Source organism: Vibrio sp. JC009, from assembly GCF_029016485.1.
Classification (GTDB): domain Bacteria; phylum Pseudomonadota; class Gammaproteobacteria; order Enterobacterales; family Vibrionaceae; genus Vibrio.
Window position 1 is genome coordinate 1,265,874 of sequence record NZ_CP092107.1, and the last position, 115,343, is coordinate 1,381,216.

Here is a 115,343-nt window from a genome sequence, read left to right on the forward strand (position 1 = left end):
AGGTTTCCTGATATCCGGAAGCTGAATATAGATGTAATTGAAGGCAGTGCCGATGACGAGGTAAACCTGCAATTGTCCCGGAGAATACATGACAAACGTATGAGCACGCACTTGAACAGTGACGGCATGATTGCAAGCGGTGGTGTGGATCTGTTTCTTTCCGGAGTTGAGAGAAGTGCGGATGATGTTAAGCCCAGAATAGGTGTTCATAGTTGGAGCACATCGGATGATATGGAAGGAAATCGGATACCTAAGTCTCATCCTCTGCATGAAGAGTATCTGAGTTACTACCGCTACATTGATATTGACTCCGGCTTCTACTGGTTTACTCTGGACGCGGCTTCAGCCGAAGATATCCACTGGATGAACGCTGCTGAAATCGAAAAATATCAGGTAATTAATTGACCTAATGTAGGAGAGGAACAAAGGGTACTTTTATTCAAAACCCATTCCCTATAGTGAGTTTAATCAATGGTTGGAGTGCCGGGAATAAAATATTAGTATTAACGTATACCTCATGGTTACTCTATCTGATACTTTTTAATCAATAGCTGGTACTCCTCGCTTTGAATAAACTCAAGCATTGCCAGGGCAAACGGAGTGGCCCATTCATGATTCGGACTCGCTTTTGAAAAGGCCAGATATTGCGGAATGGGTGAAAAAGTAGGAGCTAAAAATTCGATTTTTTGCCTGATACCAGCCTGAGAGGCAAAGTACGCCACTCTATCCTTGTTAGCAATACCAATATCAATATGGTGTGCCAGTAACATGTCCAACTGACGCTTTTCGTCTTTGGCATTGTCGGTAATAGAAAGCCAAGGAAAGTTGTCAAAATTCGTACCATAGCTATAACCAAGAACCTTACCTATCATATAGCCATTCAGTTTTCTAAAATCTCCTTGGTAACCTATTTTTTCTGCTTCCCCCTGACGAACAAAAAAGGCATTAATGGAATGGCTTATTTTGTTACCCGGTTCAAAAATGGCAAACTGCTCTCTTTCTGGTGTCTTCCCCATATAGGTAATAGCATCAGCCTGACCAGATTCAATCATGTAGAGCGCTCTGCGCCAAGGAACGCTGTTAAAAGTAACCGTTACCCCTAACCTCTCAGCCACAGCCGTAACGAGGTCGATATGAAAGCCAGTCACAGGCTCTCCGGGCTGATAAATTTCATAAGGCGGATAGTTTTTGTTACCCCGCACTATAGTCAGTTCAGGTTGTGCCGTTGCGTTTGTGAAAAAAAATACGCTGATAAGAAAACAAAAAATGGGGATGCGCATAAATTGTGTCGTCCTGAGGTGGTACCGATTCCTCTTGTTAGTCTAGTAATAAACCGTGATGTTTTCAGGGGCAGAAATGAGACGGATAGCTGCACCAATATATGGGCAAGGTGTGATGACACGTTTAATAACTTATCAAGTATTTACCCAGAATTTTTTTGTACTCTTCAGTCTGTTTAAACTTACCCACGGCATTTTTCATCACTAGGTTTCGTGGATTAGTTACGCTCTCGCTAACATATACTGGCTTTTCATTCGAAGTGCGACATTAACTAATGCTATCAGGACTGGCACTTCAATTAGTGGGCCAATAACACCGGCAAAGGCTTGATTTGAGTTGATTCCAAATACAGCAATGGACACGGCGATTGCTAATTCAAAGTTATTACCGGTAGCAGTGAAAGCAATAGATGCATTTTTATCATATGGAATACCTAGTCTTTTGCCGATATACATGCTGACAAAAAACATCGTTACAAAGTAAATTGTTAGTGGAATTGCCACCCGAACTACATCCATTGGCAACTCAATAATCATTTCACCTTTCAGGCTAAACATAAGAACAATTGTTCCCAGAAGTGCTATCAGTGTCATAGGTGATATTCTTGGAATAAATATGTTGTTGTACCAGATTTCACCTTTCACTTTTACAAGTACTTCTCGACTTACAAAACCCGCCAGAAAAGGTATACCGAGATAGATCATCACGCTTTCAGCAATATCACCCATAGAAATATCTACCAGCATGCTTTGATAACCAAATACTGGAGGCAATACCGTGATAAACAGCCAGGCCATAAAACTGTATGTCACAATTTGAAAGGCGCTGTTCAATGCAACAAGTGCTGCCCCATATTCACGGTTACCGCCACCGATATCATTCCAAACCAAAACCATAGCGATGCAACGCGCCAGACCAATAAGGATGATGCCGACCATGTAACCGGGCTGATCACCAAGAAAAATCAAAGCCAGGATAAACATCAAAATAGGACCGACAATCCAGTTCATGACCAATGACAGTGTTATAGCTTGCTTATCTTTGGTGACTTTGCCAAGTAGACGGTAATTAACCTTAGCAAGAGGTGGGTACATCATAAGAATCAGACCTATTGCTAGAGGAATATTCGTGCTTCCAACAGACATTACCTCATTCCAATCAGCAACTTGTGGAAACACTACTCCTATAGTCACACCAGTAGCCATTGCAAGAAATATCCAAAGTGTCAGGTAGCGGTCTAAAAAGTTTAATTTTGGTTTTACTTGTTCAGTGGTCATGCTTAACCTTTATTCGTGCATCGTCGAAATACGATTGATTAATTTAATAAAACTGGGGCCAAAGCTCCACATACTATTACTCAGTTGTATATAGCTGAAAACAAATCAGAAAAAGCCTCAATTTTTCTACGATTAACTCTGTAGCACATTCTAGGTGGAATCGGGTCTGCTGTAATAAACTCTGCCTGCTTCAAAATCCGCAAGTGTTCAGAAACTGTGGACTGTGCAAGTCCTAGTTCAGATACTAAATCACTGTTTAAGCACGCATCCATATTATCCATAGTGAGTAGAATCTTCAAGATTCTGACTCTTGCAGGGTGGGATAGTGCTTTCGACAGAATCGCAAATTCTGTTTCCTGTGCAAGTTGATGCTTAGTAGAAACAAAAGCCCGAGAATCTCCAGTTAAGCAGGATGAACTCATATTATTACCAGTATAGTTAATCGTCGAATTGCGATTAACTATACGCTTCATGCTTTGCATGATCAACTACTTTAGCTTTGTATAAAATAAGTTGCATTCCGTATTAATGATGGACAGCTCTCAGCTACGCTTTTTAATGATCTTGCATAACAATTCAAAGATGGCCGGCTTCTTAGAAACCCCGCTCTTGCACAGAAATTGGGAGAAAATGAGCACGGCAATACCATGCTCATAGTGTGAAAGCCTTTTATTTCGCCTCTCCTGCGGCCAATGACACCAGATCGTAGTGACGTATAGCTATCCCCTCTTTGATAGCGACAATACCACTTTGATTTTCTAAGTTCAGATATAACGCCGCTTCAGAAGTACCATTTAACCAAGCCAGAACCAATTGATTGTCTATATAGTTGACGGAAAACTTCCCATCAAATGCCGATGAGCTATTGCGGATTTCAATTAATTTACACAGCCCCTTTACAACAGGCAGCTCTTTCCGATCAGCAACAATTTCAGGAGTTAAATATGGCCGGTTAATATCTCTACCTACATTGGTTCGTTCCAGTAAATCCATATCATTTTGCATTGCAAATAATCCACCATAGTAAACTTGCGGAACACCAGGGCTGAAAAACTGAATAGCTCGAGCAAAAATATAGTGCAGATCGTTTCGGGCTAAAGCATCGTAATAGGTACAGTTAACCTGATACAAATCAACGTTGCTCGCAGCAGCTCCCGTTGCCTTTCTGCTCTGTCCTTGACTGTTTTCATGAATACTCTCTACCAGGTTATCGATTTCATCAGCGTTTAAAAGACCTGGTTTATCACCTTGAGGGCCTGCATCAATGATCCCAATACCATCATGGGTATCTAAGACGGTTAAGCAGTTTCTCGGTGCGATCTTCAGCCAGGATACCAACGCATCCACATTGTTGGTGAACAGAGAATGCAGAATGAGTGGCGGGAGAGCAAAGTCGTAAACCCGGTTTACTTTCTTAGCGACATCAATCTGTGTTTTATAATAACTATGAATCTCTGCCACGGTTTCCATTCCAAGTTCATTAGCGCGCTCAGAAAGCTGATTGATAAAAGCAAACGCCTCATCTGTCATAAAACAGCTGGTTCCCGCTCTTTTGATAGCATAGCCGGCTGCATCCAGACGAATAATTTTCACCCCATTTTCAGAAAACAACTTAAGTACCTTTTCTAAGTACGCTTTGCCTGCCGGAGATTCCACATTGATATCAATCTGGTTATCCGTAAATGTGGCCCAGAAATTGATCTTTTCTCCTGACTCTAGCTGTTTCTCACTAAAACAACTGCCGGGTCTCGGACGATAGATTTGCTGCGCCTGCTCTTTTGTTATCCCATCAGGAAAAACATCTTGCTCTTTCAGGAACATTGACCAGTATTCGGAACCCTCTCCCTTACTAAGCACATCCAGAAACTCCGGAGACTGTCCTGAAGCGTGGTTTACAATAAGGTCCGCCATAATTTCAGATTGATGGCCTAACGCTTTTAAGCTATCCCAACTTCCCAGTCTTTCATCAACCTGCGCATGATCAATTGGGTCAAACCCTGCATCGCTGCCATCAATAGGATAGAAAAAAGGAAGGATATGAACACCTGCAAACAGGTCCTCAAGTGGCTTATTAAGCATGTTGGTAAGATCATCAATCCCACCGGCTGTTAACCGATCAACATAAGTGATCAGTTGAACCTGATTTTTCATAATTTATCTCTCACTTAGAATTTAATTTATTATTTAGGTTAATTTTGATTTCATTCAGCAGATTACGCAGCTCATAAGCGCCTGCTCGTGCGCTTCGGTAATCATATGAGTGCACAAAGAAAGTGCATGAAGGGTAGTAGTTTTCTTTGAATAAGAAGGTCACCAGGAGGCATCATCCCTGATGACCTTATGTGCACGTATTAATGTTGGGTCTTAACTTCCAGACGCTGATAGGCGCGACCACTCACATCAAACAGATAGCAGGAGGATGGATCCATCTTAAGCTCGATATTGCAACCAGCTTTGGTCAGGTTACGCTCTCCCATACGTACAACCCATGGCTCATCATAGCCCTTGTCCACGTAGAGGTAGGTTTCATTACCCATTTGCTCTACGAACATCACTTCATCGGCTTTTTCACTATTAGACTCGGTAAAATCCAGATGTTCAGGACGAACGCCAAGAATCGCTGGCTTACCAATATCATGGTGTGAAGCTGAAACCGGAAGTGTTATAAAATCCCCGGAACGTGTCTGAACTGTACATGAGTCACTATCTACCATGGTAATGGTAACCGGAGCCGTGTTCATTTTTGGTGAACCAATAAATTGGGCCACGAACAGGTTTTCCGGATGGTCATAAAGCTCCAGAGGTGTCCCCACCTGCTCAACGTTGCCTCTGTTCAATACCACTATGCGGTCAGCCAATGTCATTGCTTCTACCTGATCGTGAGTAACATAAATAATGGTCGACTTCAGACGCTTATGCAGATTGGCAATCTCCATACGCATCTGTACACGAAGACTGGCATCCAGGTTGGATAGCGGCTCATCAAACAGGAACAGCTTTGGCTCACGGGCAATAGAACGACCAATTGCAACTCGCTGACGCTGACCACCAGAAAGGTCCTTTGGCTTTCTGTCCATCAGGTGTTCCAGTTGAAGTATTTTCGCTGCGCTGTCTACGCGCTGTTTGATCTCTTCTTTAGGCAGTTTTGCAAGTTCCAGCGCGAAGCCCATATTCCGGCGAACGTCCATATGTGGGTAGAGTGCGTATGACTGGAATACCATACCGATACCGCGCTCTGACGGTGTGTCATCATTTACAATATTGCCGTCGATCTTCATATCACCGGAAGTAATGTCTTCCAGTCCTGCAATCATGCGTAGCAAAGTGGATTTACCACAACCGGATGGGCCTACGATAACGACAAACTCGCCGCTTTTTACATCCAGATCCAGGTTAGGGATGATGGTTGCATCGCTGTTATAGCTTTTACAGATATTGTTAAGGCTAAGTTCTGACATGATTTTTTCCTCGAATTTTTTACTCAAATAGCGGTGTTAGCCTTTTACGGCACCATTGGTTAGTCCACTGACGATTCGTTTCTGGAAGATAAGTACCATAACGATAATTGGCACTGTTACGATGACGGAACCCGCCATAATTGCGCCCCACGGCAGCTCATATTGAGATGCACCTTGCATCATGCCGATGGCTACCGGAACCGTGCGATTTTCTGGTGAAATAATGAAGGTAATTGCGAACATGAATTCGTTCCATGCACCGACAAAAGCAAGCAGACCTGTTGTTACCAGTGCAGGCCCCATGATTGGCGCAAACACTTTAGAGATAATTACCCAGGTGCTGGCACCGTCAACAATCGCAGCCTCTTCTATTTCCAGTGGCATGTTTTTCATAAATGTAGTCAGTACCCATACTGTGAACGGTAGCGAGAACGTCATGTATGAGACGATAAGAGCGAACAGCGAATCATAAAGGCCGAAGAAACGCACCAGCTCAAACATACCCGTTAGCACGGCTACTTGCGGGAACATGGATACACACAAGATGGTTAACATGATGCCTTGCTTACCCTTAAAGCGAATTCGAGCAAGAGCAAAAGAGGCAATAATTGCTACCAACAGGCACCCGCCTACCGTTAGACCTGCAACAAACGTTGAGTTAAACAAGCTTCTTGCCACACCGTTTGATACAAGCGCAGTGACGTAGTTTTCCCAATTAAACGACGTTGGCAAAAAGCTAACATGGAACAGCTCATTACCTGTTTTTAGTGAGCTAATGATTGCGTTGTAAAATGGATACACGCAGAAAATAGTTACAAACGCGGAAGCAACATAAAGCATTGCCTGATGTAACTTGTGTTTTTGTTTACGAGTAAACTTCATAATTAGTCCTCCAACTTATGCATACGGCTAGCGTAAAGGAATGAAACCGCAATACCCCCAACAAGCATGAATACCAGAACAGATGCTGCCGAGCCTGAACCCATTTCCTGGTAAGCGACGATTTGATCGCGTGCGTAACCAGAAATCGAAATGGTTGATTCACTGTTAGAGGTCAGTACGTAAATCAAGTCAAACACTCGCAGCGCATCCATGATTCGGAAAATAAGCGCAACGACCATTGCTGGCATTATCAGAGGTAGAGTAATTTTCCAGAAGCGTTGCCAGGCTGTTGCGCCATCTACGCGCGCAGCCTCGTGCAAGTCTCCCGGCACAGTCTGTAGCGCAGCCAGAAGCATTAGCGCCATAAATGGCACTGTTTTCCAAACATCGGCCACAACTACAGCCCACATCGATAAGTTTGGCTCTGCGATCCAGGCCAGATTAGTATCGATAATTCCGAAAAAGTTAAGAACGTAGTTAACAACACCGTATTGGTCATGGAACATCCAACCCCACATTTTTGCTGTTACGATAGTCGGGATAGCCCAAGGCACCAAGATAGCGGCGCGCATCAAACCCTGCCCCTTAAACTTTTGGTTCATTAAGAGCGCGAATAGAAGACCTATGACCAACTCGAAAGACACTGACCAGCATGTAAACCAGAGTGTATTTCCAACTGCTTGCCACCAAAGGCCGTCAGCTAAGACCCCGTAAGCCTCGCCCTCAAATGTAGTAAAATAATTGTCGAATCCTACAAAATCGTAGAACTCTGGTGCATCTAATGCAGCATTAGTAAAACTGTAGTAGAACGTTTTTAGCAGAGGCCAACCCGCTACACCAAACAGGAGAAGCAGCGTAGGCGCTATCAGAATCCAGGCAGTTTTAACCCGCTGCTGGTGCAGCCCCTTTTTTTTCCGAGGTGTTTGCTTTCCTTCGGCAGAAAGCGAAATGTCTGAATTTGTCATATATATACACCCAACTGATTATTAACGTTGATATCAAATTATCTCCGGCTCTTACGAGCCGGAGTGTGGAAGGTGTTAATTACTTCCAACCTTTTCCTTTAATGCGCTTCAGACGTTTTTCAAGGTCAACAACGGCTTTAGTTCCATCTGTTTTTCCTGAGAGAACATCGTAAGATGCGTTAAAGAATGCTTTCGATACTTTTGGATATTGACGCTTGGTAGGTGTTGACGGACGAGCGACAGCACCAACAAAGATGTCTTTTAGATCTTTCATGTGAGGCGCTTTTGCAAGAACTTCAGGGTCGTCATACATCGCAAGCATGCCTGAGCTTTGCCCTCCTACCATGAACTGTTTTTTCTGAGATTCAGGGCTAAGAATGATGTCAAGCAACTGCATTGCCGCTTCAGGACTCTTAGTGTATTTGTTGATAGCGTACTGCCAGCCGCCCAGTGCTGCTGCGCCTGACGTGCTAGCGTCTGAAGATGGTAGTGGCGCAATGCCAATCTTGCCTTTAACCGGACTCTCGTCGCCATTACCTAAGATGTAAGCGTATGGCCAGTTACGCATGAACAGAGAATCACCATTTTGGAAAACCGCGCGCGACTCTTCTTCCATGTAACCAAGCGCACCTTTTGGCGAAATTGAGCCAACGAATGATGCAGCCATATCAAGCGCTGCTGCTGCTTTTTCATTGTTAACAGTAATGTTGCCATCTGCATCAACAATAGTGCCGCCACCGAATGAAGATACCCACTCGATACCGTCACAGCTCAGACCTTCGTATGCTTTACCCTGGAAAACATAACCCCAAAAGTTTTTATTCCCTGCAACACGCTCTTTCGCCATAATTTCTGTGGCTGTTTCTTTCATCTCAGCCCAGGTCTTAGGTACAGGTTTGCCATATTTTTCTAGTAGGTCTTTGCGGTAGTACAACATACCTGAGTCAACATTAGATGGAACGGCTAACAATTTGCCATTAACCGTGTTGTTTTCCCAAACACCAACAAAGAACTCGTCTTTACGATCAGCGTAATGCTCTGTCAGATCAAGAAGGTGTTGACCTAGAACACCCGGCCAAACTGTATCAATCCGGAAAAGATCCACTACATCACTGCTTTTTGCCGCGAAAGATTGCTGGAAGATGCCTAGTTTTTCGTCAGACGCTGGTGGAAGCTCCACGAACTTAAGTGTGTGCTCTGTTTCAGCCTCGAAGCGATCCTTAATGTACTGACAATATTCAGCATTGGTGCCAGTGTATTCGCAATCAAGCTTTACAGTATCTGCATTTGCCTGAAATGCAGTCGAAGCAGAAACAGTCGTCAGAGCCAGTAGTACTTTATTCATTTTCATTTCGTGTCACCTGATAGTGTGTGGGAAGTACAAAAAAGTTGGTGACACAATAAAAAGATGGGGGGTAATTTAGAAATGCTTTTCACACCCCAGAAATATAGATGTTATCTATAACTGGCTAATAAGTGTGATCAGGAGCCGATTTTTGGTATCAGAAGCGAATTTTCGGGGTTTGTCATATGTGAGTGAGGCACACAAACAAATCTTTATTGATATGTAACTGTTTTTAGGTTTTGATATAGAAATAATCTATCTATTAAACAGGCTAGAGTATGCATAAATTTATGGAGCAGTTCCTTGAAATTGCCTCAAACCTATCAATCACCGTCGCTTCAAAAAAGCTGTGTGTCAGCCAGCCAACGCTCACCCACAATATGAAAAAATATGAGCAAGCGTTAGGAGTAAAGTTATTTGAGCGGACAGCCAGAGGGATCCAGCTTACCCACGCCGGGGATATCGTGTTTGAAAAAGCGCGAGCTATGAAGCGTATTCAGGATTCAATGACCTCTACCCTGGACAACTTGAACTTGCATCATCAAAAAGAGCTTAGGGTTGGCAGTGGTGACGCATGGTGGATTCTTTTTCTAAAAGATACCGTTCATCAATACTCTCTGGATTACCCGAACGCTAACATTCACACTGAAATTGGAAACCAAGTTATTCTAATGGATAAATTGCTTTCTGACGAAATTGACCTGTTTATTGGCCATGAATTAGCAGGATTGACCCGAACAGGACAAGTTATCTTTAAACCGATGATAACGCAGCCAGACAACATCTACGTGCGAAAGGGCCATCCTTTAGCGCAACAATTCGTTGAAAATACGGATCTGGAGAGATTTCCTATTATCAATATTGGTCACCCAGACAAAAAGCTCACATATCTCTTAGATACAACCACAAACATGGGAGGAATACACAGCCAGTTTCTGTTTGATGAAAATACCTCGCACTATACCAATTCATTGATGGTGGCTATCGACTGGATTTCAGAAACTGATGGTATTTTTCCTTATCCTCAATCGATGAAGGCGTTCTTTAAAAAACTGGATATCGTTCCCTTGCAGATGAGAGAGCCAATGTCACCCTCAACTATCGGTATCTATATGCTTAAAGAGAAAGCAGAAAACAAAAACTTGCAGGATGTCGTTGAGAAGATATCCAAAGCAGCCCACGAGAACCTGTAACTCTTGATTAGTTGAAAGAATAATATTTGAGCATTCAATCACAAATTTATACCCAGGCCTCCCACTGAAAAGGGCTGGTAGAGGTGTTTAAATCACCCTTTTAGCCCCTTTATAGATTTTATCTATATTACTCTCGGCTTGTATTCATTATTTATCTGACATCAGTTGCTCTATAGTTTTAAAAAATCAATTTGGATCGGAACTTACTATGAACAAGCACTGGTGGCACAACGCCGTTGTATATCAGATTTATCCCCGAAGCTTCTGCGACTCTAACGGTGATGGAATTGGCGATATTCCGGGCATTATTTCTAAACTGGATTACTTAGCAGATCTGGGCGTTGATGTGATCTGGCTTTCTCCTGTATATAAATCACCAATGGACGACAATGGCTATGATATTTCTGACTATCAGGATATTGCTCCGGAGTTCGGCACCATGGCGGATATGGAGCAACTGATTAAGGAAGCGGCAGATAAAAACATTCGCATCGTAATGGATCTTGTTGTTAACCATACTTCTGATGAGCACCCTTGGTTTATTGAAGCTAAGAGCTCTCAGAGTAATGATTATCGCGATTATTATATCTGGCGGGATGAACCTCTTGATGGCTCATTACCCGATGACCAACAATCTATATTTGGCGGAAGTGCCTGGGAATGGGATGAGGAGAGCGGTCAGTACTTTTATCACCTGTTCTCTAAGCGTCAACCAGATCTAAACTGGGAAAACCCCAATGTGCACGAAGAAGTCTTTTCCATGATGAACTGGTGGATTGATAAAGGTATTGGTGGTTTTCGTCTGGATGTAATCGACTTAATTGGCAAAGAGGTGGATAAAGGGATCACAGACAACGGCCCGAACCTTCATTCTTTGCTACAAAAAATGAATAGAGCGACGTTTGGTTCCACGGATTTGGTCACAGTGGGAGAGACTTGGGGGGCAACTCCGGAACTGGCGAAGCTCTATTCATCCCCTTCCCGTGAAGAACTTTCCATGGTTTTTCAATTCGAACATATCACCCAGACCTGGAAGGATGGAGATAAGTGGTTGCCGGTAGATTTGGATGTTAAAAAGCTCAAAGACGTGCTAACCAAGTGGCAACTAGCTCTGGAAAACGAGGGTTGGAACTCTCTGTTTTGGAATAATCACGATCTGCCACGAGCGGTATCCAAATTTGGTAACGATAAGGAATTCCGGGTTGAATCAGCAAAAATGCTGGCAACCACGCTGCACTTCCTGAAGGGAACTCCTTATGTTTATCAGGGTGAAGAAATTGGCATGACAAATGTTGAGTTTGAGACCTTGGATCAATACAAAGATATTGAGACGCTGAACTTCTACAAAGTAAAAACCACTGCTGGTATGCCTCATGATGAGATGATGCAGGCCATCTACAAGAACAGTCGTGACAATGCCCGTACACCAATGCACTGGAGTTCCGAAAAGAACGCTGGGTTTACAACAGGAACGCCATGGATTGGGCTAAACAGCAATTACCCTGAGATTAATGCAGTGCAAGCTTTGGAAGACAAAAACTCGGTGTTCTATCATTACAAGAAATTGATTGAGTATCGTAAAAAACTTCCTGTATTAACCGAAGGCCGCTTTATCCCTATATATAAAGAACATGACTATGTTTTTGCTTATATCAGGGAAATGGAGGAAGAAAAGGTACTTGTTGTCAGTAACTTTGGTATAGAGCCACAAACAGTTGTTCTTCCGGAAGGGCTGGCAAATCGTCAGGTAGAATCATTGATATCTAACTATCAAGAAATCAGCAAACTTGGTAGCAAACTAGTACTTAAACCTTATGAGTCATTTGCAGTAAGACTCTAAAGGTTGCAGTAATAAGACGGCTCACTATCACAACTTGGTAGTGAGCTTTTTTGAGGAGGAAACAAAATCCAAACTTAAATTTGGAATAAGTATGCACCTTTATTTCTGATCATGTTCAATTTAAAACGGTGCGAAAGCACTAACCTTCAACAGTACCAGCAGTATTGGCCGGGATCGGGTTGGCCAGGCCGACAATGTAGCGCTCGATAACCGGCAGCTCTTTGTCTGCTTCTTCACGCATAATCCAGAGCTGTTCTACACGCAGATCCGTAAAGCGGCCATCTTTAAAATCACCGCGCCAGCGGACATAAAACTGAGCCTGATACTTACCGTTTGCCAGATACTCAACGTTCACTTTTTCAATTTCATGGTCATCAGAGTTCAGCAGTGAATGAATCCATCTGTGCCACTCTTTAAATTCTTCTCGTGAGCGGATTTTGTAGTCAGGGAAATCGACGTATACATCTTCCGCAACAAGGTCATGGAAGGCTTCAGCATCCAGATGAACGTTGTTGCATGTGGCTCTTTCGTACATTGAGAACACTTTGTGGACAAAGCTCTTGATGTCGTTTTTGGTAAACTTATGGCTGCGGAATGCTTCCATCAGCGTTGTGTATTCCAGTGTCGGGGAGTAGTTATCCATTGTTCTCGGTACCTAATGTAAATTCAGTGGCTTCAGATGTTTTCATATCAACCCACTCAAACCACGGGCGAGCCTGGGCAAAGTGCTCCTGCATATGTTCTGTTTCCAGGTGAGCAAGAAGGTGCCCGGTTGATTCCCACTCTTCATACAGAAACAGAGTGTTCGGATCTTCAGCGGTGATGTTTTGCTGATATTTAATACAGCCTTCTTCCTGACGAACGATATGAGCAAGTTCTGCCATATGCTCCAGAAATGTATCGCGAAACTCTGGTTTAACCTTACCCGCAACAGTGACAATAATCATTGTGTTTTCTCCATCTGAGTTAACTTGAAAACAGGGATTGTAAGCAAGTTTTTATTTAAGAAAAATGCAATAAATGACACAATGAAATTGTCTTTTTTGGAAACAATAAGCGTGAAGTGATGAAGAAAATCGATCCTAAGTTACTGCAGGTATTTGCTGATGTGGTTGACCAGGGAAGCTTTACCGGTGCTGCGGATGTCAGGGAGACCAACGTATCCTATGTGACACGGCAGATAAAAAAGCTGGAGTCTGATTTAAGGGTTTCACTACTTAACCGTTCAACCAGAGCGATCTCTTTAACGGAAACAGGCCAGCAGGTTTATAACAATGCCCGGCAGATAAATGAACTGGTAAGAAATGTTTCCACTATCGCAGAAGATCAGTCAGATGAGTTAAGCGGAACACTGCGTATTACCAGCGCCGTTTATCTGGGAAGAAAGTTCCTTTTTCCGATTATTGAAAGGCTGTGTGACCAGTACCCGGATATTAATATCGAACTGCAACTGAACGATCAGCAGGTGGATATTATTAAAGACAAGTTTGATATGGCAATTCGGGTATGGAAGCCAAAAAGTGTTGACCTGATAGGTCAGAAATTGCTGGATGTGCACTTCCTGATTGCAGCCAGCCCGGAGTTTGTTAGTAAACACGGAATGCCCCAAACACTGGAGGAGATAAAGCCGTTACCGGCAATTGTTTATGGCAGGAAGGGGCATACAAATAAAGCCTTTAACTATTTTGATACCTCCGGCGATCTGCGCTCTTTCGATATCAATGCCAATCTCTGTATTAACGATGCTGAGCAGCTAAACATAAGTGTGGCAAAGGGGAACCGTTATTTTGTGCCGACCAACTTTATGGTGGCCGATAAAATCAGAAACGGAGAGCTGGTTCAGTTGCTGCCGGAGATAACATTCCTGGCTGAAGAAGCGATTTATGCCGTATATCCGAACCGGGCACTTTCCAGAGTGGCTAAGGTGTTGATAGAGGAATTGAAGAAGGAGCTTTCTGCCTGTGTTATGTCGTGATTCTGGCTGGGCGTGATTCAACTTTTAGTTGCACTTTCAACCTCAGGTTGAAGGTAAATCAACTATTACCCCTCTACACGAGAGTATTGCCAGAGTGAATAATGTACCTGACTCGAAACAAACGGAGAAAGAAATGAAAAAGGTACTTATTCTTGGCGCGACTGGTTTAATTGGTACAGCTATCGCTGAGCTGCTGAAAGGTAATGCGGAAGTGGTTGAGGCATCATTCCGCCACCCGGAGAACAAGGTGGATATTTCAGACCCGGAATCTCTGAAGGCGCTGTTTGCTAAAGTGGGCAAAGTGGATGCTATCGTTTGTACTGCCGGTATGGCGGAATTTGTTCCATGGGCTCAGGCTGACGATGCTAAGTGGGACTTTGGCATTAACAATAAGATGATGGGCCAGATCAACACAATCCGCTTTGGTGAGCAGTATGTAAATGATGGTGGTGCGATTATTCTTTCTACCGGTGTTCTGGCTCAGTACCCTATGGCTGGCAGCGGTATTCTGACTACTGTGAATGCAGCGGTAGAGGCGGCAATAAAAGCGTCTGTTACTGAGATTGAGCGTATCCGTATTAACGCAGTATCGCCTGGCTGGGTGGCCGAGACTATGGTGGCAATGGGCATGGATCCTGAGCCGGGCTTGCCGGCTGCAGATGTTGCGCAGTATTACGTAGACTTGATTGAAGAAAGCACCAGTGGTGACATTGTGGTCGCTGCTAAGTTCTGAGCCTTCTTCAGTTCTCTACCAGAAAACACCCCGGATACGGCATCGCATCCGGGGTGTTTTTTTATCCGGCATAGCAAGAAATCATCAAACCCCGGTGCAATAAAGTACAAAAACCCAAGCAGTAATCTTCAATCTTCATTTCCGGTGCGTTGCTAATCTATACCCAAGTTAAGCGAACGGCGAAAACGCCGGACAAAACAGATTATCAACCAGAGGACGCACCCATGTTTAAAAAACTACTTATGTTAGTGCTTGGAACACTTTCTCTTGCAGCATGCTCAAGCAGCGATGATGCAAAACAGACTACAACTCAAATTTCAGAGAAGACGACAATGCAATCAATTCAGCTAGATACCCGAGTAGGCAAACTTGCCGCTAACCTTTACCTTCCTGAAGGTGTTGAGAAGCCACCGGTTGTGATTATCACCGGTGCCTGGACCACGGTAAAAGAGCAAATGCCGGCGGTATACGCAAAAGCTCTGGCAGACAAAGGTTATGCAACCCTGACTTTTGATTTCCGTGGCTGGGGTCAGTCAGAAGGTTCTGTCCGCTACCTTGAAGATCCAAGCCGCAAAATTGAAGATATCCGCGCTGTGATTGATGCCGTTGCGCAGTTGGATCAGGTTGATGGCAGCCGCATTGCAGGTGTTGGTATCTGTGCATCAGCAGGCTATATGCTGGATGCCGTTGCAGGTAATGACAAAGTAGAAGCTGTGGCAGTGGTTGCACCATGGCTGCATGATGTTGCTATGGCAACAGCTATCTACGGTGGTGAAGAGAGTGTGAAAGGCCTGCTGGCAGCTGCGGAACAAGCAAAAAATGCGGATGAGCCGGTTTACCTTGAAGCTGCAAGCACAACTAACGAAGGTGCTCTGATGTTTAACGCTCCTTACTACACAGAAACAGATCGTGGTCTTATCCCTGAGTACGACAACAAATTCAACGTTGCATCATGGGCCGGTTGGCTGAACTACAACGCTCAGCTAAGTGCAGATAAACTGGCTCAGCCTGCTCTGATGGTTGCTTCTGAATCAATGGCTCTGCCGGCGGGTGCTCACATGTATCTGGACAATGCCGGTGATAACATAGGCGCAGTATGGTTAGACGAAGTAACTCAGTTTGATTTCTACGACCAGCCAGAAGCAGTAAAAAACGCAGTAGACGCTATTTCTAAGCACTTCGAAGCGAATCTTTAAGTCTTACTTAAAGCAGATAAAGCCCTGGAGACAGGGCTTTTTGCGTATAAAGAGGAGGCTATATGTTATGACGCTCAATTCGGTTTCGGCCATTTCGTTTGGCCTGATACAGAGCGTCATCGGTAACTTTTAATAGGTTTTCTTTGCTGTATATTCCATGGGTAACCATGGCAACGCCGATACTAATGGATAGAGAGATTGGTCTTTTCTCAAAAACTGCTTCAGTTTCCCAGACATTGGATCTCAGACGCTCAGCCACTGTCAGTGCTTCCTCAATCCGGGTTTGTGGAAGAATCACAGCAAACTCTTCACCACCGATACGAAATAGCGTATCCAGCTCCCGAAAAGTTTTCCGGATAATCTGAGCTAACTGAATCAATGCTGCATCACCGCCCATATGACCATGGGTATCATTGATGGATTTGAAGTGGTCTGCATCGATTATCATGATACTCATATCGGAACAGTAACGTTTTGCACGCTCAAACTCCGTTGTCAGAATCTGCATAAAATGTCGGCGGTTATACAGGCCGGTAAGCTCATCCCGGATAGCAAGCTGCGCAAGTTTCTGCTTGCTTAGCTCCAGCTCCTGAGTTCTTTGCTGAACCAGTACTTCAAGATTATCTCTGTGATGAATAAGCTGCTGCTCAATCAGGTTGCGCTCTTCAAATGTTCTATCTAACTGAGACTTAATGAAGGTAATGGCATCAAAAACCGGCAACATCGGATGCTCAGGTGTTACGGTATATTTCTTTACCAGCTTGCCTGTCTGCCAGTCGATTGCATCAAGGTAATCAATCAGATCCTGTATATGAGCCGAGGTAGGCTGAGCCTCTTTTGAGCTTATTTCCGGATCTTTTCTCACAGCGGAAGAGGGTTCCTCTTCTCTGTTTGTTTGCGCAGAACCATTTAGCTCTATTGCTGTGGTAACCGCATCCTGAACGGAGTTACAGATATGAATATCCAGATCCAGAATTTTTAGCTTGCCTGCAATTTTGATGGTCATTGCCTGTTTCCAGGTCATGTTGCAGAAAACAATGGCTTTGAGCTGGTCATTCTTAACGACAGAATCGATAAAATACTGGCGGGCGCCTGCAGAAGAGTTTTTGTACCGTGTCCAGTCCTGGATCATAATGTACTTTTTATCCGGAATCAGATGAGCATCAAGGATGGCATCCCCGAATGCCACCGAGTAGGTTTCATCTTTGAGGTCAGAGTATCCTTCTCCCTGAACCAGTAAAATCGCATCCTCAATAAAGGCATAGGAGGTTTTAAAACCACCGGGAAACGCGACATGTTTCCAGTTGTCCTTTTGGATTACTGTGATACCGGTATTCTCGTCCAGAGAAAAGGTAGTATCACTTGTGGCTGCCATAGCAGGGCTGTCATCTTGTGTAGAGTTCATTATTGTTATGTGAAATTCAAATCGTCGCGCGTATTATAACCGAATTTTCAATTAAATTACCCAATATTGATTAGATCATAAAAATAGAAAACCCAGAGCATTGGGAATGAAAGGACTTGATGGCGGATTTGCATCGTTTTTCGAATCAGAGAGCGCTGAACAACAATCTCGCGAGCGTTCTCCTTAAATTGTATTAAGGAGTTTGGAGCGTGAGCCTCATAGAAATTGATGAGGCTCACTGAGGATTAAGCGTAAGCCGGGTAGTCGATAAAGCCTTTTTCATCTCCGCCGTAAAGCGTCAAACGGGCATCCGCATCGAATTCTGCTAGCGGCCAGCCTTTTTTGAAGCGCTCTACCAAATCAGGGTTGGTGACAAAGGGTGTGCCAAAGGCTGCAAAATCACAATAGCCTTTTTCCAGCCACTCTTCTGCCAGTTCTGCTGTCAGCTTGCCGGCAATCATAACCGGTTTTGGGTACACTTCTCTCACCTGTTTGCGGAATGACTCCGGCACTTCAACATAGCGTGAAATGCGCTCGGAGAAGTGCACGTACGCCAGATTCATTGGTGCCATTTTTTCAAGTGCTTTCAGGGTCACATCAACAATTTCAGGATCTTCTTCCGCGAAGCCTTCTATTACATGTGGGGAAACTCGTACCGCTACTTTGTCGCTGCCGATTTCATCAGAGACTGCCTGCAGCGTTTCAAGCATAAAGCGCATGCGGTTTTCCTGACTGCCGCCGTATTGATCCTGACGCTGGTTACTTTCTAAACGCATAAAGGTGTCGAACAGGTAACCGTGCGCAGCGTGGATCTCTACGCCATCAAAGCCTGCTTCAACCGCGTTTCTGGCGGCCTGAACAAAGTCTGCAATCGTGTTTTCGATATCCTGAAGTGTCATCGCGCGCGGTGTTTCCGTTTCAATCATGCCAAAGCCACCTTCTTCAAGCGGGCCGAAAACCTGATCCGGCACTTTAATAGCAGAAGGCGCGAATGGTTGCTCACCAGATATCGATGAGTGACTGCGGCGGCCTACGTGCCATAGCTGGATAAAGATCTTACTGCCTTTATCGTGCACGGCTTTGGTTACCTTTTTCCAGCCTTCGATATGCTCTTTGGTGTAAATACCCGGAGTCATAGAGTAACCACGGCCTACCGCTGAAATAGGAGCACCTTCAGTGACGATTAAGCCTGCGGTTGCTCTCTGTTCGTAATAGGTTGCCATAATATCATTTGGCACATCACCAGGCTGGCTGGTGCGTGAACGTGTCATGGGTGCCATGGCGATACGGTTCTCAACCGCAAAATCACCTGATTTAAAGGAATCAAACAACATCTTTGTTTCTCCGGTTATTTTGAATAGGTAGGGTAATCAGTCAGGCCTTTTTCTGCGCCGCGGTCATATCTACCTTATTAATGAGTTGCCGAAATAATATCAAGCCAGCCAGTTTGTATTGATAGCAATAAAAACAAATTATTTTTGTAAAAACTGCAAAAATAGAGGGCTTTTGCCATTCATTAATAAATAAAAATTATTATGTACATAAAAAATGATAATTTTTTATTGATGTGAAAATTCACTATTCTTATACGTTATTGTGCATGCATTCCAGAGGAAGATATGAAAGCCGTTACTTACCAGAAATCTCAAGACACCTTTACTTTGACTGAGTTGCCGGAGCCTCAGATTCAGAGTCCGTTTGATGTTTTGGTCAAAGTTCACTCTGTAGGCCTGAATCCTGTGGATGCGAAAGTACATCTTTGGCAAGGCATGGTCGCAGATATGGATGACAATTTTGTTGGCGGCCTTGATGTATCCGGAGAGATTGTTGCGACAGGTGATGCTGTTACTGACTGGAATGTGGGCGATATGGTGCTGTATCACGGAGATATGCGCAGAGAGCATGGTGGCTTCGCTGAGTATGCGATACAGGATTCCAGAAGTCTGATTGCGCATCCTTCTATTAGTACAGATATTGCGGCAGCGACTCCATGTGCTGCGTGGACTGCGTATCGCGCTTTAGTCGATAAGCTAAATATCAGCACACGTAAGTCGATTTTTATCTCTGGTGGTTCCGGTGGTGTTGGCAGCTTTGCCATTCAGATGGCCAGACATTTTGGCGTTCAGACTATTATTGCCAGCTGTTCTGCAGCGAATCACGATTTTGTACGCAGTCTGGGCGCAACGCATGTTATTGATTACCGCAGTGAAGATGTTACTGAGCGGGTAATGGAGATCACCGGGCAACAGGGTGTGGACGTTGCGCTTGAATGCGTGGGTGGCGATAACGATGTGATTGCAGCATCGGTACTCGGATACGAAGGTGAGATGGTTGAACTGGTGAAAACCGTTGAGCCTGCTTTGTATGATAATGCCTTTCTTAAAGGCCTGAGTTTTCATCAGCTAAGTCTGGGGTCCGGTCATGTTAACGGTGAAGCCGGAAGGAAAACTCTGGTTGAGTCCGGTAGTGAAGTCTCTAAGCTGCTGGTTTGCTGCGAAGTCGTTGTACCTGAACTTAAGGTTATTTCTCTTGAAGAGATCGGTGATGCACTGATTGATATGAGAAATCAGCGTACTGTAGGCAAAGTGGTTGCCAGAATTATTGACTAAGGTTGGATTGAACGATGTTTTTGGGTGTACTGGCCAGTTTTCTTGGAGCAACGTTTCAGGCGGTTAACTACACCCTGACGCAGAGCTGCCAGCAGAGATACAATATTGATGGTGTAAAGCTGCTGGTGGCAGTGCATGTCGGGCTGGGCTTTGTTGCCCTGATACCGACGCTGCTGTTTGGCTACTGGAAGTTGCTCGCAGTTGATCAGTGGTGGGACTTTATTAAGATCAACCTGCCTTATCTGCTCGCTCAGTACTCTCTGATTAAAGCAATCCGGCTCAGTGATGCTTCCATTGTTTCCCCTTTGCTGGCACTGAAGATCCCTGTCCTTGCTCTTATCTCTATTCTCTTTTTTCAGGCTGATTTTGGCGCGATGCAGTGGCTGGCCATCTCCCTGATCCTGGCGCTTGGCTGGTATTTTTCTTCTATGTCCGGGCAGATAACGCTTGCTCCTCTGATGTTAGTCTTGTTTTCCAGTGTGGGTTACAGCCTGTCTGATATGGCGATTACTCAGTTTTCCCATCGGTTACTTGAAGGGACTTCGGTAGAACAGTCACTGGCGACCATCAGTATTAACTACCTAGCGCTTGGCGTCTGCTCACTGCCATTGCTGAAGTTGCAGAAAGTAAACCTGAAAACCGTGTATCAGACCAAGTGGGTTGCACTGGCCTGGTTTGTTGCCGTTGTTTTCCTGATCCTCGGGTTTAATATCGCAGGGGTGGTTTCCGGCAATGTGGTGCAGTCACTGCGTGGTGTTATCGGGGTAATACTGGCTTTCGTGTTCTTCCGCACTCAGATCGATCAGCCTATGTCGGTATGGAAGAAAAAGCTGATGGCTGCAACGGGAATGTTTATAGCTGTTGGGCTGTTCTATAGCTGAAGCTGAGAAAGCGGCTGGAAAAAGCATGACGCATATCTCTATTTTATAAATGGAGCAGCCAGCCTCTTTCTATTTACCTGCCTTTTACTGGTTAAAAATGCCATTTTTCCACCACAAAAAGAAACACTTAAGAATATTATTAATCTTTGAGAAACAATCAAGTGCAATCAGGCTAACTAATCGTCAGCCAGGTGTCCTGCTAATCTGTTAAAACAAAAATAATTAAACCAGAATAAACAGGTTAATGTGATGCAAGAGAAAGATATTTACCAAGAGTTCATCAGCAAAGCTGGTGAGTTTATCCCCGAGGAGAGGATTGTCTCTGATTACCTACGCGCTCTGGCTTATGGTACGGATGCCAGTTTTTACCGTCTGGTACCTAAAGTCATTGTACAGGTCGCAAATGAAGATGAAGTGATTCGTCTGATGGCACTTGCGACAGAAATGAGCCTGCCAATAACATTTCGTGCTTCAGGCACTAGCCTTTCCGGGCAGACGATTACTGATTCCATTCTTCTGTCTCTTACTCCGGACTGGAAGGATTATGAAATCCTTGAGGACGGAACCAAAATCCGCATGCAGTGTGGTGTATTAGGTGGAGACGCTAACCGTTACTTAGATCCGTTTGACTACCAACTGGCACCTATGCCAGCTTCGATCGATGCTGCAAGTATCGGTGGTATCGCGAGTAACAATGCCGCAGGCATGAACTCGATGGATACCTATGGTGCAATGGAATCTGCACGTATCGTATTCCTTGATGGTACCGTGCTTGATACCGGCTCTGAAACCAGCCGTGCAGAGTTTAGAAAAACGCACGCGAAGATGATTGATGAAGTTGGTGCACTATCTCAGAAAATGAAAAGCAACACTGAGTTAAGCAAGAGAGTTGCACGTAAGTACGAGATTAAAAATACCACTGGTTACGGTCTTCGCTCGCTGCTTGAGTGGGATGATCCGATCGATATTATCGCGCACCTGCTAATTGGTTCGGAAGGTACACTGGGCTTTATCTCGGAAATTACGCACAACACCATCCGAAAGTATCCGCTAAAGGCTTCCGCTTTCCTTGTATTCCCTGATATCCGTACCGCAAGTGCTGCTGTTACCCGCTTCAAACTGAACAAGACTCCGGTATCTGCGGCGGAAATGATCGACTATTACGCAATGAAAGCCGTTGAGCATATGGATGGGGTTCCTGATTATATTGCGGGTGTACCTGAAGGCGCGACGGCAATTCTGGTTCAGGCTGAGGCAGATGAGCAGGCCGAGCTGGAGAGTCATATTCAAACTATTCTGTCTGAAATCGATGATCTGGAACTTGTTGTTCCGGCAAGCTTTACGGATAAACCTGAAGAATATCAGGCGTACTGGAATATCCGTAAAGGTATCTTCCCGGCAGTAGGTGCAACCAGGCCAAAAGGTACCACAGCGCTTATCGAAGACGTGGCATTCCATATTGAAACTCTTGCCGATGCTCTGTCGGATCTGCAGCAGCTTATGCAGGAATATGGTTACGACGATGGCGTAATATACGGTCACGCACTGGATGGAAACCTGCACTTTATCTTCTCTCAGGGCTTTGGCTCTCCGGAAGAGATCGACCGTTACGAACGTTTTATTGATGATGTCTGCGACATTGTGGTGAATAAATACGACGGTTCTCTTAAAGCGGAACACGGTACAGGCCGTAATATGGCACCGTTTGTACGCAAAGAGTGGGGTGATGAAGCTTATGAGTACATGCTGAAGATCAAGCAGATATTCGATCCTCAGGGCATTATGAACCCGGATGTAATGATTACCGACAACCCTAAGCTGCATATCAGTAACCTTAAGCCGATGAAGGCGGTGAGCGACATCGTTGACCAGTGTATCGAATGTGGTTTCTGTGAGCGTATGTGTCCTTCCCGTAACCTGACACTCAGCCCGAGACAGCGCATTATCGGTAAACGTGAGCTGGCGCTTTTAGATGGTGAAAATCAGCAGGCCTTTGCGGACGAATATGATTATATGGCCATCGACACCTGTGCTGGTTGCGGATTATGTTCGACGGTTTGTCCGGTTGGGATCAATACCGGTGACCTGGTAAGGCAGCTGCGTCACGACCGTAATATTGATAAAGAAGGCACCTCTAAGTGGATAGCCGAGCACTTTGGCACGGTTGCTGGGGCGGCAAAAGCAGCGTTTGGTGTTGCTAATGTTACTCATGGCATTCTGGGCAGTAAAGCGATGGGCGCGGTAACTCGCACAGCGCGTAAGATATCGGGAAATGCAGTGGGTTACTGGACGCCTGAAATGCCGACACCGGCACCGAAAATTAACCTGATTAAGCAAATAACTGAGCCGACGGCAGCATCAGATAACCCGCTAAAAGTGATTTATCTGCCAAGTTGTTCAAGCCGTACTATGGGCCCGGCCCGGGGAGCAGAAGAGCAAACATCGCTTGTCGATAAAACCGAAAGCTTGTTGCGCAAAGCAGGCTATGAAGTTATCTACCCTGAGGGTCTGAAGGACCAGTGTTGCGGTATGCCGTTTAAGAGTAAAGGCATGTTTAACCAGGCAGAAGCGAAAGCAGCTGAAACCATGAAAATGCTTTTAGAAGCCAGTAATAACGGTGAAATCCCGGTATATTGCGATACCAGCCCGTGTACCATGCAGCTGAAAGATCATCAGGATCCGCGTATAAAACTGTATGAACCGGTTGAGTTTGTCCATGAATTCCTGATGGATAAGCTGGAATTTGAGCCGACGGATGACAAGGTTGCGCTGCATATTACCTGCTCTGCACGTCGCATGGGTCTGGATAAGAAAATCCTTGAAGTGATGAAGGCTTGCAGTACTAATGTGGTTATTCCGGATCAAATCACCTGCTGTGGTTTCGCCGGTGACAAAGGATTTACCACCCCAGAGCTGAATGAGTCTGCGCTAAGTACGCTGGCTGAACAGGTTGAGGGATGCAGCAGCGGTTACTCCACAAGCCGTACCTGTGAAATCGGTCTTAGCCACCACTCCGGCATTGATTATCAGTCGATTGTTTATCTGATAGATAAGTGTACCCGTAAGAAATAATTAGCCTTTCTTAGAACAAAAAAGCCCTCGATATTTATCGGGGGCTTTGTTTTACAGGTAATCCTAATTACGCTAATTTTAGCTTTATTCTAAATGACGATAGTCTCGTTACTTTAATTCAGGCCAGAACTCTTTGTTTGCTTCGATTAGCGCATCCAGAACCTGACGGGCTTTCTTCGCATCAACAATAGTACGGTTCAGAGTCAGAGCCTGAAGTGCTTTGGTGTAAGAGCCTTCAAACCATGCTTCAACTGTCAGACGCTCATAAGCGAACTGCTGCTCGATCATACCCTTGTAGAATGTTGGGATCTTACCAACGCCGTATGGACGAGGGCCGTTGAAGCCAAGTTCCGCTGTTACTTCTACCATCACATCGTCATCAAGGTTTGCAACCAGGCCGTTGTTCTCAAGGATAACCACAAACTTACGCTTCTGGTTGAAGGCAATAGATTCAGCTACCTCAACAATCATGTCGCCGTGTGCATCGTTGTGTACTACTGTTGAGTTCTTCGTTGTACCATCGATAACTGCCTGACGACACTCGTCGAATACGCGCTTCTCACGGCCATCCATTACTTCATTTGCGCGGGTGTACTCTGGGTCAAGTTTAGACAGCTTGTACTCAGGGTACAGGTAGTACTGCAGGTAAGTGTTTGGCAGGTAATCCGGGAAGTCGCGAAGCATATCCGCTACTGCCGCATATGTGTCTAGCCATGACTGGTCGCGCTGCTCAGCGTCAACCGGCATAAAGCCGTTTTCAGAGATGTACGCTTTTAACTTAGGCGCCAGATCTTCACCCTGCTGGTTGTACAGGTGGGTGAACCAGCCGAAGTGGTTGAGGCCGAAGTATACAGGATCAAACTCATCCGGGTTTACATCAAGAAGGCGGCCATATGAACGAAGCAGGTTAACCGGTTGGTCACAGATGTTCAGGATTTTCTCGTCCTGAGGGAAACGCTTTTTCAGCGCATCTGCAACGATAGCAGCCGGGTTAGTGTAGTTTAGGATCCATGCCTGTGGAGCGCGGGCACGAACATCTTCCACCATTTCGATCATATCGCCGATAGAACGCATACCGTAAGCGAAACCGCCAGGGCCACAAGTCTCCTGGCCGATTACGCCGTGAGCCAGAGGGATCTTCTCATCTTTTTCACGCATCTCGTAGCCGCCGGTACGCATCTGGCAAAGTACGAAATCCATATCTTTGTAAGCTACGTCTTTGTCCGTGGTGTATTCGAAATCCAGCTCAGGGTACTCTTCAGAGAACAGCAGCTTGGCGTATTCGCCGATCACTTCCTGGCGGCCTGCGTTTACATCAAACATTACCAGACGCTTCAGAGGGAAGGTGTCTTTACGCTTACATAGTGCTTTAAGAAGACCAGGAGTCCAGGTAGAACCGCCGCCAACCAGTACGATATTAAATGCTTTAGTCATGATTACATCTCACTTTGAAATTTTAATGGACCCCGAACTAAACCGGGGTCGGATGTTTAAATATAAGAGGGGGAATTTGTTATACAGCCAGAGCCTGTTTTACATCATTGGCAATGCTTTCTACCTGCGGGCCATAGATAACCTGCACGTCAACATCTGTTGCCCGTTTCACGCCGGTTGCACCTGTAGCCAGCAGCGAGTCATCCTTAATCTTGTTCATATCCAGTACTTTTACGCGCAGACGGGTGAAGCAGTTGTCTACCAGCTGGATGTTTTCTGAGCCGCCAAGGCCTTCGATAATCTCTTTTGCTTTTTCAGAAGCAGGCATTACGTTTACTGTGACTGTTTGTGATTCATCTTCACGGCCCGGAGTCTTCACATTCATCTTCAGGATTACTGTGCGGAATACAAAGTAGTACAGCGGGAAGTAACAAGCGCCAAGCAGAAGCTCGTACCACCATGAAGTCTGAGAGCCACCCAGTACACCGAATACCAGGAAGTCAATCACACCGCCCTGTACGTTACCGATAATCACGCCGAAGATTTGTGCCAGAGCAAATGACAGACCGGTCATCACAGCGTGGAACACATAAAGAACCGGAGAAACAAAGATAAAGCTGAACTCAAGAGGCTCTGTAATACCGGTTGTGAATGAAGCCAGCGCACCCGCAAGAACCAGAGCTTTTACACGTGTTTTGTGTTCCGGGCGTGCACAGTGGTACATCGCCAGTGCTGCACCAGGAAGTGCGAACATCATTACCGGGATCTTGCCCTGAGCCAGGAAGCGTGATGCTTCGCGAACTGTATCAAGGCTCATTGAAGCTGGATCTGCAAGCCATGTGTTGAAGATGCTAAGTGCACCAACGATGCTTTCACCGTCAACGGTCGCTACGCCACCGATAGGAGTAAAGCGTACTGTTTCGTTCAGAATGTGGTGCAGACCGGTTGGGATCAGCAGACGCTCTGTAAATGCAAACAGGAAGGTACCGAAACTGCCCGCTTCACCGATAAACTGACCAATGCTTGCGATAGCAGAACCGATAGTTGGCCAGATGAACGAGAGGAATACACCTACAAGCGGTAGCACGATCACCGTGATGATTGGAACAAAGCGGCGACCACCGAAGTAGTTAATCGCAGTTGGCAGCGTGATGGTGTAGAAGCGGTTATGCAGGTATGCAGTGATCAGACCTGCGATAACACCACCAAGTACACTCATGTGATAAGTAAAGATACCCAGTGTACGGCCGAATTCAGCGGCATACATCATAGCTGCAGTGCGGTCCATACCCTGACTTACAAGGTAATCGACAGAAGTGGTTGCCGGGGTAAGGCCCTGAGCCAGAAGGCTGTAGTTAACACCAACATGCATGGCAATAAAGCCAACGATAGCGGCGAATGCAGCCGTTGGCTTTTCGTCTTTCGCCATACCGATAGCAGCAGCAACAGCAAAGAACAGAGGCAGGTTACCAAACAGAGAGCCAGATACTTTACGGATGAAACCAAGCACTAGCTGAACGATTTCAAGCTGGTTAAAACCCTGGCCTGTGATGTTCGGGTTTTGCAGCGCAGCGGCTAGTCCGAGGAAAATACCGGCAGCCGCGATAACCGAAATCGGCATCATTAGCGCCTTTCCTAAGTCTTGTAACTTAGAACCAAAATTTTTCATAACAGAGATACTCCATGTGCAATTTTGTTTTTTTAAATTGGTGATGTTCTTTATGTGGTGCATTAAATACCCGTTGTGTATAGTTGTCTATACAGGTCATTTGGCGATGTGATTAATGTCACATTTGGTATTGAGTTTACCTCCAGAAATGTGGGCGCAATGGTGGTCGGCTTCAATTAGTTGTCTAGATGACTATATCAGGCTAGTATGAATCAGAATCAAGGGCTTTAGGAAAGAGCAGTAAAATATGATAGACAAACATTCCCCAATTCCAATTTATCTTCAGATAGAGCAGTTGCTTACGGAAAAAATTACCAAAGGTGAGCTGCAACCAGGGGATATGTTGCCATCAGAGCCTGAAATGACCGAACTATACGGCGTTTCAAGGATGACTATCCGTAAAGCCGTTGACTATCTGGTTCGCCAGGGAGTCGTCGAAAGGCAACGGGGAAGAGGCACATTTGTTGCCCAGCCAAGGGCTGAGTTCAAAATGTCTCTTCCGCTGGATAAGCACCTGACATCCAGTGAAGTGGCGGAGTTTATGAATGCCCCTATTCAGAACAAGCTACTTCACCTGTCAAAAGAGAAGGCCGATGAGCAGGTCGCCGAGGCACTGAAAGTGGAAGTGGGCACACCGGTCTGGTATATGACCCGTTTGCGCTTGATCCGGGATGTTCCTTTTGTGTATGAAAGCACACATATGCTTTATGACCCCTTTGAAGATCTGACAGAAGAAGCGCTGAATGGTTCAAAATACCTCTACGTCTCTGGTCATGGACTCGAGATTATGGGAAGCCAGAAGCAGTTAAGAGCAGAGCTGCCGAATCAGGAAGTGCGTAATCACCTTGGACTCAGAAGAGATGAGCCGGTATTGAACGCGACTTCAGTGGCTTTCCTGAAAGATAATATTCCCTTCGAAGTATCAAAGATTTACTACAACCAGGAATACTACACCTTTACCCTGAGCACTGACCGCTAATACTCTCTGGCCCTGATATTCTCTGTCGGGGCCAGCTCTCCCTCTACATGGTCTTTTCCGATTGTTGCATTTTCTGCAATAGTGAATTGGCAATAATAGTGTTTATCTGATGACAGACGTTAAGAGATAATCAAACCTGTTATAACCTCCTTTATAAAATGCTTCTGGATATCTATATGCTTGTTCTCCCGGCAACGTTAAAGTTAATTTTAAGCCGCACACTGCCTCTGACTGTAGGCGTGTTTGCGATGATGCTGGTTCAACTGGTTGATACCATTTTTATTGGTCAGCTGGGTGTGGATGAACTGACGGTGCAGGGAATTACGCTACCATTTAATACAGTGATTATTGGTTTTCAGGTGGGGATAGGTGTAGCCGCAACCTGTATTATCTCCCGTGAACTGGGCAACCGGAACAAAGAGAAGGCGAATGTTACTGCGTTTATCTCTGTGGTATTTGGTATCGCGGCAATCGCTGTTATCAGCCTGCTTTTATGGCTGTTTAAGTCGGCTGTTTTCTCGCTGTTTATTTCCGCGGATACCAGTCCTGAGCATATTACCGGTTTGCAACGCATCTTTGTAAACTACTGGCCTATCTGGCTGGTGAGTGCCATTTCAGGGGCTGCACTTTATCTTATTTCTGCTGTTTACCGTGCCAATGAGGATACAAAGACACCTGGCTTTATCCTTGTCGCGGCCAGTGTCATTAATCTGATTTTGGATCCGATCCTTATTTTTGCTCTGGATTTAGGTATCAATGGTGCTGCGATTGCAACCTGCACGGCGTTTCTGCTTTGTACCGGCTATCTGCTGTTAAAAGCCAGAGGCAAAGACTGGTTTAGTGTTGCCCGGTTTTCAGCCGTGCATCAAAGCTATTTTATTCAGTTGCTGAAAATGACGGCGGTGACCACAATCAACCAGATTTTACCTTCGGTTAGCGCAGTATTAGGCATGTTTCTGATATCCGGCCTTGGCACCGATGCCATTGCATTCTGGAGCCTGATGACCAGAATTGAGACCTTTATTCTGGTGCTGTCTCTGTCGCTGACCATGTCGATTCCGCCGATTGTCGGGCGGTATCTAGGAGAGGGAAATGTCGGGAAGATTTCTGACTTGCTTAGCACCACAGCAAAATTTCTGCTTGGTTTTCACTTTACGATTGCCCTTATCGTTGCATTAGGCTCAGATCAGTTTGTGCCATTGTTGAGTGATGTTCCTGAGTTAAATGCCTGGATGGCATTTGCCTTGCTTATCATCCCTTTCAGCTACGGTCCGCTGGGGCTGTGTATGGTGGTGGTTTCAACATTTAATGCATTAGGATTGCCTAAACGCGCAACGCTCATTTCCTTTATTCGTCTCTTTGTCTTTTATATTCCGGCTATATGGCTGGGTACTCAGGACGGAAGCGTGACAACGACCATTGTTGCAGCAACCGTCGCCAACCTGCTCGCCGGCCTGAATGCCTGGTGGATGCTGAAGAGGCACCTGGAGCCTGAAGCCCAGCCAAGTGACGGGCTTGTAAAGGCATAGCAGGAATCACATCCGCAACAGATTTATTATTTCAGCTGTCTTTTCCTCCACTAAAGCCGGGTCTGCCCGGCTTTCAACATTAAGGCGCACAACCGGTTCTGTGTTGGAGCTGCGCAGGTTAAAGCGCCAGTTATCAAACTCCATGCTCAGGCCGTCGGTGCGGTCAATGTTTATTGCCTCGCTGGAAAAAGTGGCAAATACTCTTTTGATTGCGGTTTGTGGCCTTTTCAGTGTTGTATTGATCTCTCCTGAAGAAGGGTAGGCCTGAATACGGTCTTTTATCAAAGCAGAAAGAGGTTGCTGTTTAAGGCAAACCAGCTCGCTGACCAAGAGCCATGGGATCATGCCGCTGTCACAGTAGGCAAAGTCACGGAAATAGTGGTGCGCACTCATCTCTCCGCCATACACGGCATCTTCACTGCGCATACGTTCCTTGATAAATGCATGACCGGTTTTAGACATTACAGGCGTTCCGCCACGTCCTGCTACGATATCAATGGTATTCCAGGTAAGACGCGGGTCATGGATTATTTTAGCACCCGGATCTTTTTGCAGAAAAGCGTCAGCCAGCAGCCCTACGATGTAATAGCCTTCAATAAACTGACCTTTTTCATCAAACAGAAAACAGCGGTCAAAGTCGCCGTCCCAGGCGATGCCCATATCTGCATTGTGTTTAATCACCGCCTGACTGGTCGCAGCGCGGTTTTCCGGCAGCAGCGGGTTTGGAATGCCGTTCGGGAAGGTAGGATCCGGATTATGGTGGATCTTGATAAACTCAACCGGGACATTCAGTTGCTCAAATTGCTTTTCAAGTGCATCAATCACATGACCGGCAGCGCCATTGCCCGCATTGACAACCAGCTTTAACGGGGTAATGTTTTTCGGGCTGATATAACTGAGCAGGTGTTCTGTATAGCTTTGCAGATTCGATACTTTGCTTAGTGAGCCTTTGACTTCCGTCTGGTTAAACTGATTCTGCTCTGCCAGACGTTTTATTTCATTCAGCCCGGTATCACCACTTATCGGTTTTGCCTGTTCGCGGACCAGTTTCATACCGTTGTAGTTTATGGGATTATGGCTGGCGGTGATTTCAATACCTCCGCAAACATCCATCGACTTAGCGGCGTAGTAAATCTCTTCCGTTCCTGTCATACCAATATCGATAACGTTACTGCCGCCATCCATTAAGCCTTTAGCGACAGCCAGTTTCAGTGCTTCTGAAGTTTCACGGGCATCGCCGCCAACCACCACTGTTTTTGGGGTCAGGTACTGGGCATAAGCCCGGCCAATCCGGTATGCGATGTCTTCATTCAGTTCTTCTCCGAGTTTTCCCCGGATATCGTAAGCTTTAAAGCAAGTGAGATGATTCATTTTTATGTCCCGCTAATAAAAAAGGGGGAGTCAGGCTCCCCAAATGGCTACTACCAATCTGCTTTTTGGCGTTAGTCAGTAAAAATAATGGCCAGAAGCTCTTTCAGAGCCTGGTAAGAGAAGTGTGTTTCGCCAATCTGATAGTTTTGTTCTACTTTGGCTTGTCTCATATCCGCATCCAGAAGGTAGCGGATCGTTTCATCTGCGGCGCGTTTCAGCTGGTCAGCTTCAATGGTTGCCAGTCCCTGCTCATCGGTATTGTGGCTGTTGCCAAGGTCGATGATATTGAACTTGTAGTCGGCAATATCCAGGTCATAAACCGGATAGCGGTACACCGCCATAGGAACTTTGGCAACCAGGCCTTCAAGGAACTGATTTCCCCAGCCTTCAAGTAAGCTCGGGTAGGTGATAATGTCTGCATGGCAGTAAACATCCCAGAGGGAGTAGACTTTCTGTCCGTTTTTTTCACCGCGGGAATGGCCAACCAGGTCATTAATAAACAGCAGTTTAACCTTGAGCTTACGCGCTTTGCTTTCCAGCTTTTCCAGATACTCCGGCTCTTCACACATACCGGCGAACATCAGAATCAGCTGGCTCTCTTCGCTGAAGATCTGGCCGTTGTAGAGGGTTTTGCCCAGAAGCTGCTCTTTTTGTGATGCGATCTGATCGATCAAATCGATGGCAAGCTCTATCCCCTTGCGTGACACAATCCGGGTTGCCTGCAGGAAGATGACATCATGCTCTTTGATATCAAAGCGCTCTCTGAGATCACTGTTATATTCATCCTTCTGCCAGTTACTGCAGTGAAAATCGAACACATTAGGAACCACAGTCGAGTCGATATCGCGACGCTGTTTCAGTTCATTCAGGGCAATCCGGTTGATAACACAGTGAGTGACCAGAGGATGCTTAGGCGGGAACAGAGTGTTAAGCAGTTCTGAAATGCCTTCAGAAGTCGGATTGGAGTACTTAACCCTCTCCCAGTGAAAGTCGTGGTGATGGCAGATAACTCTGGTTTGTGTCGCTTCCACAGCTTTCATCAGACCAGACGCGGCCGGAAGGTGATAGCCCAGAGACCAGATATTGTTCGGGACAATGATATCGATATCGTGCTTCTGGATTACGTGAATTATTCCATCTGCAATGGCATTTGCACGGGAATCAATGGCTTCCAGCAAAACCGCTTCCGAAGAATAGTCTGAACGTTCGACATAGGCGTTATGAATAAACTCATCGTTCAATGGTTCTAAATAGTGAAGTTCAGGGATGAGCTCTGCGTCACAGCTGCCCGAGCTACCCGCAAGGTAGAACACTTTGTGTCCCAGGCTTTCCAGTGCCCATTTCCATTTATCCATTTCTAAAGAAACACCATCGGTTTCTCCTACCCGGAAGTGTGCCAGCAGAATATTCATTTTTATCTGTTCCTATGTTAGTGCCATTCTCTGGTTAGGTAATTTATCCGAAGAATCCTCTGTTATGGGAGAAAAATTGATGATATTTAGCTCAATTAGTGATCATTCTCACGTAAAGTCAAAACCGGTTTCGGTGTATTTTGAAAATGCGATCTAGCGCAAGTTATCGCGCCGATTTTCTGAGTTAGACTAAATTTAGATTCAAAAGTGACCAGTTGGTATAGACAAGTGTCACTTTATTTTTAAATTGGCTCAAAACCGGTTTTGGTGGTTTTGGCAATCATAAAGCGGAAACAGAAATGGCTCTGGAACAAACAAGATTAGAACGTGTAACAAAGGACCTGCAGCAGACTCTTGCGGGTGTTTATTCACCGGAACAGCTAAGTACCCTTATCCCAAGCCTTATGGAAGTGGTTGCTAAGCAACCTTCTTATGAGGGCAAAAAGCAGTGGGTTGATCAGAATGACGTTATGCTGATCACCTACGGTGATTCGATTCAGGAGCAAGGCAAGGCGCCGCTTCAGACTCTGAATGAGTTTCTGAACGACAATGCAAAAGATATTTTATCTGCAGTACACCTGCTGCCGTGCTTCCCGTATACCTCGGATGATGGTTTCTCAGTGGTTGACTACTGGAAGATCAACCCGGATCTGGGTGACTGGGATAACGTTCAGCAGCTGTCCGGTGACTACAACCTGATGTTTGACGGGGTAATCAACCATATTTCTCAGTCCAGTGACTGGTTCCAGGGTTACCTGAAAGGTGAAGAGCAGTACCGTGACTTCTTTACCGAAGCAAATCCGGACCGTGACTACAGTTCAGTTACCCGTCCCCGTGCTCTGCCATTGTTGACCACCTTTGAAACTGCGCATGGTACTAAGCATATCTGGACAACTTTCAGTGAAGATCAGATTGACCTGAACTTCCGTTGCCCTCAGGTGTTCCAGAAGATTGTTGAGCTGCTGCTGTTTTACGCAGAGCAGGGAGCGACATTTATCCGCCTTGATGCCATCGGCTTTATGTGGAAAGAGCTGGATACCCCATGTATTCACCAGCCTCAGACTCACGCACTGGTACAGGCGATGCGTGCGGTTCTGGATGCGGTTGCTCCGCATGTCAAACTGATCACTGAGACCAACGTCCCTCACAAAGACAACATCAGTTACTTCGGTAACGGCGAGAACGAAGCACACCTTGTGTATCAGTTCCCGCTGCCGCCTCTGACTCTGCATACCCTGCAGACAGGCAACAGCTCAAAAATCGTAGACTGGATGGATAGCCTTGAGCCACGCACTGAAAAGACCACTTTCTTTAACTTCCTGGCATCTCATGACGGCATCGGCGTGCGTCCGGTGGAAGGCATTCTGAGCAAAGAACAGGTTGACCATCTGCTTAGCGTGGTTCAGACCAATGGTGGCCGCGTTTCTTACAAAGATAATGGTGACGGCACTCAGAGCCCTTACGAGCTGAACATTAATTACTTTGATGCGATTCGCAATGCAGACGCGGATGACGAGACTAACCTGAACCGCTTTATGGCAGCCCAGTCTATTCTGGTTTCCATGGCCGGTGTTCCGGGTATCTATGTTCATAGCCTGCTTGGCTCTGAGAACGATTTGGAAGGTCTGGAGAAGCTGGGATACAACCGCGCGATCAACCGTGAAAAATTGCTTCGCAGCAAGGTTGAAGCTGAACTGGCTGACCCTGCGACCCGTCGTTCACAGGTTCTGAACCGTTTCAAACAACTGCTGACTATTCGTAAGCAGGAACAGGCATTTGCACCGGGCGCTTCACAGCGTGTGGTGAAATCAGGAGATAAGCTGATCACTTTCGTTCGAGGCGAAAAAGTAGCTGTGGTGATCAATATCTCTGATCAGGTTGTGGAGCTGGACAGCAGTACTCTGCTGGAAGGTATTCAACGCGATCTGATTTCTGGTGAGAGCGCTTCTGGCGTGCTGACCGTTCAACCATATCAGGTGATGTGGCTTAGCTTATAATTATACGAATCCTAATCTTATAGGGATACTTAAAGATGAAACTAAAAACTCTGACTCTTGGTCTTGCTGCGGCGGGCTTAACTCTATCAAGTGTTGCACAGGCAACAACGGTTGAATTCTGGACAACTCTGACTCAGTCAGACCGTATGCAGACAATCGAAGTGATGGCGGATGTGTTTGAAGCACTAAACCCTGGCATTGACGTTAAGGTTGTAGGCGTAGACGAAAACGACATTCCTAAGCAGATTGCAGCGGCGGCGGCAGCGAACACTCTGCCGGATATGATTGAAGTGGGTTCTAACCTGTCTCTGGCGTTTGCTGAACAGGGCATTGTTGACCTGGATGCAACCACTGACGTAGTGAACAAACTGGGTAAAGAGCGCATCTATAAAGGTGCTCTGAAGATGATTGAAGATCCACAAAACCATAAGTTTGTTGCGGTTCCTTACCGTGGCTGGGTTCAGGGTATCTGGTACCGCGCTGACTGGTTTAAAGACGCGGGTCTTGAGCCACCAACAACCTGGGAAAACATCGAAAAAGCAGCTAAGTACTTTAATAAGCCTGAAGAAAACCAGTATGGCATCCTGATCGGTACTAAAGCAGACAGCTTTGCTGAGCAGGTTTACACACAGTTTGCGCTATCTAACGATGCTGCTCAGTTTAACAAAGACGGTGAGCTGGTATTTAACTCAAAAGCACAGAAAGAAACTCTGGACTTCTATAAAAATCTTTCTGAGTTTACACCACCGGGCCCACAAACCTGGCGTGCACGTGACTACTACCTGCAGGGCAAGCTGGCGATGTTCTTCTACTCCACCTACATCATGGATGACATCGCACTTGCAGAAGCGGCAGCTAACTCTCTGAACAGCGAGAACTTTAAAGATCTGAAAGGCGCGGCATTTGATCCGAATCTGGCGAAAAATACCCGTCTGGCAACCACTATCACTAAGACGTCACCTTCTACCTTCGGTACGCTTGTTGGTTTCTCTATCATGAAGAACGACAACAAAGACGAAGTGGAAGCTACTAAGGCGTTTATCGAGTATCTGAATGAGAAAGATCAGGTGGTGGCATACTCTCATATGGCACCTGGCGGTCACCTGCCAATGCTGCGTGATATCGCTGAAGATGAAGAGTTCCTGAACGATCCTAAGGGTATCTTTAACCGTTACGGTAAAGAGTCTATCAAGGAAATCATCGCGGGCTTCGACAACATCAAAAACTTCTCTGTTGTTGATGGTAAGGCGTTCCCTAAATCTGGTGAGATTTTCTCCAAGCAGATCATTCCACGTATGGTTTACAGCGCGGTAATCGAAGATCAGGATTCAGCTAAGTCTCTGGACTGGGCAGAAACTGAGATGCAGAAAGTTATTGCTGAATAACTCTCGAATAATTGAAAAAACTTAAAGCGGAGCGCTTTAGCTCTTGGTTCCTCCCCTTTTGAAGGGGAGGCTAGGAGGGGTTAACTCCACAGGCCTAAAATGGTTCTGAGCTACTGATTAATTTCGGTGGGTTTAACCCCCTCTAACTCCCCCTTCAAAAGGGGGAGAACCGGTCCGCAAAGCACCTCCAAATTAAGAAGGAAATATCCATGACTCCATTAGAGAGAGCAGAAGCTCGGTTTGGTTGGAAACTGGTGGCTCCCACACTAGGCATTATCGGGCTTCTGATACTCTATCCAATCGTTTTTAACGTCTACCTGAGCTTTTTTGATGTAAAGCTTAACGGTGACAAAACTTTTATCGGGATTGAAAACTACGCCAAGCTGCTTTCGAACCCTGACTACTACTCATCCATTGCCACTACCACCGTTTATCTGATTGGTACTGTTGCCGGTACCACGCTTTTAGGTCTGGCTGTTGCTCTGTTGATGAAAAATCCGTTTAAAGGTCGCGGCCTTGTGAGTGCCGCGATTCTGATGCCTTATTTTGCACCGGTTATCTCGGTTGTATTCGGCTGGCAGTTCCTGTTCGATCCTGTGAACGGTGTATTTAACTGGCTGATGGTGGATGTGCTGCATCTGCTGGATACCAGAACCAACCTTATTGGTGAGCCGGATACAGCGGTTTGGGTGGTGATTATCTTTGATGTGTGGAAACACTTCCCGATCGCTTACCTGCTGATTTTGTCAAAACTGACTTCTATTCCCAAGGATCAGTATGAAGCAGCAGCTATCGATGGCTATGGCCCGATCGGACGCTTCTTCCACGTTACTCTGCCGGAAATTTACTTTGTGCTGGCAACGGTTGTGATACTTCGCCTGATCTGGAACCTGAACCGTTTTGAAGATGTATTCCTGTTGGCACCAAATGTAGAGACCCTGCCAGTATTTACCTACTACCAGGCGTTTACCGGTGTTATCGACCAGGGTCTTGCTGCGGCGACCTCTGTTATCCAGTTCGGCGTGCTGTGCGTACTGATCTGGTTCTATGTGAAGAAAATTCTTAAGTGGTAAGTGATTATGTTAGGTAAATCAACTATTAAAGGACGCATTGGGTTCGTACTGGCTATCACGCTGCTGGTTAGCTTCTGCCTGCTGCCATTTGCCCAGATTTTGTCTACTTCTTTAAAGCATCAGTTTGACTGGGGTAACCCGTCTCTGATCCCTCAGGTGATTAATCTGGATGCGTACAAAGAGCTGCTGGGGCTGACAGAGCAGAAGGAGATCGAAATCCCGCCTGCTATTCAGAAAGTACTGCAAAACCCTAAGCTTTCTCAGGCGAAGAAAGATGCCATTATGGCGAAATACACAGCCGATGCTGAAGATGTATTCCCATTTGGCCGCTTTATGCTTAACAGCTTCGGGCTTTCGGCAGGTGCGGCACTGATATCCATGATATTTGCGGTGATGGGCGCCTATTCCATCAGCAGGCTGCGCTTTAGCGGTCAGGTGGTGGTGCAGCGTTCAGTGCTCTTTGTCTACATGGTCGGTGGCGTACTTCTGATGGTACCTCTGTATCAGATGGCGGTGAATGTAGGCCTGGCAAGCAGCATGTGGGGCAGTGTGCTCTGTCTGTTTGCAATCTATATCGTTCAGACGCTGCCTGTAGCTCTGTACATGCTGGGTAACTACTTCCGTACTATTCCGTTTGCCCTTGAAGAGGCGGCGATGATGGACGGTTACTCCCGTAAGGAAGCGATCTGGAAGGTGGTACTGCCACTGTCGCTGCCGATGCTGGCAACGGTATTTATGTACTGCTTTATTATCGGCTGGAACGAATACCTGTTTGCTTCTGTATTCCTGAAACAATTTAAAGAGTTCTATACATTGCCGCTGGCTCTGCAAGAGCTGTTTGTATCGAAAAACGCAATTTGGGACCGAATTATGGCAGCGTCTATGCTGACCCTGGCTCCAATCTTTGTCTGCTTCTTATTCGCAATGCGTCATATGGATGGCGGTAAAACTGATGGCGGTGTGAAAGGTTAATATTATGGCTTCTATTTCATTAAAAAATATCGTTAAAAACTATGGTGATACCAAGGTTGTTAAGAACATCAGCCTGGATATCGAAGATGGTGAGTTTGTTGTTCTTGTTGGTCCATCTGGCTGTGGTAAGTCAACGACTCTGCGCATGATAGCCGGCCTTGAGCAGGCAACATCCGGTGAGATCACCATTGGTGATCGCGTGGTAAATGATGTTGAACCTCAGCACCGTAATATCGCCATGGTATTCCAGAACTATGCACTTTATCCGCACAAGACAGTGGAAGAGAACATTGTGTTTGCACTGCGTCGTCTGAAAATGGATGAAGCGGAAATTCAGCGTCGTCTTCAGGAAGTTTCCAAGATGCTTAAGCTGGAAGAGTATCTGAAGCGTAAGCCGGCAGACTTGTCAGGCGGTCAGCGTCAGCGTGTTGCCATGGGGCGCGCAATTGTGCGTGACGCTGACTGCTTCCTTTTCGATGAGCCTTTGTCGAACCTGGATGCGAAACTGCGTAACCACATGCGCACTGAGATCGCTCAGATTCACAATAACTTTGGCCGCACCAGCGTGTATGTTACCCACGATCAGGTGGAAGCGATGACTCTGGCTGACAAAGTGGTTGTGCTGCGAGACGGTATTATCGAGCAGGTTGGCTCTCCGATGGAGATCTTCCTGAATCCGAACAATATCTTTGTGGCTACCTTTATTGGTTCACCTTCCATGAACATCCTTGATGGCCGCCTGTTCAACGATTACCTGCAGCTTGGTGACTACAAACTGCCGCGTAATCTGCTGTCCAGTGTTCACTTTAAAGATGAAGTGGGTGAAGAAGGTATGGCGGTTAAGGTAGGTATCCGTCCGGATTTCTTTAACGATAAGAACTTCTTTGCAGAAAGCGGTACGACGTTTAACTTTGACCACATCCAGATTGATCTGGTTGAGCCGATGGGCTTTGACAAAGAGGTACTGTTCCAGCTTGGTGGCGAAAACGTAAAAGCACGTCTGGACCTGCGCTCGGAAGTGCAGCGCGGTGAAAAGATGGAACTGCTGGTGGATCTGTCCCGCGTGCTGGCGTTTGATGTGGAGAGTGAAGAGCGTATTTAAGTAAATAACGTCATTCCTGCCTTCGCAGGAATGACGTTAAAATGGAGTTTTCACTTTTTCGAATAAACATAGAAGGTTACACTAACTGTCCCGTATCAGAGATAAGCAGTTGGCAACGGGCCTGAGGTAACGAGTACAGAAATAATATGTCGATAAAAAAACTAGCAGAGCACCTGAACCTTTCAAAATCCACGGTTTCAAGAGCACTAAACGGATATTCAGATGTAAATCCGGAAACGCGGAAAAAAGTGATGCAGGCGGCGCAGGAAATCGGATACCGCCCAAACCCTACAGCCAAAAGGCTGGCTTCGGGTAAGTCACGTAATGTGGGTATTATTCTGCCAGCTAACCCGCGCATGTTTGTCTCACCTGCCTTTTCAAAAGTGCTGGCCAGCACCTCAGAGTTCCTCGCTAAACACGATTACCAGCTAATCGTTACCACCCTCGCCGCATTTCAGGACGAAACTAAGGTTTACTCAGACTTTATCAGCAGCGGCCTGATTGACGGCCTGTTTGTGATGCGTATTCGCCAGAATGATCCACGTATTGCCATGTTAAATGAGAAGGGCTTTCCTTATGTTTGTCACGGGCATGACGAAAGCTTTGACGAAGCCAGCTTTGTTGACGTGGACAACGAGAACGCCTTCTATCAGCTAACCAGGCGTCAGATAGAAATGGGCCATAAGCAGATAGCTTTCCTGGATGCCCCGCTGGAGCTGAATTTCTCCCGGTCACGTAAGCGAGGTTATCTGAGAGCAATAGAAGAAGCCGGTCTGATTGCAGACCCAAGGCTGTTGCTCAATGGTGAACTGATTGAAGAGGCCGCACTAAAGATGGCCAAAGAGGTACTTTCTCTGGCAAAACGTCCTACTTCCATCCTTTGTGCAGACGACATCATGGCTCTGGGTACCATTGCAGCCTGTGAAGAATTGGGCTATCAGCCGGGAACCGATATTGCCATCGCCGGTTATGGTGACTATGAATTAAGCCGATATAGTAAGCCCTCAATTACAAGTTTGCGATATGACACTCATGCTGTGGGGGAAGAAATGGCTAAACTGATGCTGAATAAATTGGAGCGTCGTAATTACGAAGCCAAGAACTGGTATCAGGCAGAGATTATTGCTCGTCAGTCTGATGTGATCGATCTGGAATAAACCTGTCAGAAGACAGGTAGGACATAATAATGATAGAAAAAAGAATAAAAGACATTCAGAGCTCGGCTTTAGGTTTTGGATGCTGGGCCATGGGCGGCACCTGGAATAACGTTTCTGACAGAGAATCCATCAACGCTGTGCGTTCAGCGATTGATCTGGGAATTAACTTTTTTGATGTTGCGCCTGTGTATGGTCTGGGACATGCAGAGACCGTACTGGGACAGGCGCTTGAAGGCATTGACCGTTCAAAGGTGGTTATCGCGACCAAGTGCGGCCTTGTGTGGGACAGTAATAACAAGGTAACCAATAACCTGACTCCTTCCAGCCTTTTCCAGGAAGTGGAAGAATCTCTGTCACGACTCAAAACCGACTACATCGACCTTTACCAGGTGCACTGGCCGGATCCGAATGTACCGATTGCCGAAACGGCAAAAGCGCTGGCTGAACTGAAGCGTCAGGGAAAAATCCGTCATGTGGGTGTATCAAACTATTCGCTGGATATGACCAGAGAAATGATGGAAGAAGTGGAAGTGGCCACCTTCCAGGGACTGTACAACTTACTGGAACAGAACCCGGACCATTACCACAATATCCCGCTGCAGTATAAAGCGCGCGATGAGGCTCTGCCTTTCTGTAAAGAGCACGATATGAAGTATCTGCCATACTCACCTTTGATGCAGGGCTTGCTAACCGGAACACTCAAGCGCTCCGGAAACTGGGATGAAAAGGATGACCGCAGCAACAACCCTAAGCTGAATGGTGAAGCCTTTGAACCTTACTTCAACTGTGTAGAAGAGCTAAAAGTGCTGGCAAAAGAAGCCAACATTCCGCTGGCACACCTGGCAATTCACTGGCTGGTGGCTCAGGATGAAATCGGACCGGTTATCGCCGGAGCGCATACGGTTTCTCAGGTGAAAGATAACGCCGCGTTTATGCAATCATCTGCCAGTGCTGAACTGCTTAAACGAGCAGAAGAGATCGTGATTAAGTGGGATCTCAAATAATCTGACCCTCCTTAATTCGGCCCCGGCGTGACAATTCACTGCCGGGGTTTTTATTTTCATATGCGAGATAAACTCAGAGTAAGTTATGTTCGTGTCAGATCTCATGATCACAAGACCGGTCTGGTCACTCAGAAGATCATAAAGTACTTTCCTGATACAGAGTGTATTTATTTCTGTAATGAGTACATACACATTTGATATAATAATATCAATCAGTCGTTATTTTTGGTCTATATTGATATGGTTATGTCATTTAAGTCAACAAGTCAGATATCCAAAGAACTTGCTGCCAGCCTGAAAAAAAAGCGCATCTGGATGAAGCATAGCCGGGACAAAGCGGCTGAGCTTTCCGGGGTTCCGGCTCCTACTATCCGGAGGTTTGAAGACACCGGAGAGATTTCATTTCGGCAACTACTGATGCTGACTCAGGTGTATGGCGATCTGTCCTGCTTCGAAGATATCTTTAGCCTGCCTAAAGCCCGAACTATGGATGAACTGATTAAGATGAAAGGAGGAGAACGATGAAGATCTTATCTGTTTTCTATCATGGTGATCCAAAAGAAAAGTCCATTTATGTCGGTCGACTTGCCTATGACGATAGTCGTGGATACTTTGAATATGACAGTGATTTTCTGAAAAGAGGCCTGCCTCTTTCTCCATTTCAACTGCACCCTCATGATCAACTGCAGGAAGCTAAGAGAGAGCCTTTTAACGGGATTCAAGGCGTCTTTAATGACTCTCTTCCTGATGGCTGGGGGCTTTATGTAATGGATAAGCACCTTCGAAAAAAAGGTGTTGATATCGATTCATTTACTCCAGTAGACCGTTTGGCATATATCGGAGACAGAGCCATGGGGGCTTTGTCTTATCAGCCGGATGAAGGAATAAAGTTATTTGATACTCAAGGTAAGCATATAGATCTGGATGGATTGGCTAAAGAGTCGATAGAGCTGTACACCGGTGAAACGGAAGAAGTGCTTAATCACCTGGCAATTAACGGCACGCCATCAGGTGGTGCCAGACCGAAAGCACTGCTTGGGATAAATGGAGCGGAAACTATCTATGGTGCATACGATCTAGAACCAGGATTTGAACATTGGATAGCGAAGTTTCCGACAGGTACAAGCCCAGAAAAGAAATCAGAAGGTTCAATTGAATATCTGTACTCTCTTATGGCAAAGAGAGCGGGGATCGACTTTCCTGAAACCAGGCTGGTCTCAGGAACAGATGACAATGCATACTTTCTTATCAAAAGGTTTGATCGCTTGAGTGATAACCAACGCGTGCATATGCATACTCTGGCAGGATTGGTTAATGCTAATTTCAGAGTCCCGGATTTTACATACGAAAGCCTGTTTAATGTATGTAAAGCAGTGACTAAATCGCATGCAGAGGTGAAAGAGTTATTCCGGAGAATGTTGTTTAATGTGATAACCGGTAACCGGGATGATCATACCAAGAACTTTTCGTTTCTGATGGATGAGAAGGGAGCCTGGAAGAACTCACCAGCTTACGACATCACGTTTAACCCAGGTATTCAGGGTGAGCACTCAATGCTTGTTGGCAATTCAGGAAAAAATGTCTCTTGGGACGATATTAAGTATTTAGCCAATGTTGCGGATATAAAAGAAAAAGAGGCGCGTATTGTTGCTGATGAAGTGATTACATCAATAGAGCTCTGGAGAGCTGAAGCTAAGCACTTTAATGCTCCTCTAAGCCTCATTTCTGATATATCACAATATATTGAAAAGCAGTTAAAGCGTTTGTAACCCACTTCACATAGCAAAACCTGACTTAGTTCAGCTAAACTCTATTGATAAGTTGATAAAACAACCAGAGCTTACTTACTTTCCATCAGTGACTGAAGGAGATGAGATGTCAGACAAGTCAGAAAAAGAAGTACCCGTTCGCAGAGATGATTTGATTGTCAGTAAGACTGATCTTAAAGGCGATATTACTTATGCGAACCGTACCTTTATGAGAATTGCGAACTACTCAGAACAAGAGCTGCTTGGTGAACCGCACAGCATTATTCGCCATCCGGATATTCCGAGAGGCGTGTTTTACGGTATGTGGAAAGCCATTAAGTCTGGTAAAGAGTTTTTTGGCTTGGTGAAAAACTACACATCAGACAAAAATTATTACTGGGTATTTGCCAATATCACGCCTGATTATGAGAACGGAAAAATGATTGGCTTTTTTTCGGTACGTCGTCATGCACCAAAGGCGGCACGTAAGATAATAGAGCCGGTTTATCAGCAGATGCTGGAAATGGAAAAAGGGTTACCGGCAAATACCGCCCCGAAAACTTCCTGGAGCTGGGTTGAAGAGCTGATCCGGGAAAATTATCAGCAGGAATATGAGGAATTTATCCTGAAACTGTACCAGAAGCACTGTGATGAAGATTAACCCGGAAAGCCCGGCACCGGCAGTAAACTCTTTCCGGCTCAATCTCTGATTGCAGCGGTTTGCTATTAAGCGATAGTATAAGGCCTCTTTTATTGTAAAAAATTTCGTTATGTCAGATGAAAAACTGGCGCTAGAGTGGATGCGCCAACAAGCTTGCAAGATTGATCCATACCTTGAAGACCCTTCATTTGAGGATTGTGTTGAAAGGATTGGCCCTGCTTTTAAAAAGGGAAAAAGTGTCGCTCAACTGAGATTTCTGCTGGGTGAAGCCGATCGCCGGGCTGGTGCGGCAGAACGCAAGCATGCTGCTCTAAAATTTGCCAAAGAAAAAAGCCCGAATGCCGGGCAGATTCTGCGCCTTCAAAGCAAACTTCAGCGAGTTGAACTGGCACTGAAATTAGCAACGGGTGACAGCAACATGACCATATCTCAGTTCTGCGCGGAGTATGACGTAAGCAAGCGGGACGGCAACACAGCGTGGCATGAAAAACTGGTTCAGCAGAATAAGAAAAGGTAACTCCCCCCTTTGTCCTTAACCCGGCTTCAAATAGATAGCGGTAGCCTCGCAACCCGAGTTTGATTAGAGGCTACCTGTGTTTTTTTACTTCATTGACTGGGCAAATTCGTTAAAGAACTTGTCTTCACCAAGCGATTCTTATACCAAAAACATGATCTAGCCAGAATTCTTTCCAACATAATCCACAATAGAGAATATTTTCCTCCTTTTAGTGAAAATTAAAGCAAATAAGGAAAAAAACATCTATGACAAAATTCGTATAGTGTAGCCACTGATTTGAAACCACAGCAGCCTGGTATCCGGCGTACCCTGCCAACTGCTGGCGGTAATGTTTTCTGGTTCCTGAAAAGCAGGAACTAAGTGGCTAAGGTATAAATATGAAAACTGAACTTTGGAATAAGTTTACCCGTATAGTAAAGAGAGATGTGGCTCCAGCATTGGGATGTACAGAGCCTGTATCTGTCGCGCTGGCTGGCGCAATAGCTATGCAAAAGTTGACTGGAGAAGTTAAAGCCATCGCAGCGTATGTTTCGCCGAATCTTATGAAAAATGGTATGGGTGTAGGGATTCCTGGTACAGGTATGGTGGGACTACCAGTCGCGGCTGCTATTGGTGTGATTGCGGGAGATGCTCATGCTGGTCTTGAAGTGCTTAAGGATATTACTCCCGCAGATGTTACCAAAGCGAAAGCGCTTCTGGAGCAAGGTTGTGTTTCAGTCGAGGTAGCTGATGTTAGTAGTGTGATTTATGCAAAAGTAGTTGTAGGCAATGGCGAAAAGTGTGTTTCGGTGACGATTGCAGACAGCCACACGCATGTCGTTTCTATTGAGGAAGATGGCATCACCACCTTTACCGATAGCACAAAAAATGATGCACCTGAGAAACCTGAAACCGATTTAATGCATGGTGCCTGCCTCGCGGATATCTATGATTTCGCCCTGAATGCGCCACTGGAACAAATAGAATTTATCGAGCAGGCCTATCAGCTAAACGATGAACTTTCCCGTGAAGGTCTGGAACGTGAATACGGCCTGCAGATTGGTGCCACTTTTAAGCGTAATGTGGAAAGAGGGCTGCTGGCGGAAGGTTTAATGACCAACATTCTTTGCCGTACTTCTGCAGCTTCAGATGCCCGCATGGATGGCGCGATGAAACCAGCTATGAGCAACTCCGGCTCCGGTAATCAGGGGATCGCCGCAACCATGCCTGTTGTAGTAGTGGCAGAACATCTGAACCTAGAAAAGGAACAGATGATACGAGCACTAATGCTTTCACACCTGACAGCTATCTACATTAAGAGCTACCAGAACAAACTATCTGCGCTTTGTGGTGCAACCACTGCATCTATGGGGGCTGCAGCTGGGATGACCTGGCTGATGGGAGGAAACTTTACCCAAATTAGTTACGCTGTCGGCAGCATGATAGGTGATATCTCCGGCATTATTTGTGACGGAGCGAAGTCTAGCTGTTCAATGAAAGTCTCCTCATCAGCGAGTGCTGCATTCAAGGCTGCGCTAATGGCTCTGGATGGAATCCGCGTGACCGGAAATGAAGGCATTGTGTCTGACTGTGTGGATCAATCAATACGTAATCTTTCTGCATTGGCCAACGGTGCCATGACGCAGACTGATGTCCAGATCCTGGATATCATGGTAAGTAAATAACTCTCTTTTTTAAAAAACAAACATAATCTGGAAAGAAAAAATGAAACAAACAATAAATTGTGAAAACGCACCAGCAGCGGTAGGTCCATTTGTCCATGCTAAGCTTGTCAATGGTGTATTGTACACTTCCGGTCAGCTACCTATTGATCCAGCAACAGGTAAAATGCCTGAAAGTGTTGAAGATCAAACCAGACAATCTTTGGCAAATGTTGAAGCAATTGTGAAAGAAGCAGGACTAAGTAAAGAAGATATCTTCAAGACCACAGTGTTTGTGAAAGATCTAAACGACTTTGCAGTAGTCAACGGCATTTATGGTGAGTTCTTTGGTGATAACTTCCCGGCACGGAGCTGTGTTGAGGTAGCACGGCTTCCATTGGATGCTAAGGTAGAGATAGAAGTCATCGCCACCAAATAGATTAACAAACTTTTACAAGCCCGGTTATTTACCGGGCTTTTTTTTGTTACCACACATTAAAATAACCTATCAATTGCAAGCCTAATCATTCACTCTGTTTATCGTAAACATTCTCCTGGATAAATAGTAACCAATAATTCCCGTAATTATATTTATAATTAGCCCTCTGTTTATTACAAAACTCATCGTAACATTAGTTATTACTTATTAAGTTATTATTGATAAATATTTATGTGACATATATCCACATAAATGCTGAGTGTTTTTTACGCACTGTATAAATATAGATTGTTCATTATTTGAATCAGGTCATAAAGTACAAGGCTCTTAATTATCCAAAAGATATTCAAGATCAAAGCCAAGAAAATATTCCATGAAATGAATGCATTTATAGAAAAAAATACTATTTTTATCGCAAAATGCAGTTATTGAGTGATTTTTTTCTCCATTCTAAAGAGTATGATTCTCTCGAATTAAAGGTGAAGCATTTAATACAGCTCCGTGGCTAAAACGTTCTACTCCTTTTATAAGGGGAATAACCTTCTAACTGTTGCTTATTAAATGAACACAAAAACCACTATATAAGTTATTTAATTAAGGTTGATTTATGACTGAAAAGCAAAAGAAGTTTGGGCTCTGGTCGATAGTCCTTCTGGGTTTTAACTCTATTATTGGCTCTGGTATTTTCCTACTACCAGCATCTCTTTATAAATTTGCTGGAGACTGGTCAGTAGCAATGGTATTTATTACCGGAGCAATAGTAGCTACTATTGCTCTATGTTTTGCAGAAGCTGCTAGTTATTTTAGTAAAAACGGGGCTGCCTATGTATACACCAAAGAAGCTTTCGGTAAATTTGCCGGTTTTGAAGTTGGCTTTTTAAAATGGTTTATGCAATGTATTGCCTGGGCAGTAATGGCAGTGGCATTCAAGAATATTTTGTCAAATACATTTGGGTTTGCTGACGATCAGTTACTTTGTAACAGTATTGTGGTTGGCACAATCGCTCTGTTAACTGGCGTTAACCTGCTTGGTGTTGATGCAGCGAAAATCGTAAACAACATTTCAACCATAGCTAAGATGCTGCCATTGGTATTCCTGATTCTGGTTGGCATCTGGCACATTACTCCTGAAAATATCATTCCAAATTCAGCAGTTAACCCAACTTATACTCTGAACTCAGAAACCATTATTTCAGCTCTGATCTTAGCCTTCTACTCTTTCACTGGCTTTGAAACATTCGGTACAGCCGCTGAAGATATGGAAGACCCTAAGAAGAACCTACCTCGCGCAATTTGCTTGTCTCTTGGTATTGTGATGATGTTCTACGCGCTGGTTATGGCTGTAACTGTGGGTGTTCTTGGTGAGTCTGTTGCAGATTCAGGCACACCTCTTGCGGATGCGGCACGCGTTATTTCCGGTGATTTCGGATACTGGTTAATCACTATTGGTTCTATCGTATCTATCGGTGGTATCAATGTGGCTGCATCTTTCCACATCCCTCGTGCACTGCTTCCTCTTGCAGATGACAAAATGATCCCAGAGTTCTTCGGTAAGAAGAATGACAACGGTATCCCAACTGTTGCGATCATTGCTTCATGCCTGGTTACTGTGCCAATTGCTCTGAGCGGTACATTTGCACAGTTAGCAATGCTGTCTGTAGCGGCCCGCTTCCTTCAGTACATTCCTACTTGCTTGAGCGTTCTTGTATTCCGTAAACGCTTTGCAGAAGACAAAGAAGTACAGTCTTCATTCAAAGCTCCGTTCGGTCCTGTATTACCAATCCTTGCTGTTGCTATCTGTCTATATCTTCTTGCAGACCAGCCACCAATGAAGATTGCAGTAGGTCTTGGCTTTATGGCGCTTATCTCACCGCTTTACCTGATGGCTCAGAAGAAAGCAAAACAACTACAAGAAGCAAAAGCAGAAGCATAAGAGAAGGGAGAGTAACAGTCATGCTCACGGTAACAGAAACATTTACTATTGATGAATCTTTGGCTCAGGAAGCCATTCAGTGGCGTCGTGATTTACACCAGATTCCAGAGCTGCGTTTTGACCTGTATAAGACACAGAAGTACCTGATTAATCTGCTAAAGGGTTGGGGTGTTGAGTATGAAACAGGTTACGGTAACACTGGACTGGTAGCCACAATTCCTGGGCAAAAACCAGGCAAAGTCATCGCTTTTCGCTGCGATATGGATGCGCTGCCAATGGACGATGAATCTGGTAAAGAGTGGAGTTCTGTCCATGAAGGATGCTCCCACTCCTGTGGTCATGACGGGCATATGGCTATTACTCTCGCCGCGATTAAATGCTTATCAGATCATAATCACTTCAGCGGGTGCGTAAAAATCCTGTTCCAGCCAAATGAAGAGACTGGCCAGGGAGCTAAAGCGATGATGAAGGATGGCCTTTTTAAGGCCCATCCGTACAGCGAGCTTTATGGATTCCATAATATGCCCCGCCTGGAGGATAGAACCGTTCAGCTTAGATACGGCGCGACAACCGGTGCAGGCGAATGCTTTACTCTTTCGGTAACAGGGAAAAGTGGCCATAGCTCAGTACCGGAAAAATGCATCAACCCGATCAGTGTTGCATGCGAGATTGTCAACTTGTGGAACGAGATAACCTCAGGTATTGAAAACAACATGGCCATTATTGCTACTTGTAAACTCAATAGTGGCACAACCATTAATGGTATTCCCGAGACGGCACAATCGGGTGGCACTATGCGCTATTTTGAAGCTCATATTGCCGATTATATGAGGGACAAAATGCACTTCATTGCTCAGGAAGTTTGCCTGAAATATGGGGCAAGCTACGAGCTGAATTTTGAAATCCTCTGTCCTGCAACCGTGAATACTATTGAACACACAGATTCGGTTATTCATTGCGCAACAGATATCTATGGCACAGACAGTATAGTCACTGATGTTGCCGCTTCTCCCGGCGGAGAAGATATGCAGTTCTTTGTAACTGAAGATGTCGAAGGAGTTTGCTGGTTTATGATCGGAACTAAAGGTACCAACCTGCACACCTCAGCTTTTGACTTTGATGACACCTGCTTGTCAGATGCGGCCTCACTATTGGTTAGCATTGCAAGAAAACGGTTGTCTCATTAAATCCAATACATTTTAACACTATAATAATTGAGTAAATTAACTATGAAACTATTCACAAAAGGGTCAATCCTTGCTGTTACTCTGGCAACCGCTTTTAACGCATTTGCCGCACCAGTCTATTTCGGAACAGGTGAAAGCTTTGACCGTCTGGTTTCCTCGCAGCACAAAACAGACTTTGCAAGACTGGCAAATTTTTATGAAGCACAGGAAAACAAAGTATTCTGTGGTGTGGCTTCTACTGTTATCGTGCTAAACGCATTAAAAGTGAAAGAACTGGATGCAGCCACAGAGATTCCTTACGACAACAGCCTGGTTGCAACCCATGAAAAAGGCTATTTTCCGACTAAAAACAATTGGCAGCCATACTTTCACCGCTACACTCAAAACACAGTGCTAACCAAGTCACCAAAAACACGCCTGGAGATCATGGGTAAACCAACTTCAGAATTCAATTTTAACGATTACGGATTACAGCTTGATCAGTTTGCTGCGCTCGTAGAATCAAATGGCGCACATGTAAAGGCTGTTGAACTGGCTAAATTAGATGATATTAATTCAGTAAAACAAGATCTTATCAAAGCACTAGATAAAAAAGATAACTACCTTGTCATCAACTACGCACGCAAAGGTGTTGAGCAAAAAGGCGGAGGTCACTTCTCCCCTATTGCTGCATACGATCAAAAGTCAGACTCCTTCCTGGTTATGGATGTGAACAGTTCTAAATACCCATGGGCATGGATCGATGCTGACCTTGTGATCAAGTCTATGAACACTAAAGATATTGATGCATATCGTGGCTACGCTGTAATCACCAACTAATCACTTCTACTTATCTCGGGCTACTACTCCACAAAAGTAGCCTGTATGGAGGCAGCTCTGGTCTATCTACTCCAGGTTGCCTCTATTTCACACACTTTCAACCTATTAAAAATTAGCATAATTCCGGGAGATTTTATGTCTGACACTCTATCGCTTGTCGTGCTTGATTCCGGCCTTGGTGGTCTTTCTGTACTTGCAGATTTGGCAGAAAAAATATCAAAAAGCAGCCCTAAGCCTATCGTCAATCTGACCTTCTTCAATGCCTGGCCAAGCCTGAAATATCCATATAACCTTATGTCATCACAAGAACTAAAAACGAAGGTATTCAGTGACGCCTTATATGGAACCGAAGCATTTAATCCAGAAAAGGTTCTTATCGCCTGTAATACGTTATCTGTATTGCTTGGGCAAACTGAGTTTGCCCGTGAGAGTGATACCAAGGCAGTGGGTATCATAGAATACGGCGTTAACAGTATTTTGGACAAGCTAACAGACAACCCTGATAGCAAGGTGTTGATTGCTGCTACCCCAACGACGATTGAGGCAAACACACACAAAGAAGCCCTGTTAAAGGCAGGCATTAAAGAAGAAAGAATAATTACTCAATCGTATGGACGTCTAGCAGAAAAAATTGAATCAGATCCTGATAGCGATATCGTCCGTGAGTTGATTGAACAGTACACTCAGGAAGCTAAAACGAAAGCCCAACTAGGTGAAGAGGCTAAACTATATGCGGCCTTATGCTGTACTCACTACGGTTACAGTATGACGGGATTCCAAGATTCCTTAAATTCAATATTCAATCGGCATGTTGAAATTCTAAACCCAAATGATGCCATGAGTGAAGGCTCAATACCTGCAACGGAAACGCCACTATCCGATGTAACAATAAATATAAAAGTGGTTTCCAGAGTACCAATTGAAGAAGATAAGATAGAGTCGATTGGTGCAATCATCAAGCGAGTTTCTCCTGCAACAGAAGTAGCGCTCAGGCAATATCTGCTCGATGAGAACCTGTTTAACTTTGATACAACGCTGTTTGAATAGTTATCGGCTAAAACAATCAGTTTACGCTCCCCCCTTTGTCCTTAACCTGGCTTCAAATAGATAGCGGTAGCCTCGCAACCCGAGTTTGATTAGAGGCTACCTGTGTTTTTTACTTCATTGATTGGACAAATTCGTTAAAGAACTTGTCTGATTTATATAAATCACCTGAGAAATTCTGTACGCGCTTTATCTTTCCGTCTTCGATTTGGTAAAGAAGAATCCAGTTCAGGTCAACATTGTCTTTCGTATTGGAACTCCAGCCACGGTGGGCATCGATAACATAGGTATCATTTGCCGCAAGGATCATTACTTCTGCAGCAAAACCGGCTTTACCTAACTGGTTGAAGAATGAAACAAACTCATCAACGCCACGCTTTGTGCCTGCTAACTGATGACGGCCGGGAACATGCCACTCCACATCTTCAGCAACAAACTGCTTCAGGGCTTCCATATCGCTCTTACCGTAAGCAGCAAAGAACCCCTGAACCACCTTTAGTGCACTGCTGTTTTCAGAGCCGGGAGCGACAGGGTTAGCAGGTTTTGGCCATAAAGCAGGATTATTTATTTCAACCGCATCCTGAGCTGCTTTCGGGTTTTCAACGGGTACGTCAGCAGCGAACGCAGTTGCAGAAGCCAGGCCAGCAAGTAGTAACGTACGAGTAACTAAGTTTCTCATCTTATGATTCCTCTAATTAATAGACCCATGTATATCGCTATCACCTGATAGCTTTGGATTATGAATGATTTTATTCTAGGGTTTTCGGTGTACATTTCTAGATGACTTAGTCCTAATAGACTGTTAGTGTTTTCCTTACACAACAAGTCTCTGAGGTGGAACGATGAAAGGTGCCGGTGCCAGCTATAACCAGATAGTGATATTTCATACCATTGCAAAAGAAGGGAGTATCCGGGGTGCGGCCCGGAAGCTTGAAATGGCGGCGCCTTCTATCAGCCAGTCTCTCAAGCTGCTGGAGACTAAACTTGGTCTGCCGCTGTTTAACCGTTCCACCCGTCAGATGAGCCTGACAGAAGCAGGAAAGTATCTGCTGGAGAACACCACTGAAGCGATTGCAACACTGGATTATGCTCTGGAGGGGGTACATGACCTCAGTAACGCTCCCTCTGGAAAAGTGAGCATGACAGTGCCCCGGTTTGTTTATCAGAGCGTAATAAGGCCGATCTTTCCCGAGTTTTGCCGGTTGTATCCGGATATCGAACTGGAGATATCTGTCTCTGAAGCCTCCATTAATATTATTAAAGAAGGCGTTGATGCAGGCATTCGTTTCGGAGACCGAATTGAAGAAGGGCTGGTTGCCCGGAAGCTAACCCCGCCAATTCAGGAGGCGCTTTTTGCTTCTCCTTCATACCTGGAGAAGTATGGTACGCCTCAGTCGTTAGAGGATCTGGAACAACACAGGCTGATTCAATACCGGTTTGGTTCCTCTAACCGGCTTGCGCCGACGATGCTGGAGAAAAACGGCAGCACGGTTACCGTAGAAATGCCAAGTGCGATGATAGTTAACGATACGGATATCATCATAGATGCGGCGATCGAAGGTATTGGTATCGGTCGTTTCCTTACCCCCCTGGTGGAAAAGTATTTCGACCAGGGAACACTTGTTCCCGTCCTGCGTTCCCATTGGTATGAATATCCTGGCCTTTATCTCTATTTTTCTCAAAATAGTCAGAAAGCCCGCAGGATCCGGGTGCTTGTTGATTTTCTGATAGAGAATGCCAGGCTGATACAGAAATAAACTCATTGTTAGCGGAGCAACAGGTTTCGATATCTTCCATTACTGATTCTGGTAAACTCCGCGTTTCATCTTCAGCATTGCAGGAATACCCATAAATATGAGCCAAGAGCAACCCAATAATCCACTACACGGTTTAACTCTGGAAAAAATCCTTGTGCGCTTACAGGAACACTATGGCTGGGAAGGTTTGGACGCACAAATACAGATCAACTGCTTCTACAATAATCCGTCAATTAAGTCGTCTTTGAAGTTTTTACGTCGGACCCAATGGGCAAGAGACAAGGTTGAAGCACTGTATATTGATACCTTCTGCAAATAGGAAAGTACAGCTTGTTTGAGTCTGATACCGCGCGAAGAGGAGACAGTTCAAAAAAACAGGCTGTTAATTCTGTCATTAGTGGACAGAGGGACCGCCCGGCCTGTAGGCTAATTCTTCCTCTTTTGAACGGAATTTAAAGATTTATGTTATTTAAGATCATGCTGGCTGCTGTTTTTCTATCGTGCTTTTTCGCTGAAATCAATTTCGATGACAGAAAAGTAAACACCGCGGCCCGCTACCAGCTGGAAAGCTCTTTATGTGACAGCTGCTAAGGTTAAACGGCTTCTTTAGTTGTATGGTTTCTGAACAGATTCAGAATAAGAAGCCCGCTTATGCCCCATTTCCCAAACTTTCCCCCTCTTGATCCGCCTTTATCGTATGCTGAGTACACCGATACTCTGCACATTGAACAAAGTGAAGCTCTACAATACCTTGATTCTGCAACCGCCGACTGGAGCGTTCCTGACTCTCTTAAGCACAAAGTGAGGAACAACGGTGAACTGGCTCCTTTTTATGGCGACACTGTTGTTTTCATACTTCCTGAAGAGGCCCGTCAGCGAATTGGCGGTGTGATGGAGCGCCTTACTGCTTTACAGGAAATGCTTGCGGTTCCCCTTGATAGAAAGCAGTTGCACCTTACTCTGCATGATTTGTCGAATTCTCCGTCAGAGTTGCAGATAACAAGTCAGATCGCGCTGAATGAAGTCAAGGTAAAAGCGGTCATGAAAAGGATCTGGCACTACTTAGAGCTGCACCCAGATCAAAGAAAAATAAAAATGGTGTCGAGCAGCGTTTACCCCTGCCTCAATATATCGGTTTTATTGGGTTTTAAACCTAAAACTGAGCAGGACTTCAATAAACTGATTAACCTTTATCGTCTTTTCGATGAAGTGGTTTATCTTGATTACGGGTTCAGACCTCATGTCACGCTGTCATATTTTGCTCCGCGGGTTATGAACAGAGATGAAATAGTAAAGCTAAGCGGCCTGTTAAAGGATCTGAACAGAGGCAGTATTGAGCTGGAACTTGATATGTTTGATATCGCGTATCAGCACTTTTTTAATATGAACCATTACGAGACGCTGTTTACACTGAAAGGCCCAGTCGTTAACTGAAGATAAGCTGGAACCCATTGCCGGTGAATCCCAGTGTGTTTCTGCATTTAACGATCAGGCGCTTTGGTAAATCAGGTCTGCTTTTGCATATCAGCAAAAGGAGCTTTTTCCACTTCTTTGGGAAGCACTATGTTTGAGATTATTACCAGCGAGAGCATAACCAAAACCACAGGCCACAGGGTTCCGTTATAAATCTGCGTGGTAAGTCCGCCCATCAGAGCTCCGGCCAGAAATTGTCCTGCCCCCAAAAGTGCTGAAGCTGAGCCGGTATTTTCTTTAAACTGACTCATATACAAAGCATTGGCGTTGGGCATAATTGCGCCCAGCATGCCGACTGCTCCCATGATGCCCAGTGCGAATACATACACAGATACTTCGATAGCGGTAAAGATTACCAGTGCGAATACAAAAAAGGCCTGAAATACAATCGCGGCTCTCAGTAGCTTATGTGCGGCAAGAGAGTTTAAAAGCTTTGCATTACTCCTGTTTACCAGCACATTAACCAGAGTGTTTGCCGCGAATGCCAGTCCGAATATTTGCTCACTCAGGCCATATTGTCCCTGATAGATAAAAGAAGCATTGGTGACAAACACCATCATGACGCTATAGCCACAGGCCTGAACCAGAAGATAGCGCATAGCTACACGGTTCTGCATTACCTGGAGGTAACGACGATATGCAGGGATTTTTTCCTGGCTAGCCTTAGGCGGACATTTAGGCAGCGATTTTGCCACCAGTGTTGCAACAAACAGTGCATAAGCAGCGGTAAAGTAAAAGATGTTCTGCCACTTTCCGGTAAGCAGGATTAATGCCCCGATACTGGGAGCGATAGCCGGTGCAAGAACCATAATTAAGGCAATCAGGCCAAATAGTTTGGCAGCGGCATTGCCTTTTTCCCGCATTCTTACCAGAGGGGCGATACACACGCCAGCAAATCCACCACCAACAGCCTGCAGTATCCGGGAAATCTGAATGACGTGCAGATCGCTTGCCGAAGCAATAATCAATGAGCTGGCTGCATATAAAACAAGGCCGCCTATAATAATGCTGCGTTTTTCAAAGCGGTCTGCAAACGGGCCTCCAATTAACTGGCCTAATGCCATTCCGAAAATATAAAAACTTACCGTGGTGGCAACGGAGTCAACACCGACACCTAAATACTCTGCCATAGACGGGATCCCCGGCAGGTAGGCATCTACAGCAAATGGGCCGGCGGCCATAATCATTGCCATCAAAACGACAAAATGTCCTTTAGACATAATTACATCTCACTTAAATTTATCTTGCTAGGAAGATATCTTAGGTTGAATATATCTTTCTGGCAAGATATATTTGTGCTTCATTGAATAACTGAAGATCTGAAAATGACAATTGAGAAGTTTGAAACCTTCCTTTCCCTGATGGAGGAAAACTGGCCTGAAGCCTATAAGGAGATGGCTACGGTTCTGCCACGTATAGATAAAATTCAGTCGGTCAATGAAACCAGGCGTAGCAAAATAATGACTGAATACGGGCTGCAAGGCGCTGACTTTGGTTTACTTACAGCACTAAGAAGAAGTCCTCCTCCTCACTTGCTGAAACCAACTCAGATTATGGATTATATGCTCATCAGCTCCGGAGGTCTGACAAAAGCTCTTTACCGGCTGGAAAATAAAGAGCTGGTGTCCAGAAGTGCTTCTGCAGAAGATGGAAGAATCAAACTGGTTCAGTTAACAGAAAAGGGCAAAGCAACAATAGAAGAAATCGTGGTTAAAGTGCAGGAAAATCACCGCATACTGAGAAATACGTTTTCTTCAGAAGAAGAGCAATTGCTCGATAGTTTGCTGGCCAAACTGCTTAATGCACTGGAACAACATGAGAATAGTTAAAGGTCTTTATTTTGGCGAAGCAAATCAGAAGTTTTCGCTGATATGATCGTCAAATCGTCTGAAGTCAGATTCTTTTGTTTTTGCAGGTAGCTTAACGACCTGCAACACCAGACAGATACCGATAAACAACATACCAATCCAGCCAATTGAGTAAAACTTCTCACCGACAATGGTGATGGCAAATATCGTTGCAATGGCCGGCTCTAAAAGCGTTATCAGGGTCGCTTTACTGGCCTCGATATGCCTGAGCGCAAAGCCAAAACAGATATAGCCCAAAAACATAGGTATGACGGCCATATAAATTGCGACTGCGGTGTTTACCGGGCCCGTAAGCAGGTTATCCCCGGTAAGCATCAGTGACGGCAGAAGAAAAAGGGCTGCGATTCCAAACATACTCGCCATGGAAGAATTTGAGCTGATGCCTTTTTCTATCATCTGCCTTGCTGCCCAGGAATAGGTGGCATAGGTCAGTCCGGCGATTAAACCCAGCAGGATCCCCCAGTACAGAGTGTTGTCTGCCGGGTTGATTCCTGATTCGCTCTGTTTTCCTGCGGTTAAAAATACAATGCCAAGTCCGCCAAAAATAAAGCTGATTATCCATTGCAGGCTGATGGTTTTTTTGCTTATCAGACGCTCAAGCAATACAGTGAAAAAAGGCGCGCTGGCGATGGATACCACAGTTCCGATAGCCACTCCGGACAGTCTCATGGAACTATAAAAGGCCAGCGGATAAGCGGCAACGGATAAGCCCCCGGCTAACAGCATTTTAGGCTGAGAAAGCAGGCGCTCCTTATCTCGAAATAAGTGTTTTAATGAGCTTATTACTAACAAAACGCCACCTATACCCATGGAAAAAGCGCCGGTTGCCAGCGGGCTGACATTTGGTGTAAAGCTTGCTGCTGTGCCGGTTGTTCCCCAGAAAACGCAGGCTACTACAATACTGATTACACCACTTAATGAAGCATTATTTTTAAGCATAAAAATCCCGGTGAGCTATTGAAATCGGGGCTATTTTATTACTCTTTTATGCATAATATTTTGCTGATTGGACGGTTTTTTCTGCTTGCGGGACGCAATTATCCCGAGCTGAGGTTAATTAATTCGAAAACTTAGAAGGAGGCATGCCAAAGTACTTTGAAAAGCGCCGGCTGAATGCGGTCAGGTCTGTGTAGCCCACGGTCTCGGCAACGATCTGGACCGGGTAGTCGGTATGAAGCAAAAGCGCCTGCGCTTTTTCCATACGCAATTTGGTTATGTACTGAGTGACGGTTTGTCCGGTCTGCTGCTTAAATACGGTTTTAAACTGAGTCGGGCTCAGGTTAGCGATACCGGATAAAATGGTGACTGAAAGCACCTCCGACAGGTGAGCCTCCATATACTCAAGAACTTTCCGTATCCTTGGCTGAACCGGTTTGACTAAGCGCTGCTGCGCCATAAGCTGATAAAAAGTATCAAACATCAGACCTTCAATATCCTTATTAACCTGATAGTTCAATTGTTCTTCTACAAAGTTCAGGAAATGTAAAAGTGGCGAGCTTATAGACAAGACAATGGTGTCAGATTCAGCGATTTGTTCAGGCAGATTATCCAGATCCGCAACCACAAACCGGGCTTCGCTGTCAGCATCAAAATGATGCATCTCACCCGATTTCACCACAACGCACTCTCCGGGCGTGACCTTTCCGGAAAAAGAGCCTACCTCAATATTAATCACTCCACGCAGTGGAAGTACCAGTTGGTGAAAGCTGTGAGAGTGCCCTTTTCGCTGGCGGCTGTAGGAGCGGATAGATATTAGATTGGCCATGGATTTATAGGTAAACGTTTGTCGGTTTTAATACGGCTTTGGATATATCAAAAGATTCTCATTGATAAATTTGACTAATCATTTGATGCACATCATATAGTCATCATAAAGTTACAACTGAGATACTTATTTGTTACAAAAGAATAGCATAATCAACAATTAGCACCTAACATGCATAAAGAGTCAGGTGGTGCCACTGAACTGCTCTTTCGCTTGGTCACATATGGGGTAAAGGTTTTCTGTTATGCTAAGTCGTTTAAAACTAAATACGCAGTTATACGTTTCTTTCGGTCTTGTCTTGATGTTATTGGCAGTGATCTCAATTACATCTCTGATTGGATTTAACCGGATAAATGAGGATTTTGTCGAGTACAGGGGACTGGCAAGAGATACCAACCTTGCGGGCCGGGTTCAGGCTAATATGCTGATGATGAGATTAGCTGTTCTTAATTATGTTAATACGCAGTCAGACACTTCCGTTGCTCAGTATGAAGAGCGTAAGTCCAAAATGTTTGATTTCCTGAACGAAGCAGAAAGAGAGATCCAGAAACCAGAACGAGCGGCACTGGTAAAGAACATTGTTTCTGAAGTTGACGACTATGAGCATGGTTTTGAACAGGTTGTTAAACTGTTTGGAGAACGAAATCAGATAGTAAAGCAGCAGTTGGATCCGAACGGCCTTAGCATGAGAAAGGCGCTGTCAGACATTATTATATCGGCTTACGATGATAACGATGCGGAAGCTTCCTTTTACGCTGCGCAGTTGCAAGAACACCTTTTGCTTGCTCGTTTGTACGTAACCAAATATTTGGTAACTAATAGCTCCGAGGATGCCGGAAGAGCGAAACAAGAGCTTTCAGATAAGATGCCGGTTTTCCTGAATAAACTTGATACCAGCCTTCAGAATCCGGCAAGGCGTGCTCTGCTGGCACAGGTCACTGATAGCCATTCTAAATATGTTGCCGCTTTCAATAGTGTTGAGGAGACGATTCTCAGCCGGAATAACCTGATTGACAATACCCTGAATACTATCGGACCCATTGTCGCGAGCGATATTGAGAAAGTGAAACTGTCGGTGAAAGGGGAGCAGGATGCGCTTGGACCAAAGGTTCAGACTGATACTGAAAACGGCTTATTCATTGTCACTATTACTTCTCTGTCGGCATTTTTGTTGGGCGCAGCTATCGCTGTGTTTATGCCTCGGGTGATCAGAAAGCCTATTGGTGGTGAGCCGAATGATATCGCAGAAATTACCCATAAAGTCGCGGATGGCGATCTTAGCCAGAATCTGGTTGTAAAAGAGAGTGATTCGGGTATTTATAAAGCTATTTGCGGCATGAATGGCCGGTTACGGACAGTTATCGGCACCCTGGTTGATACCAACCGTTCTCTTACCGACTCGGCAACACGCAGTGCCAGTATTGCCTCTGAGAACGTGAATACTGTGGCTTATCAAAAACAGACCACAGAGCAGATCGTTGTCGCTGTGGAAGAGATGTCTCAGAGCATTAATGAAGTTTCTGATCTGGCCAGGCGTTCAGAAGATAAATCAAGAGAGGGTATGGCGCATGCAACAGAAGGCCGGGACGTATTAAAACACGCACTGGAGTCAGTGAATACGCTGGCAGAAGGTATGCAAAGCTCGATGTCTGCAATAAAAAATCTCGAAGAAAAGAACGCGGACATTGTTTCGGTTCTGGATGTCATCGGCTCTATTTCAGAGCAGACAAACTTGCTGGCTCTGAATGCCGCCATTGAGGCCGCCCGGGCAGGTGAAGCAGGACGAGGCTTTGCTGTGGTCGCGGACGAGGTGCGGACACTGGCCTCAAGAACACAGGAATCCACCGCTGAAATTCAAAAGATTATCGACAGCCTGCAAAAAGGAACCCAGGAAGTGGTCAGTGTGATGGAAACCAGCACTGATCTGGCGAATGATACGGTGGATAAATCCAATCAAACAGACCAGGCCCTGGAAGTTATCTATCAAACCATAAACGAAATTTCTGAAATGAATACCCTGGTTGCAACGGCGGTATCTCAGCAATCTGTTGCGGCTGGTGAAGTCACGCAAAATATGACGGAAATTCGCAATACGATTGAAAAAACCATGAGCGCCGCCAGTGAGGCGCATAACGCCAGTGAAGATGTGATGCAGATGGCCGGACAAATTGGTGAAATCACGTCACGGTTTAAGGTTTAGAACGCCCTACTAATAAGAGGCCTGATTCTGGTATTAACCTGAATCAGGCCTTTTATTATGCGTTAATAACATTGATGAGATAGTCACTCTTTCTCTTGTTGTCGCCGGTGTGTTCGTTGTGTATATCAATCTCGGATTGCAGCTCTGAAGACGCCGGACCTTTGACCGGTTCTTTGAACTGTCTGCCACATACCTCATAGAGCCCGATGCTGAGTTCGGCTTTTTCCAGCTCGGTGATAACAGTATTGATTCGGTCTCGTATAGCCATAAGTTCTGCTGATGTGGTGCCCAACTCCCGAATAGATTCTTCACTGGATAATATCTCCAGTGCCGCCCCGATTTTTTCTGACTTGTTCATTTTTACCCCCATTTTGAACAATGGAAATAGCTGTCCTTTATAATTCTAGTCTTCTTTGAAAGAAACAGTAATCCGATTTAGAATTAGCGACCAAAGTAGTGATGCCGGCGAATAAATTCTTATTGACCCGGATGAGAAATAGAGAAACAAGATGAGTGAGTGGACAATTCTGGTAACCCTTGCCACAGTGCATTTTATTGGCTTATTAAGTCCGGGGCCGGATTTCGCTCTGGTTGTCCAGAATGCAACTCATCATGGCAGACAAACCGGGCTCTATATTGCTCTTGGCCTGTCCTGCGGCATTCTGCTTCATTCAATACTGAGTTTAACCGGGATCAGTTACCTGGTTCACCAGCAGCCTACTTTATTTGCCCTGCTGCAACTGGCTGGCGGGAGCTACTTAGCTTACCTTGGCTCGGGGGCGCTCAAAAGCGTTTGGCATCGTGTCAGACTACCTAAGACGCAACAGGGCGAGATGTCATCCCGGCTGCTGCTGACCAGCAAACGCCAGGCATTTTCCCGTGGTTTAACGACCAATATCCTTAACCCTAAGGCGTTAGTGTTTTTTGTCAGTCTGATGTCAAGCCTTGTGCCTGCCTCAATGTCGGTAACCGGTAAGGGGATCGCGCTGGTTATTCTGTGGGTACTTGCGCTGGCCTGGTTTTCTTTTCTGGCCTGGGGGCTTTCAACTGCCCGCATGCAGAAGAGACTGCATGCGGTGACAATCTATATTGATGGCTTGTGTGGGTTTGTCTTTTCTGCCATCGGGGCAACAATCTTATATCAGTCGGTTTCTTCGTTAGTTTAAGTGTTACTGTCCGTTCTGGTGTGCATCTGCACTTCTTTGCTTTCAGGTTAGCTGAGGTGGTATTTCTTTAGCACTTCATTTTTCTTCTCATCTTCAAGTGAGGCCATGTAAGCTTTCCAGCCCGGACAAAAATTGATATGCCAGCGCCATAACTTCCCAGAAAGGGAGTTCGGATTTTGGTCGTATTTTCCTCTAAATTTACATTCTTCACAGTTATGCTTTTTCATAATGGATCTCCAAACAACAGTGGTTAGTTAAAAACGTTATATTTTCCGGAGCCAATCAAGCCGCTTACAATATGAGAAAATGATTCCGGGGACTGGTATTCCGGGTACTGACGAAACATCTCGATGGTGCGGTCGATTTCTGCAAACTCATTTAAATGAGCCAGCAACGCTTCTCTGCCTTTCTCCGCTACGTCTTTTCTGAGGATTGTGTCCTGGTTAGAAAAGGTTTTACCTTGCTTTAAGGCGACGGCAGCATGCTGATGACATTTACAGGCGTTCTTTTTGTTCACTAAACCGCAGTGGTTCGTCATAAACTTCTGCAACGCCTTCCTGCCACGGGAGAGACGGGCCCGGAATGCTTCCGGAGTGATCCCTAATATAAACGCTCCCTCCTTGCTCGTAACGCCGTAGGTTTCACCAAGTATGACAGCAACCCGCACATCCTTTTCCAGGCAGGTCAAAGCGCCCTGCATACAGTTGAGCCTGACTTCCTCCAGTAGGAGCCCTCTTTCTGGGTCGGAAACCTCTAAGGGAGGTGCATCGATGGTGACGGTGGTAATGATTTCTCCAAAGGAGTCGAACGTCAGTTCAGGGCGCGCACTTATCTGCTTGCGTTTTGTGAGCAGATGATTACAGGCAATTTGATATACCCAGGTGTTGAAAGCACTCTCTTCCCGAAAGTCACTCAGGTGCGTAATCACTTTAATCAATATTTCATGTGTCTGGTCTTCGGCATCTTCAGGATGGCCCAACATCCTTAACGCTAAACCATAAATATTGTCTTTGATGCTGCATACCACTGCATCCAGTGCCTCTTGATCACCGCTCTTTGCAAGCCTGACATTTTGCTCCAGATTTGAACTCATTGATTCGCCTTTTAGCTTCTGTTTTTTATTTAGACTTTTTCAGGAAAAAAGTGTGACACAAAAAAGCGAAAAAAATCAGAGATGATAACTGGAATGTCGTTTGTGCACGCTTTTCCTTTGATCTTTGTATTGGTTAATCCAGTGTATACGCAGGTTTCTGTATGCTAATGCTATGAGCAAAATGCCAAGCACCTGAGGTTTAAAGTCAATCGGCAGGATGATTGTCGTAATATCGTAGAAATACTGAACGCTATAGTCGGCCACTCCAATAGTTATCAGTGCGACATGAGCCAGAACAAAGACATAATGCGCCAGATTTTGTGGGAGTTTTGACCTGCACAGAGCTAACACAAGCATAAGAATACCAATGCTGATCTCCCCTGACTGACCAAGCCATCTGGTTAACCCAGGCACAGGGTTCGGGCTTACCGCAATCTGGTTAAAGAACATCGTGGCAAATGGATCAATCAGTTTTATCGCTCCTGCGATCAGAACGAACCCACCGAGAAATCCGGTTAATATTATCTCGGCTTTATCCCGTTTGTTCCGCTGAAGCATCAGATAGCCTGATAATGCATAGAGTATAGTCAGCGCAGCCATCACATAGCCTGTTAGGTGCTGGTTCATATTGTCCCCTCAAGATTGTTGGTTTTTCTATTTAGACTGATTAGAAAAAAAACTGTGACGGGGGGAGAGAATAAAGTTTGGAATTAGTGCGCTTACAGTTAGGTACCCGTTTTCTTATAGGGAGGGCCTGGTGAGTGATTTGACGTTTTTACCGAGAGGTGCTGTTAACAAAGAACAACTGCGCCAGCGTCTTAACCTTGCTCTCTATCTCTTCAACTGCAACGTTGCCAAAGCCCATAACAGCGCCATGCCAGTCTCTTTCAGGGCAGTTTTCAGGCTCGTAATATTTTAGCGGGCGGATGATTATTCCTGCCTCACTGGCTCGTTTTGTCCATGTGCTTTCATCTATCCCTCCGTACCACTTCAAGGTGATATGCAGCCCGGCGGCCTGGCTTATTACCTGTACGTGTTCATCAAAGTGATGCTTAATCGCTTCAAGCATTCTCTGATGTTTAGCTTTGTACAAGCGGCGCATTTTCCTGATATGCCTGAGCAGGTCCCCTTCGGCAATAAAATCAGCCAGTGCGGCCTGAGTATGGGCAGGTGAATTGCCAGTGAGTGCATCTTTAACCGCTAAACACTGAGCTACCATGGATTCCGGTACCACGGCATAACCAAGCCGCAGCCCGTTAAACATCACCTTGCTAAACGATCCTATGTAGATGATGTGCTCATCCAGCCCCATCTGACCGGCCAGTCCCTGCAAGCTGGTATATGGGCGGTGGGCAAACTGAAACTCACTGTCGTAATCGTCTTCGATAATCCAGCGTTTTCCTTCTGCTGCCCATTCGATCAGCTTAATTCGCTGCTCTGTGTTAAGTGTGGTGCCCATGGGGTATTGATTACTCGGGGTAACATAAAGCGCTTTGGCACTGCTGCTTAATACAGTATTCAGATCGAGACCACTGTGTTCTTTTACCGGTACCGGCTGATACCTGAGTTTGAGCAAGTCGATAATCTTCCGGACCTGAGCGTAACCCGGTTGTTCCATCAATATGGTGTCTGTGCGGTTCAGTAGCGTCATTAGTGCCAGAGACAGAGCCTGCTGGGCTCCGGTGGTAATAATTATCCGTTCCGGATCACAGTGAACCGATCGACTGCTGGCAAGGTAATCTGAAAGGACTAAACGTAACTGAGCATCCCCCTGAATATCCTGATTGCCAAGTAGTGATATCCGTGAGGCGTGCCGTTGCAGTAAACGCTGCCATTTTGCGGCTGGAAAGTTGCCAAGATCAGGGACGCCCGGAGCAAAGGAAGTATTGATATCTAAAACCGGGGAAGCTGAGCTGATTTTAGTCTGGGTTATATCCGTTGCCAGATACTGTTCCGGTAATTCAACGGCAACATAATATCCAGAACCTGCTCTGCTTTCGATATAGCCTTCAGCCGCAAGTTGTTCATAGGCATTGATAACCGTATTCCGGCTCAATGCCAGAGCCTGAGCCAGCTTTCGTGTAGAGGGTAGCTTTCCTCCCTTCGGCCAAAGACCGCAAACAATTTTATTCTGGACGGAGAGAAACAAACTCTGCTGCTTTGAACCTTCTTCTGAGCTCAGAGCAAGGTCGCCAATATCGATAAGTTGCATTAACTGGATCTCTCACTTTGTACAAACCGGATCCAAAAAACTTACCAGTTTGACGGTAGATTGCAACCAGACAGGCAGATATGAGGAGGACTGTGATGCTTTCATCGACAAAAAGAACAGAAGTTAAAAAGGGTGCGCATAAGGCGAAATTTGAGAAAGAGCATCTTTTCCAGATTATCGACGAAAGTCTGGTCGCGCATATTGCAATCAACCAGGAGTCTGGCCCTGTGGTTATTCCTGTTCTGGCCTGGCGGGTAGATGAGTTTGTTTATATTCACGGTGCAAACAATAGCCGGTTATTTAGAACGCTGAAGGCGGGAGGCCAAACTTGCCTGACCTTCACTTTATTTGATGGCTGGATTCTGGCTCGTGCGGCAGCTCATCACAGCGCGCACTATCGCTCGGCCGTTGTATTTGGTGCATTTGAATCTGTAGAGGATATGAGCGAGAAAGACCGGGTGCTCAATCACTTTATAGAGCAGATAGCACCCGGAAGAACCGAACAGATCCGCTTGAGCGGTGAGCGGGAGCTGACCGCCACAATGGTGTTACGGATACCGCTGAATGAGGCATCAGTCAAAGTCAGCAATGGTGAGGTAAATGATGATGCGGGAGATATGACCTTACCTGTCTGGGCTGGCTATCTGCCGTACAGAACTCAGGTTGGACCGCTGGAAGCGGTGAAAGATCTGCCGGAAGGTATTTGTCTTCCTGATTATAGTGCGGCTTACGGATCGCGTTGGAAAGCGTAACTTCTTGATAATTTAAACTCAGTGGTATTAGTTTCCACTGAGTTTAAATTAGTTCGTGAAGTTATTATTTTTGTTCTTCACCACCTAGCAGCAATAACGTTGGTTTTTTGTATAGCTTTGATGCAATCGTCTGAACTTTAATAATTCCATCTTCTACAAAGAAAGTATCGGTTCCGTAGATTGGTGCATTTTCTTCAGAAGGTGTAAAGTTCCAGGTAATATAAATAGTACGGTCATCAACGATTGCCGGATCTATTGCATTTGAGCCATTGTCAAATCGCTTAAACAGGTAATTAAATACACCGCGAATTTTTTCTGGCCCTCTGAACATCATGTTATTTACGATCATCAGAGAATCTTTGTCGTAGTGAACGGCAATTCCGTCAAGGTCACGATCTACCCATGCCTGGATATGCTCCTGCCATACCTGGCCTGTTGGGGCTTTAGATGCAGCTGATGCTGAGAATGCAGATAAACCGAGTACCAGTGCCGCGAAGTAATGTCTAAGTTTCATTGTAGGGATTCCTTATTGGATTATTTTATATTGTCTCTATTTAAGTTTGCCAGTTGTCTGGCTCGCTTATATTTATAATCTTTTAATCGGATGAAATAAATAAAATTTCATGTATTTAAATGTGGTTTGATAATGCCGAATTATTTTATGATAATGAGTGACCGAAAATGTTTTTAAATAAAAATAGCTTTAACTGGTAGTTATATTACCAGTTAAAGCTATTTAATTAATCTAGAGTTACAAGACTTATATTTAAGAATCTATTGGGTTAATAGATAATTTTTTGAATATATGTGCATAGTGGGATAATTTTTCTGTTGTTAATTCCTGTGATGAGCCGCTCATACCTGCTGCTGCAACCAGTTTTCCACTTTGATACAGGGGAATTGACATACAGCTCAGTCCTTCCTGTGCGCCGCCATGGTCTATTGAGTAACCCTGATGGATGATCTGATCCAGCTTCTGTTCCAGCGGGGCGTCAAGCATGCTCGCCTTGCGAAGGCTGCGTCTGAGATCCTGCTCTTCATCCAGTGCCAGAAATAGCTTACCAATTGCTGATGTTGTCAGTCCTTCCCTTTTTCCGCGTGGGCTTCTTATGGTCAGAGGGTGTTCGCCCTCCACGGCTTCAATATAAAGGTATTCCCGGCTGCCGCACGGGACAGCCAGGTATGCTGTATTTCCTGTGGTTGAAGCCATTTCTTTAATCAGGGGAAGATAGCGTTCCCTCAGCTCGTCATACTTACAGACCAGAGAACGGGAAAGCTCGTTTAATCTCATTCCAAGGCTGTAGCCCGCGCTTGAGTTACTGACATATCCCATTGCCGCCATGGTATTTAACAGCCCATGCAGAGTTGTTTTGTTGATCATCAGCTCGGATGATAACTGCTGCAACTGGATCGCATTTTCACATGCTGCCAATGCTTCAAGGATCAGAAAGGTGCGTTCAACGGATTGTATTCTCTTTGTTTCGTTAATCATTTTGTGTGCCCGATAGCTGCCCTCTGAAGAAACTAAGATGTTTTCTATTGATTAAATAATAACTAAATATAACGAGAACCTGGCTCATGAGGCTATGTATCCCGGTTACTTTTGGTATGTCGATCAGTGCGTTTGATAATATCGAACCAGGTTATTTTAAAGTTCTCATATTTTTATAATGAAAACCGTGATTTTCTCTTGTTTTTGTTTATCATGGTCAGACTGATGACAAATTATGAGAGGAAAGTATGCAGTTTAAAGGGCTTCTTTTTGACCTGGACGGTACGCTGGTGGATTCAAACGCGGCTGTCGATCGCTCCTGGGAGACGTGGTGTCAGCGCAACAATATCGATTTTGCTGAAGCGTCTAAGGTTTATCATGGCAGACCAGCCGGAGATACTATTAAAGAGTTTCTTGCCGGCGTTTCTGAAGACAAGGTAGAAGAAGAGATTCTCTGGCTTCAGAAACAGGAAAGTACGGATGTTGAGGGCGTTGTGGCTCTGCCAGGCGCCATTGAGTTTCTTAATGAGATCAGTGCTCATGGTATTCCGTGGGCGATAGTGACATCCGGTACTCTGCCGGTTGCAACAGCACGAATAAAAGCGGCTGGTATTCCACAGCCTTCAGTGCTCATTACTCCTGAGCGTGTTACCAAAGGTAAGCCGGATCCGGAACCATTTGTTCTTGGCGCAACAGAGCTGGGTTTAACCGCAGAAGAGTGCATTGTGTTTGAAGATGCGCCGTCAGGACTGAATGCAGGAAATGCAGCGGGTGCAAAAACCGTGGCGGTATTAAGCCAGTTTGAAGCTGAAGATCTTCCGCCTGCTTCAGCACATATCCGTTCTATTGCGGATCTTAGGTTAACAAAAGACAGCTCAGGACAGTTTGGGTTAGCTTTTAGCCAGTAGTAAAAATGTAGTTGGATGCCTCGTTCCCATGCGTGGGAATGTATACCGAGGCTAAAATAGGAGTGAATAGTACACCTTTTTACGCTGATGCTTTTCGTGTAACAGTTTAAATTTGAAGAAGAATTCTTGTCTGATATGCATTCCCACGCTGGGCGTGGGAACGAGAATTGATGGGATTTAGGTGGGGGGAGAACGCGGGCGTTAAACAGCATCAAGCATAGCGTGGATCTCAGCCATCATCTGATTGGAACCTGCATAAAACGGCGTTCTCTGATGCAGCTTATCCGGCTGAATATCCAGAATATCCTGTACGCCATCTGTGGCCCTGCCACCGGACTGTTCTACCAGATAGGCCATAGGATTACACTCGTACAATAATCTGAGTTTTCCTTCCTTCAGAGTTTCTGTTGCAGGGTAGAGATAAATACCGCCTTTCAGAAGATTTCTGTGAATATCGGCGATAAGTGAGCCGATATAACGGGATGTGTATGGACGGTTTTCCTGAGGCACATTTTCCTGGCAGTATTTGATATAACGTTTCACCCCTTCCGGGAAAGCCAGATAGTTTCCTTCATTGACCGAATAGATGGTGCCGGATTCCGGGATTTTTATATCCGGATGAGAAAGGAAAAAGCTGCCCAGACTTGGATCATAGGTGAACCCGTTGGTTCCGACGCCAGTGGTATACACAAGCACAGTGGACGAACCATAGATGACATAACCGGCAGCCACCTGCGCTCTTCCTGGCTGAAGGAAGTCATTTTGAGTCGGAGGAGAGCCCACCGGGGAAATTCTTTTATAAACAGAGAAAATCGTTCCTACCGATGCGTTAACATCAATATTGGAAGAACCGTCCAGCGGATCAAGCAACACAACGTATTTTGCGTTCTTGTTGAGTTCGCCGTCAAAAAGAACAACCTGTTCTTCTTCTTCACTGGCGATACCGCAAACCTGATCCCGGCTTTCCAGCGAAGATTTAAAAGTTTCATTGGCAATTAAATCCAGCTTCTGCTGAATTTCACCCTGAATATTTTCATCACCTGTAGCGCCGAAAATATCTAAAAGACCCGCCTTATTTATTTCGCGGTTAACGACCTTGGCTGCTAATGCGATAGAGCTGAGCAGAGAAGATAATTCACCGGTTGCGTGGGGAAAGTCCTTTTTCTTTTCGATTATAAATTCACCGAGGGAAAGTGAGCCGGGCATGATAAGTCCTTTTTGTTGAGATGAAAAAAAGCCAGCCGGGAAATGGCTGGCTTCTGATGTGTTAATGCTTATGCATTTTCGTTAGCTTCAGTTACTGAGCTGTTTTTTTTTGAGATTTTGTCGTAAACCCAGATGATAGCGAAGACAGGCAGGATAATCAGAGGTACCACAGAGATTGCCTGGAATGATTCAACTGATGCAATTCGAGTTACTTCTGTCATCATTTCTGGTGATAGTGTAGCCAGTTTATCCGCACCACCTGCTGCTTCAGCACGTGCTGTATCAAAGATTGAACCCATCATAGGAAGTACGAACTGGATAGACAGACCACCTGCGAAACCAAGCAGACCAAGAGCCAGTGCGCCACCGTTAGGGAAACGTTCAGTAATGATACCCTGCATAGTTGGCCACATGTAACATACACCGATACCCCAGATAGTCGCTGCAAGGAATGCAGGTAGTGGAGAGTCAGCAATACTTAGTGCGTACAGACCAGCTGCTGCAAACACACAGCTTACCGTCATCAGACCAACAGATGAGATGTGCTTAAATACAACACCGGCAAAGTTACGTAGTACAAACATCAGGCCACTTACGTAAACCAGTAGCAGGATACCTTTCATACCTACAATGTTAGACAGAGCAACGTTTACCCACTGACCTGGTGCCAGCTCGGATGCAGCAGTCAGGAACATACAAGCCCAGATCACCCAATATAGTGGACGACGAACCAGTTCCAGTACCATATCTTTATAGCTTACGCCGTTTGCAACACGTTCGGTTACCGGGAACTCAACACCGATAGACCACTTAATCATCAGCAAGCCAGGAAGGAACAGTAGCAGAAGGTTAATCTGCCAAGGTAGATCCAGGGCACTGAACAGTACGCCAGACAAACCACCAACAACGATGCCCGCTGGCCACCAGGCGTGCAGCACGTTCAGGCGGTGTGCTTTCTCTTCAGGGAACAGGGCGGCAATCATAGGGTTTGCTGCGGCCTCTACCGCACCCCAACCCAGACCGGTGAGCAACAGACTACACCACACTATCAGCACGGACAGGTCAGTCACAGGTAATACTGCTGCTGCAAGCAGGCCACCAGTACTTAAGATGTAGCCAAAAGCGGAAAACAGTAGCATGTTTTTCATGCCAACCTTATCAACCATTGCACTACCAAATAGCAGTGTCAGGGCAAAGCCGATGAAGGTAGCGCCCAGCGCCTCACCCACCATAGAGGCTGAGCTCATAATATCGATTTTATCGTAGATATCCGCTTGCAGATCAGGTGCAATGTTTGCACGTACTGCAAAACCAAGCCCTATCATAAAGATAGAGAGGTTACCGATTCTAAACAGTAACTTTGTATCGAATTCTTTTTTCATAATCCATTTCCTAATTTGTAGGGTAGTTTTGTTTGGCTTATCCCGTAACTAATCCGGTAGCGGCAGGGAAAGTCATGTAATTCAGAAAGCCTCGTTCATCGAACGTCAAAATTGGTTATTTCTGCAAAAGGATGACTTGCGGCGATCGTCAATTTTTATTTCGAAAATAATATATACGCATTTTTTACATCGAAAAACACAACTTTTGATTGTTTGTGTTGTTGGTCATGTTTTTTCATCTTAAAAGCGCAATTTGGTGAAAAACTGTGATCTGAGACACTTAAATGCGAAGCGGAGTGACAATTTGTAGGTAATAGTCGTTGGAACGAGTTTCATTTTAAAAATGATTTTGATCAGATTTTCGTGCTTAAATTCGCCACTTCAACTGATGAATGCTCAAAAAGTCGATCAGAATCAAAAATACATAAAAGTTGCATTTTTATTTCAAAAATTAAAGATACACTACTCCGTATTGAGTCGATACTAAGTAAAAGCTTTTTTGGGAGGCAGTAACTACAGAAGGTGTTTACCTCTTTGGTTACTGCTTTTTTTTTCGGGAGACAGGACATAAACGAGGTGAACAAATGGCTGAAACAATGACGTTGCACCCTGCATATGATGGTGAAAGTGCAAGGATATACGAGCTTAAAAACAAAAATGGCATGAAGGTGAGCTTCATGGATATCGGAGCAACCTGGTTAAGCTGCAAACTTCCGGTAAACAACCAAGGCAAAGAAGTGCTACTGGGGCTGTCTTCTATGCCTGATTTTGAAAAGCACGGAACTTATCTGGGGGCAACCGTCGGGCGTTTTGCAAACCGTATTGCCAACGGCTGCTTTACAATTGATGGCGAGACATTCCAGGTCTGGACAAATCAGGGCGAGAACGTACTGCATGGCGGTCCGGAGGGGTTTAACAAAAGACGCTGGGCAGCCACCGAACTGGAAGACAACAGCATTATGTTTGCTTTGGTTTCACCTGATGGCGATCAGGGCTTTCCGGGAGAGCTAAAAGCGACGGTTACCTATACACTGACTAATGATAATGAAGTGGTTATCCGCTATACCGCAACAAGTGATAAGCCAACGCCTGTTAACCTGACCAATCACGCTTATTTTAACCTTGAGAATGCAGAAGAGGGTGTTGATTGCCGGGAGCATAAGATTCGTATAAATGCCAACTACTATTTACCGACCAGAGCGGATGGTATTCCTTTCGATGAGTTTGCAGCAGTAAAAAATACCAGTTTTGATTTTACGCAGTTTAAGGCGATCAGCACAGATTTCCTGGCTGATGAGCAGCAAAAAGGGGCGAAAGGGTATGATCACTCCTATATTTTCAATCCGCTAAGGAACACGAAAGAGCCGGTTGCCACTCTGACCAACCGTGATGAATCCATTTCGCTAGAAGTCTATACAGATAAGCCGGCAATGCAGTTCTACACAGGGAACTGGAATGACGGAACGCCAAGACGTATCGGTGGCGAATATCAGGATTATTCAGGTATTGCTCTGGAAACCCAACTTTTGCCGGATGCGCCAAACCATCCGGAGTGGCCGGGAGAGAATTCTATTCTGCAGCCAGGTGAAGTCTATCGTTACCGGACGAAGTATAAGTTTGGTTTTTGATTTTCAGGTTTGAGGAAATGGGCGAGCGAATCGAAGCTCGCCCATTTTTGTTTCCCATCGTGCATTACGGGAAAGGAGTGGTTAGCTGTATAAAGGGCTGATATGGCAAAGTCTTCTTTTTACTTTTTTACCTATATCATTGATTACCTTGTCTACCATCTCAACATGAGAGCTGTGCTGTGAGTTGAGGATATTGGTTAAGCCAGACATCTTATTGCCTTTAATCTGAAAATTACCCTTATTCTCAAGATCCTTCACTACTACAACAGAACCGCCTTCAAATTCTACGCGGGTAAATTTTCTAACCATATTTTTTGCCTTTGACGTTTATAACTATGTTAATTATCTATAGTGATTTCATTAAAAAAATGGAAATCAGGCGTGAATTATAATGTTGAAATAATATTTGTAAATGTATAAAAAATGTAAATTATGCTTGATGATTTGTGATGTCATACCAATACCAATAGTTAGCTGGGATTGGTATTAGATATAATTGATGAAAAAACGCACTTTCCGGTAAGGAAAAGTGCGCTTTAGAAAAGAGGGGGGCTTTGGGGCAGAGCTAAGCAATGATTACATTATCAATGCTTTCAGACAGATTCTGATAGTCGAATTTAGATATCTCGTTATCTACCACCACAGTATCAATCTCTTTCAGGTCTGCAAACTGAGCAAACGAATCTTTATTGATTTTTGTTGAGTCCAGAAGAAGGATTTTGTTGCTGGCAGAGTTAATCATCTCTACTTTCAGATCCGCAGTTTCTGTGTGATAGGTTGTCAGACCTTTATCAAAGCTAAGTGAAGAGGTTGCAAGAACCAGTTTATCAAACTTATATTTTCTCAGTTCAGAAATGGCTGTGCCGCCGTAACTGTAATGGAAGCCTTTACGAACCCGGCCACCTAAGATGTGGACATCAAATTCACTTTTACCTTCCAGCAATTTGGCGATTTCAAAATCGTTGGTAAATATTCTCAGTCTGCTGATGTCTGAGTTTGCAAGAATTCTGGCAAAAGCTGCTGTACTTGTACCTGTGTCGATAAGAATAGAGTCATCTTCTTCTATCAGATCCAGCGCTTTAAAAGCGACTTTTATTTTCTTATCTTCGTTTTCCCTTTCATTCAAAAACTGCTCATGAGCAATGTCTGATTTCAGGATAGCACCGCCATGAGTCCGGATCACTTCGCCAGCTTTTTCAAGCTCGGTTAAATCTGTGCGGATGGTTGCGGTTGTTACATCAAAGTATTGGGCAAGCTCATTTACACTTGCACTTTTCTTTTCTTTTATTAAACCGAGGATTTGCTGCTTACGCTGCTCCCCGTACATCACTTTCTTAGACATGTTGGTCAGACCCCTCTGAAATTACCTATTTTTATTTGTTTTCATTATATGGGGGCTATTTACTAATTACAACCAAATAAAAAATATATTACGAATCAAAAGTGTAAATCTATCTTGTTGAAGTGTAATGAAAAATAGGTGCTTTATCAGGAGTTGTGGTGAACTTAATGGTTTTTAATTATTTTTGCTATACAAAAGTGGTAATCGCAACTGGCGAGTTAAAACAAAAAAAAAGAAAAGTTTTGACCTATATCACAAGCAAACACAAATTAGGCTTTTCAAAACGAAAATTAAGGGGTATAGTGTTTTCGAAATGAAGATAAAGGGACGCTTTCAAAAAAAGACAAAAGTGTTCATTTGATTAAATGAAAATCTCGGAGAGAACGATGAGCTTAACAGTTAAAGAACTTGCTGCACTATTTGACCACACTAACCTTCACGCTTACGCGACAAAGGAAGATTTGCAGAAACTATGTGACGAAGCGCGTGAATACGGTTTTGCTTCAGTTGCAATCAACTCTTACCCGGTAGAAATGTGCCGTGAAATGCTTCAGGGCTGTGACGTACTGACTGGTGCTGCTATCGGTTTCCCTCTGGGTCAGACTACTATCGAAGCAAAAACTTTCGAAGCGCAGGACGCTGTTGAAAAAGGTGCTGAAGAATTCGATTACCTTCTTAACGTAGGTAAAGTACGTGAGCACGACTGGGATTACATCAAGCGTGAAATGGAATCTCTTGTAGCGGTTGCTCGTAAAGGCGGCATCGTATGTAAAGTTATCTACGAAACTTGCTACCTGACTGAAGAAGAGATCATCGAAGTATCTAAGATCGCAGCTGAAGTGAAGCCTGACTTCGTTAAGACTTCTACAGGTATGGGTACTGCTGGTGCAAAACCTGAGCACATTGCAATCATGAAGCAGTACTCTGGCGTTCAGGTTAAAGCATCTGGCGGCGTACGTTCTCTGGCTGATGCCCGTGCAATGATTGAAGCTGGTGCAACTCGTATCGGTAGTTCTTCTGGTATCAAGATTGTTGAAGAACTAAAAGCTGAACTGGCGGCTACTCCAGCTTAATTAATACCAAATAAATCACTGATGTCCGGGCCAGCTTCCTGAGATAGGTATCGGGCATCAGTTTTAAAACCAACGAAGGTTGAATGAAGATGAAAGATAAAATTAACGTATGTCTTATTGGTTGTGGTCGTGCTGGCATGATCCACGCAAGAAGCTACAACGGTAACGTACCAAATGCTCAGTTGATCGCTATCTGTGACCCGTTCGAAGAGAACCTGAAAACAGCACAGGCTGAACTGAATGTTAAATACCAGTACACAGATTACAACGACGTTCTGAAGAACGATGAAGTTGATGCAATCGTTGTTGTTACTCCAACTCAGTTCCACAAAGATATCGTTGTAGCAGCAGCTAACGCAGGCAAGCACGTATTCTGTGAAAAGCCAATGGCGGGTAGTGCAGAAGAGTGTGATGCAATGATTGAAGCGTGCAAAGCAAATAACGTTAAGCTTCAGCTTGGCTTTATGCGCCGCTTTGACGAAAGTTTCCAGAAGGGTAAAGAGATCATCGACAATAAGCAGGTTGGTGAAGTGACAATGATCAAATCTCTTACTCACGGCCCAAGTGAGCCAAAAGCCTGGATGTTCGATATCTCAGACAGTGCCGGTCCAATTGGTGAAGTAAACAGCCACGACCTGGATACTCTACGCTGGTACGCAGGCTCAGAAGTAAAAATGATTCACGCTATCGGCCGTAACTTCCGTTCACCTGAAGTTGCTGCAGACTACCCTGATTACTACGACACCTGTGCAGTTCTGCTTGAGTTTGAAAACGGTGTTCTTGGTATGGTAGACGGCGCTCAGTACGTTCAGTATGGCTATGATGCGCGCGCAGAAATTCTTGGTACTCACGGCATTGCGAAAGTGGGTAGCCAGAAAAACAACAATGTAGAACTTGTGACTAAAGACAAGCTTCTGCACACAGATTCAATGCCTTCATGGACCAAGCTGTACAAAGACGCTTATATCGCAGAAGCGAAAGCATTTGTTGAAGCAATCCAGAACGATACAGAAACTTTGGTTACCGGTCATGACGGTAAGATGGCACTAATTCTGGTTCAGGAAGGTCTGAAGTCACTTCTTGAAAAACGCCCTGTCTACATTGGCAAAGAATAAGTTTGGAGAAGAGTAAGATGAGTATGATGAAAGCAGCACGTCTTAAAGGCAAATTAGACATTCAGGTTGAAGAAGTAGCAATTCCTGAGATCGCAGAAAACGAGATGCTGTTAAAAGTAAAATCAGCTTCTCTGTGTGGTACTGACGTACGTATGTACAAAAACGGCTACAAAGATGTTTCCCCTGAAAACCCGCTTATCATCGGTCACGAATTTGCCGGTGAAATTGCGAAAGTAGGTTCAGAAGTAAAAGGCGGCTACTTCGAAGGTCAGAAAGTGGCTATCGCACCAAACATCGGCTGTGGTACCTGTGATCTTTGTGTAAGCGGTCAGACACACCTTTGTGACGACTATGATGCATGGGGCGTAACAATGGACGGTGGTTTTGCTGAGTATGTTCGCATTCCTGCATTCGCTATCGAGCAGGGCAACATTGCACCACTGGATGATGAAATCTCTTACGCTGAAGCATCACTGGTTGAGCCTCTGAGCTGTGTATACAACGGCCAGAAGCAAATCAACATCCTGCCGGGTGACGATGTACTGGTTGTGGGCATGGGTCCAATCGGTCTGATGCACGTAATGGTTTGTAAGCTGTTTGGTGCTGCTAAGGTTATCGTTGCTGACCTGAGTGACGAGCGTCTGGCAAAAGCAAAAGAGCTGTTCCCTGATGTATACACTGTTAAGGGTGATCTGAAGGAAGAGATCAAGAAGATCACTGGTAAGGGTGTAGATGTAAGTATCATCGCAGCGCCTGCGGCAATCGCTCAGTCTGAGTCTACCGAGTACATGAACATGAACGGTAAGATCCTGTTCTTCGGTGGCCTGCCAAAAGACAAAGAGATGGTGCCACTGAACTCAAACACCATCCACTACAAACAGCTGAGCATCCACGGTTGTACTAAGCAGAGCGTTTACGACTACCGTCTGTGCAGCAAGCTTGTAAACGACAAGCGTATCCCTCTGAACCTGATTGTTTCAGAAACTTACTCAATTGATGAGTTTGATAAGGCACTGGACAACGCTGCAGCGGCGAAAGGCCTTAAGCATGTGATTGCTTTTGACTAAGTGATCATTGCTCCTCCCCCTGAAGGGGGAGGAGCTAAAATACAAAAATATAAAGAATTCAGAACATCTTGTACTTACAAAGGAGGCAGTCAATGGAACCGACATTTCTTGCGGCGATTGACTTAGGGACAAGTTATATAAAAGTTGGTATCTACGACACTTCAGGTAATTGTCTCGCGCTATCAACAAAAGAAATGAAAATTGATAACCCGGCTGCAGGCGTATTTCTGCAAAGCGGTGAGTATATTTTCGATTCTGTTTTAACTTGCTTCAAAGACGCACTGACTAAAATCGACAACCCGGCAAACGTTAAATCCATCGCTTTTACTGGTCAGATGGCCGGTGTTATGGGTGTTGATGAGAACCTGAACGATATCACTTCATGGTCTTGTTCACTGGATACTCGCTACTATCCGTATGCGAAAAACATGCTGCAGAAGCACAGTCGTCTGCTGGTTGAAATATCAGGCACCAACTCACCATTGATGGCACCAAAAATCGAATGGTATGAGAAAGAGTTCCCTGAAGACGCTGCCAAAATCAAAAAGTACATGATGATCAGCAGTTATATCATTGCCAAACTTGCCAAGAGCAAGGTGGAAGATACCACTATCGACAGCTCCTTCATCACTTGGACAGGACTGGCCGATATCGCAAATTGTTCATGGAGCAAAAGGCTTTGTGACCTGGTTGGTATCTCAATTGATAAACTGCCTCGTATTACCAAGTCCAACGAAAAAGTGGCGACTATGGCGCCGGAATACTCTGAGATGCTGGGTCTGAGCCCAGATGTTACTCTGGTATCAGGTTCTGGTGATAAAGTTGCCGGTATCGTTGGTTCAAATGTTTCAGAGATCAATGACTTAGTATTTGAAGCTTCTTCCTACGGCGCAGTGAGCTGCCTGGTTGACAAGTACATCCCTAACCTGAAGTCAATGAACTATGACGCGCTGCTTAATGCAACGGATAACAACTACATTCTGCATAAGTACATCCCGGGTTCAGGCATTATCATTAAATGGTTTAAGGATAACTTCTGTGAAGGCCGTGAGTTCACTGAAATCGATCTGGAAGCAAAAGAGATCGCTGTCGGTTCAGATGCACTTATGTGTATTGGCCTGCTAAGCGGAAGCAATATGCCGTTTAACGAAGACATTAAAGGTATGTTCCTTGGTCACACTCTGATGCATAAACCAGCGCATTTCTATCGCTCACTTCTGGAATCTTATGCTTATGAGATTTCACTAACGGTGGACTCTATCAGAGAGCTTTATCCGCACATTAAGATGGAATCCATCAAGATGATCGGTGGTGGTGCAAACTCTTCGGTCTGGCCACAGATTATTGCCGATGTATGTGACCTGCGAGTGGACATTATGTCCCGACATGATGAAGCCCTATGGGGTACAGCACTTCTTGCGGGTAATGCAATTGGCGCGATTGATGATATCGCAGCAACGGCTAATGCGCATATCGAAGTGAAGCAGTCCTATGAGCCGATTGCTGAGAACAAGGCGAAGTACAACAAGTACAGAGGCCTGTACAGCAAGCTGTGCCACGATATGAACGACTACTTTGTTGAGCTGAACAATATTTAAAATTAAGACAGAATATCTGTCGTGCACCGGACAACTTCAGAGGGTAGTTTTCAGTTACAGGCATAAACTCCAAATTGTCCCTCTGGCATAGCATCGCGCTATGTGGATAACTATAACGATTTTTCGTTCGGGTATCTCACCTTGGATGAAAGTAGAAGTTCCAAGCCTCTGCTTTCATCTTTTTTTTGTTTCCTTTCTTTCATTTCAAAAATCCCATTTGCAAAAATTATCACCTCTTTGTGGTTTGTTTTTGACCTAAATGTATAGTCAATAGCAAATATGTAATTTTTATATCACAAATGTTCGTTTTTCTGTCTATTTAGCCTCTTATCTTGTGTTTCTTATAATAAAAATCCTTTTCATTTCTCCGTAGGCCTTGTGTAACAGCCTGTTACATTGACTGTGATGTAAGTAACACAGTCAGTATTTATAAAAATTAATGCCAAAATTTCTTTTTGAATCGAAAATCAATGGCTATCTTAAGAAAAGTAATCGAAAAATTTGACGGCTAGCACAAATATACGAAAGCCTCATTTTCATATCGAAAATATAAGGTATAGTGTAAGCATAAAGTGATTAGACAGTCAGATTACAAATCGGGGAGACCTGAAAGGATCTAAATGAAACTGACTGTTTTCGAAAAAAAAGGCGGGAGCGATGAAACTAGATACAAGAGCAAAATTAGTACCTGTAACTTTCAGTGAGACTAATGACAGAGAAAAACTGGAATTTGACGACCAGATGTTACGTCTGAAAGAGATGTACGGTAAGGAAGCTGAATTCCTGGATCCGATTGTTGTTGGTGACGAACTGCCAAAAGAAGCTGATGCTATTGTTTTTCCTCAGCTAATCTTTGCTGCTTTCCGTCATCAGGAAGAGCTAAGCCAGTATGACCTGCCAATGGTGGTTCTGACTTCTAAGTTCGGCACAGTTGAAATGTGGGACTGGGAAATTGTTTCTTACCTTCGTGCTCGCGGCATGAACGTATTCTCACCTTACAGTGTTGACCTGGCTAAAGTGGTTCTTCGCTCTATCGGCGTTAAGTCTCACCTTCAGGAAGGCGCTAAATTCCTTATGTTCCAGGACGATCCGGGCGAAGGCATGCAGCCAGGTATCTTCAAGCGTTTCTACTGGTGGGAGCAAGAGTGTACTGAGCGCATGGAAGAAGCAACCGGTGTTCAGATCATCTACCGCAGCTGGAAAGCCGTTAACGAACGTGCTGCTGAAATCTCAGACGAAGATGCGATGGCCGAGTGGGAAACCTGGAATGTAGAGAACGAAGGCCTGAACCAGCAACAGCAACTGCTTCCTGCAAAACTGTACATTGCAATCAAAGAAGTTATCGATGAAGTGGGTGATGTTGAAGGTATCGGTGCAAACTGTCTGAACGAATCTGAAAGCTGTGCAACGACCCCGTGTGTTGTATGGAACATGCTGTTCGAGAAAGAAGACATCATTTGGTGCTGTGAGGGCGATACCCTGACTATGCTTAGTACCTACATCATGTACCGTTCACTGTACGAACCAATCATGATGACAAACATCTACCCATTCCTTGTTGGTATGGCGGCAATTGCTCACGAAAGAATGGATGCCTTCCCGGATGTACCTGAGCCGGACAACTGTGCTCTGGGTGTTCACTGTGGCTACGGCGGTAACGCAAACCGTAAGTTCTGTACTAAGTACAAGATGGTTCCTAAGTGTCTTGCTATCGTGGATGACAATGCGCACGTAATTGATTGTGAACTACCAACGGGCCCTATCACTCTTGCGAAAATCCATCAGGATTTCAATGAGATTGCGATTATCCCTGCTCAGCTTGAAGAGTACATGCAATTCCCTGGAACCGACGCGCTAAACGCATCACTGATCCGCTACAAAGATGGCGAGAAGGTAATGGATGAACTATCCAGCCACCACCAGATGATTATCGTTGGTAACCAGAAGGCGAAACTTCAGCAGATGGCTCGCGTGTTTAACTGGAATGCAAAAGTAATCGACTAACACAACATATAACAAAACTGGCGCGGCCTGCGGGGGGCGGAGGTCGCCGCCAGAACCAACAAATTATGAAATAAGGATGAAACAAATGAAAAAGTATAGAGCTGCCGTTATCGGTACTGGTTTTATCGGTCTGGGTCACGTTGAAGCACTGCGCCGTATGGGTAATGTAGAAGTTGTTGCTATCTGTGATGCTATGAATGCAAAAGAAAAAGCAGAACTGATGCATGTAGAGAAATACTACTACGACTACAACGAGATGCTTGCAGCGGAAGATCTGGACGTAGTTCACGTTTGTACACCAAACAACACTCACTACAAGATCACAGTTGATGCGATGAAAGCAGGCGTTAACGTGATGTGTGAAAAACCACTTTGTCTGAACCCTGAAGAAGCAGAAGAGATGGTTAAGGTGAAGAACGAAACTGGTATGACTGGCGGCATCAACTTCCACAACCGTTTCTACCCAATGCCAACTGAAATGCGCCAGATGGTTAAAGAAGGCAAACTGGGCCGTATCTTTAACGTTCACGGTGGCTATGTTCAGGACTGGATGTCTAAGCAGACGGACTACTCTTGGCACGTAGAACGCGAGAACACAGGTAACTCTCGTTGTGTTGCTGATATCGGTCTTCACTGGGCTGACCTGGCTGAAAACGTAACAGGCTCTCGCATTGTTGAGGTTATGGCTCAGTACGCGACTGTATGGGAAGAGCGTCTGCAACCTGAAGGTGAAGTTGAAACTTTTGCTGAAGCATCTGACGATATGACTTACACCAAGCGTCCTATCAACACTGAAGACCACGGTAACCTGATGATGAAGTTTGACAACGGTGCAATCGGTACTGCTGTTATCTCTCAGGTAATGCCTGGCCGTAAGAACAAGACTGACCTTATCGTTTCTGGTACTGAGCTGTCTGTTCACTGGGATACCGACTCTATTACTGAGCTGTGGGTTGGTCACCGTGATAAGCACAACGAAATTGCAACTAAGTCTGCATGTGTTTCTCCGCAAAGTATGGCGGTTTCTACTTACCCGAACGGACACGTGGAAGGCTTCCCGGATGCATTCAAGCACAACTTCACTAAGTTCTACGCGTCTCTGGATAAAGAGAATACAGATGAGATTGAATACGCGACGTTTGAAGACGGTCTGCACCTGATGAAGGTTCTGGAAGGCTTCTACCAGTCAAGTGTTGAAGGTAAGTGGATTAAAATCCCTGAGTAAATTCCGGGCTTACTGGATGTGCCTGATTCCACAAACCGCTTGCAAGGCTCCGGTGTGTGGATGATACATCACCGACCGGCATGTTTGCTCCATCAGGCACAACCAGCAATCCCTACGCAGTTAATAAAATTAAAATGAATATTCAATAGGTGAAATAAAATGAAAATCGGAATTGATAGCTACTGTTTCCATCGTTTCTTTGGTGAAGTTTACCCAGGACAAGAAGTACCTGAGAAGAATCTGACTGTATTTGAATTCATCGACTTCGCGGCAAGCGTTGGTTGTGACGGTGTTTCTCTTGAGTCTTGTTTCCTGCCTGGCCGTGATGACGAAACTCTGGCTAAGATCAAAGCTAAGCTGGATGAGCATGGTCTGGACCGTGTTTACGCATGGGGTCACCCGGATGGTCTTGAGCGTGGTCAGAACCCTGAAGCGTTCGCGGATATGAAAGAGCAGATCCGCTGCGCGGTAGCGATTGGCGCTGACGTAATGCGTGTTTGTGGTTCATCTCTGATGTTCCGTCACGAAGATCACCAGCCACAGATTGAAGCTCTGATTGCTCAGTTTAAAGAAGCGGTAGTTATTGCTGAAGAAGCTGGCGTGAAACTGGCTATCGAAAACCACATCGACTACACAGCGGATGAAATCATGCAGATCCTTGAAGGTGTTGATTCTTCTTACTTCGGTGTGAACTTCGATACAGGTAACTTCCTGCGTCTGCTGGACGATCCAATCGAAGGTATGCGTAAGCTGGCTCCACACGTAATGGCGACTCACACTAAAGACCTGATGGTTGATACAAGTGTTCCGCCAACAGAGTGGCACTTCTTCGCTGGTGTTCCTGTAGGCATGGGTCTGGTGGATAACCTTGAGCTTGCACGTATCCTTGATAAGGCAGACTTCCAGGGCTTTATGGCTGTAGAAATCGACTTCCCGCACAAAGACTGGACCGGTCTGGAAGAAGAAGCGGTACGTATTTCTGTTAAGAAGCTACGTGAAATCTCAAACCAGGTTATTGCTGAGCGCAACGCTGCCTAACAAACCTCGGAAGCAGCACTGTCTGGTGCTGCTTCAATCTCTGTTTAAATACTTTTTCGTTTTTATCAGAAAGCTAAAAATTATTTAGGCACACCAAATATAAACACAAATCAATAGCCTGCCATGGAGCTTCTCTATCTGTTTTTCACAGGGGGAGGAGGTTCTGTAATTGCCCGCCATAGGTGTTGCTCAGAAAGAATTCAGTTGAAACTGCACAGAGAGGGAGAAAAGTGAAAACGGCAAAAGAGATATTAGGGGATTGTCTGCAAAAGATATTCCCTGAGAGCAGCATTGATACATCAGAGACAAAGCTAAGTGTGAATATTGACGAACCGAGACTTATAGGCGTTTCTGTACAGTCACTGGATTTTGATTTTTATGACAGGGAGCTGGCTTCTGTACAGGTCACAGCAGAAAACAACGGTCATCAGCTTTTATTTGGGGAAGATTTTGCCGCTCAGGTCAGTTTTAGTATGCATGAAAAACTACTAAGAATAGCGGATTTTCCCATCTATTCACTAAGTGACCTGAAAAAGGTTATCAGACAGCAATACTGCTAAGGACTGGCAATATGATAAAAACGACTTGCTCTGTGTGCCCTTATTGCGGCACAGGGTGCGGCATTGGTTTGCGCAGCGACGGGGATAAGGTAATTGGCGTGGAGCCTATTGCCGGTCATCCAATCAGTAAAGGAAGGCTCTGTTCAAAAGGGTGGAGCTCTGCTTTTGCAACCAGCCATGAAAACCGCATTACCAGCCCGATGATCCGCGAAGGAAACGAGTTCAGGAAAGCCAGCTGGGATGAAGCGCTTTCACTTATTCATGAACAGTTCAGCTATTACCGCGAGCATCATGGCCCTGAATCTGTGGGTATGATTAGCTGTGCGCGTGCAACCAACGAAGACAACTACGCCATTCAGAAATTTGCCCGTTCGGTACTGAAAACCAACAATATCGACCACTGTGCCCGTATCTGTCACAGTCCTTCGGTTGCCGGTCTGAAGCAGACGCTGGGTGAGGGTGCGATGACCAACAGCATAGGTGATGTCAGCAAGGCGGACGTTATCGTTGTTTTCGGTTGCGATCCCACAGAAAGTCATTCCATTATCGGCAGCGATATTATTAAAGCCAAGGAAGCCGGGGCGCTTCTGATGGTTGTGGATCCGCGTAAAACCCGTCTGGCAGAGATGGCGGATGTGCATCTTCAGCTTCGTCTTGGTACTAACGTTGCGCTTCTTAATGGTCTGGTGAACATTATTCTGGAAAGAGGCTGGGAAGATAAAGCCTTCCTTAGCGAGCGCTGTGACCACCTGGATTTACTGGGTAAAACCGCAGCGGAATATACGCCGGAGCGTGTACAGGAAATTACCGGTGTGCCTGTTGATCAGCAAATTCAGTTTGCTCGTCTGTATAGCCATGCCCGCGCGGCCTTTCTGGCCTACGGTATGGGGGTAACTCAGTATGTGAGCGGCACCAACAATGTGATGGCGGTGTCTAACCTTGCTCTGGTTTGTGGTCAGGTGGGTAAGCCGGGTGCCGGTATTAACCCGCTTCGCGGGCAGAACAATGTTCAGGGTGCCTGTGATATGGGCTGTTTGCCGGGGGTTTATCCGGGGTATCAGTCCACCGATGATGAAGCGGTTCGTAATAAATTCGCTCATGCCTGGGGAACGGAAGTGGCTGATCATCCGGGCATGACTTCTCTGGGCATGAATGAAGCCGCGCTGCAGGACAGGTTCCACGCCATGATGATTTTTGGTGAAGATCCCGTTGTGACCGACCCTGACCAGAATCAGGTCACCAAATCGCTGAAGAAACTGGATTGTCTGGTGGTGGTTGAAATGACCATGACAGAAACGGCGAAACTGGCTGATGTGATTCTGCCTGCTGCCAGCTTTGCCGAAAAAGAGGGCACCTTTGCCAACTGTGAGCGCCGGGTTCAGCGGGTCCGTAAAGCGGTGAATCCGCCGGGTGAATGTAAAGCGGACTGGCAGATCATGGCAGATCTGGCGAAGCGGTTTGGTATTAACGGTTTTGAATGGCAGCACGCAGAAGAGATCTTTGATGAGCTGGTTTCTCTGGTCCCTATCTATTCCCAGATGAGTTATCCGCGCCTTGAAGATGCTCAGGGGCTGCAGTGGCCATGTGATATTCAGCATCCGGACGGTTCTGCCGTTTTGCATGAGCGTAGCTTCCCTAACGGCAAAGCCCGTCTTATGCCTGTACATTACCTGCCAACGGCTGAGCAGCCTGATGGCGAATATCCGTATTATCTGACGACTATCCGGCTTCACTTCCATTACGGCTGCGGGTCAATGACAAGGAAATCTCCGCTGCTGGAGCGTGAATCTCCGAAAGGCCTGCTGTTTATGAACCCGAGAGACGCCAATAACCAGGGACTGTTTAACCACGCTCCTGTGGGTGTGCGTTCCCGTCGCGGTTATCTGGAAACCCGTGTGATAGTCACCGATCAGGTCCCGCCGGGGCTGGTAAGCATTCCGTATCACTTTAATGATGTGCCGTCGAACCAACTGACCAATGATGCTCAGGATCCGGTTACCCGTATGCCGGAACTTAAAGCCTGTGCCGTCAGAGTGGAACCACTGGCCCGTGATGCAGAACCACGCCCGATTCATGTGCTGAGAGAAGTGCATGAAGCGCTCAATGCGTAGCAACAAGGAAGAACAAATTATGTATGTATATGAACTGGACCGGATTGAGCACCTGAGAGACTGGCTGGCTCTGCGCAATGACGTTTATCAGCCGGTGGATAAAGGTACCGGCAACAGTAGCTGGGAAGTGATTGAGCATGGTGAGGTTGCACATTTCAACCCGGAATTACGCCCGTTAATGTCTCCGAAAGGCATGTTTTTCTCAGAGCGTGAAGATCTGTTTTTCTTTGATGGAGAGACCTTTGAGGAAACAAAACCTCAGCACGGTTCTCAGGTGCTGTTTGGCGTAAAAGCCTGCGATCTGACCGCCATCTCTTATCAGGACAGGCACTTTAAAGGTGACCCTTATTATCAGGAGCGCAGACAAAAGACGCTGCTGGTGGGCATCGACTGTTCAACACCCTGTGAAAACGGATTCTGCCGCAGTGTGGATGCCGGGCCTCAGGTAAAAGATGAAATTGCCGATCTTATTCTGACGCCTATGCCGAGTATCGGCGGTGATATGCAGGGCTGGTGGCTTATCTGTAGCAGTGACGCCGGTCGCGCAGCCGTTGCCGATATGGACCTTCGTCCTGCTGACAACAGCTGGCAGTCCTGGCGTGAGATGAACCTGCGTCATACTGAAGCCGAGTTTAAGAGCGATACCCATATCATCAACGGCATTCAGCGGATTAATGCCCGCGCTGTGCCTGATGAGCAGTGGGAAAAGTTCGCTCACCAGTGCATCAGCTGTTCAGGTTGCAGCCAGGTCTGTCCGACCTGCAGCTGTTATACCACCCATGATGTAAAACAGGACGGCGGCTATGTGCGCCAGCGGGTATGGGATTCCTGCCTGCTGGAAGGTTTCCAGAAGGAAGCAAGCGGCGCAAACCCGGCAGCACAGGCCGGTAAACGAATGTACCGCTACTGGTTCCATAAGTTTTCTGAAGATATTGCAGAGAAAATGGGGCGTTATGGCTGCGTTGGCTGCGGACGCTGTGAATCAACCTGTCCGGGCTCTGTGGGAGTTCATTCCATAATGGAGAAGATTTCGAATGCATGATTTAACACCGCAACCCATCCGCCTGATCAGATGCTATGACGACGGGCAGGATATCAAACATTTTACCTTTGAAGCGGCGGATAAAAGCAAGGGATTACCAGATTTTGCCAACCCGGATGTGGTGCAGCCGGGGCAGTTCTTTATGCTTTCGATCCCCGGGTTTGGTGAAGCGGCTTTCACTTATGCCAGCATGCCGGATAAAGAGGGACGCTTTAATGCTCTGATCAGGCGTATCGGCTCCTTGACAGATGCCCTGTTTCTTCACGAAGAAGGTGACCTTCTGGGGGCTCGCGGGCCGTTTGGCAAAGGCTGGCCTGATCTGAAAGGCACCAAAGTACTGGTTGTTGCCGGAGGTGTGGGTCTGGCGCCTGTTGCGGCGGAAATCGATGCGCTGATCTCAGCCGGATCGGCACCGGTTGTCTATTTCAGTGCCCGTAATGAAGCCATGCTGGTGATGAAAGAAGAGCGTGCCCGCTGGGAAAATCAGTGCACCCTTTATCAGGCGGTGGATGATATCGACAACGCAAAAGGGGATTTTCTTCCGGGACGTAAACTGGCCGATAACCTGCACTTTATTGAAGAGAAGCAGGGCCCCTTCGACCACGTTATTACCTGTGGCCCTGAAGGTATGATGGAAGCGGTTTGTAAAATTGTTGCTCAGCATGGTCATCCTGCAAACCGTATCTGGCTGTCACTGGAGCGCCGGATGCACTGCGGAGTCGGTTTGTGCGGTCACTGCTATGTTGCTGACGATCTGGTTTGCCTGGATGGACCGACCTACCGCTGGGATCAACTGGGAGAGCTGGTGGTTAAGGAGAAAGCGATAAAACCACCAACAGAGCCGGTGGCGATGGTGGGAGAAACAGGAAAGTGCTGCAGGAGTTAGCGGTCAGAAGCGCTCCTGAATAGCGATATAGGCGTCGCGGATATGCTCGATGAGTGCCTGGATGCGTTTGGCCGGTTTTCGGGTGTAAGGGTAGACCGCATAGATGCCCACGACCTTGCTGGTGTGCTCTGCCAGCACTTCCGTCAGTTTGCCTTCCTGCAGGTCATCGTATATCAGACAGGTTGGCAGATAAGCCAGCCCGTTTCCTGCCAGAGCGCTTTTACGCAGTGCTACGGCATTGTCCGATGAGAAGTTGCCGTATACTTTCAGCGTGTAATTGTCACTGTTACGGCGGAACATCCAGTTAAAGGTACCGGATGTTTCGTGGGTGTAACCAAGACAGTTATGATGCTGCAAAAGATCGTTGGGGGCTTCTGGTGTGCCGTATTGCTCCAGATATTCAGGAGAGGCGCAGATCATCCAGCGGGAATTAAAGATAAAGCGGGCTATCAGGCTGGAGTCTTCCAGATAGCCTGTGCGGATCACCAGATCGTAGTTCTCTGCCAGCAGATCGACAAAGTGGTTATCCATGGACATCTCTACCGTCAGTCCCGGATGCTGATTGCAAAAGTCAGAGATGCTTTCAGCAAGCAGCAGTTCACCAGAAATGGTCGGGACAGATACACGAATGTGACCGGCCACCGCCTCGTTATAGCCTGTTATTGACTCAAACGCGGCCTTGGCCGTTGTGCTGATATCTCTGGAGCGGTGATAAAGTACCTCACCGGCCTCTGTCAGGGTCAGCTTACGGGTGGTCCGGTAGAGCAGTTGCGTCCCCAGAGCAGACTCCAGCTTACTTATCCGCTTACTGACCATAGACTTTGTGGTCTGGTTCGCTTCAGCAGCTTTGCTGAATGATCCACATTCAACAACTTGGGTAAACAGGACAAGGTCATCAATCTGAGGCATAGCATCACTCGGGTTAGTTACATATCTTCAATAATAACGTATGTGGCCGCGACCGGTCCGTGCACACCCACGACTTTTATTAACTCAATATCCGCGGTTGAGCTGGGCCCTGAGATAAAGTTAACGCAGGACGGAATGCGCTCGCCGCGCTGTGCCATCTGGTGCAGTTGCGATGTGGCCTGAGTCAGACGCGGGATCAGGGTGCTTTTGGCCACCACAAATATTGAGGTTTCCGGCAGCAGGCTAACCGCACGGCCCTGCTCCGGGCGGCTGTACAGAACCATAGTTCCGGACTCGGCCAGTGCCTGCTCAGCCATCACTATTCCTACCTTGGCACGTTCTGCTATGGTGATATTGGCTTTATAGCCCTTTTGTTGCTCCCAGACATGCACTGTGTGTTCTTCACTTGCCAGATTTTCAGGCTGAATAAGATTTAGCAGCGAGGCTGAAGCGGAAACCATGGTTTCTCCTTTCTCACCGTCACAGTAATCAAGGCATAACTTACGCAGTGTTTCTTCCAGTTCGCCAGTGTTTGTTCCGATAACCTGGGCGCCAAGCGTCGTTCGTGCATATTCAGTTAGTGATTGTTGCAACTCATCCTGGCTGTAGTCTGCCATTACCTCATGGTGACAGTTGTGGCGGAATGCCGGACGTTCAACACATGTCAGTGGTTTGCTGCGGCCCAGCTTATCGGCGATGTTTTGCACAAATGTATCACGGTTGGTCACTGCGCCTTGCTTTGTATTTGATTGTGATGCCGACATTATGATTCCCCCATGTTCTTTTCTCTGTTAGCAAACCAGCTCCGGAATGACTCACCGTCCGGACTAGGCAGATCACGTGCTTCATTCCATGGACGGATAGCCCCGATATTGATCGGCATCTTGCCGTCGCGGATGATGCTACCGGCGACTTTTGCCCCGACCTTAATGCTGCTGTCCCACAGAGCCGGTTTGGCGTTAACAAAGTTAAATGCTCCGACTGTAACGCGTTCAGAGAGCGGGGTGAGTTTTTCCTCTGCCATTTTTTCTCTGTGCTTCATTAGCAGGTCGGACAGCGGGATCTTAACCGGACAGACATCATGGCAGGCACGACACAGGCTGCAGGCATACGGCAGATCTTTAAAGTCGTCGTAGCCACCCAGCAGCGGAGAAAGTACAGCGCCGATAGGGCCAGAATAGATAGAGCCATAGGACTGACCGCCGATATGACGGTAGGCCGGGCAGGTATTCACGCAGGCGGCGCAACGCACGCAGCGCAGGATATCTTTAAAATCGGAACCCAGGATATCAGAGCGGCCGTTGTCGACGATAACCAGATGGAACTCCTCCGGTCCGTCACAGTGTTCGTCCTCGCGGGGGCCGGTCAGAGCGGTAACATAACCGGTCAGCGGGATACCCACCGCGCTGCGGCAAAGCAGGCTGATAACAATATCCAGCTCTTCAAAGGTGGGAACAATACGCTCCATGCCCATCACCGCGATATGGGTTTTCGGCAGGCTGGTGGCAAGGCGTGCGTTCCCTTCATTGGTGACCAGAGCGACGGTGCCGGATTCCGCCACAGCAAAGTTACAGCCAGTGATACCGATATCGGCCTGCAGGAAATCCTGCCGGATATAGTCGCGTACAAAGCGGGTCATCTCTTCCGGATCGTCACTGCCCTGATAGTTCAGCTTGTCTTTGAAAATATCTTTAATCTGGGTGCGGTTTTTATGCAGCGCCGGAACTACGATATGCGATGGCGGATCGCAGTCATCCACCTGCAGGATATATTCGCCCAGGTCGGTTTCCACCACTTCACAATTGTTGCGCTGGATTACCTTGTTAAGGCCGATCTCTTCGGTCACCATGGACTTGGATTTTACGACCTTCTTTGCCTTCTTTTCCTGAACGATACCTTCGATGTAACTGGTCGCCTCTTCGGCGGTCCGGGCAAAAAATACTTTGCCACCGTTGGCAGCAACCTTCTCGCTCAACTGATGGAGGTAATAATCCAGATTCTCCAGAACATGGTTACGGATATCTTCTCCCATGTCGCGCCACTGTTCCCAGTTTCCCAGTTTGTCGGCGGCGATCTGGCGGTTGGTAAACATCCGCTCCTGCGCGTTTGCCACCGAGTGACGCATAAACTCGTCCTGCATTTTGACCTTGATACGCTGTTTAAAGCCAAGGTCGCTGGTTTTCATCGACATAATAATCTCTCCTAACGGCTTAGCAGCACATCGACGATATGCATTACTTTGACAGGCTTGCCTTCACGGCTGAGACGGCCGGCAATATTGATCAGACAACTGATATCCGCACCAATCAGGTATTCAGGATTTACTTCACTGATATGGCGTACTTTTTCTTTTACCATCTCACCGGAGATTTCAGACATCTTCACCGAAAAAGTACCGCCAAATCCGCAACAGGTTTCCTGGTTTTTAATTGGTAACAGTTCCAGTCCTTCAACATTCGCCAGCAGTTTCAGTGGTTCTTCACGCACACCCAGTTTGCGGATCAGACTACATGAAGGATGGTACACCGCGCGGCCTGGCAGGCGGGCGCCAATATCACTGAGGCCCAGTTCGTTCACGATAAACTGAGTCAGTTCAAACAGACGGTCGGCGATGACCTGTGCACGCTGAGCCCATTCAGGTTCATCAGCCAGATATTGCGGATATTTCTTGATGGAGGCGGCGCAGGAGCCAGCAGGTGTGATGATAGGGAAGTCATTCACCTCAAAAGCCTCAATCAGCTTTTTCATTGCGGGTTTGCTCTGCTCAATGTAGCCACTGTTCAGCGAAGGCTGACCACAGCAGCCCTGCTCACGTGGAAATATCACCTCACAGCCAAGTTGCTCCAGCAACAGGATCGTTTTTTTGGCAACTTCAGACTTAATGGCGTCACCCAGGCAGGTGACAAAAAAGTTTACCTTCATAGTATTGCTCCGGTGGTATGGCGCTGTTTATCAGGCCGTCCCTCGTAGAGGGTTGTAATTGTTATCAGGTGTGCTTTTGTGCTTAGAGATATTTTAGGTAGCGGGTTTGTGTGAGGCTACTGTTGGATTTGTTAGTAGTGATTGTTCAACTGCCGAAACTGTGACTCTGTCCGTTTATCGCACAGTCAGTAAAAGGCCTTTTTCTACTATTTTTCAGTTTGTTAATACTCTCTGTACTGTCTGTGTAACTGTTGATTGGTTCGCTTGTGGAAACAATAAAGTTCCTATTGGAATCATTTTGGTGATGGTTTTGAAGCCTAGCTGACGGGTAAACCGCTAATTTCTGTGTGATCTGAGTCGGTGGTTTAACTACAAAGTAGTAACGTTAATTTTGATGTAAAGGATGACGAAGCTTACGTATTTCGTCTAATTCCCTTTAGATACCTGATGAGATCTGATTAATTAATAAAAGCAAATGATTAACCGGAAACAGACCGACAATGACGAAGCATTATTTGGTTTTAGATTTTGGTGGCAGTGCAGTGAAATGCGCTGTTATGACGGAATGCGCTGAAATGCTTGAGCATTTCTCCCTACCCAGTCAGGCGCAAAGCTATCAGGACTGGCTGGATGGTTTTACTCCATATTTTGAAAAGTATAACCAGGAGTACGCTTTTTCAGGTATCGCAATCAGTACCTGTGGAGCGGTGGATGTGGAGAGCGGAGTAATAGGCGGAGCCAGTTCTTTGCCGTACATTCATGGCTTTGATGTAAGAGCTTTGTATAAGAAACAATTTGGTATTCCGGTTGAGCTGGAAAATGATGCCTGCTGTGCGGCGCTGGCGGAAGCCTGGTTAGGTGCAGGTAAATCGTCAGGCCATTTCTGCACAGTGGTGATAGGCTCAGGAATTGGCGGAGCTATCGTAACCGGTAAAAAAGTTCAGAAAGGGCATAACCTGCATGGCGGTGAGTTTGGCTTTGCGATTACTGAGTTTCAAAACGGCAAGCCGGTTATCTGGGGTAATCTTGCCTCCACCAAAGCCCTGGTGAAATCTGTCGCTTCAGCTCTGAATTTTGATGAAAATAAGCTTAATGGCCGGACGGTATTTGAGATGGCAGATGCGGGTAATGATATTGTCCGTAAGCTTATTGATGACTGGTATCTCAAGCTGGCTACCGGTATGTACAATATTCAGTATCATGTCGATCCTGAACTGATTCTGATTGGCGGAGCCGTTAGCAGGCGAGAAGGCTTTATCGACAGAATTAATGAAAAACTGGATGGTATTTTGCAGTCTATACCGATTCCCACTATTCGCCCCCGGCTGCGGGTGTCTAAATTCGGCAACGATGCAAATCTTATTGGTGCACTGAGGCACTATCTAAACCGACAGGAGCAGTAAAATGACAGTATATCAATTTCCGCAAGGCTTCCTGTGGGGAGCGGCTGCCTCAGGCATTCAGACCGAAGGTGTCACCAATAAAGCGAACCCGTCTATCTGGGAGCTTTGGCATAAGGAGTCTCCTGAGCGTTTTTTCCGGGGAATAGGATCTCAGGTGGTCACGGACACTTACAACCGTTATCAGGAAGATGTGCAGTTGATGAAGCAGGTTGGATTTAACTCCTTCCGTACTTCTATTCAGTGGTCTCGCCTGATCAAAAATTTTGAAACCGGAGAAGTCTGCCCGGATGCCGTAGTGTTTTACAACAACTATCTGGATGAGATGATAGCTAATGGCATCGAGCCGATGATCAACCTTTATCACTTTGATATGCCGGCTGAACTGCAGCAAAAGTTTGGCGGGTTTGAGTCGAAAAAAGTGGTCGATCTCTACGTGGATTATGCGGTGAAAGCCTTTCAGTTATTTGGTCATAAGGTGAAGTACTGGATCACCTTTAATGAGCCGATTGTTCCGGTTGAAGGGGGGTACCTCTACGACTTCCATTACCCCTGCAAAAAAGATGGAAAGCTGGCGGTTCAGGTTGGTTATAACATTATGCTTGCCCATGCCAAAGCCGTTCATGCCTTTCAGAAACTTGGGCTGGAAAACAGCCAGATTGGTGTGGTGCTAAACCTTACGCCGTCTTATACCCGAAGTGACAGCGAAGCCGATCAGAAAGCTGCCTGGTATGCAGATCTTCTGTTTAACCGGAGCTTCCTTGATCCTATGGTGAAAAATGACATACCCCAGGAATTATGTGAAGTGCTGAAAGAGCAGGGGGTAACTCCGGAAACTACCGAAGAAGAGCTACAAACTATTACCTCAGCGAAAATTGGTTTTCTTGGCGTAAATTATTATGTACCGCGCCGGGTAAAAGCCCGTGAGGCGGAATATGAGCTGGATTACTTTACACCGGAAGTCTACTTCGAAAACTATCTGAATCCGGAAGGCCGGTTTAACCCGTACCGCGACAACAATGAAATTCTGCCAACGGCGATTTACGATATAGCAACCAATGTGAAGAAGAACTATGGCAATATTCCATGGTTTCTGGCTGAAATCGGCATTGCTATGGATGAAGCCTCGGAAGGGGAGCCGGATGGAAATGGGGTGATTGATGACTCCTTCCGCACCGAATTGATGAAGGAGCATCTGGCTCAGTTACACAGGGCCATAGAAGAGGGAGCCAACTGTTTTGGTGTTCACCAGTGGACCTTTATTGATAACTGGTCGTGGATAAACTCCTTTAAGCGTCGCTATGGTTTCTATCGTTTGGATCTGGATAGTGGAAATCGCATCCCTAAAAAACATGGGTTATGGTTTAGGGAGCTGGCCCGGACAGGGAAGTTTAGATAACGGGATCTCAGCAGACTGAATTTTACTACCTGATAGATAGCTGCCCTTCCTCAGGACAGCAACAACTCATCCGTTATCGGCTGATAACTGCTTGCAGCTTCAATCAGTGAATCTGCTGTCAGGGCTTTAGCTCCATAAACTTCAAAGCGTTTCCTGTACTTTTCGATGGCTCTTTTAGCCAGCATATCGAAATCTCCGTCGCCTGAGAGCAGTATGATTTTGTCCACGTCTTCACGCATTGCCGTTTCAATGACATCAATGGCAATGCCCACATCCCAGTCACCTTTGGCGCTGCCATCAAAGCGCTGAATAAAAGGCTTAAGTTTTACCTGAAATCCTATCCCGCGAAGTATGTGGTGAAATTGCCTCTGCTTTTCGTTGTTGCTGGCGATTGCGTAGGCATTTGCCAGAACGACCTGATTTCCCTGCGTTGCTTTGCGCCAGAAAGCGTTGTAATCAAAGTGTTTTCCAAACGCATCGCGTGTGGTGTAGTAGATATTCTGGACATCAACGAAGATGGCAATGTTTTCCATTTGGTTTTCCCGTTGGTGGATTGTTAGCTCATACGGCATGAGCCAGGTCAATGTATGCGATGCATAGGCTACTTTCAACAAAAACAGAAAGCTTGCGGTGGATAACTGGATTATTCTCGCTTCGCCGCAATCTGGGCTGTGTATCCAAGCTCCAGGTTGCGTATTACCCCAACCCATCACTGATTCTGAGTAACACGATCACGCCCATTTTGGCTGCCCGAACACGAGCACACCCAGGTAAAAGGTTTATCGAATAACCAGATAAGCGCCAGCAAACAACAGAGCAAGACCTATCATCCTGTTTATTTCGAGACCTCGTGGAATGGTGCCAAAAGCACCTAAATAATCAATAACTACCCCAGCCAAAAGTTGGCCTACTATGATTAATGTTATAGCAGATACCGCTCCCAACTTTGGAATGGTATGACTAACGGTTAGAAACAGCACCAGACCAAACCCGCCGCAACACAACATGTACCACGGCAACTCTCGCCATTGGGTGATATCTTCTCCTCGTCTGGAAACCAGAAGAATAAGCGACGCAACTAATCCACCAAAATGCACAATAACACTACTGGCAGCCCCACCAATTCGCTGAGACATTGCACCAGCGATAGGTGTCTGTGTACCAACAGCAACCCCACCAAGGAGGCCAATTGTTATCGTTATTAGCATCTCAATCATAATGACACTCCTCATCAATCGATACGTTTGTAATTGAGAGAAAGGTTAAAATAATCGATTTATGAATTGAAATGGTTTAAATTCATTGCATCTATTCCTTGAAAGAATACATGACCAGAAACTGCTTATGTCTTTAGAAAAACTAGCCCGCCTCGATTTAAATTTACTGGTTTGTCTGCACGTTCTGCTGGAACACAACAGTGTTAGTAAAGCAGCTGAACATCTCAACCTGAGTCAATCTGCCGTCAGCAAAAGTTTGGCCAGACTGAGGGAGCTGTTTGATGATCCCCTACTGGAGCGGTCAGGCTATGGAATGGAGCCAACAACAAGGGCTAAACAAATTCATCCAGATTTAGTTAACCTGTTATTTGATATAGAAAAGCTTACTGCCCCAAATTGGTTTGAACCACAGCATAGCTCCAGATGTTTTAAAGTGGCAGTGGTTGAGAGTATTTATCCGCTCATGTTTCCTCGGTTCATCGGTGAAGCACTTTCTCAAGCTCCGAAAATAACGATCGATACCTGTAACTGGGATTCTGGCACATTCGAACAATTATTGAGGGGGGAATTAGACTTCGCTATTACTGGTAAACAACAGCACCCCAGAGATGCAGAGAGAACTCTGCAACCACCAAAGGGCATTGCTACTTACGAACTCTTTCAGGATCAGCTCTGCTGCATAGTGAACCCGAAGCATTTTAGTTCAGAGGATAAATGGGAGTTAGAAGCCTATCTGTCACACAGGCATATAGTAACCAAATACTATAAGAATGAACGTTGGCTGCTGGATGTTAAGTTAGCCGAGATGGAATTTAAACGAGACGTTGCTATCTACGTACCTGACTTTAACAGCGCAGCAGAATTATGTTGTCATACAAACCTGATACTCACAGTTCCAAGTCTTTATGCTAAACATATAGCGAAGAAATTTGACCTGAAGGTTGTGCCGTTACCTTTTAGCATTGCCCCCTTATCTTATACGCTGTTCTACCATGAAAGCAGGGAGAATGATCTGGCACACCAGTGGCTGAAGCAACTGATAACGTCCCGCTGTTCAGAGCTAAAGCTATCTGACCACCAGCCTTGCCGATGACCGTTATCGACTACTTTTCTGATTATTACGGTAAACCACCCAACTGGGACCAGGAGCTGAGCCAGTAACTTCTATGCCATAGCCACCGGGCCATGGGAGTGTGCCAGTGCCCGGCGTACCCATGCTTTTTCATGGAAGTAGTAAGCGAAAGAGTTAATGCTTGGCTCAATCGCGGCGACCATTCCGCCGATAAAGGCATCACCTGTGATGATAAAGGTAACTAAAAACGCTACGCTAAAATGAACCACTGCAAAGCTGGCTGTTTTCACTTTTGTGTTAGCCCCGTTTTTGTTTAGAAACGGTACCCATTGCCACACTTTCTCGTGGAAGTAAAAGGCCACTGTGTTGATTGACGGCTCAATCATTGCAATTAAACTGCTGATTAAAATGTCACCTGTTAATGCATAAGCGACTGCTGTAGCGATAGAAAAATGTATGACTGCAAATGTGATTGTTTTGATCATGAGCTTATCTCCCTAACCATTTCTGCGTTGCTATAAATATTATTGAGAATCATTCGCATTTGGTCAAGGTGAAATTTGCTACTTTTTTAGTTGGTGCAGGAGAGTAACAAGATCTCATACTAATGGCTCAGTTAACTGGATGTGCTATAACAATAAATTATCAAATTCATCACTAATAATAATTTCTAGCGATATCAATAAACGAGTATTGTGGGTGCCTGATTAATTATCACCATCCTAAGCACAAGGCGAGATATGAAATTTCTGCACACTATGGTTCGCGTAGGCGATCTGGAAAAATCTATTGAATTTTACACCAAAGTACTTGGTATGAGCATTCTGGATAAATTTGAAAACCCTGAATACCGTTACTCACTGGTATTTGTCGGTTATGAAGATCAGTCAGTAACGCTGGAGCTGACATATAACTGGGATACTGATGAATACGACCTTGGTAATGGGTTTGGTCACCTTGCTCTGGGTGTAGAAGATATTTACGCTACCTGCGACAAAATTAAAGCGCTTGGTGGAAAAGTTACCCGCGAGCCAGGCCCAATGAAAGGCGGCACAACTCATATTGCATTTGTAACCGACCCAGATGGTTATCAAATTGAACTCATTCAAATGAATAAGTGATTGAGGGGATTACAGAATGGAAAAAGCACTTTTTCAGCCTATTAAATTAGGCAACCTTCACCTGCAAAACCGGATTGTTATGCCGCCAATGACCCGCTCACGTGCAAGCCAACCTGGCAACATAGCGAATGACATGATGGCGGAGTACTATGCACAGCGCGCAACCGCTGGTCTTATTGTCGCTGAAGGTACGCAGATTTCTCAGTCAGGTCAGGGTTATGCGTGGACTCCGGGTATTTATACTAAGGAGCAGATCGCGGGCTGGAAAAAAGTTACAGAGGCGGTACACGCAAAAAACGGCGTTATCTTTGCCCAACTTTGGCATGTGGGCCGTGTTACTCATCCGGATAACATTGGTGGTCAACAACCGATTTCTTCCTCTGCACTTAAAGCAGAAAACGTGAAAGTGTTTATTGATAACGGTACTGACGAGCCAGGTTTTGTGGATGTTGTAGAGCCACGAGCTATGAACAGAGAGGAAATTAAAAACGTTGTTGCCGAATATCGTCAGGCAGCACTGAATGCCATAGAGGCCGGTTTTGATGGAATAGAACTTCATGCTGCAAATGGCTATCTGATAAACCAGTTTATCGACTCAGAAGCTAACAATCGTACCGATGAGTACGGAGGCTCTGTAGAAAACCGGCTGCGCTTTCTTGCTGAGGTGGTTGAAGCAATGATTGATGCTATCGGTGCAGAGCGTGTTGGTGTCCGCCTGGCTCCGTTTACTTCTCTGAATGGCACAGTGGATAAAACTCCGCTTGAGACCTATACCGCAGCAGCAGAATTGCTAAACAAACTTGATGTGGTTTACATGCATATCGCTGAGGTAGATTGGGAAGATGCACCAGAAACCCCGGCTGAATTTAAGCCTGCGGTACGTGAAGCGTATAAAGGTACTATCATCTATGCCGGTAAATACGACAGTGAAAAAGCGGAAAAAACCATTACTGACGGTTTAGCGGATATGATTGGCTTTGGTCGTCCGTTTGTCTCTAACCCGGATTTACCAAGCCGTATTAAAAATGGCTACCCGCTGGCAGATCACGATCCTGCGACACTGTTTGGTGGAGCAGAAAAAGGCCTTCTGGATTATCCTGAATATCAGGGAAGTTAATTTCTGGTCCGTCGCCACCATTTATAAACCTCTTCCACAACCAGCAGGCTGGATGCGATCATCATCAGCTCACCGATCTGAGTCCATGAAATAGGCTGGATTTCCAGTACTGTGCTCAGACCGGGTGTGTAAAGTGAGATGATATGAACCAGCAGCGCACCGGGAACGGCGAACATTAAAAATGGATTGGCATTAATGGGCTGAGAGAAGAGTGACTGAGTTTCTGAGCGGGCATTTAGCGCACGGATATTACCGAACAGAACCATCAGCATCAGAGTCAGATTTCTGGCCATTTCCACAGACTCACCGGACTGGAGCGTCAGGTAGTAACTGACAAACGCCAGTATGCCCATGACTGCACCGGAGACCAGAATGTGCTCGACCAGTTTGCGGTCAAAGACAGGTTCAGCGGGATCCCGTGGTCGGCAAGAAAGCTCATCCCCTTCTTTGGGCTCAAAGGCGAGCGCCACATCCTGAAGGCCATTGGCGATAAGGTTGAGCCATAATAGCTGGACTGCAGTCATCGGCATTGGCAGTCCGGCGAGAACGGTGAGGAAGAAGAGCAGGATTGCAGAAAAACCGGTTGCGACAAGAAGCGCTATCACTTTGCGAATATTGTTATAAACCACCCGGCCCTGCTCGATACCGGAGACAATGGAGGCAAAGTTATCGTCAGTGATGATCAGATCGGCGGTTTCTTTGGCAACATCCGTCCCCCGTTTACCCATGGCAATACCTGTGTTGGCGCGGCGCATGGCGGGCGCATCGTTTACCCCGTCCCCGGTCACGGCGACAAAGTGATTCTGGCGCATAAAGCTGTCGACAATAAGCTCTTTTTGCTGTGGTTCGATACGGGCAAATACCCTGGCATTGCGGATCAATGCATCGGTTTCAGCAAGGCCTTTACCGGCTACCTGATGCAGCATAGGCCCGGTAACGACCTCGGCGTCTTCCTGACACAGGCCCAGCTCCAGTGCGATGGATTTTGCCGTTGCGGGGTGGTCGCCCGTTACCATGGCAACCTCGATACCGGCAGAGCGGCAGTGAGAAATCGCAGCGAAGGCTTCCTGACGCACAGGATCGATCATGGCAACCATGCCCAGAAAACACATCTCTTCTAACTGGTGATGTTCTTTTTCTATGATTTCCCGTTTTGCCAGCGCAATCAGACGGTATCCCTGTTTCGCCAGTGACTCAAACTGCTCTTCAATCCGCTTGTGATCGATATCTACCAGTCCTTCTGCGGTTGCCATCTGGTGACACATGCTCAGCATTTTCTCCGGGCTGCCTTTAGCGTAAAGCCAGTGCGTATCGCCATCATAGTTTACGCTGCCGCTGTAGGCTTTTTCCGGTTCATAGGGGATAAGCTCAAGCTGAGTCTGCTGCCTGCGCAGTTCAGTAATCGACATTCCCAGTTTTTTTGCCAGCACCAGAAAAGCGATATCGACAATATCACCATTGGAAACCCATTCACCGCCGGCATAGTTTAGGTGGCTTTCGTTGGCGAGAACGCCTGCAATGCACAGTTCCTGTAGCTGTTGCAGTTCATTGTGACCGCGAACTTCGCCTCCCGGAGCGACCCCTTCGCCCGTAGTATGGAATACTTTTCCGTCCGGCAGAACCACCTGACGAATGGTCAGCTCATTCACCGTCAGGGTGCCGGTTTTATCTGAGCAGATAAAGGTGCAGGAGCCCAGGGCTTCTACCGCAACCAGTTTGCGGATGATCACGCTGTTTTTCGCCATCCGGCGCATACCGATAGCCAGTGCAACCGTCAGGGCTACCGGAAGACCTTCAGGGATCACGGACACTGCCAGTCCGACCGTCATCAGCACAATGGCTTTGGCGTCATAACCGCCTTTTAGCAGCATCATCACGGTAAGTGCCAGAATGGCAACAAAGATCCCGCCCGCTACCTGATAGGTAAAGTGCTTGATACGGATCATCAAAGGCGGCTCGGAGGTGCGCTCCTGAGTAACCTGACTGGCAATTTTGCCTATCTCAGTATCGGTTGCGGTGGCGGTCACCATAGCTTGGGCCCGGCCGTGAGTCACTATGCTGCTGGCGAAACACTGATTAATCCGGTCCGACAGCGGGGCATCTTCAGCCACTTTAGCCAGAGCATTTTTACTGACCGCCAGCGACTCACCGGTGAGCAGAGATTCGTCCACTGCCAGATTATGGCTACTCAGTAACCGCACATCGGCGGGGACCTTATCGCCGGAAGAGAGCAGCACCAGATCACCCGGCACCACTTCTTCCACATCTATGGTCAGCCCCATGCCATCGCGGATCACATGGGTTTCACCTTTCACCATGTTCTTCAATGCAGCCGCAGAGCGCTGGGCTGAGTATTCCTGAATGGTGCCGATAATGGCATTGAGAACCAGTACTGCCAGAATAAATACAGCGCCTGAATATTCGTGCAGGAAGAAAGAGACCACGGCCGCGATAAACAGAATATAGATAAAGGGGCTGAGAAACTGACGCAGAAAAATAAGCACAGGCCCGGCCATCGGAGGCTCGGGGAGTTTATTGCGTCCGTACTGTTCAAGTCGTTTCGCTGCTTCCTGCTGCGTTAGTCCGGCATAGGGCTCGTTATCCGGAGCAGAGGACTCAGTTGTTCTGTTTATTGAGTCTGCTGCCATGTTTCGTGTCTCTGGCTAGTGGAAAATTTGTGGGGATCCTTTTGTAATAATAGAAGCTTTTCTTGTTTGTTTCTTAGTCTTGCCCGTGTACCATTCGATAAATTATGCAGAGTTTTTGTATTCCGGAGATTTCATTTCGTGACCAGCAGTGTTCGCAACATCAATCAGCAGTTTTGGAGCAGCAGTCATATTTCTCATCTGACTGTCCGGACAACATACGAAAGCACCCAGGGTTATAAAGCGCATAGTCACCCTGAATTATCCATAGGAATTATAAAATCCGGCGGTACCTGCTTAACACTGAATGATCAGAAGATTCTGTTAAATCAGGGGGACACTATTCTGATTGAGCCGCATAAGGTTCATGCCTGTAATCCGGTCAATGGCATTCCCCGCAGTTATCATATGCTCTATGTAGATAACGCATGGTGCTGTGAACTGCTGTCAGCATTATACGGTGATGAAGTCAGCCAGTTTCAGTGTGATCAGGAGATTCACACCGATAGGGAGCTAACCGCAAAGCTATCTGAACTGGTGGATGCGCTGGTGGAGCAGGAAACTTCGTCTCTGATCTCGGAAATAGATGCACTTCTTTTCAGGCTGGTAAGTAATTACTGCTCGCCGGTGGTAGTGGAAGAGGATGATAGTGAACTGGCTTTCCGTGTGAAAGAGCGGCTACTGGCTGATATGGCTAATCCGCCTTCCATCGATGAGCTTTCCGTGCAGCTGGAGCGGCCAAAAGAGTCGGTAATTCGCAGTTTTAAGCGCCGTTTTGGCATTACGCCAAAGTCTTTTCTTAATAACAACCGTATTGAAAAAGCCAAGTACCTGTTGAAGTGTGGCATGAGCATTGTGGATGTTGCCAATGAAGTTGGTTACTCAGATCAAAGCCAGTTTCACCGTGCTTTTGTCAGCTATACCGCATCGACACCAGGGCAATATCAGCAGGTGGCGTCAATTTCCGACAATAATTCATAGCTGGATTTGCCTATAGTCGCGTCATTGTCCGACTATAGGTAAATTTTCATGCTAGTTTCTACTCTTTTCCCGGTGGCCTTTCCTGCGCTTGCGCTCGCTCATTTTGTGGCACTGTTAAGTCCCGGCCAGGACTTCTTTCTTATTGTTGCCCACTCAATCCGCCACAGGCTTAAAGGCAGTCGCTATATCTGCCTGGGTGTTGCATTGGGAAATGCGGTTTATATTGCCGTTGCGATTCTGGGCTGGACCAGTATCCGGGATAACCCGGTGATCTTTTCTGTCGTTGAAGTTATGGGCGCCATTTATCTGCTGTGGATTGGTTCGCGGCTGTTGAAAAGTCAGAAGAGTGAAGGCATTCCAACTGCTGAACAGGCAAAAATTCCGTCTGTGACGAAACAGCTTTTGCTTGGCATCAACTCCGCGTTACTTAATCCGAAAAACGCTCTGTTTTACATGTCCCTGATGACGGTAATTTTGGGCAGCGAAGTGACGCTTACTCAGCAGATGGCTTGCGGAGTATGGATGTTTTTTGCGGTATTGCTGTGGGATCTTCTGGTTGCCGCTCTGATTGGACAGCCGAATGTACAGAGCTACCTTCAGCGCAGCATCCATATTATAGAACGGGGGGCCGGAGTGGTTCTGATTGTGTTTGGGGTGGGGCTTTTTGTTTAATGCGTTTGAAAACGAGAGACAGTGTCTCTCGAATTAAATTATATGGGTTATCGGATCCTGATAACCCATAATTTGTATACTTTGTCCTGTTCGGTTTGTAACGAAACAGGATTTTAGGCATCATCAGCAGTTACTTATCATATTGAACGCTACCCTCGTTTCTGAGCGTCAATTATGGATTATCACGCTTTGTTTTTTTGGAACCACTATGAATCGAGAGTTATTTAGAGCCCATCTTGCCGTATTAACGGCTGTTGTTGTCTGGGCGACATCCTTTATTGCCTTAAAAGTTGCTGTTGGTGAAGTTGCTCCTATGGTGGTGGTCTTTTTGCGGATGGCTGTTGGTTCACTGGCTTTTCTTGCCGCCTGGCCATGGATTCGTCACGGAATAAATTATCAGGCCGGGGACTGGAAACTATTGGGCGGTATGGCGCTGTTTGAGCCCTGCTTCTATTTTATTTTCGAGGCTCAGGCGATACGTTTTACCAGTGCCGGTCAGGCCGGAATGATAACGTCGATGTTGCCTTTAATGGTTGCTGTTGCCGCTTATTTTCTTTTAAAAGAGCGCAACACGCCACGCCAGTGGGCAGGACTTTTTATTGCGGTGATTGGCGTGGTATGGATGACACTTTCCGGAACAGAAAGTGAGCAGGCACCAAATCCGGTGTTAGGCAATTTGCTGGAGTTTGGAGCTATGGTGATGGCTGTGGGTTATACGCTGCTGATTAAGCATTTAATTCAGCGCTATTCGGCGTTTGTCTTAACCGCGATTCAGAGCTTTGTGGGTACGGTTTTCTTTTTACCGCTGGCACTGGCTTCTGGCTGGCCTGCTGATATTTCAGTCAGCGCTATTGGCAGCATTATCTATCTGGGGCTGGTCGTCTCTCTGGGCGGATACGGTCTGTACAACTATTCACTTTCCCATATTAAAGCCTCAACTTCGGCGGGCTATATTAATCTGATTCCCGCTTTTACCCTGGTCTTCTCCATGCTGCTGCTGGGTGAGCGTTTGGTTACAACTCAATGGATCGCGATTGGAATTATCTTCTTCGGGGTTATTTTAAGTCAGGATCGAGCGCCGCAAACACCGGAAGAGGTGGCTTCAGCTTAATTAATTTGTTTCGACTCAATAATTTTAATTGCTATTTGCTGCATACTATTGAAATATTTTTCAGTGGCTGTAAACACTATGCTTATAGAAGATCTTCAGGTTGTACTCAAGGTAGCCGAGCTCAACTCCATAACCCATGCTGCTGTTAAGCTTGATATCAGTACGCCAACAGCAAGCAACGCAATAAAAAGAGTGGAAAAAACGCTGGGTGTGGAGTTGTTTGTCCGCACCACCAGAAGTATCCGTCTGTCTAATGCCGGTGAAAGATACATCCGTAAGTGTGAAGAAGCTTTACATCTGTTAGAGCAGGCTAACAAGCAACTAAAAAACGATGAAGATGTGATTGATGGTGATCTCAGAATATCGGTTTCATCTGATCTTGGCAGGAATCTGGTTGCTCCCTGGTTAAATGAGTTTTTATCTGTTCATCCCGATCTGGGGGTACGCTTTTGTCTCAGCGACAGTGTAAAAGACTTTTATCAGGAGCCCATTGATGCGGCTCTGAGGTACATACCTGAAGGCTCACTTGATGAGTCCTATTTTTACGGAAATAAAGTATGCGATGTGCCCCATCTGCTTTGTGCCTCTCCTGAGTATCTGGAAAAACATGGCACACCTCAGAGCCCTGATGATTTGAGTGAGCACAATGGCCTGTTCTATCAGCTTTATGATGTGCCGCATGATGTCTGGATATTTGAGAAAGATAATAAGAAATATAAGGTTAAGATAAGCAGCAAACACTTAGCGAACGATGGTGATCTGGTAAGAAGGTGGTGTGTCGCCGGGCAGGGTCTGGCAATTAAATCGTGCCTTGATGTTTCTGACGAGCTATTGTCCGGGAAACTGGTTAATGTTATGCCCGACTTCAAGCCTGTTTCCACAGAATTATGGCTGGTTTCACCAAGCCGGCAATCCATAACACCCGCTGTTAAGTATTTTGGTGAAATGGTTAAAACAAAGTGCGGCAATATTATTACCGAGCTGCATGAAAAAGGTATGGTATAAAGTAAAGCGAAATAGCTCCGGCACTGGGAGCAGAGCTATTTCGCTTATTTGCTTTTAAGCAAATTCGTCTTTGCCTTCAATGAGTGCGTGGTGGCTGATAGAGCCTGCGCTACGAGCATTCAGATGAGGGACATACTCAGGATCGTTCATAAAATCAATTGCAGCCTGGCGAGAAGGCCACTCAATAATAATTCTCAGGCCGGGGTTAGCGCCTTCACCTTCCAAACGCTCATGAGATGGCGTACGGGCAAGGAACTTACCACCATAGCGGTTCGCCACTCTATTTGATGGTTCCAGATAGTCTGGGATCCAATCTTCGCTTGTAGGAGTAACTTCAAGTACTGAGTAATAGGTAGACATAATAGGTTCCTTGTTTAAGCCGGGATAAATTTCGTTGTGGTGGAGAAGTATAATTAGCCCGAGGAAATAGAAAACACAGCAAAATGAAAATGACTATTAAAAATATTTAAATAATCCTGACTATTAAATTTCTTTTAATAGTTTATTGAATTTTAAAGTGTGTGATGGATGAGTTTAGAGGAGTATTCTCTGCCGGAAATTAAACCAGACAATGAGAATATTTTGTTATGAAACAACCAAACGCAAATATCAGCCGCTTTCCCGTTCCTGAATTAGATAAGCTTCCGGAAGACTTAAAAGATGTCATGTTAACGGCTCAGGAAAAGATGGGCTTTATTCCCAATGTATATTCAGCATTAGCACATCGTCCGGGTGAGTTGCGTGGATTTCTGACTTATGTTCAGGCTCTTATGAACAAAGAAAGCGGCCTGACGGTTGCAGAAAAAGAAGCGATGATCCTTGCGTTCTCAGGTTATAACGGCTGTGTTTACTGCGTTCAGTCTCATGGTGCAAAACTAAGAGTCGACAGCGGAAATTCACAGGTATCTGATCAGGTTGCTATCAATTACCGTGAAGCTGACATCACACCACGTCAGAAGGCAATTATTGAGTTTGCCATGAAAGAGACTAAAACACCGGCAGAGATTGGTGAAGCTGATTTCGATGCTCTGAGAGAACACGGGCTGTCAGATGAAGATATCTGGGATGTTGCCGCTATCACGGCATTCTTCAACATGTCTAACCGTATGATGACCTTCCTTGCCGTACGCCCGGACGATGAGTTTTACATGATGGGTCGTAAATAAACCGCATTGTAGTAACAAGCATCGGTTCGTCTGTATTTAAAGCAAAAGCCCTCGATATTTATCGGGGGTTTTGTTTTTACAGAAATTATAAACTTGATGTGACAGGCTACTTTGGCTCCAGACTATTCCGCTATACTGAAGCTATCGGCTGAAATTTTGCGGGTACGCTTGGTATGCTGAAAACCGGCTTTAAGAAAATCATCTGTTATGCCTGCTCGTGTCTGGCTCTGCTTTGCGTTGACAGCTCTTATTCTGATTCATCTGATTTGCGAATTGACACCTTTGTCATGGCGGCGGGAAAAGACAAAAACGCTCCGGCAAGCATATTCAGACAGAAATTATATAAGGAGCTGTTTAGGAGGCTCGATGTTCCCTTAGTGTTTAACTGGGGGATTCCTATCAAAAGAATCTCAGAGCTTGCTGAATCAGGAAAGATAGATGGCCAGGTTGCCCGTGTCTATGAGTATCAGGATACATACCCCTCTCAGCTCAGGGTAAATGTACCCATTTATAAGCAAAGTTTTATCGCCTACACGCTTAAGTCCAGAAACATTGAGCTCTTCGACGGCTGGAGAGGTTTGCAGGATACGTCTTATTTTGTTGAATACAGGCGAGGCGTGTTATTTGCTCAATTACATTTGTCGGATGTTATCTCTTCAGAACGGCTGAGCACGGTTACAACAGTAGAGCAAGGTCTGATGAAGCTAAAAGCGAAAAGGACCGATGTTTTTATTCACGCCAACCTTACCGCATGGAAAGAGTTGAGCTCCCCTCAGTTTAAAGATTCCATCATATCCAGTGCAGTTATGAGCTCCGCCTACATGTACCCCTATGTTCATAAAAGACACAAGGCACTGATACCTCGTATGGAGAGTGTCTTGCTGTCTATGAAAAGCGAGGGGCTGATCAAAAAGTATTGCATGGAAGCGTTTGGAGTCTCTGCTGCGCAGCTGTGTGAAGATATGGATTAGAAGGCTGCACACATTCAGTTTAATACAAATTTAACACATGCTGTTTGGCTTAACACCAAAGTAACATTGAGTAACCACCCTGATTACATGTACGTTTTATCGAGCAGTTCATTATTTGACCTGGTTGGCATTAATACAATTTAACCATGAAATGTATTGAATTGGCATTGAGGCTGATTTATACAGGGGTTATTAGGATGATGGTTGCACCACAATGGTTGTAGCGTAGGAAAGTTGGGGTTTAATCTAATGAGTGTTGTTTACAAAATTGAAACTCATAGCAAAGAGTGTGCACGTCAGATATCGGATTATATATTAGAGCGTGATGGGTGTTGCCTGGTTCACGGGTGGGCGATTATTACCGATTACAGTTTTACCAGTCAGAAATCGCTTGATTTAATGCCTTTGATATCATCTATCACAGACGAAATGAGTGAATATGATATTCACCGTTTTGAGTTCGTTAAGAAAATAGCGGCGTAAACGATTTTCGGCACCAGGTTCAGTGGTGCCGAATGTGTATGATTACGGACTATTTTGCCAAAGGCGCAAACTCTTGCGCGAATGTGTCAAAGGTACGGGCTGGTCTGCCCAGTACATTTTCAACATCATTGGTTACATAGTCATAACCGCCCTGAGCGAACCAGTCCAGAATCTCTGCAAGGTGCACCGCAAGCCACTCATTCATACCGGCTGACTTCATCGCTTCTTCAGCGGCTTCTTTTGGTACCGGAATGTACTGAATCTCTTTTCCGGCTTCTTTTGACAGAATTTCAGCCTGCTCTGCGAAAGTCAGCCCCTGTGGACCTGAAAGCAGGTAAGTCTGACCTTTATGGCCTGGTTCTGTTAGTGCCGCTACAGCTACACCGGCTACGTCGCGAATATCGACAACGCTCTGCTTAGCATCGCGCAGTGGCAGGAAAAACTGTCCCATATTTTTGATGGTTTCCAGACTGCCAAACAGATTCTGGTAGAAAGAGTTTGGCTGGATCAGGGTGTAATTCAGACCTGATTCTTTCACCATCTCATCGGTAACAGCGTGCACGCGGATAATTTCAGAGCCTGCATCTTTTGCAGCGCCCATTCCTGATAGCTTAACCAGGTGCTTTGCGTTACTTGCTTTCATGGCTGCCAGCACATTTTCAACCCACTTCTGATTGTCCTGATGGGCAACCATAGCAAGGTAAACCGAAGAGATGCCTTCCATAGCGTGTGTCAGAGAATTGGTGTCATCAAAGTTACCAATACGAATCTGATCGTCCGTCAGGCCAAGAGGAGCTGCACTTTGCGCGCTTCTTACCATTACGCTGAAGTCTGCGCCTTTTTCTTTTAGCTGTCTTACCACTTCAGAGCCTGTATTACCTGTTGCACCTAGAACCAGAATAGTCATGTTTTCACCTGTCATCATTGGGTTGTTTGCGTTCTGTAGGGCTACTATAATTCATCCCATAATAAATGATTAGATAGCTGTTGTGGGTTTTACTTTCCCAAATAAGGGATAATGGTGCTGAGTATGAAAGAGTTTGAAGGGTTACCAATTTTTGCCAAAGTTGTGGAGCTGGAGAGCTTTGCCGAAGCAGCAAGGCAGCTTAATCTGCCCACGACGACAGTAAGCCGTAAAATACAACAACTTGAAGCCGAGCTGGGCGGGAAGCTTTTAAACCGCACGACCCGCTCACTTTCGCTGACCGAGCTTGGCGAGAGGATACTGCCTAAGGCGATGCTGATTCAGGACACCCTTAAGGAGCTGCAGACCGAGGCTGAAGAGTTTTCATCCGAGCCGGTAGGTAAGCTCACCATTTCTGCCCCACGGGCCTTCTGTCAGGATTTGCTTGCGCCGCTACTTGCCCGTTTCAGAAAACGTTATCCTGGAATTAAAATTGAGCTGGATGCCACCAACCGCATTCAGGATCTGACTAAGAGCAGTATGGATTTTGCGTTTCGTATTGGAGAACTGTCAGACTCTTCTCTGATAGCATTTCCGCTGACCAGAGTTGATTACGAGCTGGTGGCGAGCCGTGAGTGGGCAGAGCAGCACAACCGGATAACACACCCCAAAGCGCTTATTCACTACTCCACAATAAGAAACCACGTAGAAGGCTATATACTTCCCTGGCATTTCAGCAAAGGTGATGAAAGCTACCTGCATCAGGCAGAAGCCGACCTGCTTTCCGACGATTTATATGTATCGCTCATGTATGCCAGAAGTGGTATAGGCCTGGGCTATCTGCCTGTCTCTCTGACAAAGGAGTACCTGCAAACCGGTGAGCTTGTCCCCCTGCTGCCGGAATGGAATAAGCAGGCCCCAACGGCATATCTTGTTTATCCCAACCGGACACACCTTCCTCAGAAGTCGAAGCTATTTATTGAATTTATTAAGGACAACCAGGGCTATTTTTGTGAAAAGCTGACATAGGGGGAAGCTTTGTTCACGGATGGGCGATTATTAAAAAATACTTAAAAGTATTTTCATCTCAGGCTATATTATCATTTAATGCTTAATAAAATATCTTATTTCCGTTCGCTTTTCATAGAAAAGAATGTTACTTAACTTAATCGAAGGAAATAAGAAAATGAGTCAATCAAAAGCAATTAGCCGTTTCCCAGTGCCAGCATTTGAAGAACTACCACAGGATTTACAAGATACATTTTTAGGTTTTAAAGAAAAACTAGGCTTTACACCAAACTTTATGAAAGCACTTGCTCACAGACCAGAAGAGCTAAGAGGTTTTCTAACCTATTATAATGCTCTTGTGGCAAAAGAGAGTGATACGCTAACGGCTGCTGAAAAAGAGATGGCAATCGTTGCACACTCAAGCTACAACGGCTGTAGCTACTGTGTACAATCGCACGGTGCAGTATTAAGAGTTGTGACTGAAAACCCACAAATTGCTGATCAGGTTGCTGTGAACTACCACGAAGCGGACATCACTGCCAGAGAGAAAGCGATCATTGATTTTTCTATGAAACTAACAACAGATTCTAGAAAAGTTGATGAAAATGACTATAAAGCTCTGGAAGAACACGGCCTGACCAGAGAGGACATTTGGGACCTTGCAGGTGTTGTGGGAATCTTTAACTTCTCAAACAGAATGATGAATTTCTTAGCTGTGAGACCTGATGACGAATTTTACTCAATGGGTCGTTAATTAAAATCAAAAAAAAAGATTACAAAATAAGTTGATAACAATAGCCTGCCATAACTGGTAGGCTTGATTCTTGCCCTATACAAACAAGGATATAATAATGGCTAATATTACTGTCGTGGCTTCAATTACAGCAAAAACTGACAAAGTTGATTTTGTTAAAGAAGAATTGCTAAAACTGCATCAGGCAACACACGCTAACGATGAAGGCTGTATTCAGTACGACTTGCATTTTAACAACGAAAATCCGGCTCACTTCGTTGTGTTTGAGATCTGGGAATCTGCTGAACTGCTGCAAAAACATGCTGAAGCAAAACACTTCCAGGATTTTGTTGCTGCAACTGACGGCGCATGTGAAGCCTTAATTGTTGACCAGCTAACACGCTTCGCTTGATAGACATAGAAGTTTTCAAAATAGCCCCGGCTTGCTAATTAGTGAGCCGGGGCTGTTTTTTTGTTTATTAAGAAAAAGCCAAAAGACAATTTTGATTTATATCTATAATCCTTTTGGGTTAATGAGAGTATTATTATAGCCTGGTTTTATGGTAAGCAGTCATGGCGGGGATTATGTTGGTTAAGCACGCAACACCTGAAATAGAAGAATCGTGGGAAAGATGTATTCAGCAATATAAGCTTGATACCGGCCAGCCACTTCTTCCGCCTCGTCTGACTGATACTGAAATTCGCCAGGCCAGACAGGAGTTTGATGAAGCCTTTCATATGGCAGCTCCCATCTTTGACAGATTAGTCGGAGCGGCGGAAAAGTCCCATCAGCGAATCCATACCACCGATATCAACGGTATAGTACTGCAAGAGTTTTCTGATTCAGACCGCAGTTACCGGATCAGAAAAGAAGAGCTGGATCTTGGCAGTGTGCTGAAAGAAGAGCAGGTTGGCACCAATGGTGTCGGAACCTGCCTTGCCACCGGTGACGGAATTACCATTTACGGAAAAGATCATTTCAATACCGCCTATCAGGGGCTTGTTTGCTCGTGCACTCCGCTTATCTCTCCTTTTGGTGAAGTTGCCGGTACGCTCAGCGTCTCTTCTCATACCGGTCTGGGTAACTCAGAACACGCAAGGATGCTGAAGCTGGCGAATGATGCTGCCACTGAGATAGAAGCGGCTATTTTCCGCAGTACCTTTAACCGCTATCATCTGCTGAATCTGGTGCACCAGAGTCACAGGCAAAGTGGGCAGTCAAATTCAATGATTGCCGTTAACGATTCTGGCTGGATAGTCGGAGTGACTTCTCCGGCCTTACCATTGCTAGGCGTATCACAGCGAAATGAACTTATTGGTCAGAGTCTTGCGTCTGTGCTGGGCTACTCTCTGGAAGATGTTTACAGAAGCCGCAGGCTTCTTCTTCAGAGTGAGGGCTGGTTTATTTCTCTTGAGAGTAAAACCAGCTCACCTGCTGCAAACCGTCCGTCAATAAAGCCAAAGCCGCAAAACTCGCCTCTCTACCAGGCCGCAGGCAGTGATTCTCACCTGAAACGAAATGCCGATATTTGCCACAGAGTCATCAATAAGAAGATCAATATTCTTCTGATGGGTGAAACCGGTACAGGTAAAGAGGTCTGGGCAAGAGCCATCCATGACAGCAGTGACCGAAGCCGTAATCCGTTTGTCACGCTTAACTGCGCCGCTATTCCGGAATCTCTGATTGAGAGTGAACTGTTTGGTTACAGCAGCGGCACTTTCACCGGCGGCCTGAAAAAAGGCAAAGTGGGTAAGATTGAAGCCAGTAACGGAGGCACTCTGTTTCTGGATGAAATTGGTGATATGCCACTGACGTTGCAGGCAAGACTGCTGCGTGTTCTGGCTGAAGGCGAGGTTACCCCTCTGGGCCAGCTTGAGCCGGTTAAGATTGATCTGAATGTTATCTGCGCAACTCACAGAAACCTGATGGATAAAGTTGAAGATGGCAGCTTCCGGGAAGATCTTTACTACCGGATCAGCGGTGTAAACCTGACGCTTTCGGCATTGCGTGAGCGTTCAGACCGGATTGATGTGATTAAAAAGGTGCTGGATGTTGTCAGCAACAGCGACGATGTTTCCATTGATGAGCATGCAATGGCAATGCTCAACAAATATCACTGGCCGGGAAATATCCGCCAGTTGAAAAACGTGCTGCACTTTGCCAACAGTATGCGAAATGGCAAGAAAATCCGAATTACCGACCTGCCTGAAGAAGTGTTCCCTGTCACTTCTGAGCAGAAGATGATCCTTCCGGTGAATCACTTTCAGCCAGAATCAGGTTCGGTTGATGATGAAAGAGAGGTGATTCTGAATGCGCTTGAAGAGCACCGCTGGGTTGTGCTCCGGGCTGCTGAGGCTCTGGGTATCAGCCGTTCCACTCTCCACCGTAAAATTAAGATGTATGATCTCAAAGCATGAGTTTAGAGAAGGTCAAAAATTTTTAAAAAAGGCGGTCGCAAATTGCAGACCGCCTCAATTTATCTAATCAGTTTACCTATTAACGGAAAACCATACCACCATCCATGATAACTGACTGACCTGTCATAAAGTCACTGTCCGGACCTGAAAGGTAAGCAACCAGAGAAGCAACATCTTCTGGAGTCTGAGGGCGGCCAAGTGCAGCACCTGCAGCGAAGTTCTTGAAGGTATCGCCTTCGCCCGCACCAGTTTCACCAGCAAAGTCCTGATCCAGTTTTTCCCAAAGCGGAGTTGCAACCACGCCTGGGCAGTATGCGTTTACTGTAATGCCGTCAGCAGCCAGCTCTTTTGCTGAAGACTGAGTCAGTGCACGTACCGCAAATTTTGTTGCACAGTATGCACCAAGCATCGGGAAGCCGTCGTGACCTGCGATAGAAGATGCGTTGATGATCTTGCCTTTAGTGCCGTTCTTCTTGAACATTTCAGCCGCAGCCTGAGTACCCCAAAGTACGCCGTTAATGTTAACAGCCTGGATGAAGTTAAGCTCTTCTTCAGTGATATCCAGAATGCCGTGTGGAGCACCAGCGATACCTGCGTTGTTGATCATAATATCAAGTCCGCCCAGCTCTTTTGCTGCGTGTTCTACCGCTGCAAATACCTGATCGCGCTTACTAACGTCAGCAACAAAGCTTGTTACTTTAGCGCCTTGTTCAGCAAGAGCTGCAGCAGCTGTTGCTACACCGTCAGCATCAAAGTCAACCATAGCAACCGCAGCACCATCAGCGATAAGGCGCTTAGTTACTTCAAGGCCGATACCAGCTGCAGCACCCGTTACCAGTGCAACTTTTCCATTTATAGACATAGGAATTTCCTCTTTCGGATTTTAATAAAATAAATATTTAAGAAACTGGTAGCTATAGAGCAAGGGGTGTGCCAGATATCCAAAAGGAGTGGTAAATAGAGGAATATTCTTATTTTACAGGTAGTTAGTGTGATTTGTTTGTTGTGGTAATTCGGGGTGATGGTTTGGATGTGTAGCAGAGAAAATCTGCCTGATACAGAGTGTAGTGCTGGTGTGCGACAGTGTGTCGCAGGTGATTAATTCAAAGCTTACCGGAGCCCTAAATGCAGTCATCCCGGAAATAGCGAAGCCATTATCCGGGATCTACTGTCTGCGCGCTGTAGAGTCAGCAATAAACCTTTCTTCTACAACGCGCTTTAATCAGATTCCTGTCTTCACAGGAATGACGATCTATTCAGCTTTTATAGAAAATGTCGATTACAGAACTTCAATCACATCTTCAGCTGCAAGACGAGCTTTCGGCAGACCGTAGTTAAAGTCTTCGCCTTCTTTGTGGTAGCCCATTGCAAGTGCTACTTCACAAACGTGACCGTCAAGCTCTGCTTTGAATGCTTCACCGATAAGCTCAGCGTCGATACCTTCCATCGGAGTAGAAGCGATACCAAGACGAGCTAATGTGTGCAGGATGTTACCAAGCGCAAGGTAAACCTGAGCCTTAGTCCAGCCGCCGTTGTAGCCGTTTTCATCTGTGTTTGCATCAGCAAATGCATATGCACCCATAAACATGTCGTACATGTCAGCAGGAAGGTGGCCAGAGCTAACTTCTGCGTCAACACGCTTAGAGAACTTCTCTTTAGTGAAGTTAGGATCGTAGGCAAAAAGAATGGTGTGCGACGCTTCTTTTGCATGCGGCTGGTTAAACTGATGCTTGTTTGCATAAGTGTCGTGGAAACGCTGCTTAGCTTCATCACTTTCAACGATGATAAATTTCCATGGCTGAGAGTTGATAGAAGACGCTGAAAGACGCAGAGCTTCTTTAATTACTTCCATATCTTCTGCTGAGATACGCTTAGTTTCGTCATATTTTTTAGCAGTGTAGCGACTGTTCAGGTCTTTAATGATTTGATGAGACACGGTTTTCTCCAGATCTTTACTAATTTAATAATTTGAGCGTTTATCATCCCAGCACCAGCCAGGCCTGAATAGACTAACAGCTTTAGCTGAGATGATTGATAGCCGATCAACTAAAAGAGTTTCAATAAAATATTGATAATCTTTCTGCTGCTTATTTTTGTCTGTCTGATTTACAAAAAATAAACAAAACTTTATGAATACCCTGATTTTTCTTCTATTCTCAATCATTAGGGAAAGCTGAATTTTTAATTATTACAAGTAAAGGATTGAGGAGCCGGCTTATGAAAGGAATTGTATTTACCGAGTTTATTGAAATGGTGGAAGAGCTATTTTCTCCCGATATTGCTGATGAAATAATTATGGAGAGCGATCTTCCATCTGACGGAATTTATACCTCGGTTGCCACTTATGATCACCACGAAATGCTCACACTGGTGACTAAGTTAAGTGAGAAGACAGGCCTTCCGGTTGCTGAACTGGTGCGCAGTTATGGTAAGCACCTGCTTGGCCGCTTTGTTGTGCTCTATCCGGACTTTTTTGCCAAAGTTGACGGCACATTCTCCTTTCTGGATACCATTGAAAATCATGTTCACGTTGAAGTCCGCAAGCTCTATACGGATGTTGAGCTACCCACTTTTGAAACCAGTCGTGATGAAAACGGCAATATGGTGATGCATTACAGCTCCAGCCGTCCCTTTGCTGATCTTGCTGAAGGCTTGATAAAGGGTGTTATCGACCACTTCGGTGAAGAGATACAGCTGACACGGGAAGATGTTGAAGGCAGTAATGGCAGTGAAGCATTTTTCACGCTCACAATGAGGCAGGTATGAGCAAAGAGATAGAGCTACTGGAGCGACGGTTACAACGAGAAAAGGCGGCCCGTAAAGCCGCTGAAGGATTGCTTGAGACGAAAAGCCGGGAGCTCTATCAAACGAATGAGCAACTGAAAGAGCTGGCGGCCGGTCTGGAGGATGAGGTTGCCAGACGTACTGAAGATCTGGTCTTG

At 45.7% G+C, this 115,343-nt stretch carries 109 protein-coding genes (2 of these 109 cut by a window edge); 66 read left to right on the plus strand and 43 right to left on the minus strand.

Annotated elements, in window-relative coordinates:
• Window positions 1-405, plus strand: partial view of an alpha/beta hydrolase gene (locus L3Q72_RS20570; RefSeq protein WP_275132421.1) — the 3' portion only. It extends 213 nt beyond the left edge of the window; the window shows 405 of its 618 coding nt (coding positions 214-618); its start codon lies off the left edge, out of view; its stop codon occupies window positions 403-405.
• A 116-nt stretch (window positions 406-521) separates the two neighbouring features.
• On the opposite strand, the gene L3Q72_RS20575 is transcribed toward L3Q72_RS20570, so the two are convergent.
• The 8 genes from L3Q72_RS20575 to L3Q72_RS20610 all read right to left on the minus strand — a co-directional run bounded on the left by L3Q72_RS20575 (window position 522) and on the right by L3Q72_RS20610 (window position 9,214).
• Window positions 522-1,280, minus strand: a complete 759-nt coding sequence (locus tag L3Q72_RS20575; protein WP_275132422.1) for a transporter substrate-binding domain-containing protein — start codon at window positions 1,278-1,280, stop codon at window positions 522-524.
• 222 nt (window positions 1,281-1,502) lie between these two features.
• The gene (gene arsB, locus L3Q72_RS20580; protein ID WP_275132423.1) at window positions 1,503-2,558 is read right to left on the minus strand and encodes an ACR3 family arsenite efflux transporter; all 1,056 of its coding nucleotides are present in this window, start codon (window positions 2,556-2,558) and stop codon (window positions 1,503-1,505) included.
• Between the two features lie 80 nt (window positions 2,559-2,638).
• Complete coding sequence (locus L3Q72_RS20585; RefSeq protein ID WP_275133765.1) at window positions 2,639-2,980, minus strand: winged helix-turn-helix domain-containing protein; 342 nt, start codon at window positions 2,978-2,980, stop codon at window positions 2,639-2,641.
• Between the two features lie 247 nt (window positions 2,981-3,227).
• Complete coding sequence (gtfA, locus tag L3Q72_RS20590; RefSeq protein WP_275132424.1) at window positions 3,228-4,709, minus strand: sucrose phosphorylase; 1,482 nt, start codon at window positions 4,707-4,709, stop codon at window positions 3,228-3,230.
• Between the two features lie 200 nt (window positions 4,710-4,909).
• Window positions 4,910-6,016, minus strand: a complete 1,107-nt coding sequence (ugpC, locus tag L3Q72_RS20595; RefSeq protein WP_275132425.1) for a sn-glycerol-3-phosphate ABC transporter ATP-binding protein UgpC — start codon at window positions 6,014-6,016, stop codon at window positions 4,910-4,912.
• A gap of 36 nt (window positions 6,017-6,052) precedes the next feature.
• On the minus strand, window positions 6,053-6,898 hold the full coding sequence (locus L3Q72_RS20600) for a carbohydrate ABC transporter permease (RefSeq protein ID WP_275132426.1): 846 nt from the start codon (window positions 6,896-6,898) through the stop codon (window positions 6,053-6,055).
• A gap of 2 nt (window positions 6,899-6,900) precedes the next feature.
• On the minus strand, window positions 6,901-7,863 hold the full coding sequence (locus L3Q72_RS20605; protein WP_275132427.1) for a sugar ABC transporter permease: 963 nt from the start codon (window positions 7,861-7,863) through the stop codon (window positions 6,901-6,903).
• Window positions 7,864-7,942: 79 nt separating this feature from the next.
• Window positions 7,943-9,214 carry an ABC transporter substrate-binding protein gene (locus L3Q72_RS20610; RefSeq protein WP_275132428.1) on the minus strand — a complete coding sequence of 424 codons (1,272 nt, stop codon included), beginning with the start codon at window positions 9,212-9,214 and terminating at the stop codon, window positions 7,943-7,945.
• A 272-nt stretch (window positions 9,215-9,486) separates the two neighbouring features.
• Here L3Q72_RS20610 and L3Q72_RS20615 point away from each other — a divergent pair, with 272 nt between their 5' ends.
• The gene (locus tag L3Q72_RS20615; RefSeq protein ID WP_275132429.1) at window positions 9,487-10,401 is read left to right on the plus strand and encodes a LysR family transcriptional regulator; all 915 of its coding nucleotides are present in this window, start codon (window positions 9,487-9,489) and stop codon (window positions 10,399-10,401) included.
• Between the two features lie 208 nt (window positions 10,402-10,609).
• Window positions 10,610-12,241, plus strand: coding sequence for an alpha-glucosidase (locus tag L3Q72_RS20620; RefSeq protein ID WP_275132430.1), 1,632 nt, complete (start codon window positions 10,610-10,612; stop codon window positions 12,239-12,241).
• 139 nt (window positions 12,242-12,380) lie between these two features.
• Here L3Q72_RS20620 and L3Q72_RS20625 read toward each other — a convergent pair whose 3' ends face one another.
• Together L3Q72_RS20625 and L3Q72_RS20630 are read right to left on the minus strand one after the other, a co-directional pair.
• Entirely contained in the window at window positions 12,381-12,884 is a 504-nt protein-coding gene (locus tag L3Q72_RS20625) for a nuclear transport factor 2 family protein (RefSeq protein ID WP_275132431.1), read from the minus strand.
• On the minus strand, window positions 12,877-13,188 hold the full coding sequence (locus L3Q72_RS20630) for a putative quinol monooxygenase (RefSeq protein WP_275132432.1): 312 nt from the start codon (window positions 13,186-13,188) through the stop codon (window positions 12,877-12,879). Before L3Q72_RS20630 ends, L3Q72_RS20625 begins: the two co-directional genes overlap by 8 nt.
• A gap of 119 nt (window positions 13,189-13,307) precedes the next feature.
• Here L3Q72_RS20630 and L3Q72_RS20635 point away from each other — a divergent pair, with 119 nt between their 5' ends.
• The 3 genes from L3Q72_RS20635 (at window position 13,308) to L3Q72_RS20645 (ending at window position 16,145) form a co-directional block, all read left to right on the plus strand.
• On the plus strand, window positions 13,308-14,216 hold the full coding sequence (locus tag L3Q72_RS20635) for a LysR family transcriptional regulator (RefSeq protein WP_275132433.1): 909 nt from the start codon (window positions 13,308-13,310) through the stop codon (window positions 14,214-14,216).
• Between the two features lie 133 nt (window positions 14,217-14,349).
• A complete protein-coding gene (locus tag L3Q72_RS20640) occupies window positions 14,350-14,949 on the plus strand; it encodes a short chain dehydrogenase (protein ID WP_275132434.1) in 600 nt (199 codons plus the stop codon).
• Between the two features lie 224 nt (window positions 14,950-15,173).
• A complete protein-coding gene (locus L3Q72_RS20645; protein WP_275132435.1) occupies window positions 15,174-16,145 on the plus strand; it encodes an alpha/beta fold hydrolase in 972 nt (323 codons plus the stop codon).
• Window positions 16,146-16,203: 58 nt separating this feature from the next.
• Here the strand turns inward: L3Q72_RS20645 and L3Q72_RS20650 are convergent, their stop codons facing one another.
• A complete protein-coding gene (locus L3Q72_RS20650) occupies window positions 16,204-17,550 on the minus strand; it encodes a GGDEF domain-containing protein (RefSeq protein WP_275132436.1) in 1,347 nt (448 codons plus the stop codon).
• A 245-nt stretch (window positions 17,551-17,795) separates the two neighbouring features.
• Window positions 17,796-18,884 (minus strand): alkene reductase, encoded by a 1,089-nt coding sequence (locus L3Q72_RS20655; protein WP_275132437.1) that lies wholly within the window; start codon window positions 18,882-18,884, stop codon window positions 17,796-17,798.
• A gap of 285 nt (window positions 18,885-19,169) precedes the next feature.
• Between L3Q72_RS20655 and L3Q72_RS20660 the strand changes: the two genes are divergently transcribed.
• From L3Q72_RS20660 to L3Q72_RS20670, 3 genes are all read left to right on the plus strand, one after another.
• On the plus strand, window positions 19,170-20,159 hold the full coding sequence (locus L3Q72_RS20660; RefSeq protein ID WP_275132438.1) for a zinc-binding dehydrogenase: 990 nt from the start codon (window positions 19,170-19,172) through the stop codon (window positions 20,157-20,159).
• Between the two features lie 14 nt (window positions 20,160-20,173).
• Complete coding sequence (locus L3Q72_RS20665; protein WP_275132439.1) at window positions 20,174-21,040, plus strand: EamA family transporter; 867 nt, start codon at window positions 20,174-20,176, stop codon at window positions 21,038-21,040.
• A gap of 249 nt (window positions 21,041-21,289) precedes the next feature.
• Entirely contained in the window at window positions 21,290-24,112 is a 2,823-nt protein-coding gene (locus L3Q72_RS20670; RefSeq protein WP_275132440.1) for an FAD-binding and (Fe-S)-binding domain-containing protein, read from the plus strand.
• A gap of 108 nt (window positions 24,113-24,220) precedes the next feature.
• Here the strand turns inward: L3Q72_RS20670 and L3Q72_RS20675 are convergent, their stop codons facing one another.
• Complete coding sequence (locus L3Q72_RS20675) at window positions 24,221-25,546, minus strand: 6-phospho-alpha-glucosidase (protein WP_275132441.1); 1,326 nt, start codon at window positions 25,544-25,546, stop codon at window positions 24,221-24,223.
• Window positions 25,547-25,625: 79 nt separating this feature from the next.
• Complete coding sequence (locus L3Q72_RS20680) at window positions 25,626-27,215, minus strand: PTS transporter subunit EIIC (protein ID WP_275132442.1); 1,590 nt, start codon at window positions 27,213-27,215, stop codon at window positions 25,626-25,628.
• 247 nt (window positions 27,216-27,462) lie between these two features.
• Between L3Q72_RS20680 and L3Q72_RS20685 the strand changes: the two genes are divergently transcribed.
• Both L3Q72_RS20685 and L3Q72_RS20690 read left to right on the plus strand, forming a co-directional pair.
• Window positions 27,463-28,194, plus strand: coding sequence for a GntR family transcriptional regulator (locus L3Q72_RS20685; protein WP_275132443.1), 732 nt, complete (start codon window positions 27,463-27,465; stop codon window positions 28,192-28,194).
• A 176-nt stretch (window positions 28,195-28,370) separates the two neighbouring features.
• Window positions 28,371-29,723 carry an MATE family efflux transporter gene (locus tag L3Q72_RS20690; RefSeq protein ID WP_275132444.1) on the plus strand — a complete coding sequence of 451 codons (1,353 nt, stop codon included), beginning with the start codon at window positions 28,371-28,373 and terminating at the stop codon, window positions 29,721-29,723.
• Window positions 29,724-29,729: 6 nt separating this feature from the next.
• Here L3Q72_RS20690 and L3Q72_RS20695 read toward each other — a convergent pair whose 3' ends face one another.
• Window positions 29,730-31,094, minus strand: coding sequence for a phosphomannomutase CpsG (locus L3Q72_RS20695; protein WP_275132445.1), 1,365 nt, complete (start codon window positions 31,092-31,094; stop codon window positions 29,730-29,732).
• Between the two features lie 71 nt (window positions 31,095-31,165).
• Window positions 31,166-32,506, minus strand: a complete 1,341-nt coding sequence (locus L3Q72_RS20700) for a glycosyltransferase family 4 protein (protein WP_275132446.1) — start codon at window positions 32,504-32,506, stop codon at window positions 31,166-31,168.
• A 299-nt stretch (window positions 32,507-32,805) separates the two neighbouring features.
• Here L3Q72_RS20700 and L3Q72_RS20705 point away from each other — a divergent pair, with 299 nt between their 5' ends.
• From L3Q72_RS20705 to L3Q72_RS20785, 17 genes are all read left to right on the plus strand, one after another.
• Window positions 32,806-34,503, plus strand: a complete 1,698-nt coding sequence (locus tag L3Q72_RS20705; protein ID WP_275132447.1) for an alpha-amylase family glycosyl hydrolase — start codon at window positions 32,806-32,808, stop codon at window positions 34,501-34,503.
• Window positions 34,504-34,538: 35 nt separating this feature from the next.
• Entirely contained in the window at window positions 34,539-35,888 is a 1,350-nt protein-coding gene (locus tag L3Q72_RS20710; protein ID WP_275132448.1) for an ABC transporter substrate-binding protein, read from the plus strand.
• A gap of 209 nt (window positions 35,889-36,097) precedes the next feature.
• Window positions 36,098-36,961, plus strand: coding sequence for a sugar ABC transporter permease (locus L3Q72_RS20715; RefSeq protein WP_275132449.1), 864 nt, complete (start codon window positions 36,098-36,100; stop codon window positions 36,959-36,961).
• Between the two features lie 6 nt (window positions 36,962-36,967).
• Entirely contained in the window at window positions 36,968-37,933 is a 966-nt protein-coding gene (locus tag L3Q72_RS20720; protein ID WP_275132450.1) for a carbohydrate ABC transporter permease, read from the plus strand.
• A 4-nt stretch (window positions 37,934-37,937) separates the two neighbouring features.
• A complete protein-coding gene (ugpC, locus tag L3Q72_RS20725) occupies window positions 37,938-39,035 on the plus strand; it encodes a sn-glycerol-3-phosphate ABC transporter ATP-binding protein UgpC (protein ID WP_275132451.1) in 1,098 nt (365 codons plus the stop codon).
• 146 nt (window positions 39,036-39,181) lie between these two features.
• A complete protein-coding gene (locus L3Q72_RS20730) occupies window positions 39,182-40,192 on the plus strand; it encodes a LacI family DNA-binding transcriptional regulator (RefSeq protein WP_275132452.1) in 1,011 nt (336 codons plus the stop codon).
• A gap of 29 nt (window positions 40,193-40,221) precedes the next feature.
• The gene (locus tag L3Q72_RS20735; protein WP_275132453.1) at window positions 40,222-41,196 is read left to right on the plus strand and encodes an aldo/keto reductase; all 975 of its coding nucleotides are present in this window, start codon (window positions 40,222-40,224) and stop codon (window positions 41,194-41,196) included.
• Between the two features lie 246 nt (window positions 41,197-41,442).
• Window positions 41,443-41,721 carry an XRE family transcriptional regulator gene (locus L3Q72_RS20740; protein WP_275132454.1) on the plus strand — a complete coding sequence of 93 codons (279 nt, stop codon included), beginning with the start codon at window positions 41,443-41,445 and terminating at the stop codon, window positions 41,719-41,721.
• A complete protein-coding gene (locus tag L3Q72_RS20745) occupies window positions 41,718-42,965 on the plus strand; it encodes a type II toxin-antitoxin system HipA family toxin (RefSeq protein ID WP_275132455.1) in 1,248 nt (415 codons plus the stop codon). The genes L3Q72_RS20740 and L3Q72_RS20745 overlap by 4 nt, the downstream gene beginning before the upstream one ends.
• A 106-nt stretch (window positions 42,966-43,071) precedes the next feature.
• Window positions 43,072-43,605 (plus strand): PAS domain-containing protein, encoded by a 534-nt coding sequence (locus L3Q72_RS20750; protein WP_275132456.1) that lies wholly within the window; start codon window positions 43,072-43,074, stop codon window positions 43,603-43,605.
• Window positions 43,606-43,714: 109 nt separating this feature from the next.
• Complete coding sequence (locus L3Q72_RS20755) at window positions 43,715-44,122, plus strand: hypothetical protein (RefSeq protein ID WP_275132457.1); 408 nt, start codon at window positions 43,715-43,717, stop codon at window positions 44,120-44,122.
• A 377-nt stretch (window positions 44,123-44,499) separates the two neighbouring features.
• Window positions 44,500-45,786 (plus strand): L-serine ammonia-lyase, iron-sulfur-dependent, subunit alpha, encoded by a 1,287-nt coding sequence (locus L3Q72_RS20760; protein WP_275132458.1) that lies wholly within the window; start codon window positions 44,500-44,502, stop codon window positions 45,784-45,786.
• Between the two features lie 40 nt (window positions 45,787-45,826).
• On the plus strand, window positions 45,827-46,201 hold the full coding sequence (locus L3Q72_RS20765) for a RidA family protein (RefSeq protein WP_275132459.1): 375 nt from the start codon (window positions 45,827-45,829) through the stop codon (window positions 46,199-46,201).
• Window positions 46,202-46,808: 607 nt separating this feature from the next.
• Window positions 46,809-48,134, plus strand: coding sequence for an APC family permease (locus L3Q72_RS20770; RefSeq protein ID WP_275132460.1), 1,326 nt, complete (start codon window positions 46,809-46,811; stop codon window positions 48,132-48,134).
• Window positions 48,135-48,154: 20 nt separating this feature from the next.
• The gene (locus L3Q72_RS20775) at window positions 48,155-49,321 is read left to right on the plus strand and encodes a M20 family metallopeptidase (RefSeq protein ID WP_275132461.1); all 1,167 of its coding nucleotides are present in this window, start codon (window positions 48,155-48,157) and stop codon (window positions 49,319-49,321) included.
• A 42-nt stretch (window positions 49,322-49,363) separates the two neighbouring features.
• Entirely contained in the window at window positions 49,364-50,140 is a 777-nt protein-coding gene (locus L3Q72_RS20780; protein ID WP_275132462.1) for a phytochelatin synthase family protein, read from the plus strand.
• A gap of 135 nt (window positions 50,141-50,275) precedes the next feature.
• Window positions 50,276-51,187, plus strand: coding sequence for a hypothetical protein (locus tag L3Q72_RS20785; protein WP_275132463.1), 912 nt, complete (start codon window positions 50,276-50,278; stop codon window positions 51,185-51,187).
• Between the two features lie 109 nt (window positions 51,188-51,296).
• On the opposite strand, the gene L3Q72_RS20790 is transcribed toward L3Q72_RS20785, so the two are convergent.
• A complete protein-coding gene (locus tag L3Q72_RS20790; RefSeq protein WP_275132464.1) occupies window positions 51,297-51,863 on the minus strand; it encodes a nuclear transport factor 2 family protein in 567 nt (188 codons plus the stop codon).
• 163 nt (window positions 51,864-52,026) lie between these two features.
• Here L3Q72_RS20790 and L3Q72_RS20795 point away from each other — a divergent pair, with 163 nt between their 5' ends.
• The 3 genes from L3Q72_RS20795 (at window position 52,027) to L3Q72_RS20805 (ending at window position 54,375) form a co-directional block, all read left to right on the plus strand.
• Entirely contained in the window at window positions 52,027-52,941 is a 915-nt protein-coding gene (locus L3Q72_RS20795) for a LysR family transcriptional regulator (RefSeq protein ID WP_275132465.1), read from the plus strand.
• A gap of 97 nt (window positions 52,942-53,038) precedes the next feature.
• A complete protein-coding gene (locus L3Q72_RS20800; protein WP_275132466.1) occupies window positions 53,039-53,260 on the plus strand; it encodes a VF530 family protein in 222 nt (73 codons plus the stop codon).
• A gap of 332 nt (window positions 53,261-53,592) precedes the next feature.
• Complete coding sequence (locus tag L3Q72_RS20805; protein ID WP_275132467.1) at window positions 53,593-54,375, plus strand: hypothetical protein; 783 nt, start codon at window positions 53,593-53,595, stop codon at window positions 54,373-54,375.
• A gap of 71 nt (window positions 54,376-54,446) precedes the next feature.
• Here L3Q72_RS20805 and L3Q72_RS20810 read toward each other — a convergent pair whose 3' ends face one another.
• Entirely contained in the window at window positions 54,447-55,634 is a 1,188-nt protein-coding gene (locus tag L3Q72_RS20810; protein WP_275132468.1) for a multidrug effflux MFS transporter, read from the minus strand.
• A gap of 105 nt (window positions 55,635-55,739) precedes the next feature.
• On the opposite strand from L3Q72_RS20810, the gene L3Q72_RS20815 reads away from it, so the two are divergent.
• Complete coding sequence (locus L3Q72_RS20815) at window positions 55,740-56,243, plus strand: MarR family transcriptional regulator (RefSeq protein WP_275132469.1); 504 nt, start codon at window positions 55,740-55,742, stop codon at window positions 56,241-56,243.
• A 24-nt stretch (window positions 56,244-56,267) separates the two neighbouring features.
• Here the strand turns inward: L3Q72_RS20815 and L3Q72_RS20820 are convergent, their stop codons facing one another.
• Both L3Q72_RS20820 and L3Q72_RS20825 read right to left on the minus strand, forming a co-directional pair.
• Window positions 56,268-57,221, minus strand: a complete 954-nt coding sequence (locus tag L3Q72_RS20820) for an EamA family transporter (RefSeq protein ID WP_275132470.1) — start codon at window positions 57,219-57,221, stop codon at window positions 56,268-56,270.
• Window positions 57,222-57,339: 118 nt separating this feature from the next.
• Window positions 57,340-58,047 (minus strand): helix-turn-helix domain-containing protein, encoded by a 708-nt coding sequence (locus L3Q72_RS20825; RefSeq protein WP_275132471.1) that lies wholly within the window; start codon window positions 58,045-58,047, stop codon window positions 57,340-57,342.
• Window positions 58,048-58,291: 244 nt separating this feature from the next.
• Between L3Q72_RS20825 and L3Q72_RS20830 the strand changes: the two genes are divergently transcribed.
• The gene (locus L3Q72_RS20830) at window positions 58,292-60,247 is read left to right on the plus strand and encodes a methyl-accepting chemotaxis protein (RefSeq protein WP_275132472.1); all 1,956 of its coding nucleotides are present in this window, start codon (window positions 58,292-58,294) and stop codon (window positions 60,245-60,247) included.
• A gap of 55 nt (window positions 60,248-60,302) precedes the next feature.
• On the opposite strand, the gene L3Q72_RS20835 is transcribed toward L3Q72_RS20830, so the two are convergent.
• Window positions 60,303-60,605 (minus strand): hypothetical protein, encoded by a 303-nt coding sequence (locus tag L3Q72_RS20835; RefSeq protein ID WP_275132473.1) that lies wholly within the window; start codon window positions 60,603-60,605, stop codon window positions 60,303-60,305.
• 151 nt (window positions 60,606-60,756) lie between these two features.
• Between L3Q72_RS20835 and L3Q72_RS20840 the strand changes: the two genes are divergently transcribed.
• Window positions 60,757-61,413 (plus strand): LysE family translocator, encoded by a 657-nt coding sequence (locus L3Q72_RS20840; protein WP_275132474.1) that lies wholly within the window; start codon window positions 60,757-60,759, stop codon window positions 61,411-61,413.
• Between the two features lie 47 nt (window positions 61,414-61,460).
• Here L3Q72_RS20840 and L3Q72_RS20845 read toward each other — a convergent pair whose 3' ends face one another.
• From L3Q72_RS20845 to L3Q72_RS20860, 4 genes are all read right to left on the minus strand, one after another.
• Entirely contained in the window at window positions 61,461-61,640 is a 180-nt protein-coding gene (locus tag L3Q72_RS20845; RefSeq protein WP_275132475.1) for a hypothetical protein, read from the minus strand.
• A gap of 23 nt (window positions 61,641-61,663) precedes the next feature.
• Window positions 61,664-62,506: an RNA polymerase sigma factor gene (locus L3Q72_RS20850; RefSeq protein ID WP_275132476.1), complete on the minus strand. Its 843-nt coding sequence runs from the start codon at window positions 62,504-62,506 to the stop codon at window positions 61,664-61,666.
• A gap of 75 nt (window positions 62,507-62,581) precedes the next feature.
• Entirely contained in the window at window positions 62,582-63,133 is a 552-nt protein-coding gene (locus tag L3Q72_RS20855) for a hypothetical protein (RefSeq protein WP_275132477.1), read from the minus strand.
• A 148-nt stretch (window positions 63,134-63,281) separates the two neighbouring features.
• Window positions 63,282-64,718 carry a PLP-dependent aminotransferase family protein gene (locus L3Q72_RS20860; RefSeq protein WP_275132478.1) on the minus strand — a complete coding sequence of 479 codons (1,437 nt, stop codon included), beginning with the start codon at window positions 64,716-64,718 and terminating at the stop codon, window positions 63,282-63,284.
• A gap of 95 nt (window positions 64,719-64,813) precedes the next feature.
• On the opposite strand from L3Q72_RS20860, the gene L3Q72_RS20865 reads away from it, so the two are divergent.
• Window positions 64,814-65,470 carry a pyridoxamine 5'-phosphate oxidase family protein gene (locus L3Q72_RS20865; RefSeq protein ID WP_275132479.1) on the plus strand — a complete coding sequence of 219 codons (657 nt, stop codon included), beginning with the start codon at window positions 64,814-64,816 and terminating at the stop codon, window positions 65,468-65,470.
• A gap of 64 nt (window positions 65,471-65,534) precedes the next feature.
• Here the strand turns inward: L3Q72_RS20865 and L3Q72_RS20870 are convergent, their stop codons facing one another.
• Both L3Q72_RS20870 and L3Q72_RS20875 read right to left on the minus strand, forming a co-directional pair.
• On the minus strand, window positions 65,535-65,984 hold the full coding sequence (locus L3Q72_RS20870) for a nuclear transport factor 2 family protein (RefSeq protein ID WP_275132480.1): 450 nt from the start codon (window positions 65,982-65,984) through the stop codon (window positions 65,535-65,537).
• A gap of 252 nt (window positions 65,985-66,236) precedes the next feature.
• Window positions 66,237-66,962, minus strand: coding sequence for an IclR family transcriptional regulator (locus L3Q72_RS20875; RefSeq protein ID WP_275132481.1), 726 nt, complete (start codon window positions 66,960-66,962; stop codon window positions 66,237-66,239).
• A gap of 248 nt (window positions 66,963-67,210) precedes the next feature.
• On the opposite strand from L3Q72_RS20875, the gene L3Q72_RS20880 reads away from it, so the two are divergent.
• Window positions 67,211-67,870, plus strand: a complete 660-nt coding sequence (locus tag L3Q72_RS20880) for an HAD-IA family hydrolase (protein ID WP_275132482.1) — start codon at window positions 67,211-67,213, stop codon at window positions 67,868-67,870.
• A 201-nt stretch (window positions 67,871-68,071) separates the two neighbouring features.
• On the opposite strand, the gene fbp is transcribed toward L3Q72_RS20880, so the two are convergent.
• Window positions 68,072-69,076 (minus strand): class 1 fructose-bisphosphatase, encoded by a 1,005-nt coding sequence (gene fbp / locus L3Q72_RS20885; protein ID WP_275132483.1) that lies wholly within the window; start codon window positions 69,074-69,076, stop codon window positions 68,072-68,074.
• A 68-nt stretch (window positions 69,077-69,144) separates the two neighbouring features.
• Window positions 69,145-70,458, minus strand: coding sequence for an MFS transporter (locus tag L3Q72_RS20890; RefSeq protein WP_275132484.1), 1,314 nt, complete (start codon window positions 70,456-70,458; stop codon window positions 69,145-69,147).
• A 584-nt stretch (window positions 70,459-71,042) separates the two neighbouring features.
• Here L3Q72_RS20890 and galM point away from each other — a divergent pair.
• Window positions 71,043-72,086 carry a galactose-1-epimerase gene (galM, locus tag L3Q72_RS20895; protein ID WP_275132485.1) on the plus strand — a complete coding sequence of 348 codons (1,044 nt, stop codon included), beginning with the start codon at window positions 71,043-71,045 and terminating at the stop codon, window positions 72,084-72,086.
• An 81-nt stretch (window positions 72,087-72,167) separates the two neighbouring features.
• Here galM and L3Q72_RS20900 read toward each other — a convergent pair whose 3' ends face one another.
• Together L3Q72_RS20900 and L3Q72_RS20905 are read right to left on the minus strand one after the other, a co-directional pair.
• Entirely contained in the window at window positions 72,168-72,395 is a 228-nt protein-coding gene (locus L3Q72_RS20900) for a hypothetical protein (RefSeq protein WP_275132486.1), read from the minus strand.
• A 256-nt stretch (window positions 72,396-72,651) separates the two neighbouring features.
• Complete coding sequence (locus tag L3Q72_RS20905) at window positions 72,652-73,428, minus strand: DeoR/GlpR family DNA-binding transcription regulator (protein WP_275132487.1); 777 nt, start codon at window positions 73,426-73,428, stop codon at window positions 72,652-72,654.
• A gap of 386 nt (window positions 73,429-73,814) precedes the next feature.
• On the opposite strand from L3Q72_RS20905, the gene deoC reads away from it, so the two are divergent.
• The 11 genes from deoC to L3Q72_RS20960 all read left to right on the plus strand — a co-directional run bounded on the left by deoC (window position 73,815) and on the right by L3Q72_RS20960 (window position 87,147).
• Window positions 73,815-74,501: a deoxyribose-phosphate aldolase gene (gene deoC / locus L3Q72_RS20910; protein WP_275132488.1), complete on the plus strand. Its 687-nt coding sequence runs from the start codon at window positions 73,815-73,817 to the stop codon at window positions 74,499-74,501.
• 89 nt (window positions 74,502-74,590) lie between these two features.
• A complete protein-coding gene (locus L3Q72_RS20915; RefSeq protein WP_275132489.1) occupies window positions 74,591-75,616 on the plus strand; it encodes a Gfo/Idh/MocA family oxidoreductase in 1,026 nt (341 codons plus the stop codon).
• Window positions 75,617-75,633: 17 nt separating this feature from the next.
• Entirely contained in the window at window positions 75,634-76,683 is a 1,050-nt protein-coding gene (locus tag L3Q72_RS20920; RefSeq protein ID WP_275132490.1) for an alcohol dehydrogenase catalytic domain-containing protein, read from the plus strand.
• Between the two features lie 92 nt (window positions 76,684-76,775).
• Window positions 76,776-78,281, plus strand: a complete 1,506-nt coding sequence (locus L3Q72_RS20925) for an FGGY family carbohydrate kinase (protein WP_275132491.1) — start codon at window positions 76,776-76,778, stop codon at window positions 78,279-78,281.
• A gap of 657 nt (window positions 78,282-78,938) precedes the next feature.
• A complete protein-coding gene (locus tag L3Q72_RS20930) occupies window positions 78,939-80,285 on the plus strand; it encodes a hypothetical protein (RefSeq protein ID WP_275132492.1) in 1,347 nt (448 codons plus the stop codon).
• Window positions 80,286-80,370: 85 nt separating this feature from the next.
• Complete coding sequence (locus L3Q72_RS20935; protein ID WP_275132493.1) at window positions 80,371-81,510, plus strand: Gfo/Idh/MocA family oxidoreductase; 1,140 nt, start codon at window positions 80,371-80,373, stop codon at window positions 81,508-81,510.
• Between the two features lie 159 nt (window positions 81,511-81,669).
• Window positions 81,670-82,548: a sugar phosphate isomerase/epimerase family protein gene (locus L3Q72_RS20940; protein WP_275132494.1), complete on the plus strand. Its 879-nt coding sequence runs from the start codon at window positions 81,670-81,672 to the stop codon at window positions 82,546-82,548.
• 230 nt (window positions 82,549-82,778) lie between these two features.
• Complete coding sequence (locus tag L3Q72_RS20945; RefSeq protein WP_275132495.1) at window positions 82,779-83,108, plus strand: hypothetical protein; 330 nt, start codon at window positions 82,779-82,781, stop codon at window positions 83,106-83,108.
• Between the two features lie 11 nt (window positions 83,109-83,119).
• Complete coding sequence (fdhF, locus tag L3Q72_RS20950) at window positions 83,120-85,219, plus strand: formate dehydrogenase subunit alpha (RefSeq protein ID WP_275132496.1); 2,100 nt, start codon at window positions 83,120-83,122, stop codon at window positions 85,217-85,219.
• On the plus strand, window positions 85,200-86,261 hold the full coding sequence (locus L3Q72_RS20955; RefSeq protein ID WP_275132497.1) for a 4Fe-4S dicluster domain-containing protein: 1,062 nt from the start codon (window positions 85,200-85,202) through the stop codon (window positions 86,259-86,261). The genes fdhF and L3Q72_RS20955 overlap by 20 nt, the downstream gene beginning before the upstream one ends.
• Window positions 86,254-87,147 carry an oxidoreductase gene (locus L3Q72_RS20960; protein ID WP_275132498.1) on the plus strand — a complete coding sequence of 298 codons (894 nt, stop codon included), beginning with the start codon at window positions 86,254-86,256 and terminating at the stop codon, window positions 87,145-87,147. Before L3Q72_RS20955 ends, L3Q72_RS20960 begins: the two co-directional genes overlap by 8 nt.
• Window positions 87,148-87,150: 3 nt before the next feature.
• Here the strand turns inward: L3Q72_RS20960 and L3Q72_RS20965 are convergent, their stop codons facing one another.
• The 4 genes from L3Q72_RS20965 to L3Q72_RS20980 are packed head-to-tail and all read right to left on the minus strand — an operon-like array spanning window position 87,151 to window position 90,978.
• Window positions 87,151-88,056, minus strand: coding sequence for a LysR family transcriptional regulator (locus L3Q72_RS20965; RefSeq protein WP_275132499.1), 906 nt, complete (start codon window positions 88,054-88,056; stop codon window positions 87,151-87,153).
• A 17-nt stretch (window positions 88,057-88,073) separates the two neighbouring features.
• A complete protein-coding gene (locus L3Q72_RS20970) occupies window positions 88,074-88,820 on the minus strand; it encodes a lactate utilization protein C (protein ID WP_275132500.1) in 747 nt (248 codons plus the stop codon).
• Complete coding sequence (locus L3Q72_RS20975) at window positions 88,820-90,247, minus strand: LutB/LldF family L-lactate oxidation iron-sulfur protein (protein ID WP_275132501.1); 1,428 nt, start codon at window positions 90,245-90,247, stop codon at window positions 88,820-88,822. Before L3Q72_RS20975 ends, L3Q72_RS20970 begins: the two co-directional genes overlap by 1 nt.
• Before the next feature lie 11 nt (window positions 90,248-90,258).
• The gene (locus L3Q72_RS20980; RefSeq protein ID WP_275132502.1) at window positions 90,259-90,978 is read right to left on the minus strand and encodes a (Fe-S)-binding protein; all 720 of its coding nucleotides are present in this window, start codon (window positions 90,976-90,978) and stop codon (window positions 90,259-90,261) included.
• Between the two features lie 500 nt (window positions 90,979-91,478).
• Here L3Q72_RS20980 and L3Q72_RS20985 point away from each other — a divergent pair, with 500 nt between their 5' ends.
• Window positions 91,479-92,381 carry an ROK family protein gene (locus L3Q72_RS20985; RefSeq protein WP_275132503.1) on the plus strand — a complete coding sequence of 301 codons (903 nt, stop codon included), beginning with the start codon at window positions 91,479-91,481 and terminating at the stop codon, window positions 92,379-92,381.
• 1 nt (window position 92,382) lies between these two features.
• A complete protein-coding gene (locus L3Q72_RS20990; protein ID WP_275132504.1) occupies window positions 92,383-93,777 on the plus strand; it encodes a glycoside hydrolase family 1 protein in 1,395 nt (464 codons plus the stop codon).
• A gap of 50 nt (window positions 93,778-93,827) precedes the next feature.
• On the opposite strand, the gene L3Q72_RS20995 is transcribed toward L3Q72_RS20990, so the two are convergent.
• Both L3Q72_RS20995 and L3Q72_RS21000 read right to left on the minus strand, forming a co-directional pair.
• Window positions 93,828-94,310, minus strand: a complete 483-nt coding sequence (locus L3Q72_RS20995; RefSeq protein WP_275132505.1) for an NYN domain-containing protein — start codon at window positions 94,308-94,310, stop codon at window positions 93,828-93,830.
• A gap of 246 nt (window positions 94,311-94,556) precedes the next feature.
• Complete coding sequence (locus L3Q72_RS21000) at window positions 94,557-94,994, minus strand: DMT family transporter (protein WP_275132506.1); 438 nt, start codon at window positions 94,992-94,994, stop codon at window positions 94,557-94,559.
• Between the two features lie 127 nt (window positions 94,995-95,121).
• Here L3Q72_RS21000 and L3Q72_RS21005 point away from each other — a divergent pair, with 127 nt between their 5' ends.
• Window positions 95,122-96,087: a LysR substrate-binding domain-containing protein gene (locus L3Q72_RS21005; RefSeq protein WP_275132507.1), complete on the plus strand. Its 966-nt coding sequence runs from the start codon at window positions 95,122-95,124 to the stop codon at window positions 96,085-96,087.
• Between the two features lie 71 nt (window positions 96,088-96,158).
• Here the strand turns inward: L3Q72_RS21005 and L3Q72_RS21010 are convergent, their stop codons facing one another.
• Window positions 96,159-96,551, minus strand: a complete 393-nt coding sequence (locus L3Q72_RS21010) for a DUF2061 domain-containing protein (protein WP_275132508.1) — start codon at window positions 96,549-96,551, stop codon at window positions 96,159-96,161.
• Window positions 96,552-96,806: 255 nt separating this feature from the next.
• On the opposite strand from L3Q72_RS21010, the gene gloA reads away from it, so the two are divergent.
• Both gloA and L3Q72_RS21020 read left to right on the plus strand, forming a co-directional pair.
• Window positions 96,807-97,187, plus strand: a complete 381-nt coding sequence (gene gloA / locus L3Q72_RS21015) for a lactoylglutathione lyase (RefSeq protein ID WP_275132509.1) — start codon at window positions 96,807-96,809, stop codon at window positions 97,185-97,187.
• 16 nt (window positions 97,188-97,203) lie between these two features.
• Window positions 97,204-98,304 carry an alkene reductase gene (locus L3Q72_RS21020; RefSeq protein ID WP_275132510.1) on the plus strand — a complete coding sequence of 367 codons (1,101 nt, stop codon included), beginning with the start codon at window positions 97,204-97,206 and terminating at the stop codon, window positions 98,302-98,304.
• Here the strand turns inward: L3Q72_RS21020 and L3Q72_RS21025 are convergent.
• Window positions 98,301-100,952, minus strand: a complete 2,652-nt coding sequence (locus L3Q72_RS21025; protein WP_275132511.1) for an HAD-IC family P-type ATPase — start codon at window positions 100,950-100,952, stop codon at window positions 98,301-98,303. The genes L3Q72_RS21020 and L3Q72_RS21025 overlap by 4 nt on opposite strands.
• 138 nt (window positions 100,953-101,090) lie before the next feature.
• Here L3Q72_RS21025 and L3Q72_RS21030 point away from each other — a divergent pair, with 138 nt between their 5' ends.
• The 4 genes from L3Q72_RS21030 to L3Q72_RS21045 all read left to right on the plus strand — a co-directional run bounded on the left by L3Q72_RS21030 (window position 101,091) and on the right by L3Q72_RS21045 (window position 104,718).
• Window positions 101,091-101,930 carry an AraC family transcriptional regulator gene (locus L3Q72_RS21030; RefSeq protein ID WP_275132512.1) on the plus strand — a complete coding sequence of 280 codons (840 nt, stop codon included), beginning with the start codon at window positions 101,091-101,093 and terminating at the stop codon, window positions 101,928-101,930.
• Between the two features lie 48 nt (window positions 101,931-101,978).
• Complete coding sequence (locus L3Q72_RS21035) at window positions 101,979-102,602, plus strand: LysE family transporter (protein ID WP_275132513.1); 624 nt, start codon at window positions 101,979-101,981, stop codon at window positions 102,600-102,602.
• A gap of 208 nt (window positions 102,603-102,810) precedes the next feature.
• Window positions 102,811-103,713: a DMT family transporter gene (locus tag L3Q72_RS21040; protein ID WP_275132514.1), complete on the plus strand. Its 903-nt coding sequence runs from the start codon at window positions 102,811-102,813 to the stop codon at window positions 103,711-103,713.
• Between the two features lie 78 nt (window positions 103,714-103,791).
• Window positions 103,792-104,718: a LysR family transcriptional regulator gene (locus tag L3Q72_RS21045; RefSeq protein WP_275132516.1), complete on the plus strand. Its 927-nt coding sequence runs from the start codon at window positions 103,792-103,794 to the stop codon at window positions 104,716-104,718.
• Window positions 104,719-104,772: 54 nt separating this feature from the next.
• On the opposite strand, the gene L3Q72_RS21050 is transcribed toward L3Q72_RS21045, so the two are convergent.
• Complete coding sequence (locus tag L3Q72_RS21050; RefSeq protein ID WP_275132517.1) at window positions 104,773-105,078, minus strand: DUF1330 domain-containing protein; 306 nt, start codon at window positions 105,076-105,078, stop codon at window positions 104,773-104,775.
• Between the two features lie 227 nt (window positions 105,079-105,305).
• Here L3Q72_RS21050 and L3Q72_RS21055 point away from each other — a divergent pair, with 227 nt between their 5' ends.
• From L3Q72_RS21055 to L3Q72_RS21065, 3 genes are all read left to right on the plus strand, one after another.
• Window positions 105,306-105,884 carry a peroxidase-related enzyme gene (locus tag L3Q72_RS21055; RefSeq protein ID WP_275132518.1) on the plus strand — a complete coding sequence of 193 codons (579 nt, stop codon included), beginning with the start codon at window positions 105,306-105,308 and terminating at the stop codon, window positions 105,882-105,884.
• A 173-nt stretch (window positions 105,885-106,057) separates the two neighbouring features.
• On the plus strand, window positions 106,058-106,855 hold the full coding sequence (locus tag L3Q72_RS21060; protein WP_275132519.1) for a hypothetical protein: 798 nt from the start codon (window positions 106,058-106,060) through the stop codon (window positions 106,853-106,855).
• Between the two features lie 249 nt (window positions 106,856-107,104).
• Window positions 107,105-107,338, plus strand: coding sequence for a hypothetical protein (locus L3Q72_RS21065; RefSeq protein WP_275132520.1), 234 nt, complete (start codon window positions 107,105-107,107; stop codon window positions 107,336-107,338).
• 49 nt (window positions 107,339-107,387) lie between these two features.
• Here the strand turns inward: L3Q72_RS21065 and L3Q72_RS21070 are convergent, their stop codons facing one another.
• Window positions 107,388-108,245, minus strand: coding sequence for an SDR family oxidoreductase (locus L3Q72_RS21070; RefSeq protein ID WP_275132521.1), 858 nt, complete (start codon window positions 108,243-108,245; stop codon window positions 107,388-107,390).
• A gap of 123 nt (window positions 108,246-108,368) precedes the next feature.
• On the opposite strand from L3Q72_RS21070, the gene L3Q72_RS21075 reads away from it, so the two are divergent.
• The 4 genes from L3Q72_RS21075 to L3Q72_RS21090 all read left to right on the plus strand — a co-directional run bounded on the left by L3Q72_RS21075 (window position 108,369) and on the right by L3Q72_RS21090 (window position 112,401).
• Window positions 108,369-109,271, plus strand: a complete 903-nt coding sequence (locus L3Q72_RS21075) for a LysR family transcriptional regulator (RefSeq protein ID WP_275132522.1) — start codon at window positions 108,369-108,371, stop codon at window positions 109,269-109,271.
• A 157-nt stretch (window positions 109,272-109,428) separates the two neighbouring features.
• On the plus strand, window positions 109,429-110,004 hold the full coding sequence (locus L3Q72_RS21080) for a peroxidase-related enzyme (protein ID WP_275132523.1): 576 nt from the start codon (window positions 109,429-109,431) through the stop codon (window positions 110,002-110,004).
• A 97-nt stretch (window positions 110,005-110,101) separates the two neighbouring features.
• A complete protein-coding gene (locus tag L3Q72_RS21085) occupies window positions 110,102-110,395 on the plus strand; it encodes a putative quinol monooxygenase (protein WP_275132524.1) in 294 nt (97 codons plus the stop codon).
• A gap of 173 nt (window positions 110,396-110,568) precedes the next feature.
• Window positions 110,569-112,401 carry a sigma-54-dependent Fis family transcriptional regulator gene (locus L3Q72_RS21090; protein WP_275132525.1) on the plus strand — a complete coding sequence of 611 codons (1,833 nt, stop codon included), beginning with the start codon at window positions 110,569-110,571 and terminating at the stop codon, window positions 112,399-112,401.
• Window positions 112,402-112,480: 79 nt separating this feature from the next.
• On the opposite strand, the gene L3Q72_RS21095 is transcribed toward L3Q72_RS21090, so the two are convergent.
• Both L3Q72_RS21095 and L3Q72_RS21100 read right to left on the minus strand, forming a co-directional pair.
• Entirely contained in the window at window positions 112,481-113,263 is a 783-nt protein-coding gene (locus L3Q72_RS21095) for an acetoin reductase (protein WP_275132526.1), read from the minus strand.
• Window positions 113,264-113,680: 417 nt separating this feature from the next.
• On the minus strand, window positions 113,681-114,337 hold the full coding sequence (locus tag L3Q72_RS21100) for a nitroreductase family protein (protein WP_275132527.1): 657 nt from the start codon (window positions 114,335-114,337) through the stop codon (window positions 113,681-113,683).
• 281 nt (window positions 114,338-114,618) lie between these two features.
• Between L3Q72_RS21100 and L3Q72_RS21105 the strand changes: the two genes are divergently transcribed.
• Together L3Q72_RS21105 and L3Q72_RS21110 are read left to right on the plus strand one after the other, a co-directional pair.
• Window positions 114,619-115,167 carry a heme NO-binding domain-containing protein gene (locus L3Q72_RS21105; protein WP_275132528.1) on the plus strand — a complete coding sequence of 183 codons (549 nt, stop codon included), beginning with the start codon at window positions 114,619-114,621 and terminating at the stop codon, window positions 115,165-115,167.
• Window positions 115,164-115,343, plus strand: the start of a protein-coding gene (locus L3Q72_RS21110) for a hybrid sensor histidine kinase/response regulator (protein ID WP_275132529.1). 2,226 nt of this gene lie beyond the right edge of the window; only the first 180 of its 2,406 coding nucleotides appear in the window; its start codon is at window positions 115,164-115,166; its stop codon lies off the right edge, out of view. The genes L3Q72_RS21105 and L3Q72_RS21110 overlap by 4 nt, the downstream gene beginning before the upstream one ends.

Excerpts from the sequence above, each read along its gene's own strand:
- L3Q72_RS21050 (WP_275132517.1), bottom strand. The coding sequence starts at position 105,078 with ATGTCTACCTATTACTCAGTACTTGAAGTTACTCCTACAAGCGAAGAT.
- L3Q72_RS20935 (WP_275132493.1), top strand. The coding sequence starts at position 80,371 with ATGAAAAAGTATAGAGCTGCCGTTATCGGTACTGGTTTTATCGGTCTG.
- L3Q72_RS21000 (WP_275132506.1), bottom strand. The coding sequence starts at position 94,994 with ATGATTGAGATGCTAATAACGATAACAATTGGCCTCCTTGGTGGGGTT.
- L3Q72_RS20665 (WP_275132439.1), top strand. The coding sequence starts at position 20,174 with ATGTTTTTGGGTGTACTGGCCAGTTTTCTTGGAGCAACGTTTCAGGCG.
- L3Q72_RS21090 (WP_275132525.1), top strand. The coding sequence starts at position 110,569 with ATGTTGGTTAAGCACGCAACACCTGAAATAGAAGAATCGTGGGAAAGA.
- deoC (WP_275132488.1), top strand. The coding sequence starts at position 73,815 with ATGAGCTTAACAGTTAAAGAACTTGCTGCACTATTTGACCACACTAAC.
- L3Q72_RS20720 (WP_275132450.1), top strand. The coding sequence starts at position 36,968 with ATGTTAGGTAAATCAACTATTAAAGGACGCATTGGGTTCGTACTGGCT.
- L3Q72_RS20695 (WP_275132445.1), bottom strand. The coding sequence starts at position 31,094 with ATGAATCATCTCACTTGCTTTAAAGCTTACGATATCCGGGGAAAACTC.
- L3Q72_RS20930 (WP_275132492.1), top strand. The coding sequence starts at position 78,939 with ATGAAACTAGATACAAGAGCAAAATTAGTACCTGTAACTTTCAGTGAG.
- L3Q72_RS20975 (WP_275132501.1), bottom strand. The coding sequence starts at position 90,247 with ATGTCGATGAAAACCAGCGACCTTGGCTTTAAACAGCGTATCAAGGTC.
- L3Q72_RS20940 (WP_275132494.1), top strand. The coding sequence starts at position 81,670 with ATGAAAATCGGAATTGATAGCTACTGTTTCCATCGTTTCTTTGGTGAA.
- L3Q72_RS20700 (WP_275132446.1), bottom strand. The coding sequence starts at position 32,506 with ATGAATATTCTGCTGGCACACTTCCGGGTAGGAGAAACCGATGGTGTT.
- L3Q72_RS20735 (WP_275132453.1), top strand. The coding sequence starts at position 40,222 with ATGATAGAAAAAAGAATAAAAGACATTCAGAGCTCGGCTTTAGGTTTT.
- ugpC (WP_275132425.1), bottom strand. The coding sequence starts at position 6,016 with ATGTCAGAACTTAGCCTTAACAATATCTGTAAAAGCTATAACAGCGAT.
- L3Q72_RS20740 (WP_275132454.1), top strand. The coding sequence starts at position 41,443 with ATGTCATTTAAGTCAACAAGTCAGATATCCAAAGAACTTGCTGCCAGC.
- L3Q72_RS20770 (WP_275132460.1), top strand. The coding sequence starts at position 46,809 with ATGACTGAAAAGCAAAAGAAGTTTGGGCTCTGGTCGATAGTCCTTCTG.
- L3Q72_RS20620 (WP_275132430.1), top strand. The coding sequence starts at position 10,610 with ATGAACAAGCACTGGTGGCACAACGCCGTTGTATATCAGATTTATCCC.
- L3Q72_RS21025 (WP_275132511.1), bottom strand. The coding sequence starts at position 100,952 with ATGGCAGCAGACTCAATAAACAGAACAACTGAGTCCTCTGCTCCGGAT.
- L3Q72_RS20890 (WP_275132484.1), bottom strand. The coding sequence starts at position 70,458 with ATGAAAAAAGAATTCGATACAAAGTTACTGTTTAGAATCGGTAACCTC.
- L3Q72_RS20825 (WP_275132471.1), bottom strand. The coding sequence starts at position 58,047 with ATGGCCAATCTAATATCTATCCGCTCCTACAGCCGCCAGCGAAAAGGG.
- L3Q72_RS21070 (WP_275132521.1), bottom strand. The coding sequence starts at position 108,245 with ATGACTATTCTGGTTCTAGGTGCAACAGGTAATACAGGCTCTGAAGTG.
- L3Q72_RS21005 (WP_275132507.1), top strand. The coding sequence starts at position 95,122 with ATGTCTTTAGAAAAACTAGCCCGCCTCGATTTAAATTTACTGGTTTGT.
- L3Q72_RS20965 (WP_275132499.1), bottom strand. The coding sequence starts at position 88,056 with ATGCCTCAGATTGATGACCTTGTCCTGTTTACCCAAGTTGTTGAATGT.
- L3Q72_RS20920 (WP_275132490.1), top strand. The coding sequence starts at position 75,634 with ATGAGTATGATGAAAGCAGCACGTCTTAAAGGCAAATTAGACATTCAG.
- L3Q72_RS20970 (WP_275132500.1), bottom strand. The coding sequence starts at position 88,820 with ATGTCGGCATCACAATCAAATACAAAGCAAGGCGCAGTGACCAACCGT.
- L3Q72_RS20805 (WP_275132467.1), top strand. The coding sequence starts at position 53,593 with ATGCCCCATTTCCCAAACTTTCCCCCTCTTGATCCGCCTTTATCGTAT.
- L3Q72_RS20875 (WP_275132481.1), bottom strand. The coding sequence starts at position 66,962 with ATGATTAACGAAACAAAGAGAATACAATCCGTTGAACGCACCTTTCTG.
- L3Q72_RS21075 (WP_275132522.1), top strand. The coding sequence starts at position 108,369 with ATGAAAGAGTTTGAAGGGTTACCAATTTTTGCCAAAGTTGTGGAGCTG.
- L3Q72_RS20600 (WP_275132426.1), bottom strand. The coding sequence starts at position 6,898 with ATGAAGTTTACTCGTAAACAAAAACACAAGTTACATCAGGCAATGCTT.
- L3Q72_RS20745 (WP_275132455.1), top strand. The coding sequence starts at position 41,718 with ATGAAGATCTTATCTGTTTTCTATCATGGTGATCCAAAAGAAAAGTCC.
- L3Q72_RS20850 (WP_275132476.1), bottom strand. The coding sequence starts at position 62,506 with ATGAGTTCAAATCTGGAGCAAAATGTCAGGCTTGCAAAGAGCGGTGAT.
- L3Q72_RS20750 (WP_275132456.1), top strand. The coding sequence starts at position 43,072 with ATGTCAGACAAGTCAGAAAAAGAAGTACCCGTTCGCAGAGATGATTTG.
- L3Q72_RS20880 (WP_275132482.1), top strand. The coding sequence starts at position 67,211 with ATGCAGTTTAAAGGGCTTCTTTTTGACCTGGACGGTACGCTGGTGGAT.
- L3Q72_RS20615 (WP_275132429.1), top strand. The coding sequence starts at position 9,487 with ATGCATAAATTTATGGAGCAGTTCCTTGAAATTGCCTCAAACCTATCA.
- L3Q72_RS20810 (WP_275132468.1), bottom strand. The coding sequence starts at position 55,634 with ATGTCTAAAGGACATTTTGTCGTTTTGATGGCAATGATTATGGCCGCC.
- L3Q72_RS21040 (WP_275132514.1), top strand. The coding sequence starts at position 102,811 with ATGAATCGAGAGTTATTTAGAGCCCATCTTGCCGTATTAACGGCTGTT.
- L3Q72_RS20765 (WP_275132459.1), top strand. The coding sequence starts at position 45,827 with ATGAAACAAACAATAAATTGTGAAAACGCACCAGCAGCGGTAGGTCCA.
- L3Q72_RS20685 (WP_275132443.1), top strand. The coding sequence starts at position 27,463 with ATGATAGACAAACATTCCCCAATTCCAATTTATCTTCAGATAGAGCAG.
- L3Q72_RS20815 (WP_275132469.1), top strand. The coding sequence starts at position 55,740 with ATGACAATTGAGAAGTTTGAAACCTTCCTTTCCCTGATGGAGGAAAAC.
- L3Q72_RS20760 (WP_275132458.1), top strand. The coding sequence starts at position 44,500 with ATGAAAACTGAACTTTGGAATAAGTTTACCCGTATAGTAAAGAGAGAT.
- L3Q72_RS20660 (WP_275132438.1), top strand. The coding sequence starts at position 19,170 with ATGAAAGCCGTTACTTACCAGAAATCTCAAGACACCTTTACTTTGACT.
- L3Q72_RS21105 (WP_275132528.1), top strand. The coding sequence starts at position 114,619 with ATGAAAGGAATTGTATTTACCGAGTTTATTGAAATGGTGGAAGAGCTA.
- L3Q72_RS20655 (WP_275132437.1), bottom strand. The coding sequence starts at position 18,884 with ATGTTGTTTGATTCCTTTAAATCAGGTGATTTTGCGGTTGAGAACCGT.
- L3Q72_RS20715 (WP_275132449.1), top strand. The coding sequence starts at position 36,098 with ATGACTCCATTAGAGAGAGCAGAAGCTCGGTTTGGTTGGAAACTGGTG.
- L3Q72_RS21055 (WP_275132518.1), top strand. The coding sequence starts at position 105,306 with ATGAAACAACCAAACGCAAATATCAGCCGCTTTCCCGTTCCTGAATTA.
- L3Q72_RS20605 (WP_275132427.1), bottom strand. The coding sequence starts at position 7,863 with ATGACAAATTCAGACATTTCGCTTTCTGCCGAAGGAAAGCAAACACCT.
- L3Q72_RS20670 (WP_275132440.1), top strand. The coding sequence starts at position 21,290 with ATGCAAGAGAAAGATATTTACCAAGAGTTCATCAGCAAAGCTGGTGAG.
- galM (WP_275132485.1), top strand. The coding sequence starts at position 71,043 with ATGGCTGAAACAATGACGTTGCACCCTGCATATGATGGTGAAAGTGCA.
- L3Q72_RS20705 (WP_275132447.1), top strand. The coding sequence starts at position 32,806 with ATGGCTCTGGAACAAACAAGATTAGAACGTGTAACAAAGGACCTGCAG.
- L3Q72_RS20990 (WP_275132504.1), top strand. The coding sequence starts at position 92,383 with ATGACAGTATATCAATTTCCGCAAGGCTTCCTGTGGGGAGCGGCTGCC.
- L3Q72_RS20635 (WP_275132433.1), top strand. The coding sequence starts at position 13,308 with ATGAAGAAAATCGATCCTAAGTTACTGCAGGTATTTGCTGATGTGGTT.
- L3Q72_RS20650 (WP_275132436.1), bottom strand. The coding sequence starts at position 17,550 with ATGAACTCTACACAAGATGACAGCCCTGCTATGGCAGCCACAAGTGAT.
- L3Q72_RS20610 (WP_275132428.1), bottom strand. The coding sequence starts at position 9,214 with ATGAAAATGAATAAAGTACTACTGGCTCTGACGACTGTTTCTGCTTCG.
- L3Q72_RS20980 (WP_275132502.1), bottom strand. The coding sequence starts at position 90,978 with ATGAAGGTAAACTTTTTTGTCACCTGCCTGGGTGACGCCATTAAGTCT.
- L3Q72_RS20775 (WP_275132461.1), top strand. The coding sequence starts at position 48,155 with ATGCTCACGGTAACAGAAACATTTACTATTGATGAATCTTTGGCTCAG.
- gloA (WP_275132509.1), top strand. The coding sequence starts at position 96,807 with ATGAAATTTCTGCACACTATGGTTCGCGTAGGCGATCTGGAAAAATCT.
- L3Q72_RS20585 (WP_275133765.1), bottom strand. The coding sequence starts at position 2,980 with ATGAGTTCATCCTGCTTAACTGGAGATTCTCGGGCTTTTGTTTCTACT.
- L3Q72_RS20625 (WP_275132431.1), bottom strand. The coding sequence starts at position 12,884 with ATGGATAACTACTCCCCGACACTGGAATACACAACGCTGATGGAAGCA.
- L3Q72_RS20865 (WP_275132479.1), top strand. The coding sequence starts at position 64,814 with ATGCTTTCATCGACAAAAAGAACAGAAGTTAAAAAGGGTGCGCATAAG.
- L3Q72_RS20795 (WP_275132465.1), top strand. The coding sequence starts at position 52,027 with ATGAAAGGTGCCGGTGCCAGCTATAACCAGATAGTGATATTTCATACC.
- L3Q72_RS20860 (WP_275132478.1), bottom strand. The coding sequence starts at position 64,718 with ATGCAACTTATCGATATTGGCGACCTTGCTCTGAGCTCAGAAGAAGGT.
- arsB (WP_275132423.1), bottom strand. The coding sequence starts at position 2,558 with ATGACCACTGAACAAGTAAAACCAAAATTAAACTTTTTAGACCGCTAC.
- L3Q72_RS21080 (WP_275132523.1), top strand. The coding sequence starts at position 109,429 with ATGAGTCAATCAAAAGCAATTAGCCGTTTCCCAGTGCCAGCATTTGAA.
- L3Q72_RS20755 (WP_275132457.1), top strand. The coding sequence starts at position 43,715 with ATGTCAGATGAAAAACTGGCGCTAGAGTGGATGCGCCAACAAGCTTGC.
- L3Q72_RS21020 (WP_275132510.1), top strand. The coding sequence starts at position 97,204 with ATGGAAAAAGCACTTTTTCAGCCTATTAAATTAGGCAACCTTCACCTG.
- L3Q72_RS20830 (WP_275132472.1), top strand. The coding sequence starts at position 58,292 with ATGCTAAGTCGTTTAAAACTAAATACGCAGTTATACGTTTCTTTCGGT.
- L3Q72_RS20690 (WP_275132444.1), top strand. The coding sequence starts at position 28,371 with ATGCTTGTTCTCCCGGCAACGTTAAAGTTAATTTTAAGCCGCACACTG.
- ugpC (WP_275132451.1), top strand. The coding sequence starts at position 37,938 with ATGGCTTCTATTTCATTAAAAAATATCGTTAAAAACTATGGTGATACC.
- L3Q72_RS20995 (WP_275132505.1), bottom strand. The coding sequence starts at position 94,310 with ATGGAAAACATTGCCATCTTCGTTGATGTCCAGAATATCTACTACACC.
- L3Q72_RS20955 (WP_275132497.1), top strand. The coding sequence starts at position 85,200 with ATGAAGCGCTCAATGCGTAGCAACAAGGAAGAACAAATTATGTATGTA.
- L3Q72_RS20675 (WP_275132441.1), bottom strand. The coding sequence starts at position 25,546 with ATGACTAAAGCATTTAATATCGTACTGGTTGGCGGCGGTTCTACCTGG.
- L3Q72_RS21060 (WP_275132519.1), top strand. The coding sequence starts at position 106,058 with ATGCTGAAAACCGGCTTTAAGAAAATCATCTGTTATGCCTGCTCGTGT.
- fdhF (WP_275132496.1), top strand. The coding sequence starts at position 83,120 with ATGATAAAAACGACTTGCTCTGTGTGCCCTTATTGCGGCACAGGGTGC.
- fbp (WP_275132483.1), bottom strand. The coding sequence starts at position 69,076 with ATGCCCGGCTCACTTTCCCTCGGTGAATTTATAATCGAAAAGAAAAAG.
- L3Q72_RS20900 (WP_275132486.1), bottom strand. The coding sequence starts at position 72,395 with ATGGTTAGAAAATTTACCCGCGTAGAATTTGAAGGCGGTTCTGTTGTA.
- L3Q72_RS21095 (WP_275132526.1), bottom strand. The coding sequence starts at position 113,263 with ATGTCTATAAATGGAAAAGTTGCACTGGTAACGGGTGCTGCAGCTGGT.
- L3Q72_RS20640 (WP_275132434.1), top strand. The coding sequence starts at position 14,350 with ATGAAAAAGGTACTTATTCTTGGCGCGACTGGTTTAATTGGTACAGCT.
- gtfA (WP_275132424.1), bottom strand. The coding sequence starts at position 4,709 with ATGAAAAATCAGGTTCAACTGATCACTTATGTTGATCGGTTAACAGCC.
- L3Q72_RS20680 (WP_275132442.1), bottom strand. The coding sequence starts at position 27,215 with ATGAAAAATTTTGGTTCTAAGTTACAAGACTTAGGAAAGGCGCTAATG.
- L3Q72_RS21045 (WP_275132516.1), top strand. The coding sequence starts at position 103,792 with ATGCTTATAGAAGATCTTCAGGTTGTACTCAAGGTAGCCGAGCTCAAC.
- L3Q72_RS21035 (WP_275132513.1), top strand. The coding sequence starts at position 101,979 with ATGCTAGTTTCTACTCTTTTCCCGGTGGCCTTTCCTGCGCTTGCGCTC.
- L3Q72_RS20730 (WP_275132452.1), top strand. The coding sequence starts at position 39,182 with ATGTCGATAAAAAAACTAGCAGAGCACCTGAACCTTTCAAAATCCACG.
- L3Q72_RS21065 (WP_275132520.1), top strand. The coding sequence starts at position 107,105 with ATGAGTGTTGTTTACAAAATTGAAACTCATAGCAAAGAGTGTGCACGT.
- L3Q72_RS20855 (WP_275132477.1), bottom strand. The coding sequence starts at position 63,133 with ATGAACCAGCACCTAACAGGCTATGTGATGGCTGCGCTGACTATACTC.
- L3Q72_RS20840 (WP_275132474.1), top strand. The coding sequence starts at position 60,757 with ATGAGTGAGTGGACAATTCTGGTAACCCTTGCCACAGTGCATTTTATT.
- L3Q72_RS20835 (WP_275132473.1), bottom strand. The coding sequence starts at position 60,605 with ATGAACAAGTCAGAAAAAATCGGGGCGGCACTGGAGATATTATCCAGT.
- L3Q72_RS20925 (WP_275132491.1), top strand. The coding sequence starts at position 76,776 with ATGGAACCGACATTTCTTGCGGCGATTGACTTAGGGACAAGTTATATA.
- L3Q72_RS20575 (WP_275132422.1), bottom strand. The coding sequence starts at position 1,280 with ATGCGCATCCCCATTTTTTGTTTTCTTATCAGCGTATTTTTTTTCACA.
- L3Q72_RS20870 (WP_275132480.1), bottom strand. The coding sequence starts at position 65,984 with ATGAAACTTAGACATTACTTCGCGGCACTGGTACTCGGTTTATCTGCA.
- L3Q72_RS20785 (WP_275132463.1), top strand. The coding sequence starts at position 50,276 with ATGTCTGACACTCTATCGCTTGTCGTGCTTGATTCCGGCCTTGGTGGT.
- L3Q72_RS20645 (WP_275132435.1), top strand. The coding sequence starts at position 15,174 with ATGTTTAAAAAACTACTTATGTTAGTGCTTGGAACACTTTCTCTTGCA.
- L3Q72_RS20915 (WP_275132489.1), top strand. The coding sequence starts at position 74,591 with ATGAAAGATAAAATTAACGTATGTCTTATTGGTTGTGGTCGTGCTGGC.
- L3Q72_RS20710 (WP_275132448.1), top strand. The coding sequence starts at position 34,539 with ATGAAACTAAAAACTCTGACTCTTGGTCTTGCTGCGGCGGGCTTAACT.
- L3Q72_RS21085 (WP_275132524.1), top strand. The coding sequence starts at position 110,102 with ATGGCTAATATTACTGTCGTGGCTTCAATTACAGCAAAAACTGACAAA.
- L3Q72_RS20820 (WP_275132470.1), bottom strand. The coding sequence starts at position 57,221 with ATGCTTAAAAATAATGCTTCATTAAGTGGTGTAATCAGTATTGTAGTA.
- L3Q72_RS20960 (WP_275132498.1), top strand. The coding sequence starts at position 86,254 with ATGCATGATTTAACACCGCAACCCATCCGCCTGATCAGATGCTATGAC.
- L3Q72_RS20780 (WP_275132462.1), top strand. The coding sequence starts at position 49,364 with ATGAAACTATTCACAAAAGGGTCAATCCTTGCTGTTACTCTGGCAACC.
- L3Q72_RS21010 (WP_275132508.1), bottom strand. The coding sequence starts at position 96,551 with ATGATCAAAACAATCACATTTGCAGTCATACATTTTTCTATCGCTACA.
- L3Q72_RS20985 (WP_275132503.1), top strand. The coding sequence starts at position 91,479 with ATGACGAAGCATTATTTGGTTTTAGATTTTGGTGGCAGTGCAGTGAAA.
- L3Q72_RS20905 (WP_275132487.1), bottom strand. The coding sequence starts at position 73,428 with ATGTCTAAGAAAGTGATGTACGGGGAGCAGCGTAAGCAGCAAATCCTC.
- L3Q72_RS20630 (WP_275132432.1), bottom strand. The coding sequence starts at position 13,188 with ATGATTATTGTCACTGTTGCGGGTAAGGTTAAACCAGAGTTTCGCGAT.
- L3Q72_RS20800 (WP_275132466.1), top strand. The coding sequence starts at position 53,039 with ATGAGCCAAGAGCAACCCAATAATCCACTACACGGTTTAACTCTGGAA.
- L3Q72_RS20845 (WP_275132475.1), bottom strand. The coding sequence starts at position 61,640 with ATGAAAAAGCATAACTGTGAAGAATGTAAATTTAGAGGAAAATACGAC.
- L3Q72_RS20790 (WP_275132464.1), bottom strand. The coding sequence starts at position 51,863 with ATGAGAAACTTAGTTACTCGTACGTTACTACTTGCTGGCCTGGCTTCT.